We start from the raw sequence: 109,794 nt of genomic DNA, 5'->3' as shown, positions 1-109,794 counted from the left end.
CCGGCGGATGCGATGGAGACGGCCGAGTGCTGGGAACTCGCGGTCAAGCGCGCCGACGGCCCCTCGCTGCTCGCGCTCTCGCGCCAGAACCTGCCGGCGCTGCGGACCGATGCCGGGGAGAACCGCTGCGCCCGCGGCGGCTACGTGCTGGCCGAGGCGAGCGCCGCGCGCAAGGCGACGCTGATCGCGACGGGTTCGGAGGTGCATGTCGCGCTCGCCGCGCGCGAGGCGCTGGAGGCCGAGGGCATCCCGACCGCCGTCGTCTCCCTGCCCTGCTGGGAGATCTTCGCCGCCCAGGATGCGTCCTGGCGCGAGCAGGTGCTCGGCACCGGCCTGCGCGTCGGCATCGAGGCGGCGGTGGGCTTCGGCTGGGACCGCTGGCTCGGCGCCGACGGGCTGTTCATCGGCATGGGCGGCTTCGGCGCCTCCGCGCCGGCCGAGGATCTGTTCCGGCATTTCGGGATCACGCCCGATGCCGTGGCGGCGGCGGTGAAGAAGCGCCTCGCCTGACCATCACCCACGCAACGGGAAGGAAGACACGCCAATGGCCGTGAAGGTTGCCATCAACGGGTTCGGACGCATCGGCCGCCTGGTGCTGCGCGCGATGATCGAGAGCGGGCGGCGCGACGTCGAATGCGTCGCCATCAACGACCTCGGCTCGGTCGAGGCGAACGCCCATCTCTTCCGCTACGACAGCGTGCATGGCCGTTTCCCCGGCGAGGTGGCGGTGGACGGCAACCGTCTGATCATCACCGCGAACGGCCGCACCTATGCGCCGATCACCGTGAGCGCCGAGCGCGACCCGACCAAGGTGCCCTTCCAGGGCGTGGACGTGGCCATGGAATGCACCGGCATCTTCACGAGCAAGGAGAAGGCCTCGGCCCTGCTCGCCGCCGGCGCGCGCAAGGTCATCATCTCCGCCCCCGGCGACAATGCGGATGCGACCATCGTCTATGGCGTCAACCACCAGACGCTGACGAAGGAGATGACGGTCATCTCCAACGCCTCCTGCACCACGAACTGCCTGGCGCCCATCGCCAAGGTGCTGCACGAGAATTTCGGCATCCTGCGCGGCTACATGGTGACGATCCACGCCTATACCGGCGACCAGAACACCGTGGACACGCTGCACAAGGACCTGCACCGCGCGCGCGCGGCGGCGGTCTCCGCCATCCCGACCAGCACCGGCGCGGCCAAGGCGGTGGGGCTCGTGATGCCGGAGCTGAAGGGCAAGCTGGACGGCACCGCCATCCGCATCCCGACGCCGAACGTCTCCCTCGTCTCGCTCGACTTCGTGCCGGCGAAGGAAGGCGTGACGAAGGAGGCGGTGAACGCCGCGATGAAGGCGGCGAGCGAATCCGGCCCGCTCAAGGGCATCCTCGGCTACAGCACGGAGCCGCTGGTCTCCATCGACTTCAACCACAACCCGATGTCCTCGACCTTCGATGCGACGCAGACGCAGGTGGTGGATGGCGGGCTCGTGCGCGTGATGTCGTGGTACGACAACGAGTGGGGCTTCTCGAACCGCATGAGCGACACGGCGGCGCTGTTCGGCAGCCTGTGATGGCGCGGAGGGGCGCCGCCCCTCCGGACCACCCCGCCAAGGGCCGAAAGGCCCTTGGATCCCATCGCCTGCGCTCGTTCCCGCTGGCACGGGCCTACCGGTTGATCGAACCGGGGCCGGTGGTGCTTCTGGCCACCAGCCGGCGCGGCATTCCGAACGTCATGGCCATGTCCTGGCACATGATGGTCGAGTTCACGCCGCCGCAGATCGCCTGCATCGTCAGCAACCGCAACCATTCCTTCGAGGCGCTGCGCCGCACGAAGGAATGCGTCATCGGCATTCCGCCGGCGGAGTTCCTGGAGACGGTGGTCGCGATCGGCAACTGCTCGGGTGCGGACACCGACAAGTTCGAAAGCCTCGGCATCGCCAGGAAGCCGGCGCGCCACGTCGCCGCGCCGCTGCTGCCGGACTGCTTCGCCAACCTGGAATGCCGCGTGATCGACACGCGGATGGTCAACGCCTACTGCATGTTCATCCTCGAGGTCGTCCAGGCCTGGATCGACCCCGAGCGGCGCGACGCGAGGATGGTCCACCACCAGGGCTGGGGAAAGTTCGCGGTGGATGGCCGGACGATCAGGCTGCCCTCGGGCAAGGCCTGACCCCGCATCGGTTTCCAGAGGCCTTCCGGCCTCTGGCGGGGAGAACGCGAGAGGGGCGGCGCCCCTCTCACCCCCGTCAGAACAGCCTGAGCCGTGCCCGCGCCATCTCGAAGCCCCGCCCGTCCGCATTGGTGCAGCGCAGGCCGGTCTGCGCCGCCGTGCAGGCCATGCCCGGGCCCTGCCAGGCGCGGCCATAGCCCAGGACGGGATGGCGCGGGTCCGCCACCGTGTCGCCGTGGCACAGCAGCGCCGCCGCCCCCTTGCCGCCGAGTTCCACCGCCCCGCCCCAATCGAGCGCGCAGCCGGGCGGCCGTGGCGGACGCGCATAGGTGAAGTTCAGCACGTCGCAGCGCAGCGTCCCCTCCTGCACCGCGCAGTGGATGTTGCCAGAGGGCAACTGGAAGGCGTCCTGCGCCGATGCTAGGACCGGAAACAAGATCAGGGCCGCGGCCCACCGGACCATGCCATCCTCCGTGCCAGGACATTCGACGCGATGACCTACCGAACCATCGACGCGCTGGACGCCAAGGGCAAGCGCGTGCTGCTGCGCGCCGACCTCAACGTGCCGGTGAAGGACGGGCGCATCACCGACCGCACGCGCATCGAGCGGCTCTGCCCCACGATCGCGGAACTGGCGAATGACGGCGCGCGCGTCGTGATCTGCAGCCATTTCGACCGCCCCAAGGGCAAGCGCGTGCCCGAGATGTCGCTCAGGCCGCTGGTCGAGGCGCTCTCCGCCGCGCTGAAGCGTCCCGTGGCCTGGGCCGATGACTGCATCGGGCCGGAGGCCGAGGCCGCCGTCGCCGCGCTCAAGGACGGCGAGATCCTGCTGCTCGAGAACACCCGCTTCCACGCCGGGGAGGAGAGGAACGACCCGGAGATGGCGGCGGCGCTGGCGCGGCTCGCCGACGCCTATGTGAACGACGCCTTCTCGGCCGCGCATCGCGCCCATGCCAGCACCGAGGGGGTGGCGCATCTGCTGCCCTCCTATGCGGGGCGGCTGATGGAGGCCGAGCTGAAGGCGCTCGATGCCGCGCTCGGCAATCCGGCGCGGCCGGTGGTGGCGATCGTCGGCGGCGCCAAGGTCTCGACCAAGCTCGACCTGCTCGGCAACCTCGCGAAGAAGGTGGACGTGCTCGTCATCGGCGGGGCCATGGCGAACACCTTCCTCGCCGCGCAGGGCCACGATGTCGGCAAGTCGCTGCAGGAGGCGGAGATGCACGAGACGGCGCGCGCCATCCTCGCGGAGGCCAAGGCCGGCGCCTGCGAGATCCTGCTGCCGGTGGACCTCGTGGTGGCCGAGCGGTTCGAGGCCAACGCCCCCACCCGCACGGTCGGCGTGGGCGCGGTGCCGCCGGAGTCCATGGCCCTCGATGTCGGGCCGAAGACCGAGCAGGCGATCGAGCAGCGCCTGCGCTCCGCCTCCACGCTGGTGTGGAACGGCCCGCTCGGGGCCTTCGAGACACCGCCCTTCGACGCCGCCACCGTCGCGGTCGCCGAGGTGGTGGCGGCGCTGACGCAATCGGGGGCGCTGAAATCCATCGGCGGCGGCGGGGACACGGTGGCCGCGCTGCGCCATGCCGGGGTGGCGGACCGGCTGACCTATGTCTCGACCGCCGGCGGCGCCTTCCTGGAATGGCTCGAGGGCAAGACGCTGCCGGGGGTGGCCGCGCTCTCCGCATCGTGATGCGCCGCCGGGCGGGCGCCCGGCGATGCAGCCATTGGTTGCTGGAAGGTTAACGGCGCCCGGGCGCAGGCTCGGGCCATGCGCATCGGTCCTGCCCGTCGTGTCCGCCGGCCTTTCTTAAGCCATTCTTCACGCCTGGGCTGGACAATGCTCCGCATGCTCAGCCTCAATTCCCTCGCCGCCTTCACGCAGGAAGTGACCCGCAGCGCGGGCATCCAGGCGCAGCGCGGGCCGGACCGGCCTTCGGAGTTCACGCAGGCCGCGGCGGCGCCGCCCCAGCGCGTGCTGCAATCGGCCCCGCCCGCCGGGGCGCTGCCCTCGGGGCCGGCGCTGCCGCGCGGCTCGCTGCTCGACCTCCGGGTCTGACCGCAACCACCGCTTGCGGCGCGGCGGGGGGCGGGACCATGATTCCCGCATGTCCCGTTTCGTCCGGCGCATCCCCGAAGGCGACGACCGCGAAAGGCTGATGTGCCCCGACTGTGGGCATGTCGCCTACGAGAACCCCAAGGTCGTCGTCGGCTCCGTTGTGGCCGAGGGCGACACCGTCCTGCTCTGCCGCCGCGCCATCGAGCCGCGCTCGGGCTACTGGACCATCCCGGCCGGCTACATGGAACTCGGCGAGACCGTCGAGGAAGGCGCCCGCCGCGAGGCATGGGAGGAGGCGCGCGCCCGCATCGCCATCGAAGGCGTCCTCGCGGTCTATTCCATCGCCCGCATCGGGCAGGTCCAGGTCATCTTCCGCGCCCGCCTGGAGGAGCCCGGCTTCGAACCGGGGCCGGAGAGCCTCGAGGTGCGCCGCTTCGCCTGGGCCGAGATCCCATGGGAGGAGATCGCCTTCCCCTCGGTCCGCTGGGCGCTGCAGGCCTGGCGCGAAGGCGTGCCGGGCGTGGTCGCCACCAACCCGCCCGAGGATGCGCGCGGCACCCGGGCCCTGCCCGCCGGCCGATGAGCCCGCGCCGCGCCCTGCTCGCCGCCCTGCTGGCCGTGCTGCCCGGCGCGGCCGAGGCGCAGCAGGCCGCCGGGCCGCGGCGGCCCCGTCCTCGCGCGCGCCGCGCCCGGCGGGAGGCCCCCGCGCGGCAGCCGGCCCCGCCGCCCGCGGCCGCGCGCGGCGAACCCGCCCCGGTGCCGAACCGCGACCTCGAAGCGCCGCGCCCCCGCGGCGAGGCCGGCCCCGCGCCCCGCGTGAACCCGGCCCTGATCGACCCCGACGAGCCGCGCATCGGCGCCATCGGCGACCGGTCGAGCCTGCAGGCGCGCGAGGACCGCCTGCTGCGCACGCCCGCACCCGGCGCGCGGCTGCGCGTGCCCTTCGCCTACTGATGCCCGGCGGACACGGGTTCGACCTTTGCCCGCAGGGTTCAGGATCCGGTTCCGCGCGCGGCCGCCCCACCAGCCCCGCGCGCCATGCCAGCGGGCGAAAGGCCAAACCTTCCGCCCGCTGGATGATACGGACGCGTTAGGGGTCCAGGCCCGGGCCTGCCGGCATCGCGGGCCCGCGGAGGCAGGCACAAGGTGAGCCGCTTGGCCCCGGCCGCGCGCCGAACCGAGGGGTGGTGCCCGGCGGGCCGGGGTTGGTCCGTCGCCCCGTCCAGGCGGCCTCAGCCGCCCGCCGCCTCCTCGGGGGTGCGCAGGCGCAGGGCGAGGGCGTGCAGGCCATCGGCGAACTCCGCCGCCAGCGCCTCGTGCACCGCGCGCGAACGCGCGACGCGCGAAAGCCCGGCGAAGGCCGGCGAGACCACCTCGACGCTGTAATGCGTCTGCCCGCCGGGCCGCGCTCCGGCATGGCCGGCGTGGCGGGCGCTGTCGTCCGTCACGCTCACCCGGGCAGGTGCGAAGGCGGATTCGAGGGCGGCGCGGATGCGCTCGGCGCGGTTCGTCATGATGTGCACATTTCGCGCCCTTGCCCTGCGCCGGCAAGCACCGGCGCATCCTTGCGGGACGCTCATGACCTGACCATAAGGAATGGATGCGCAGATCAGGCGGAAGCCCAGCGCCGGAGCCGGAGGACGACGGCGCGCCACCGCGCCGCTGCGATCACCCGGGCTGCGCCGAGGCCGGCCTGTTCCGCGCCCCGCGCGACCGCACCCTGCGCGACTTCCTGTGGTTCTGCCTTCCCCATGTGCGCGCCTACAACGCATCCTGGGATTTCTACAAGGGCATGGGCCCCACGGAGATCGAGGCGGCGCTGCGCGCCGATGCCTCCTGGCAGCGTCCCTCCTGGCCGCTCGGCCGGCTCGGCGGGGCGACGCGCTTCAACCCCGAGCTGCTGCGTGACCCGCTCAGCGTGCTGGGCCAGGAGGCGCCGACGAAGCGCCGCCGCGCGCGGGAGGCCGAGGCAGCGCCGCCCGAACTGCGCGCCGCGCTCGACCTGCTCGGCCTGCCCTGGCCGCTCGACCAGGCCATGCTGCGCGCCCGCTACAAGGACCTCGCGAAGCGCCACCATCCCGACGCCACGGGCGGGGACCGCAGCGCCGAGGAGAAGCTCAAGGACATCAACCGGGCCTACAGCCTGCTCCGGCGCCGCGTGCCGGCGCGGCTGAGGGCCGAGGCCGAAACGGCCCCCGCCGGGTAGCCGGATCGCCCCGGCAGGCCTAGACTATGCAGGACAGAGACGGAACCGGACACTCGATGAACAAGGTTGCCCAGATTTCCGACATCCGCCCGACCTCGGCCATCGAGGCGCCGGACATCACCGTGAAGGCGCGCGAGACCTTCGGGGTGGATGTGGACCTCGACGTGCCCGCCTTCTCGGTGCGCACCGAGCATGTGCCCGAGATCGACCACACCTACCGCTTCGACCGGGAGACGACGCTGGCGATCCTCGCCGGCTTCGCCTTCAACCGCCGCGTGATGATCCAGGGCTACCACGGCACCGGCAAGTCCACGCATATCGAGCAGGTGGCGGCGCGGCTGAACTGGCCCTGCATCCGCGTCAACCTCGACAGCCACATCAGCCGCATCGACCTGATCGGCAAGGACGCGATCGTCATCAAGGACGGCAAGCAGGTCACCGAGTTCCGCGAGGGCATCCTGCCCTGGGCGCTGCAGCACCCCTGCGCGCTGGTGTTCGACGAATACGACGCCGGCCGCCCGGACGTGATGTTCGTCATCCAGCGCGTGCTCGAGGTCGAGGGCAAGCTGACGCTGCTCGACCAGAACAAGGTGATCAGGCCGAACCCGTGGTTCCGCCTCTTCGCGACCGCCAACACGGTGGGCCTGGGCGACACCACCGGGCTCTATCACGGCACGCAGCAGATCAACCAGGGCCAGATGGACCGCTGGTCCATCGTCGCGACGCTGAACTACCTGCCGCACAAGCAGGAGACGGACATCGTGCTCGCGAAGCTCGGCGCGGAGAACGACCCGAAGATGCGCAAGCAGGTGGAGGCGATGGTCGCGCTCGCGGACCTCACCCGCGCCGGCTTCATCGCGGGCGACATCTCCACCGTGATGTCGCCGCGCACCGTCATCACCTGGGCCGAGAACGCGCGCATCTTCGGCGATGTCGGCTTCGCCTTCCGCCTCACCTTCCTCAACAAGTGCGACGAGGCGGAGCGCGCGACGGTCGCCGAGTACTACCAGCGCTGCTTCAACGAGGAGGTCTCGACGGGGCTGCTGCGCAAGGCGGGGTGATGCAACCGCGGGCGGGACATCCCGCCCGCGACCACGCAGTGACGCAGACGGCCGTCCCGGTGACGAAGCCCCGCAGCACCGCCGGTGCAGGGCGCGAAGTCTGAACCGGGCCGGCCCCGCCGGAGCGAAGCGGAGGCCAAACCCATGTCCGGCAAGCAGGACCTGACCCGCCAGGAAGAATTCAAGCGCGCCACCGCCGGCGCGCTGCGCGCCATTGCGCATGCCGACCCCGAAGTGCAGGTCGCCTTCCAGCCCGGCCCCTCGGGTGTCGCGGGCAAGCGCGTGCGCCTGCCGCTGCCCACGCGCGCCCTGCCGCCGGCCGAGATGGCCAAGCTGCGCGGCGCGGCGGATGCCGCAGCACTCCGCCTGCGCCATCACGACGAGGCGCTGCACGCCCAGCGCGTGCCCCTGCGGCGCGAGGCGCGCGAGGTGTTCGACGCGCTCGAGCAGGTGCGCGTCGAGACGGTCGGCTCGAAGCACATGGCCGGCGTCGCGGCCAATCTGCGCGCGCGGCTGGCCGAGGAATGCGAGGCCGAGGGCTACGACCGCATGACGCGCAAGGACCAGCTGCCGCTGCCCGCGGCGCTGGGCCTGATCGCGCGCGAGCGGCTGACCGGGGAGCCCGCGCCCGAGGTCGCCCATCGCGTGCTCGACCTCTGGCGCGACACGCTCGGCCCCGAGGCCGAGGCCGCGCTCGCCGAAATGGCCGAGGCCACGGAGGACCAGGCCGCCTTCGCCCGCGCCGCGCGCAAGCTGCTGACCGCGCTCGACCTCGCCGAGGCCGAGGTGGAGGCGGAATCCGAGCAGCAGGACGAGGAAGGCGAGGAAGGCGGCGAGAGCACGCCCCAGCAGGACCAGTCCGGCGAGGGCCAGTCCTCCTCCGAGCAGGAGGACCAGATGCTCGGCGCGAGCCCCGAGCAGATGCAGGGCGAGGCCTCCGACGAGGAAGGCGAGGAGGCCGAGGAGGACGCCGCCGCCGCCGACGGCGACGACAAGCCCGGCGGCCCGCAGCAGCGGCGCGAGGTGCCGCAGGTGGACGACACCACGCGCTACCACGCCTTCACGACGCAGTTCGACGAGATCGTCGCCGCCGAGGATCTCTGCGACCCGGACGAGCTGACGCGGCTGCGCCAGCAGCTCGACCAGCAGCTCAGCCACCTGCAGGGCGTCGTCTCCAAGCTCGCGAACCGGCTGCAGCGCCGGCTGCTCGCGCAGCAGCAGCGCGCCTGGGATTTCGACCTCGAGGAAGGCATCCTCGATGCGGCGCGGCTGACGCGCGTCATCACCAACCCGATGCACGCGCTCTCCTACAAGCACGAGCGCGACACCGATTTCCGCGACACCGTCGTCTCGCTGCTGATCGACAACTCCGGCTCGATGCGCGGGCGGCCGATCACGGTGGCGGCGATGTGCTGCGACATCCTCGCGCGCACGCTCGAACGCTGCTCCGTGAAGGTCGAGATCCTCGGCTTCACGACGCGCGCCTGGAAGGGTGGGCAGAGCCGCGAGAAGTGGGTGCAGGAGGGCAAGCCGCGCAACCCCGGGCGCCTCAACGACCTGCGCCATGTCATCTACAAGGCGGCCGACGCGCCCTGGCGCCGCGCGCGCAAGAACCTCGGCCTGATGCTGCGCGAGGGGCTGCTCAAGGAGAACATCGACGGCGAGGCGCTGGAATGGGCCTATCGCCGCCTCCTGCCGCGGCCCGAGCACCGCCGCATCCTGATGGTCATCAGCGACGGCGCGCCGGTGGATGACAGCACGCTGTCGGTGAACCCGGGCAACTACCTCGAGCGCCACCTGCGCAAGGTGATCCACGAGATCGAGAGCCGCCACCAGGTGGAACTCATCGCCATCGGCATAGGCCACGACGTGACGCGCTACTACCGCCGCGCCGTCACCATCGTGGATGCCGAGGAGCTCGGCGGCACCATGATGAAGAAGCTCGCCGAACTGTTCGACGAGGACGCCGCCGAGGCCTGGCAGCGCGCCGCGGCGGAACGCGGGCCGGTGCTCGTCTGATGCGCCCCGGCGCGCGGCGCGGCTGAGCGCGCGCCCGCAAGGCGCCATGGCCGGCACGCGGACGGGCGCGCGCGGCCGGTCGGCCGGCCCTGCCCCGCAAGCGGAAGGGACAGGGCGGGTCCGCCGTCGCGGACTGCTCGCGCTCGCGCTGGCCGGCTCGGGCTGCCTCGGCGCCCGGGCCACGCCGCCCGAGGGCAGCGCCGGCGTCGCGCTGCCCCCCGTGCCGCTCGAGGGGCCGCTCGCGAGCCTCGGCGGCTTCGAGATCAGCCCGCAGCGGCTCGGCGCGGCGAATCTCTCGGGCATCCATCTCGACGAGACCCTGATCGCGACCATGGTGGATGACCGCGGGCGCTGGGCGCAGGCGCGCATCCTGCTGCGCGACGGCCTCGCGCACCGGCTGCTGCCGCTCCGCTCGGGCCCGCTGCGCGACGGCGCCGGCCGGCCCTTGCCGCGCGGCTATGCCTCCGATGCCGAGGCCATCGCGCGCCTGCCGGACGGCACCTGGCTCGTGGCCTACGAGCGGTGGCACCGCATCCGCGCCCATGCGCGGCTCGACGGACCCGGGCGCTATGTCGCCGCGCCGCCAGGGCTCGAGGCCGCGCCCCCGAATGCCGGGCTGGAATCCCTCGCGCTGCTGGCCGATGGCCGGCTTCTCGCCATCACCGAGGGGCTCGCGCCGCCGGCCCGGCCCGGGCTGCGGCGGGGCTGGATCGGCCGCCCCGGCGCCTGGCTGCCCATCGCCTGGCGCGGTGCGCCGCCCTTCGAGCCGGTGGACGCGGCCGGGCTGCCCGATGGCGGGGCGCTGGTGCTGGAGCGGCGCTTCAGCCTGCTCGGCGGCTTCGCGGCCCGGCTGCTGCGCGTCGCGCCCGCCGCCATCGCCGCGCTGGGGCGCGAGGGCGTGCTGGAAGGCGAGGAGATCCTGCGCCTCGACGGCCGCGCGCTCCCGGCCGAGAACTGGGAGGGCGTGGCCGTGACGCGGCACGAGGGGCGCGTTCTCGTCGCGCTCGTGAGCGACGACAACGGGAGCGCGCTGCAGCGCTCGCTGATGCTGCTGTTCGAGCTCCGCGGCTGACCGGGGCGGGTCAGGCCGGCTCGCCCTCGACGGGCATGGCGCCGCAGGCGCGCAGGAACACCAGCACGTCATGCGCGGCCTGCTTCACCGCATCCGCATCCGTGCCCTTGGCCACCACCGCGACGCCGCCGCCGCCCGGCCGGTAGTAGGGGTAGGAGCCGATCTCGACATCCCCGTAGCGCGCCTGGATCGCCGCCAGCCCCTCGGCGATGCGCCCCTCCATCAGCCCGTTCGCGTGCACGGTGGCCGAGACCACCGGCGCCCCGCCCTTGAGCGTGGGCGCCAGCGCCTCGAACATCGCCTGCATGATGCGCGGCACGCCGGCGAGCACATGCACGTTGCCCATGGTGAAGCCGGGCGCGATGGAGACGATGTTGTCGATCAGCACCGCGCCGCGCGGCATGGTCGCCATGCGCTGGCGCGCGGCGTTGAAGTCGCCGGGCGGGGTCTGCCGCGCATAGTGGGCTTCGAGGCGGCTCCAGGCCTCGGGATGCGGCTCCCACGGCACGCCGAAGGCCTCGGCGACGCATTCGCTGGTGATGTCGTCATGGGTCGGCCCGATGCCGCCGGTGGTGAAGACGTGGTCGAACTTCGCCCGCACCTCGTTGATCGTGGCGACGATGGTCTCGCGCACGTCGGGGATGACCCGCGCCTCGCGCAGCGGGATGCCGATCTCGCCGAGGCGCGTCGCGATGTATTTCAGGTTGGCGTCCTGGGTGCGCCCGGACAGCACCTCGTTGCCGATGATGAGCAGGCAGGCGGTGGGGTTGGTCATGGCGCGTCCTCCGTGGCCAGGATAGGCGCGGGCGCGGCGCGCACCAATGGCGCGCGGCGGGGGTTCGGGCACGCGGCCCGCGCGCGCATCCGCGCCGGAGCGGCGCGGCCCTACAGGAAGTCCCGCAGCAGCGCGACGAGCGGCTTGTCCGCCGGCGGCATGGCGTAGTCGCCGAGCCGCTGCGGCCGCACCCAGGCCAGCGCCTGGCCTTCCAGCGCCGTCACCTGGCCCTCCCAGCGGCGGCAGAGATAGAGCGGCATCAGCAGGTGGAAGGCCTCGTAGCCATGCGAGGCGAAGGCGAAGGGCGCGAGGCAGGCCTCGGCCACGTCGATGCCGAGTTCCTCGCGCAGTTCGCGGATCAGCGCCGCCTCGGGCGTCTCGCCCGGCCGCACCTTGCCGCCGGGGAACTCCCAGAGGCCCGCGAGCGGCTTGCCCTCCGGCCGGCGCGCCAGCAGCACCCGGCCCTCGGGGTCGATCAGCCCGACCGCGGCCACCAGCAGGATCGGCTTGCCCTGCGCCGCCACCTCCGGCGCCGCCGGGGCGGGCGCCGCGGCGAGCGGGGAGAGGTCGGCGCGCACCGCCTCGAACCGCCGGACCGGCATCGCGCCGCCGCGCGAGAGGAAGTCCTGCATGCCCTCGCCCGTCTCGCGGAAGCCGATGCGCCGCAGCACGGCGGCCGAGCGCGCATTGTCGGTCAGCGCGCTCGCGGTGATGCGGTCGAGGTCGAGATTGGCGAGCGCCCAGCGCGCGAGCCGCCCGGCGACCTCGGGCGCGATGCCCTGGCCCCAGTGGCGGCGCCCGACCCAGTAGCCGAGCTCCGCCGTGCGCGCCTCGCGGTCCAGCGTCAGCCCCGCGCAGCCGACCAGCACGTCGTCCTCCCGCCGGGCGATGGCGAGGTGATAGGCCTCGCCCGCGGCGATGCGCTCGGCGGTCGAGGCGATCCACTCGTCCGCGAGGTCGCGCGGATAGGGGAAGGGCACGCGCGCCAGCGTCTTCGCCACCTCCCAGTCGTTGACCAGGCGGTGCATCTCGGCCGCGTCCGCCGGGCGCAGCGGGCGCAGGCGGAAGCGCTCGGTCTCGAGCGGCGTGAAGGCGGGAAGGGAATCGGGCATCCGTGCGACAGGAACGGCGCGCCGGAGCCGCCCGTCAAGGCTTGCGCGCGACCATGAAGACGAACATCGGCGCGGCGTCGCGCGGCAGCGGCAGGAGCGCGGCGGCGGCCCGCCCCAGCCCGTAGGCCGCGGCGAGGGAAGCATACCAGGCGCGCCGCGCGGCGAACCACGGCCCTCCGGGCGCGGCCTTGATGGGCGCGAGGCGCCCCATCCAGTGGATCAGCGGCTGGGCGGGCACGGGCGGCAGCAGGCGGATCTCCTCCACCGTGAGGCCGAGCCGGGCCGCGAGTGCGCGCATCGCGGGCTCGCTCCACCAGGAGAGGTGGTGCGGCGGCGCGTTGAAGGCGAAGTCCGGGATCGCCGTCATGGCCGAGGGCCAGAGCGGCGCGCCGAGCATCAGCAGCCCGCCCGGCCTGAGGCAGCGCAGCATCTCCCGCGCGAAGCCGAGCGGGTCGGCGACATGCTCTATGACCTGGAAGGCGCAGGCGACGTCATGCACGCCCCGGTGCGCGGCGATCGGCTCGGCGCTGACGGCGCCTTCCGGCGCGGCGTATACGGCGGCGTTGGGATCGAGGCCGAGATAGCGCGCCTGCGGGATCAGCCGGGCGAAGGCGCCGGCGCCGGCTCCGACCTCCAGCACCGAATCGCCCGGCGCGATGCGCGCGGCGGCGTGCGGATACTCGGCCCGGTCCCGCCCCGCGCGGCGCAGGCGCCCGCCCCGGTCCAGCCGGCGGTAGAGCGCCGCATAGAACGCCGCGTCTCCTTCCATCGCCGGGGCGAAGAACACGAGGCCGCAGGGCGCGCGCCAGATGCCGATGCGCGTGGCGGGCAGGGGCGTCGGCTCCACGCCGAAGGTCCGGCGCCACAGCCCCCGCAGCAGGGCGGGCGAGACCTCCTGAACCAGCGCCGCCGCCTCGCCGGTGATGGGGCAGAGGCCCGGCGTCACGCCGCGGCCCCGGGGCGGTGGCGGCGGATCACGCGGACCTGCTCCGGCCCCGCGACCTGGTATTCCACATGGCGCCAGCGGATGCGGCGCGTCCGCGCGCTGGTCCAGAACAGCGCCGCCGCCGCCGGCGCGGTCAGTGGCGCGAGCAGGCCGAGCGCGAACTGCGCGGCCCGCGCCGCGAGGCCCTCCTCGATGCCCACGGCGCGCGTGACGCGGTCGTGCAGCGCGGCGCGCAGCGCGCCCACCGCCGCGATGGCGGCGACGAACCCGGCCGCGAGCGCATCGCCCGCCAGCGCCAGCAGCGCGAGCGGCAGGGCCAGCGCCTCGGCATGCAGGGCGATGCCCAGCGCCAGCCACAGCCGCGGCACGTAGAGATGCACGATCTGCAACTGGCGGCGCTTGAAGGCGAGCGCCTCGCGGTCCCCGCCCTCGGGCGGCGTGGGCAGCAGCACCGCGCGGCGCGTCAGCACGCGCAGGCCGAGGGCACGCGCACGGCGGCTGATCGCGCCATCGGTCGAGAAGGTGCGCGCGAGCGTCGCGGGCAGGTCCATGCGCGCCAGCGCCTCGCGCCCGATCGCCACCGAGCCGCCCCAGACCAGCCCCGAGGCGAGGGCGCGCGGGCCGAGGGCCAGCGCCCGGTCGAGCCAGGCGACGAGGTGCCGCCCCGGCCCCGCCCCGTCCAGCGCATGCCAGCGATAGCCGGTGACGACATCCGCCGCGCCGTTCAGCGCGGGGGTGGCGAGCCAGGACAGCCAGTGATCCTGCGGCAGGATGTCGGCATCGAGCAGCACCAGCGCGTCGTCATCGGCATCCACGCGCGCCAGCGCGGCGATCATGTTGGTCGCCTTCTGGCTGCGCGTGTCGTCGCGGCCCGCGACGACGATCTCGGCCGGGAAGGGGAGAAGGTATTCCAGTTCGCGGAGCTGGGCGAAGGCGGGGTCGTCCTCGGCCTCGACCGCCACCAGCAGGCGGCGGGGCCGCAGCGTCTGGCGCGCCAGCGCGGCGAGCAGCGGCGGCAGGCCCGCGGTGCGGCCGGTCACGGCCAGCAGCAGCGTCACCCGCCCCTCGGCGGCGACGGCGGGCGGGCGGAAGAACCACAGGAACCAGGCGATGCCGGCGAGCCAGGCGAGGGATGCGAGCAGCGCGAGGATGCCGAGCGTGGCGGTCATGGAGGGCTCGGCTGCGGCGTGTGGCGGGCAGGGCACAGCATGGCGGGCATCGCGCCCGGGAGAGGCCGTTGCGCACACGATCCTTGCCCACCCCCGGACCGCATGCTTCGATCCCAAGGTTTCAAACCCGTTCGCCGCCGGAGACGAGGAAAATCCATGAAACGCCTGCTGGTCGTCGCCCTTGCCGCCTTGGGCTTGCCTGCCTGTTCCACCATCACCGCGGGACCCAGCCAGGCCATCCTGGTCGCGACCGACCCGCCCGGCGCGCGGTGCGAGGTGAAGCGGCGCGGCGTCGTCATCGGCACCATCGAGCAGACGCCGGGAACCGTCGCCGTCCGCAAGTCGCCCTACGACATCGCGATCGAATGCACACGGCCGGGATATTATCCCGGCGCGGCCGTGGTCGAGCGCCGGTTTGACGACACGACTCTCGGGAACATGCTGATCGGCGGGCTCATCGGCCTCACGGTGGACGCCTCGACGGGCGCGTGGAACGAGTATCCGCGCTCCGTGCGGATCCGCATGCGGCCCCGTTTCCAGGACTTCGCGGCGGATACGACAACGCCGGCCGGCCGCATCGCGGCCGTCGAGCGCCGGACGGAGGCGCAACTGCTCGCGGCGCGCCGCGGTTGCGCGCGCCAGAGCGCCGAGGCCTGCATCGCGCGCATCGAGGCGATCGAGAACCGCCGCACCATCGAGCGCGAGGTGATCGTGGCGCAGCAGCGCCTTGCCGATCCGTCATCGGCGGTGCCGCCGCTCTGAGGCCAGGGGGCCGGGGGCGGCGCCTCCGGCCATGCCCCGCTTCCGGCAAGCGGAGCGCCGGCCCCGCGCCCGCGCCGGATCAGATGCCGCGCCTCACGACCGGTAGGACCCGTTGATGTCGATGTATCCGTGCGTCAGGTCGCAGGTCCACACCGTCGCCTTGCCGCGGCCGAGGCCGATATCCACCGTGATCTCGACCTCGCGCCCCTTCATGTGCGCGACCACCGGCGTCTCGTCGTAGCCGTCCACCACGCCGCCCTCGCGCGCCATCCACACGCCGCCCACGGCGATGGAGAGACGGTCGCGGTCGGCCGGCTCGCCCGCCTTGCCGACGGCCATGACGATGCGGCCCCAGTTCGCGTCCTCGCCCGCGATGGCGGTCTTGACCAGCGGCGAGTTCGCGATGGACATCGCGATGCGGTGCGCCGAGCGCGCCGTGACCGCGCCCGTCACCTCGATGCGGATCAGCTTCTGCGCACCCTCCCCGTCGCGGGCGACCATGAGCGCGAGGTCCATCAGCACCTCGTTCAGCGCGCGGGCGAAGTCCTTGAGGATGGCGCCGCCCTCGGCCGGCACGCGCGGGTGCTTCGCCGCCCCGGTGGCGAACAGCATCACCGTGTCGGAGGTGGACGTGTCCGAATCCACGGTGATGCAGTTGAAGGACCGGTCGCAGCCCTTCTTCAGCAACGCCTGCAACGCGGGGGCCGGGATCTTCGCGTCGGTGGCGAGGAAGGAGAGCATCGTCGCCATGTCCGGGGCGATCATGCCCGAGCCCTTGGCGATGCCCGCGATCGTCACCGTCGTGCCGCCGATGGTCGCGGTGCGGACCGCGCCTTTCGGGAAGGTGTCGGTGGTCATGATGGCGCGCGCGGCGGCCTCGAAGCCGGTCTCGGCCACCGCCGCGAACACCTTGGGCAGCGCGCCGACGAGCTTCTCGGTCGGCAGGCGCTCCCCGATCACGCCGGTGGAGGCGAGGAAGATCTCGCGCGGCTTGCAGCCGAGGATGCGCGCGGCCTCCTCGGCCGTGCGGGCGCAGGTCTCGCGCCCGGCGCGGCCGGTGAAGACGTTGGAATTGCCCGAGGTCACGACGAGGCCGCGCGCCTTGCCGCCCTTCAGCGCGGCGCGGGACCATTCGACCGGCGCGCCCGGGCAGCGGTTCTTCGTGAACACGCCGGCCACCGTGGTGCCCGCCGGGAAGGCCATGGCCATCACGTCCTCGCGCGCCCGGTAGCGGATCTCGGCCATGCCGGTGGCCACGCGCACGCCCGGCACGGGCGGCATTTCCGGCAGTGGCAGGGCGAGGGGGGAGACGGGATGGGCCTGGCCGGCCATGGGCGGTTCCTCTTGCTGGCTTTCCGGTTGGTGGTTCAGCGGCGGAGCGGGGTTCCGGGGCGCGCCGCCGGGGCGGCGGGGGCGGGGGGCTCGGCCCCGTCGGTCGGGCGCGGGGCCGAGCCGTCGAGGTTGAAGCGCTCGATCCGCGCCGCGGCGCGCGCGCGCTCCACCGCGGCCTGCACCTCGGCCTCGAGCAGTTGCTGGCGGATCGCCTGCGCCACCTCCTCGAAGGGCGGCGGGGCCGCCTGGCGGCGTTCCTCGACCTTGATGACATGCCAGCCGAAGGGCGAGCGGACCGGGTTCTCGCTCACCTGGCCGGCCTGCAGGGCGAAGGCGGCATTGGCGAATTCGGGCACCATGTCGCCGCGGCGGAAGAAGCCGAGGTCGCCGCCCTCCCGCGCGCCTGGCCCGGTCGAGCGCCGCTGCGCCACGGCGGTGAAGTCCGCGCCGCCGCGGATCTCGGCCAGCGCGGCGCGGGCCTCCGATTCGGTCGGCACCAGGATGTGGCGGGCGCGGACCTCCTCCTCGGCGGGGCGGCTCGCGATCTCGCGGTCGTAGCGGGCGCGCACCGCCTCGTCGGTGACGCGGCTGCCGATCTCGCGCGTCAGCCAGGCCTGCTGGAGTTCCAGCTCCTCGGCGCGGCGGATGCGCGCGCGCACCTCCTCCTCGCGGTCGAGGCCGGCGCGGCGGGCGGCGGCGGTGATGGCGCGCCCGGCGATCATCTGGTCGAGCAGCAGGGGGTAGAGCATCTGCGGCGGCGCGCCGCGCAGCTCCTCGGGCAGGTCGCGCGCCGCGGCGGCGACGTCGGAGAGCAGGATGGGCTCCCCGTCCACCCGGGCGACCACGGGATCGCCCGGCGGCGTGGCGGGCGTGGGCGCCTGGGCCAGGGCCGGCGGCGCGGCGGCGAGCGCCAGCGCCAGGGCGAGGCCCGCGCAGAACGGGTGGGCGGGGCGGCGGCGCTGGGGCATCGGGGTCTCGGGTCCGGGAAGGTGCGGAACATGGCCGAAGCGTCACGCGCCCACAAGGCGGGCGGCGTTGACCGGCCGGGCCCCGCCGCCTATCTCTGCCGGGGCCGCGCCGCGACCCGATCCGACCGCAACGGTCCGGCCGGGCGCGGCGCGATCCGTTTGCGCCCCCGCACCGCCCGGGCGCCCCGCCGGAGACCGACGCCCCCGATGTTCGCCCGCCTTGCCGCCGCCATCTTCGGCACCTCGAACGACCGCGCGCTGAAGCGCTACCAGGCGCGGGTGCCGGCCATCAACGCGCTCGAGCCGAAGATGCAGGCGCTGTCCGACGAGGCGCTGGCGGGCCAGACCGTGCTGTTCCGCGAAAGGCTGGCCAAGGGCGAGAGCCTGGACGACCTGCTGCCCGAGGCCTTCGCGACCGTGCGCGAGGCCGCCCGCCGCGTCCTCGGCCTGAGGCACTTCGACGTGCAGATGATCGGCGGCATGGTGCTGCACGACGGCAAGATCGCGGAGATGAAGACCGGCGAGGGCAAGACGCTGGTCGCCACCCTGCCGGTCTACCTGAACGCGCTCGCCGGCAAGGGCGTGCATGTCGTGACCGTGAACGACTACCTCGCCACCCGCGACGCGGAGTGGATGGGCCGCGTCTATCGCTTCCTGGGGCTTTCGGTCGGCGTGATCGTCCATGGCCTGACCGACGACGAGCGCCGCCGCTCCTACGCCTGCGACATCACCTACGGCACCAACAACGAATACGGCTTCGACTACCTGCGCGACAACATGAAGTACCGGCTGGAGGACATGGTCCAGCGGGACTTCGCCTACGCCATCGTGGACGAGGTGGACAGCATCCTGATCGACGAGGCGCGCACGCCGCTCATCATCAGCGGCCCCTCGGACGATTCCTCGGACCTCTACCGCAAGGTGGACGAGGTGGTGAAGGAGCTGGTCAAGGACACCGCCACCTTCGAGAAGGACGAGAAGCAGCGCACCGTCACGCTGACCGAACTCGGCGGCGAGCGCATCGAGGAGATGCTGCGCGAGGCCGGGCTGCTGACCGAGGGCAACCTCTACGACATCCAGAACGTCACGCTGGTGCACCACGTCAACCAGTCGGTGCGCGCGCACACGCTGTTCAAGAAGGACGTCGAATACGTCGTCCGCAACGACAAGATCGTCATCATCGACGAGTTCACCGGCCGCATGATGGAAGGCCGGCGCTACTCGGACGGGCTGCACCAGGCGCTGGAAGCGAAGGAGCACGTCACCGTCCAGCCCGAGAACCAGACCCTCGCCTCCATCACCTTCCAGAACTACTTCCGCCTCTACCCCAAGCTCGCCGGCATGACCGGCACCGCGGCGACCGAGGCCGACGAGTTCGCCGAGATCTACAAGCTCGATGTCGTCGAGATCCCGACCAACGTGCCGGTGGCGCGCCGCGACGAGGACGACGAGGTCTATCGCACCGCCAAGGAGAAGTACGAGGCGGTCGCCGCGCTGATCGACGAGGCGCGCAGCCGCGGCCAGCCCTGCCTGGTCGGCACCACCTCCATCGAAAAGTCCGAGCTGATCTCGGACCTGCTGCGCCGGAGGAACGTGCCGCACCAGGTGCTCAATGCCCGCTACCACGAGCAGGAGGCCTTCATCGTCGCCCAGGCCGGGCGCCCTGGCGCGGTGACGATCGCCACCAACATGGCCGGCCGCGGCACCGACATCCAGCTCGGCGGCAATGTCGAGATGCTCGCGCGCCAGGAGGCGGGCGCGAGCGAAGGCCCGGAATACGAGGCGGCGCTCGCGCGCCACAAGGCCGAGGTGGAGGCGCTGCGCGCGAAGGTGAAGGAGGCCGGCGGCCTCTTCGTCATCGGCACCGAGCGCCACGAATCGCGGCGCATCGACAACCAGCTCCGCGGCCGCTCCGGCCGCCAGGGGGATCCCGGCGCATCGCGCTTCTTCCTCTCCCTCGAAGACGACCTGATGCGCATCTTCGGCTCGGACCGCATGGGCGGGATGCTCTCGAAGCTCGGCCTCAAGGAAGGCGAGGCGATCGTCCACCCCTGGATCAACAAGGCGCTCGAGAAGGCGCAGAAGAAGGTCGAGGCGCGCAACTTCGACATGCGCAAGAACCTTCTCAAGTACGACGACGTGATGAACGACCAGCGCAAGGAGGTCTACGCCCAGCGCCGCGCCTACATGATGGCCGAGGAGGTCGCCGAGACCATCCTCGAGATGCGCCGCGAGACCATCGCCGACCTGGTCGCCCGCTGCATCCCCGAGAACGCCTATCCGGAGCAGTGGGACCTCGAGACGCTGCAGCGCCAGGTGCGGGACGTGCTGAACCTCGACGTGCCGGTTGCCGAATGGGCGCGCGAGGAGGGCATCGACGACACCGTCGTGCGCGAGCGCCTCGAGGAGGCCGCCGACCGCGCCTATGCCGCGCGCGCGGCCAATGTCGGCCCCGATCTCATGCGGCAGATCGAGAAGTCCCTGCTGCTGCAGGTCTTCGACCAGGTGTGGAAGGAGCACCTGCTCGCGCTCGACCACCTGCGCCAGGGCATCGGGCTGCGCGCCTACGGCCAGCGCGACCCGCTGAACGAATACAAGTCCGAGGCGTTCAACCTCTTCAACGCCATGCTGCACGACCTGCGCGAGCGCGTGACCTCGCTGCTGCTGCGCATCGAGCTGCGCCCCGAGGCGCCGCCGCCCAGCCCCGAGGGCATCGGCTTCCTCGACATGCGCCACCCCGACCCGGCCATGGCCGCGGCCGAGCTCGAGATGGCCAATGGCGGCACGACCTACGAAGCCGTGCCCATGGCGATCGGCACCGCCGCGCCGCGCCCGCTGCCGCAGGGGGTGGACCCGAACGATCCCGCGACCTGGGGCCGCACGCCGCGCAACGCGCCCTGCCCCTGCGGCTCGGGCAAGAAATACAAGGCGTGCCACGGGCGGGCCTGAGCGCGGCGGCGGCGCTGGCGCTGGCCACCGCCGCAACGCCGGCCGCGGCGCATTGGGAGAACACGCGCTGGGGCATGAGCGAGGCGCAGGTGCTGCGCGCCCTGCGCGGCGCGCGCAGCCTGCCGCGCGAGGAACGGCGCCTGGTACCCGCCGCCCGCATGGAATACCGCGCCGCGGGCGAGTTCCGCTCCGGCACGATGCGCCTGTCGGTCGCCTTCGCCTTCGATCTCCGCAATGGCGGGCTGCTCTGCGTCTCCGCCCAGGGCGAGCCCGAGCAGGCGGATGCGCTGCGGGCGCGGCTGGAACGCCAGTTCGGGCCGCCCCAGGAACGCGGGACGGACCCTTCCACCGGCACCGAGACCTATGGCTGGAACCGGCCGGACGAGATCGACCTGCACATCACGCCGGGCCGCCCGGTGACGCTGCTGCACTGCGCGCGGGGGGTGTGAGGGGGGGCGCCGCCCACGCCCCCCGCGGAAGCCCCTTCGGGAACCGCGGCTGCGGCGCTACGCCTCGCCCACGCAGTCCAGCATGGAGGCGGCCAGCGCCTCGGCGGGCGACTTCCCGCCCCACAGCACGAACTGGAAGGCGGGGAAGAACCGCTCGCATTCGGTGATGGCGATGTCCACCATGTCCTCGAGGCTCTCGGCCGAGGCGCCCGAGGCCCCGCGCAGCAGCACGGAATGGCGAAAGACCGGCACGCCCTCCTCGGCCTCGATGCCGAAATGGCCGATCCAGAGCCGGTCATTGGCGAGCGCGAGCAGCTCGTAGAGCTTCTCGCGCCTCTCGGCCGGCACCTTCATGTCGAAGGCGCAGGTGAAGGCCATGGCGCTGATCTCGTGCGACCAGGAGAAGTGCAGCCCGTAATCGCACCACTTCCCCGGCGCCTCGGCGGCCATCTCCCCGTCCGAACGGCGCTCGAAGGCCCATTCATTGGCGGCGATGATCTGTTCGAGGATGTCCAGGGGGTTCGAGGAACGGTCGCGGTCCAACTGGAGAGAGGCGGACATGCGGCACCTCCTTGCCCGGGGCGGCGCCCGCAACCACCACAAGATGTGGTGGGCGAATCGGGCGGCTGACGACAATCGGCAGACTACGCAGACGCGGAATCGCGCCGCAAGCCCGCCCAGGTTGCAATCGACTCTTCAGTCCTCGGGTGAGGATTCGCTGCCAGCCTCAAGTGCCGCAACCCTGGCCTCCAGCGCCGCCACCCGCTCGGCCAGCGCCTCGGCCTGCTCGCGGGCGCGGCGGGCGACCTCCATCGCCGCGTCCAGCTCCTCCCGCTTCACGAGGTCGAGCCGGCGGACCATGGCCTCGGCCTGGGATTTCGCCATCTGCTCGGCCTCGGTCCTGAGGCCCGCGAGCACCGAGAAGGCGCCCCCGGCCATGCCGGCCAGGTCGTCCATGAACTTCGCGCGGCCGCTCTCGCCTGCCATCTTCGCCTCCTTGGGGCCGCTCGCCTTGCCGGGCCGTCCGCCGGGGGCCTATACCGCCCTCGCCCCGGCCTCAAGGCCCGCCTCGGGATTCTGCGGAACATGCACATCGTCACCGGCGGGGCCGGGTTCATCGGCTCCAACCTGGTCGCCGCCCTCTGCGCCCGCGGGGAGGAAGTGGTGGTGGTGGACCGCCTGCGCCAGGGCGTGAAGTGGCGCAACCTCGCGAAACACCCCATCGCGGGCATCGTCCCGCCCGAGGACCTGCCCGCCTTCCTCGCCCGCCGCCCGCCCGTCCGGGCGCTGTTCCACATGGGCGCGGTCAGCGCCACCACCGAGACGGATGGCGACCTCGTGGCACGGGTCAACATCGCGCTCCCGCAGATGCTGTGGGACTGGTGCGCGGAGGCCGGCGTGCCCTTCATCTACGCCTCCTCCGCCGCGACCTACGGCGACGGCGCCCAGGGCTTCGAGGACGACCTCCGCCCCGAGGCGCTGGCGCGGCTGCGCCCGCTCAACCTCTACGGCTGGTCGAAACTGGCCTTCGACCGGCGGGTGGCGCAGATGCTCGCCCTCGGCCGGCCGCGGCCGCCGCACTGGGCGGGCCTGCGCTTCTTCAACGTCTATGGCCCGAACGAGCACCACAAGGGCCGCATGGCCTCGGTCGTGCTGCACAAGTTCAACCAGATCATGCGCGGGGAGGCGGCGACGCTCTTCGCCTCCGACCGCGAGGGCGTCGCCGACGGCGAGCAGAAGCGCGACTTCGTGCATGTGCGCGACTGCGTGGCGGCGATGCTCTGGCTCGAGGCCAACCCCCAGGCCTCGGGGCTCTACAACATCGGCACGGGGCAGGCGCGGTCCTTCCTCGACCTCGTGCGCGCCCTCTATGCCGCGCTCGGCCGCAATGCCGAGATCCGCTTCGTCCCGATGCCCGAGGACCTCAAGGGCCGCTACCAGTACTTCACCGAGGCGCGGATGGACCGGCTGCGCGGGGCGGGCTTCGCCCATCCGCCCACCCCGCTCGAGGAGGGCGTGCGCGCCTATGTGCGCGAGGTGCTGCTGAACGCCGAGGATCCCTTCGCCTGATGCTCCCGGTCATCGCCTTCCCCGTCATCGACCCCGTGCTGGTCGAGATCGGCCCCTTCGCCATCCGCTGGTACGCGCTCGCCTACATCGCGGGCATCGTGATCGGCTGGCGGCTCGCCCGCCGCCTCGTGCAATGGGCGCCCAAGGTCGCGACACCCGAGCAGATGGACGACTACGTGACCTGGGTGACGCTCGGCATCATCGCCGGCGGGCGGCTCGGCTACGTGCTGTTCTACCGGCCCGGCTACTACGTCACCGCGCCGTGGGAGGCGCTCTACCTCTGGCATGGCGGGATGTCCTTCCATGGCGGGGCGCTCGGCGTGATCATCGCGACCTGGCTGTTCGGCCGGCGCAACCGGCTCGACTGGGTGGCCTTCGCCGACCGCGTGGTGTGCGTGGTGCCGATCGGCCTCTTCTTCGGGCGCATCGCCAACTTCATCAACGGCGAGCTGTGGGGCCGCGTGACCGACGTGCCCTGGGCGATGGTCTTCCCGACCGGCGGGCCGGAGCCGCGCCATCCCTCGCAGCTCTACCAGGCCTTCTTCGAGGGCCTGTGCCTCTTCGCGCTGCTGATGTGGCTCGCGCGCAGCGAGCGCATCCGCGCGCGGCCGGGGGTGCTGTCCGGCGCCTTCCTGGCGGGCTATGGGGTCGCGCGCAGCATCGGCGAGGTCTTCCGCCAGCCCGACGCGCATCTCGGCTTCCTCGTCGCCGGGGCGACGATGGGGCAGTTGCTCTCGGTGCCGATGATCCTCGCCGGCGCCTGGCTGATCCTGCGCGCGAAGGAGCGCCATGGCTGAACGACGCGACACCAGCGCCCCCGAGGGGCCGGACAGCAGCACCGCCGAGGCGCCCGAGCGGCTCGACCGCTTCATGGCGCGGGCGGCGCGCGCCTACTACGCCGGGCGCGAGCCCTTCGGCGCGGGCGGCGACTTCATCACCGCGCCCGAGATGACCCAGGCCTTCGGCGAATGCCTCGGCCTCTGGGCCGCGATCGCCTGGCAGGGGATGGGCCGGCCCGACCCGGTGCTGCTGGTCGAGCTCGGCCCCGGGCGCGGCACGCTGATGGCCGATGCGCTGCGCGCCATCGCGGAGATGGCGCCGGGCTTCCGCGCCGCGCTGCGCGTCCATCTGGTCGAGACCTCCCCGCGGCTGCGCCAGGCGCAGGCGGACCGGCTCGGCACCGCGGTCGCGGCCTGGCACGACGACATCGCCACCCTGCCCGCGGGGCCCGCCATCGTGCTCGCCAACGAGTTCCTCGACGCGCTGCCGATCCGCCAGTTCGTCCGCCGCGGCGGGGCGTGGATGGAGCGCTTCGTCACCGAGGGCCATTTCGAGGAACGCCCCGCCACGGACGCCCCGCCCCTGCCGGCAGCGGCGGAGGAGGGCGCGATCCAGGAGGTGAACGAGCCGGCCCGCGCCGTGGTCGGCGCGCTCGCCGGGCGAATCGCCGCGCAGGGCGGCGTCGCGCTGTTCCTCGACTACGGGCCGGAGAAGGGCGGGCTCGGGGACAGCCTGCAGGCGATGACGCGGCAGGGCAGCGCCGACCCGCTCGGCGAGCCCGGCGCGGCGGACGTCACCGCCCATGTGGATTTCGCCGCCCTCGCCTCGGTCGCGTCCGGGGCGGGCACCACCGTGCTCGGCCCGCTGCCGCAGGGGGTGTTCCTCGCCCGGCTCGGGCTGTTCACCCGCGCGGCGATGCTCGCCCGCATGGACCCCGCCGGGGCGGGGCGGCACCTCGCCGCCGCGCAGCGCCTCGCCGCGCCGGAGCACATGGGCCGGCTGTTCAAGGCGCTCTGCCTCTGCCACCCGGGCCTGCCGCCCCTGCCCGGCTTCGAGGATCCCTGATGGCGGTCTTTGTCACCGCCGGCACGCTGGCGCGCCATGCCGGGCTCGCGCACGGCTTCTTCACCCGGCGCGGCGGGGTCTCCTCCGGGGCCTTCGCCTCGCTGAACTGCTCCCTCTCGGGCCGCGACGCGCCGGAGGCGGTGCGCGAGAACCGCCGCCGCGCGGCCGAGGCGCTCGGCCTCGCCCGCCCCGCGGTGGCCGGGCTGACGCAGGTGCATGGCGCGGCGGTGGCGGTGCTGGAGCAGCCCTGGCCCGAGGATCGCCGCCCCGAGGCCGACGCGCTGGTGACGCGGCGGCCCGGGATCGCGCTCGGCGTGGTCACCGCCGATTGCGCGCCGGTGCTCCTCGCCGACCCCGCCGCCGGCGTGATCGGCGCCGCCCATGCCGGCTGGCGCGGGGCGCTGGCCGGCGTGCTGGAGGCGACCGTCGAGGCGATGGTCGCGATCGGCGCCGAGCGCGGCCGCATCCTCGCCGCCATCGGCCCCTGCATCCGCCAGCCCTCCTACGAGGTCGCGGCCGACCTGCGCGACGCGGTGCTGGCGCGCGATCCCGCCGATGCGCGCTTCTTCGCCGCCGGCCGGCGGGAGGGGCGCTGGCAGTTCGACCTCGCCGGATACTGCGCCGCGAGGCTGGCCGGCGCCGGCGTGGCGGCGGAGGTGACGCCGCACGACACGCTCGCCCTGGCCGAGGATTTCTTCAGCCACCGGCGCAACACCCTGGCCGGCGGCGGGCCGATCGGGCATCAGCTCTCGGCCATCGCCCTCACGGCATGAGCCACCCCTTGCAGGATCGGCGCGCCATGCCAGAACAGGGCCATGCCCTACATCGTGATGATGGGCCTCTTGTGCCTGCTGACGCTGCTCGCCACCTGCGTGGCGATGGTCTGACGCGCGGCGCGCCTGCCATCCGGTTCCGCGCCCGCGCGGCCGGGCTGCTGGCGCTGCTGCTGCTGCCGTTTCTCGGCGCCTGCGGCGACCTGCCGCAGCCCTTCCGGGGCAATCCGGGCGGCCAGGCCGGGATGCTCGCCGCGCCGCCGGCCTATCGGCTGGCGATCCCGGACCCCTCCGGCGCACTCCTGCCGGCCGAAGCCTCCCGCGCCTTCTCCGAGGCCCTGTCCGAGGCGCTGCTCGGCGCCGAGGTGCCGGCCTCGGCCACCGCCACGCCGCTGCCGCTCGACTGGCTGCTGACCGTGGATGCGGTGCTGGAGGGCAGCACCGTCACGCCGCGCTACCAGCTCACCGACCCCGACGGGCGCGACCAGGGCACCGCCGAGGGCGCCCGCGTGCCCGCCCGCGAATGGTCCGAGGCGCGGCCCGACCTGCTGCGCCGGGTGGCGCGCGACGCCGCGCCGCGCATCGCCGACCTGCTGCTGCGCGCCGAGGCCGCGCGCAAGGGCATGGACCCCGCGGCGCTGGCCGCCGCCGGGCCGCCGCGCATCTTCGTCCCCGCCGTGCGCGGCGCGCCGGGGGACGGCAATGCCGCGCTCACCGCCAGGCTGCGCGAGGCACTCGGCGCCCAGGGGATGGTGGTGCAGGACATCGCCCAGGGCGCCCGCTTCGCGGTGACCGGCCAGGTGAATGTGGTGGACCAGCCGGCGACCCGGACCCAGCGCGTCGAGATCCTCTGGACCGTCTCGCGCGTGGACGGGTTCGACCTCGGCCGGGTGCTGCAGTTGAACGAGGTGCCGATGGGCGTCCTCGAACGGTTCTGGGGCGATGTCGCCTTCGCCGCGGCGAACGAGGCCGCGGGCGGCGTGCGCACCGTGGTGGCCAATGCCGGCGGCTTCCCGCCCGACCCCAATGCACCGCCGCGCGAGGCCGCGGCACCGCGCGGCCAGGGCCTGAGCCTGCCGGCGGACCCCGGCGCCCTGCCGCCGCCCCGGCCCGAATCCCCGGCCGCTCCCGCGGAGGAAGCGCCGCGCTGACGCCCTGTCTGGCGCCGCGCGCGGCCGCCCCACCAGCCCCGCTGGTATCAATCGCGCGCTGGCAGGACACGGCCCCGCCCGCTGCTTGGCGCCGCACCATCCCGGTCGGCTGCGCGCGAAGCGCGGTCCGGCCGCCCGCACGGCCATGCCGGGCCTCGGTCAGCCGGCCATCAGTCGTGCCGCAGCGCGGCGATGGGATCGAGCCGCGCCGCGCGGCGCGCCGGCCAGAAGCCGAAGAACAGCCCGGTCAGCGCCGAGACGCCGACAGCCAGCAGCACCGCATCCGGTTTCACCAGCACCGGCCATCCCGCGAGGTCCGCGACCGCGTGCGACAGCGCCAGCCCTGCCGCGACGCCGGCCGCGCCGCCGAGCAGCGCGAGCACCAGCGCTTCAAGCAGGAACTGCGCCAGCACGTCCCGCCGCCGCGCGCCGACGGCGAGCCGCAGCCCGATCTCCCGCGTCCGCTCCGTCACGCTGACCAGCATGATGTTCATCACCCCGATGCCGCCCACCAGCAGGGAGACGGCGGCGACCGAGGCGAGCAGCAGCGAGAGCGTGCGCGCCGCCGCATCGCGCGTGGCCTGGATGTCCGAAAGGTTGCGGATCGAGACGCTGTCCGGCTCGTTCGCCGCGACGCGGTGGCGCTGGCGCATCAGGGCGCGGATCGCCTCCTCCGCCTCCTGCATGTCCTCGCCCTCGTGGACCTTGACCGAGATGGTGCCGACCTGCCGCGCATTGGCGCGGGAGGCGCCCATCACGGACCGCCGCGCGGTCCAGTAGGGGATGAAGACCGCGTCGTCCTGGTCCTGGCCCATCGGGTTCTGGCCCTTGCGGGCCATGACGCCGATCACCTCGAAGGGGGTCTGGCGGATGCGGATCTCGCGGCCGACCGGGTTCTCCTCGCCGAACAGGTTCTCGGCGACCGTGGCGCCGAGGATGACCACCTTGCGCGCCGCGGCGGCCTCCTCGGCGGTGAAGAGGCGGCCTTCCTCCGGCACCCATTCGTGGGCGACGAAGTAGTCGGGGTCCGCCGCGATCACCACGGCCGACCAGTTCTGGTTGCCGGCGACCATCTGGAAGGTCTGGCGGATGGAGCCGACCGCCACCTCGACCTGCGGCACCTCCCGCGCGATGGCCACCGCGTCGTCCCAGGAGAGGTTGGACCGCCCCCCGGCGCCGAGCCGCACGCCGCCCATGGTCGCGGACCCGCCCCAGATGATCAGCAGGTTCGCGCCGAGCGACTGGATCTGCGCCGTCACCTGCCGCCGCGCGCCCTCGCCCACCGCCACCGTCGCGATCACGGCGGCGACCCCGATGAAGATGCCGAGCCCCGTCAGGATGGAGCGCAGCGTGTTCGCCGCGAGGGCGGAGAGCGCGCCGCGCAGGGCCTCCAGCAGGTCCATCCCGCCGCGCCCGGCGGGCAGCGGCGGCAGCACGGGGGAGGGCGGGCTCGCCGCCGCCCTCTCCCGCGCGATGGCGCCGGGGGCGTTCACGCCGCCTGGTCCATCGGCGGCAGGGCGGCAAGCAGCGCCGCGGCATCGGCCGGTTCCTGCCGCGCGTCGCCGACCAGCCGCCCGTCGCGGAAGCGCAGCACGCGGGAGGCGAAGCGCGCCACCTCGGGATCGTGCGTCACCATCAGGACGCCGACGCCGCCGCGGTTGAGCGCCTGGAACAGCGCGGCGATGGACAGCCCCGTGCGGGTGTCGAGCGCACCGGTCGGCTCGTCGGCCAGCAGCAGGTCCGGGCTGCCGACGATGGCGCGCGCGATGGCGACGCGCTGCTGCTGCCCGCCCGAGAGCTGCGAGGGCCGGTGCCCCATGCGGTCCGCGAGGCCGACCGCGGCGAGCGCCATCGCCGCGCGTTCCCGCCGCGCGCGCCGGCGCAGGCCGCGATAGATCAGCGGCAGTTCCACATTGCCCAGCGCATCGGTGCGCGGCAGCAGGTTGAAGGACTGGAAGATGAAGCCGATGCGCCGGCTGCGCAGTTCCGCCAGCCGGTCATGCGACAGGCCCTCCACCTCCTCCCCCATCAGCCGGTAGCGCCCGCTGGTCGGGCGGTCGAGGCAGCCGATCAGGTTGAGGAAGGTGGACTTGCCCGAGCCGGACGGCCCCATCGCCGCGACGAACTCGCCTGGCGCGATCGAGACCGTCACCTCCGAGAGCGCCTTCACCACCTCCTCCCCGGCGGGGAAGTGGCGGGTCAGGCCCTCGGTCTCGATCAGCGCGGCCATGCTCAGAACAGCCGGCGGGCGGCCGGGGCGGCGGGCGTCGCGGCGCCCGCCCGGTCCTGGCCGATCACCACCGTCGCGCCGGGCTCGAGCGCGCCCGAGAGGATCTCGGTCATCGTGCCGTCGGTGATGCCGGTCCGCACCGCGACGCTGCGCGGCGCGCCGTCCCCGTCCAGCACCCAGACGGTGCCGGGCGTGCCCTCGCTGCGCGCGCCGCCGCCGCGCATGGCCGCGAGGCGGGCGCGCTGGTCCGGGTTCAGCGTGGCATTGAGGCGCGAGACCAGCCGCTGCCGCGCCGCCTGCGCCTGCTGGCGCCGGGCATCCGCGTCGGCCGGCAGCGACTGCATGCGCTGGCGCATCTCGGCGCGTGCCGCCTCGATCTCGGCGCGCTGGGCGGGCGTCAGGTCGGTGAGCGTGGCGAGCGCCTGGTCGAGCTGCGCCTGGCCTGGCGCGGCCGTCTCGGCCTGCTGGCCGCCCGCCGCGGTGCCGGGCGGCCGCCAGCGCAGGGCGGCGTTCGGCACGCGCAGAGCCTGGGCGCGTTCGTCGGTGACGATGCGCAGCGTCGCCGTCATGCCGGGCAGGAGGCGGCCCGAGGCATTCGGCGTCGTCACCACGACCGTGTAGGTCACCACGTTCTGCACCGTGGTCGCCGCGAGGCGGATGTCCTTCACCCGCCCGCGCATCGTCTCGGACGGGAAGGCGGCGACGGTGAAGGTGACATCCTGGCCCGGCCGCACCCGGCCGATATCGGCCTCGTCCACCGTCGCCCAGACCTCCATCTCGTCGAGGCTCGCCGCGATCTGGAACAGCACCGGCGCCTGGAAGGAGGCGGCCACCGTCTGGCCGATGTCGATGTTGCGCGAGACCACCACGCCGTCGATCGGGGAGCGGATGGTGGCGTTGGTGAGGTCCACCTCGACCTGGCGCAGCTGCGCCTCCTTCTGCGCGCGCGCGGCCTCGGCGGCCTCGACCTGGGCGGCGGCGGTGCGCGCGGCGGCGGCGGCGGACAGGGCCGCGGCCTCGGCGCGCAGCAGGTCGGCCCGCGCCTGGGCCACGGCGGCGGCGCTGCGCTCGGCGGTGAAGCGGGCGCGCAGCGCGTCGCGCTCGGCGCCCACGCCGCGGGCGCGGAGCTCGGCGGTGCGGGAGGCCTCGGCATCCGCATCGCGGGCCGTGGCCTCGGCGGCGAGGATGGCCGCGCGCGCGGCCTCGACCTGGGCGCGGGCCTGCGCCTGGTCGGCCAGGCTGCGCTCGGCCTGGGCGCGGGCGACCGCGACCTGCGCGGCGGAGGCGAGCATGTCGGCCTCCGCCGCCGCGCGGCGCGCCTCGATGGTGGCGGTGTCGAGCCGCGCGATCGGCATCCCTTCCGTCACGCGCGTGTTGAAGTCGGCGAAGAGCTCGCGGATCTGCCCCGAGAGCTGGCTGCCGACCTGCACGAGCGTGACCGGGTTGACCGTGCCGGTGGCGGCGACGACGGCGGTGATGGTGCCACGGTCGGCCTGCGCGGTGCGCAGGCGCGGCATCGATGCGCTGGCCCCGGTGCCGCCGGGCAGGAGGGAGAGCCCCGGCATGCCGGCCCACCACCAGCCGCCGCCGAGGGCGGCGAGAAGGCCGGCGGCGAGAAGGGTCTTGCGCATGAAAAGCCATTCTAGCCCGGTTCTCGCAACACGCATGTATCCGAGTTTGACGAAGGGGGTGGGCGGATTAGGGTCGCGCCCGGATGGTCGCGGAGGGCGGAATGCGCGTGCTGGTGCTGGGGGCGGGGGCGCTCGGCGCGTATTTCGGCGGGCGGCTGGCCGAGGCGGGCACGGCCGAGGTCGCCTTCCTCGTGCGCCCCGCGCGCGCCGCGGCGCTGGCGCGCGACGGGCTGCGCATCGAGAGCCCCTTCGGCGCCTGGCAGGGCCGCGTCGCGACGCTGACGGCGGGCGAGGTGCGGCCCGGCTGGGATGTCGTGCTGCTCGCCTGCAAGGCCTACGACCTCGACGAGGCGATCGCCGCGATCCGGCCGGCGGTGGATGCGCGCAGCGCGATCCTGCCGGTGCTGAACGGCATCGCGCATCTCGATTCGCTCGACGCCGCCTTCGGGCGCGAGCGCGTGCTCGGCGGGCTCGCGCGGATCCAGGCGACGCTCGCCCCGGACGGCACGGTGCGCCAGCTCAACGACTGGCGGTGGCTGACCTTCGGGGAGCGCGACGGGACGATCAGCGAACGCGTGCGCGCCATCGCCGCTGCCTTCGCCCCGGCCCGCGGCGTGGAGGCGCAGGCGGTGACGGACATCGCCGCGCGGATGTGGGAGAAGCTCGTCCATCTCGGCACCGCGGCCGCCGGCACGGTGCTGATGCGCGCCAATGTCGGCGAGATCGTGCGCGCCGGCGGCGCGGGGCTGCTGCACCGGCTGCTCGACCGCAACGCGGCGGTCGCGGCCGCGCGCGGCTTCCCGATGCGCGAGGCGTTCATGGCCGAGTTCCGCGCCCTCTTCTCCGACCCGGCGAGCGCCTACGCCACCTCGATGCTGCGCGACCTCGAGGCCGGCGGCAGGATCGAGGCGGATCACATCCTCGGCTGGCTGCTCGGCGCGGTGCGCGAGGCCGGCATCGCGGACGAATTGCACGAGGCGGCGCTGCTGCACGCGCGCGCCTATGCGGAGCGCCGTGCGGCGGGGCGCCTTCCGAAGGGCTGATTCCGCGGCGCAACATGCCGTCGCATCGGCCACCGCCGCGGCGCACGCGATGCAAGACATCGGCCCCCGCGCGCCTGTAGGGTGTGGTGTTCACGCCGGGGTGGCCGCCCATGGATACACACCAAGCCGCGCCACGCTTCGTCGACGACTATCTGTTGTCGCTGCTCGCGCGCGCCTCCCATGTCGTTTCCTCGGAGTTCCACGAACGCCTGCGCGCGCGCGGCGTCTCGGTGCCGGTGTGGCGCGTGCTCGCCACGCTCTCGGGCGGGGCGGAGACGGTGACGGCGCTCGCCGATGCCTGCCTGCTGCAGCAGCCGACCATGACCAAGGTGCTCGACCGCATGGAGCGCGATGGGCTGGTGCGCCGCCAGCAGGATGCGCGCGACCGCCGCCTGGTGCGCGTGAGCCTGACGCCGCGCGGCGAATCCATGGTGGGCGACCTGCTCGCCGCCGCCCGCGCGCACGAGGCCGAGGTGGTGGCGCGCCACCCGGACGCCGCCGCCATCAAGGACCTCCTGCGCGCGCTCATCGCGCGGCAGCGCCAGAAGCAGCGCAGCCGGGGCGTCTGAACGCCCGTGCCGCCCATCCATGTCCTGCAGCGCATCGTGCTTGTGCTGCTCGTGGTCTTCGCCGTGGTGCAGGTGGTGGTCGCCATCGCGAATTGACGCCCTGCCCGCGCGCGGACAGTGTCCGGCGCATGGCAGGAGGAAGATCGCGCATGAAGGTCGGCGTCATCGGTCTGGGCAGCATGGGCATGGGCGCGGCGCTGAGCCTGCTGCGCGCCGGGCACGAGGTGACGGGCTGCGACATGCGCGAGGCCGCGCGGGCCGAGTTCGCCGCCGCCGGCGGCGCGGTCGCGGCGCGCGCCGACGCGCTGGCCGAGGGCACCGAGGCGGTGGTCGTGCTGGTCGTCAATGCCGCGCAGACCGAGGCCGCGCTGTTCGGCGAGGGCGGCGCGGCATCCCGCCTCGCCCCCGGCGCGGTCATTGTGAGTTCCGCCACCATGGCGCCCGATGCCGCGCGCGCGCTGGCCGCGAAGGCGCGCGAGAGGCAGCTCCTGTTCCTCGACGCGCCGGTCTCGGGCGGTGCGGCGAAGGCGCGGGAGGGGGCGATGACGGTGATGGCCTCGGGCTCCGCCGCAGCCTTCGACAAGGCGCGGCCGGTGTTCGACGCGATGGCGGCGAAGGTATGGGCGCTCGGCGAGGAGCCGGGCATCGGCGCGACGGTGAAGGTGGTGCACCAGCTCCTTGCCGGCGTGCACATCGCGGTGGCGGCCGAGGCGATGGCGCTCGGCATCCGCGCCGGGGCCGATCCGCGCCAGCTCTACGACGTGGTGACGAGTGCCGCCGGCAATTCCTGGATGTTCGAGAACCGCATGGCGCGCGTGCTCGAAGGCGACGACGCGCCGCGCTCGGCGGTGGACATCTTCGTCAAGGATCTCGGGCTGGTCACCGAGATGGCGCGGGCGCTCGATTTCCCGGTGCCGCTGGCGTCCCAGGCGCAGCAATTGTTCACCGCCGCGCGCGCCATGGGCCAGGGCGGCAAGGACGACGGCTTCGTCATCCGCGTCTGGCAGGCCATGACCGGCATCAAGCTGCCGGGCGAGTGATCAGGCGGCGAGCGCCGCCTCCACCGAGGCGGCGACCTGGAACAGCGCCGCATCGCCCATGTGCTCGCCGGTCAGCATCAGGCCGACGGGCGCCTCGCCCTCCGCGTGGCAGGGGATGCTGATCGAGCAGCGGTCGAGGAAGTTGCCGATGCTGGTGTTGCGCAGCAGCAGCATGTTGATGCGGTTGTATTCCGTCTCGTCCTCCACCTCGGCGAGGCGCGGCGGCACCAGCGGGCAGGTCGGGCAGATCACCGCGTCGAAGGGCGCGGTGCGCGGCGCGACGGCGGCGATGATGCGCGCGCGGGCGTTGACGAGCTCGACATAGTCGGCGGCGGACATCCGCTCGCCGCGGCGGATGCGCTTGAGGATGCGCGGGTCGTAGGCGTCGGCCTTCTCGGCGATCAGGCGGTGATGCCAGGCCCAGGCCTCGCTGGCGGCGAAGCCGCCGGCGGCGTTGACTGCCGGGATCTCGGCGAGTTCGGGCAGGTCGAACTCGATCACATGCGCCCCGGCGGCCGAGAGGCGCGTCAGCGTGCGCCCGAAGACGGCGGCGACGGTGCCGTCCATGCCGTCGGTGAGGAAGGTGCCGCGCGGCAGGCCAAGGCGCAGGCCCTTGAGCGGCCGCGGCTTCGGCACCGACGGATTCTCCTCGCCCGCCATGAAGCCGTCGAGGATGGCGCAATCGGCGACGCTGCGCGCGAGCGGGCCGGCGGAATCGAGCGATGGCGCGAGGGGCAGGATGCCCTCGATGCTCACGCGCCGCGCCGTCGGCTTCCACCCCACCACGCCGCAGAGTGCGGCCGGGATGCGGCAGGAACCGCCCGTATCAGTGCCGAGCGCGGCGAAGCCCATCCCGTCGGCGACCGCGACGCCGGCACCGGAGGAGGAACCGCCCGGCAGCCGCGCGCCCGCCCGGTCCCAGGGGCTGAGCGGCGTGCCGTAATGCGGGTTCACGCCAAGGCCGGAGAAGGCGAACTCGACCTGGTTGGTGCGGCCGAGGATGACGAAGCCCGCGCGGATCAGCCGCTGCACCGTGGGCGCATTGGCCTTGGCGGCGGGCGCGCCCTTCAGCGCGACGGAGCCCGATCGCGTCGTCACGCCGGCCTCGTCGTAGAGGTCCTTGATGCTGATCGGGATGCCCGCATAGGCGCTGGGCGCGCGGCCCGCGGCGCGCAGCGCGTCCATCGCCGCCGCGGCCGCGCACGCGGTTCCGGCATGGACGGTGATGAAGGCGCGCGCGCCCTCGCCCTGCGGGTCGGCGATGCGGGCGAGCGCGGCCTCGGTCAGCGCGGCGGCGGTGGTGTGGCCGGCGGCGAGCGCCGCAGCGGCCTCGGTGACGGTCCTCGGCATCAGTAGATGTCCGGCTCGGGCGTGGGCAGCGTGCCTTCGAGGAAGCGCAGGTCGCAACCCTCATCCGCCTGGGTCACGTTGTCCAGATAGAGCGAGGTCCAGCCGCGCCCGTAGCGGCGCTTGGGCGGCGTCCAGGCGGCGCGGCGGCGGGCCATCTCGGCCTCGTCCACCAGCAGGTCGAGCCGGCGGTTCGGGACATCGAGGCGGATCAGGTCGCCGTCCTTCACGAAGGCGAGCGGCCCGCCAACATGGCTTTCCGGCGCCACATGCAGCACGCAGGTGCCGTAGGAGGTGCCGGACATGCGCGCGTCGCTGATGCGCACCATGTCGCGCACGCCCTGCTTCAGCAGCTTCTGCGGCAGCGGCAGCATGCCCCATTCCGGCATCCCCGGCCCGCCCTGCGGCCCGGCCTGCTTGAGCACGAGCACGCTGTCCGCGGTCACCGGCAGGTCCGGATCGTCCAGCCGCTTCTTGAGGTCGGCGTAATCCTCGAACACCACGGCGGGGCCGGTGTGCTGCAGCAGCCGCTGCTCGGAGGCCGAGGTCTTGATCACCGCACCATTCGGGGCGAGCGAGCCCTTCAGCACCGCAAGCCCGCCTTCCTTCTGCAGCGGCTTGTCGAGCGGCAGGATCACCGTCTCGTCGAAGACCTCGGCGCCCTCGATGTTCTCGCCGATCGTGCGGCCCGTGACGGTGCGCGCGGAGAGGTCGAGGTAGTCGCGGATGCGGTTGAGGAAGGCGCGCGCGCCGCCGGCGTAGAAGAAATCCTCCATCAGGTATTCGCCGGCATTCGGGCGGAGGTTCGCCACCAGCGGCACGCGGCGCGACAGCGCGTCGAATCGCTCGAGGTCCAGCATCACGCCCGCGCGCCGCGCCATGGCGATGAGGTGCGGGATGGCGTTGGTCGAGCCGCCGAAGGCCATGGCCGCGGTCACCGCATTGTCCACGCTGCCCTCGGTGATCAGCGCCTGCGGCGTGAGGTCCTCCCACACCATCTCGACGATGCGCCGGCCGGCCTCGGTCGCCATGCGCGGATGGGCGGAATCGGCCGCGGGGATGGAGGAGGCGCCGGGCAGGGTGAAGCCCAGCGCCTCGACCGCGAGCATCATCGTCGCCGCCGTGCCCGCGGTCATGCAGGTGCCGAAGGAGCGCGCGATGCCGCCCTCCATGTCCTTCCACTGCGCGGGCGTGATGTTCCCCGCGCGCAGTTCGGCGTGGTATTTCCAGACGTCGGAGCCGGAACCCAGCGTCTTGCCCCGCCAGTTGCCGCGCAGCATCGGCCCGGCGGGGACGAAGATGCAGGGCAGGCCGGCGCTGATCGCGCCCATCATCAGCCCGGGCGGCGTCTTGTCGCAGCCGCCGAGCAGCACGAGGCCGTCGCAGGGATGGCTGCGCGCGAGTTCCTCGGTCTCCATCGCGAGCAGGTTGCGATAGAGCATCGAGGTCGGCTTCTGGTACTGCTCCGTGACCGGATGGGCGGGCAGTTCAACCGGGAATCCCCCCGCCTGCCAGACGCCGCGCTTCACCTCCTCCGCGCGGGTGCGGAAGTGGAAGTGGCAGGGCGAGAGTTCCGACCAGGTGTTGATGATGCCGATCACCGGCTTGCCGCGGAAATCGCTCTCGGAATAGCCGGCCTGCAGCATCCGGCTGCGATGGCCGAAGGCGCGCAGGTCCTCCACGCCGAACCAGCGGTGGCTGCGCAATTCCTCGGGGCGTTTGCGGTGCATGCGGCCTCCTCCTCGTGCTTCCATGCCACGCTGCCAACTGCTATGGCAGTTGTCCATGCCCGCTGCGAAGACGGCCCTGGGGAGGATCGCGCCGCTGGCCGAGGAGGACACGCTCTCCCTCGGCGAAAGGGCCTACCGGCGGCTGCGCGAATGCATCGTCCAGGGCGTGCTGCCGGCCGGGCGGAAGGTTTCCGAACGCAGCCTCGCCACGCAGCTCGGCATCTCCGCCCAGCCGGTGCGCGAGGCGCTGCGCCGCCTCGAGCAGGACGGGATGGTGGTGACGCTTCCGCGCCGCGGGACCGTGGTGGCGGAGATGGGCCCGGCGCAGCTCGCCGAGCTCGGCCGCATCCGCGCCGCGCTCGAGGGTGTGGCCGCCGCGCTGGCCGCGGAACGGATGGATGCCGCCGGCCTTTCGCGCCTCGCCGCCATCCTCGCGCGCATGAAATCGGGCACCGAGGCGGCCGACCACGACGCGCTGGACGAGGCGAACGAGGAGTTCCACGCGCTCATCCATCGCGCCACGGGCAACCTGTTCCTGATCCGCTCCCTCGGCTCGCTGCGCGCCTACGACAATCTCGGCCGGCACCGCGCCATCGGCAGCCAGCCGCGCGACCTGCCCAAGGCCCTGCGCGAGCACCGCGCGATCGTCGCGGCGCTGCGCCGGCGCGACCCCGCGCTGGCCGAGGCGCGGATGCGCGGGCACATCCTGCGCTCGCTCGTCACCAACGGGGTGCTGCCGCCGCCGCCGCGCCGGAGGCCCGCCCGATGATCCCGCGCGCCGCCGCGATTGACGGCCGCCGAGGCGCCGCGCCAGACTGCCATCTGCTATTGCAGTTGCAGCACCCCGAGGGGCGGAGCCACCGCCCCCGATCCAGCAGGAGACGTCCATGAACGAGCCCCGCAAGCGGCCCCGCCGCACTCTCCTCGCCGCGGTGGCGGCCGCCGCCTTCGGCGCGCTCGGCCTCGCCGCCGCGCCGGCGGCCGCCCAGGAATGGCGCGGCTGGAACATCCACGCGGCCGACTACCCGAACGGCATCGGCATGGATGCCTTCACGCGCATGGTCGCCGAGCGGACGAACAACCGCATCCGCATGCGCACCTTCCATTCGGCGCAGCTCGGCCAGCAGGACGAGGCGATCCAGCAGATGCGCCTCGGCACCATCGACTTCGCCAATTTCAACCTCTCGCCGTTCAACAACCTCGCGCCGACGACGAATGTCGTGACGCTGCCCTTCCTGTTCCGCGACGTCGGCCACATGCAGCGCGCCATTGACGGCCCGGCGGGCGAGGCGATCGCCGCCGACCTCGAGCGCATCGGCATCATCGCGCTGTCCTGGTATGACGCGGGGGCGCGCAGCCTCTACACGCGCCAGCCCGTGCGCACGCCGGCCGACCTGCGCGGCCTGAAGATCCGCGTCCAGACCTCCGACCTCTGGATCGACCTGATGCGCGCGCTCGGCGCCAATCCGACGCCGCTGCCCTTCGGGGAGGTCTTCACCTCGCTGCAGTCGGGCGTGATCGACGGGGCGGAGAACAACTGGCCGTCCTATGAATCGACGCGCCATTTCGAGGTCGCGCGCTTCTACACCACCACCGAGCATTCCAACGTGCCCGAGGTGCTGGCCGTCTCCGCCCAGCGCTGGCGCCGGCTGAACGAGCAGGAGCGCGCCATCCTGCGCGACGCCGCGCGCGAATCCGCCGCCATCCAGCGCCGCGCCTGGGCCGAGCGCGAGCGCGTCTCCCGCGAGCGCGTTGTCGCCGCCGGCGTGACCGTCATCGAGATCACCGACCGCGCGCCCTGGGCCGCCCTGATGGAGCCGGTCTATGCGAAATATGCGGCCGATGCGCGCCTCGCCGCGCTGGTCCGCACGATCCGCGAGATGCAGTGACCGCCTCTGCCCCGGATGCGCCGCGGGCGCATGAGCCCGCGGCGCTGCGCGCCTTCTCCGCCGCGCTCGGCTGGCTCTCGGCCGCCACCATCGCGGTGGCGGGCGTGGCGCTGGTCGGGCTGGTGGCGATGATGGGCTGGCTCGTCTTCGGCCGCTACGTGCTCAACGACACGCCGACCTGGATCGAGCGCGCCGCCACGCTCGCCATCCTCTCCATCGCCATGCCGGTCGCGGCGGTGGGTGTGCGGGAGCGGTTCCACCTCGCCGTGCTCGGCGTGCGGGAGGCGCTGCCGCCGGCGGCGCAGCGATGGGTGGCGCTCGCCTGCGACGTGCTGATGGGCGCCTTCGGCGCGGGCATGGCCTGGTGGTCCTGGGAGCTCGTCGGCACCGTCGCGGCCTTCAAGATCCCGCTGCTCGGCATCAGCCAGGGCTGGACCTATGCGCCGATGGTCCTCGGCGGCGCGCTGATGGTGCTCTACGCCATCGAGCAGGTGCTGCACGACATCTTCGGCGCCGCGCCCGGGAAGCGCGGCGCCTCCGCCGCCATGCTGGAGTAGCGCGCGCGTGGAACCGGGGCTGTTCCTGATCTTCGGAATCTTCGCCGCCGGCATCCTCGCCGGCGTGCCGGTCGCCTTCTGCCTCGGCATCGCCGCCGTGGCCGGCTTCATCTGGGAAGGGCTGAACCCGGCCGTCGCCTTCCAGCAGATGGCGAGCGGGATGAGCATCTTCTCGCTGCTCGCCATCCCCTTCTTCATCTTCGCGGGCGAGCTGATGCTGCATGGCGGCATCGCGCGGCGGCTGATCGCGTTGGCCTCGGCGGTGGTGGGGCACATGCGCGGGGGGCTCGCGCAGGTCAATGTCGGCTCCTCGATGCTGTTCGGCGGCATCTCGGGCTCGGCGGTGGCCGACACCTCGGCGCTCGGGACCATGCTGATCCCGTCCATGCAGCAGAAGGGCTACGGGGCGGACTATGCGGTGGGGCTGACGGTGACGAGCTCCATCGCCGGCATCCTCATCCCGCCAAGCCACAACATGATCCTCTATTCGCTGGCGGCCGGCGGCGGCATCTCGGTCAGCGCGCTGTTCATCGCGGGCATCGTGCCCGGGGCGATGATGTGCCTTTTCCTCGCCATCACCGCCTATGTCATGGCGGTGCGGCGCGGCTACCCGGCGGAATCCTGGCAGGGCTTGCGCCACCTCGCCTGGTGCTTCGTGGACGCGCTGCCCGGCCTGCTGACGGCGGTGATCATCCTCGGCGGCGTGCTCTCGGGCATCTTCACCGTGACCGAGAGCGCGGCCTTCGGCACGATCTGGGCGCTGCTGGTCACGGTGCTGGTCTATCGCGCCCTGAGCTGGGAAGCCTTCGTGACCGCGGTGCGCGCCTCGGTGCGCACCACCGCGGTGGTGTTCCTGCTGGTCGGCACCGCCACCGCCTTCGCCTGGCTGCTGGCCATGTACCGCCTGCCGGAGATCCTGACCGAAGGGATGCTCGCCGTCAGCAGCAACCCGATCGTCATCCTGCTGATGATCAATCTCTGCCTGCTTCTGCTCGGCGCGGTGATGGACATGGCGGCGCTGATCCTCATCACCACGCCCATCTTCCTGCCGGTGGTCACCGCCATCGGCGTGGATCCGGTGCAGTTCGGCATGGTCATGATGATGAATCTCGGCCTCGGCCTGACCACGCCGCCGGTGGGCGCGGTGCTCTTCGTCGGCTGCGCCATCGGGCGCATCCGCATGGAGCAGGTGATGCGCTCGATCTGGCCCTTCTGGGGGGCCATACTGGTGGCGCTGCTTCTGACCACCTACTGGCCGGCGGTGTCCCTCACCCTGCCGCGCCTGCTGCTCGGCTACGGAGCCTGACCGCATGAGCCCACCCGCCAAGCCCGTCCTGCTCACCGGCGCCTCCGGCAATCTCGGCCGGCATCTGGCGAAGGAACTCGCCGCGCGGGGCTGGCGGCTGCGCCTGACCGACATCGCGCCCTTCCCGGACCCGCTGCCCGCCGGCGCGGCCTTCGTGAAGGCCGACCTCAACGACGGGGTCGCGCTGCTGCGCCAGGCCGAGGGCTGCGGCGCCATCCTGCATTTCGGCGGCGTCTCGGTGGAGCGCCCCTTCGAGGAGGTGCTCGGCCCCAACATCCGCGGCCTCTACCACGTCTACGAGGCCGCCCGGCGCGAGGGCGCGCGCGTGGTCTTCGCCAGTTCCAACCACTCGATCGGCTTCCACGAGCGCCCGAGCGGCAATGCGGAACGCCTGGACTACGACTGCGCCTTCCGCCCCGACGGCTATTACGGCCTGTCCAAGGCCTATGGCGAACTCATGGGCCGGATGTACTGGGACAAGCACGGGGTCGAGAACGTCAACCTGCGCATCGGCTCCTGCTTCCCCAAGCCGGTGGACCGGCGGATGCTCTCCACCTGGCTCTCCTATGCCGACCTCACGCGGCTCGTCGAACGCTGCGTGCTCGCCGAGCGCGCCGGCCATGCCGTCATCTGGGCCTGCTCGGACAATCCCGCCTCCTACTGGGGCCGGGACCACCGGGAGCGGATCGGCTGGGCGCCCCAGGATTCGGCCGAGCCCTGGCGGCCCGAGGTGGGCGGCATCACCGCCGATCCGGTGACCGAGCGCTACCAGGGCGGCAGCTACACCGCGATCGAGTATTCCCGCGCCTGCCCCTCCCCGCGCGACCCCTTCGCGCTCGAGGACTGAGCCCGCCATGCCGCCTCTCGGCCTGTCGGGCGGCGGCTGGGAGGCGGAGATCGCGCCCGCGGAGGGCGGGGGCATGCGCGCCCTGCGCTTCCTCGGCCGGGACGTGCTGGTTCCGGCACCCGAGGGCGAGCCGCTCGGCGGCCCCTTCGGCGCCTTCTGGATGATCCCCTGGGCGAACCGGCTGGACGGCGGACGGCTCGGCCCGCACCGCCTGCCGGTGAACCGGCCGCAGGACGGCACGGCGATCCACGGCCTCTCGCGCGACCGGCCCTGGCATGTGGCGGCGCTGGCCGCCGATGCCGCGACCCTGGCGCAGGAGGTTTCCGCCGGGCCCTACCGCTACGCCGCGCGCCTCGCCACCACGCTCGGGCCTGAGGGGCTGCTCCTCGACCTCGCGGTGGTGAACACGGGGGAGGCACCGATGCCCTTCGGCGCCGGCTGGCATCCGTGGTTCGTCCGGCCGCCGGGCACGCGCCTCGCCTTCCGCGCCACGCATCGCTGCACGCATGACGCGCGCACCCTGCCCATCGCCGCCGCCTTCGACCGCGGGCTGGAGGGCGGGGAGGAAGCCTTCCTCGGCCTCGACACCCATTTCCCGGGCTGGGACGGGCTGGCGCGCATCGCCTGGCCCGGCCGCGTGCTGACCATGACGGCCGCGGGGGCGCTTTCCACCCATCTGCAGGTCTATGCCCCCCGATCGCCGCCGGTGCTCTGTGTCGAGCCCTGCTCCCACCTGCCCGACGCGCCGAACCGGCCGGACCTCGAGCCGCTCGGCCCGATGCGGGAACTCGCGCCGGGGGAAATCTTGACCGGGCGCATCCGGCTGGCGATGGAGTGTTCACAGCCGGCCTAGGCGCGGGCATAGGATGGGGGCATGTCCCCCCCGCATACCGCCCTTGTCCTCGGCGCCGGCATCATGGGCCTCTCCGCCGCCTGGGGGCTCGCCCGGCAAGGCGTCTCGGTCCGCATCCTGGACCAGGACGATGTCCCCAACCCGCGCGGCGCCTCGGTGGACCACCACCGGCTGATCCGCCACGCCTACGGCGCCCAGGCCGGCTACATGCGCATGGTGGACCCGGCCTATGCCGCCTGGGACATGGTCTGGCGCGACATCGGGGAGGTCCTGCACATCCCGACCGGCGTGCTCGCCGTCTCGAACGGCGCCGCCGGCTGGCTCGGGGAAAGCCGGGCGAGCCTCGCCGCCGATGGCCATGCCTTCGAGGACCTGACCGCCGCCGGGGTCGCCGCGCGCTTCCCGATGCTCACCGAGGCCGGGATCGGCGCCGCCTTCCACATGCGCCAGGGCGGCGTGCTCCTCGCCGAGCGCATCGTCGCCGGCATGGCGCGGCACCTCGCGACCCGCGGCGTGACCATCGAGCGCGCCCGCGCGACCGGCATCGAGCCGGACCGCGGCCTCGTGCGCCTCGCCGACGGCACCGCCCGCGCGGCCGACCTGCTGGTGGTCGCGGCCGGGCCCTGGGCGCCGCGGCTGCTGCCCGCGGCGCTGGCCCCGCGCGTCGTCGCCTCGCGGCAGATCCTCGTGCTGCTGGAGCCGCCGCCGCAGCACCGCGCCGCCTGGGAGGCGGCGCCGATGCTGCTCGACCTCGCCGAGGATGGCGGGTTCTACGCCGTGCCGCCGGTGGCCGGCACGCCGCTCAAGATCGGCGACCACCGCTTCTCCCGCCAGGGCGACGCCGAGGCCGACCCGCGCGCCGCGACCGCCGCGGAGGCGGAGGAGATCCTCGCCTTCGCCCGCCCCCGCCTGCGCGATGCGGCGGCGTATCGCGTCCTCGATGCGCGCGCCTGCTACTACGATGTCGAGGAGGGGGAGCGGTTCGTCGTCGAGCCGCTCGCGCCGCGCTGCCTCGTGATGTCGGGCTTCTCCGGCCACGGCTTCAAGTTCGGGCCGGTGCTCGGCCTCGCCCTCGCGGCGGCCGCGGCGGATGCCTCCCTGCTCGCGGCGCTGCCCGGCTGGGCGGCGGGCGAGGCGCCGCCCGCCCCCGGCCTGCTCGCCGCCCTCGAAGGTGTGACCGCATGACCTCCACCGCCGCCGCCGACCTGATCTTCGGCCTGACCCGCGTGGTCGGCCTGCCCGCGCTGACCGAGGCCGCCGGCGCGCCGCTCTCGGCCGAGGACATCGCCCAGATCGTCACCGAGGCCGACCGCTTCTGCACCGAGGTGCTGATGCCCGGCGCGCAGGCCGCCGACCGCGCCGGCGCCGTCTATGCGAATGGCGTCGTCACCACGCCCTACCGCGAGACCTACGCGAAATGGATCGAGGGGGGCTGGCAGTCCCTCGCCGCGCCGGCCGAGCATGGCGGGCAGGGCCTGCCGGCCTCGCTCTGGACGGCGATGACCGAGCTCGGCATGGCGGCCGACACCTCCTTCATGCTGGGGCCGCTGCTGACCGCGGGCGCGATCGACTGCCTGACGCACCACGCCACGCCCGAGCAGGCCGCGCGCTGGCTGCCGCGCATGGTCAGCGGCGAATGGACCGGCGCGATGTGCCTGACCGAACCCCATGCCGGCAGCGACCTCGGCGTGCTGCGCACCCGGGCCGAGCCGCTCGGCAACGGGCGCTATGCGCTCACCGGGCAGAAGATCTTCATCACCTGGGGCGAGCACGACTGCACGGAGAACATCGTCTATCTGGTGCTGGCGCGGCTGCCCGATGCGCCGCCGGGCTCGAAGGGCATCAGCCTCTTCGCCTGCACCAAGGTGAAGGAGGATGGCAGCCGCAACGCGATCCGCTGCGGCGGCATCGAGCGCAAGATGGGCATCCATGCGAGCCCGACCTGCATCATGCTGTTCGAGGGCGCGGAGGCCGAGATGGTGGGCGAACCCCATCGCGGCCTGCCGGCGATGTTCGCGATGATGAACAACGCCCGCCTCGGCGTCGGCACGCAGGGTGTCGCGCATGGCGCGGCCGCGCTGCGGCTCGCCGAGGCCTATGCCGCGCAGCGCATCCAGGGCGGCCGGCCCATCGCGGAGCACCCCGATGTCGCGCGCATGCTGATGGAGATGCGCAGCATCACCCTCGCGGCGCGGCTGCTCGCGCTCGAGACGGCGCTCTGCGTGGACCGCCACGCGCTGCTCGGCGACGCGGCGGCGCAGAACCGGCTCGCGCTGCTCACGCCCATCCTCAAGGCCTGGTGCACCGACCGCGGGGTCGAGACCGCCTCCACCGGCATCCAGGTGCATGGCGGCATGGGCTTCGTCGAGGATGCGGGCGCGGCGCAGGTGCTGCGCGATGCGCGCATCGCCCCGATCTACGAAGGCACCAACGGCATCCAGGCGATCGACCTGCTGGTGCGCAAGGTCGCGAAGGACGGCGGGGCGGAGATGCGCGCGCTGCTCGCCGAGGTCGGCCGCTCGCCCGATGCGCGGCTGCGCGCCGCCGCGGAGGCCTTCGGCGCGGTCACCGGGCGCATGCTCGAGGTGCAGGGGCGCGACGCGGAAGCCGCGCAGTCGGTCGCGGTGGCCTATCTCGACGCGGCGGGATGGCTGCTCGGCGGCTGGATGCTGGCGCGCGCCGCCGCCGAGGATCCGTCGGCCCATGGCGCGACGGCGGAGTTCTACCTGCGCCGGCTGCTGCCGCGCGCCGCCGCCCGCGCGGCCGAGATCGAGGGCGCTCTCGCGGCATGAGGACAGGCCCCTTGCGGACACGCCGGCCGGGGCAATCTGCGTGGGGTTGCCCGTGACCCCGCCGGATACCATGAACGCGTCCCTGCCAGCCCTTGCCCGAACCCGTCCGCGCGTCGCCATCGTGGGCGCAGGCCCCGGCGGCCTCGCCGCCGCGCTGCTGCTCGCGGCGAGCGGCGCGCGCGTCACCGTCTTCGAGCGTGACAGCGTCGTCGGCGGCCGCACCCGCACGGTGACGGCGCCGGGCGGCTACCGCTTCGACATCGGGCCGACCTTCTTCCTCTATCCGCGCATCCTGCGCGAGATCTTCGCCAGTTGCGGCGCCGACCTCGAGCGCGAGGTCGAGCTCATCCGCCTCGACCCGCAATACCGCCTGGTGTTCGAGGGCGCGCGCCCGGTCACGATCGACGCCTCCCCCGACATCGCGCGGATGGAGGCCGAGATCGCCAAGCTGAACCCGGCCGATGCCAAGGGCCTGCGCTCCTTCCTGGCGGACAACCGCGTGAAGCTCGAGGCCTTCCGGCCCGTTCTCGAGCGCCCCTTCCACGGGCTGATGACCTACCTCGCGCCCGAGGTGATGAAGGGCCTGCGCTACCTGCGCCCCTGGGCCTCGCTCGACCAGGACCTCAAGCGCCACTTCAGCGACCCGCGCACGCGGCTCGCCTTCACCTTCCAGTCGAAATACCTCGGGATGAGCCCCTTCCGCTGCCCGAGCATGTTCTCGATCCTCTCCTTCCTGGAATACGAGCACGGCATCTTCCACCCGGTCGGCGGCTGCGGCGCGGTGAGCGAGGCGATGGCGCGCGTGGCGGAGCGCCTCGGCGTCGAGATCCGCCTGAACGAGCCGGTGGAGCGCATCGCCTTCGAGGGGCGCCGCGCCGCGGGCGTGGAGGTGCGCGGCGTGCGCCATGCCGCCGATGCGGTGGTGGTGAACGCGGATTTCGCCCACGCCATCCCCACGCTGATGCCCGAGGCGCTGCGCCCGCAATGGCCGGACGCGAAGATCGCCCAGGCGCGCTATTCCTGCTCGACCTTCATGCTCTACCTCGGCATCGAGGGCACGCTGCCGCAGATGGCGCACCACAGCGTGCTGCTCGCCGAGGACTACGAGCGCAACCTGAACCAGATCGAGTCCGGCGTGATCCCGGACAACCCATCCCTCTACGTGCAGGCGGCGGCGGGCACCGACCCCTCGCTCGCGCCGGCGGGCCATTCCACGCTCTATGTGCTGGTGCCGGTGCCAAACCTGCGCGGCGGGCAGGACTGGGCGGCGGAGGCGCCGCGCTATCGCCGCCTCGCCATCGAGAGGCTCAAGGCCCTTGGCCTGCACGACCTCGAATCGCGCATCCGCTACGAGCGCATCGTCACGCCGCAGGACTGGCGCGACGAATACGCGGTGGGCTACGGCGCGACCTTCAACCTGGCGCACAATGTCCGCCAGATGATGCATTTCCGCCCGCAGAACCGCTTCGGCAAGGCGGAGGGCGTGTATCTCGTGGGCGGCGGGACGCATCCGGGCAGCGGCCTGCCGGTGATCTACGAGGGCGCGCGGATCAGCGCGAAACTGCTGATGCAGGATCTCGGCATGCGGCCGCAGGCCGACCGGGGTGCGCGCATCGGCATCGCCCAGCCCGCGATGGGCGACTGAGCGACGGGAGGGCAGGCGCATGGGCGCGAAGGTGGTCATCATCGGCAGCGGTCTCGGCGGGCTCGCCGCGGCGGTCGTCGCGCAGGCGCGCGGGCACCGCGTCACGCTGCTCGAGCGCAATCCCTGGCTCGGCGGCAAGGCCGCGGTGCTGCACCTCGACAACCCGGAGGGCGAGGGCCGCTTCCGCTTCGACATGGGCCCGACCATCCTGACCGTGCCGCGCGTGCTGCGCCGGATCTACGCCGAGGCGAAGCGCAACCAGGCCGACGAGCTGCCGCTGATCCGCCTCGACCCGCAATGGCGCTGCTTCTTCGACGACAACACGCGCATCGACTTGGTGGAGGATGTCGGCGCCATGGCGCAGGCCATGGACGCCTTCGTCCCTGGCAAGGGCATGGGCGCGGGCTACCGGAAGTTCCAGGAGGTCTCGCGGCACCTGCACGAGGTCAGCGAGAAGTTCTTCTTCTGGAAGCCGGTCGAGGGCATCGGCGACACGCTCTCCTTCACAGACAACTTCAAGCCCGAGGTGCTGCGCGACATCATGGCGCTGCGCATGGGCCAGACCGTCGCCAAGGTCATCCGCGGCCATGTGCCGGACGAGCGCCTCGCGCAGATGCTCGACCACTTCACCCAGTATGTCGGCTCCAACCCCTACATGGCGCCGGCCGTGCTCTGCGGCATCGGCGACATGCAGGCCAATGAGGGCGTCTGGTATCCGGTCGGCGGCACGCGCGCGGTCGCCGAAGGCCTCGCGAAGCTCGCGCGCGAGCTCGGCGCCGATCTGCGCACCGATGCCGAGGTCACGGAGATCGAGATCGAGCGCGGCGCCGTCCGCAGCGTGACGGCGAACGGCGATCGTATCGCCTGCGACGCGGTGATCTCCAACATGGATGCGGTGCGCACCTACACCGAGCTCGTGGGCGGCGGGCAGGCGCGGCGCATCGAGCGCAAGGGCTACCAGCCGGCCTGCTCGGGCGTGGTGCTCTATCTCGGCCTGCGCAAGCGCTACGACCACCTCGCGCACCACTGCTTCGTGTTCTCGCGCGACGCCGAGGAGGAGTTCGAGAGCATCTACGTCAAGGGCGAGCCCGCGCCCGACCCGACGGCCTATCTCTGCGCCCCCTCGATGAGCGACGACACGGTCGCGCCCGCGGGCGGGGAGGCGCTCTACGTCCTCGTGCACACCCCGCACCTGCGACCGGGACACGACTGGTCGAAGATGTTCGCGCCCTACCGCCAGCGCATCCTCGACAAGCTCAAGCGCACCGCGGGGATGGAGGATATCGAGAGCCGCATCGTCGTCGAGCGCGCGCTGACGCCGCAGGATATCCACGAGCGCTACAAGGTGCTGGACGGGGCGATCTACGGCCTTGCCTCGCACGGCGCCTATTTCGGGGCCTTCAAGCCGTCCAACCGGCCCAAGGCGATCCGCGGCCTCTACCTCTGCGGCGGCGCGGCGCATCCTGGCCCGGGCATGCCGATGGTGATGATGTCGGGCTGGATCGCGGCGGATGCGATGGATCGCGACCAGGGCGGACGCGGCATGTCCCCCGAGGCCGAACGCGCCGGCCTGAGGGACGCGCTGCTCGCGGCCGAATGAGCGGGGCGGCCGTGCAGGCCCCCGACCCGGTGGCGCTGCGCTCCGAGCGCCACCTCGCCTTCTTCGAGTTCGCCTTCACCCGGTTCTTCGGCAAGCACATGCGCGCTCTGCGCCTCGCGCGCTGGGGCCGGCCGCAGGCCGCGCCCGGCGTGCCGGCGGTGGTCTTCGCCAACCACCCCTCGTGGTGGGACGGCGTCGCCTTCATGCTGCTCAACCGCACGCTGCTGCGCGACCGGCCGCTCTTCACGCCCATGGCCTCCTGGGCGCTCGACAAATACGCCTTCATGCGGCGCCTCGGCGTGTTCGGGATCGAGACCGGCACGGCGCGCGGATCGGTCGCCTTCCTGCGCACCGCCCAGCATGTGCTGCGCGATCCCGCCCACATGCTCTGGATCAACGCGCCCGGCCGCTTCGCCGACCCGCGCGAGAGGCCGATCCCGATCGCGCCGGGCATGATCCGCCTGCCCGAGATGGCGCCGGAGGCGCAGTTCATCCCGCTCGCGCTCGACTACCCGTTCTGGGGGGAACGCAAGGCGGAGATGCTCGCCGCCTTCGGCCCGCCCATCCCCGCCGCCACGCTGCTCGCGATGGAGCGCGAGGCGCGCGCGCCGCATCTCGCCGCCGCGCTCGCCGCCACCGCCGACCGGCTCACCGAGGACGCGATCAGCCGCGACCCCGATCGGTTCGAGACGCTGGTGCATGGCCGCGAAGGCATGGGCGGCGTCTATCAGACCTGGCGCCGGCTCGGCGCGCTGCTGCGCGGGCAGCGATTCGACCCGCGCCACGACACCAGGCCGGAGCGCGCGCCATGACCTTCGACCCCGCCTGGATCGCGCTGGTGCTCGCGGTGTTTCCCGCCGCGACCGGCCTCGTCAACCTGTTCCTCCTGCGCGCGCCGGAGGGCCGGCCGCCGGAGGGCACGCTCGTCTCCATCCTCATCCCCGCGCGCGACGAGGCGGCGAATATCGGCCCCTGCATCGAGGCCGCGCTGGCGCAGCAGGGCGTGGCGATCGAGGTGGTGGTGATGGATGACGGCTCGACCGACGGCACGCCCGACATCGTCCGCGCCCTGGCCGCGCGCGACGCGCGGCTGAGGCTCGTCTCCGCCCCCGCCCTGCCGCCCGGCTGGTCGGGCAAGATGCATGCCTGCGCGCGGCTGTCCGAGGCGGCGCGCGGCACCCATCTGCTGTTCCTCGATGCCGATGTGCGCCTCGCCCCCGGTGCCGCCGCGGGGCTCGCCGCCCATGCCGCGCGGCACGGCATCGCGCTGGTCAGCGGCGTGCCGCGCCAGCGCATCGAGACCATCGGCGAGGGGCTGACCGTGCCGATGATCAACCTGCTGCTGACCGGCTACCTGCCGGGCGGCGGCCGCGCCTTCACGCGCCTGCCGGGCTTCGCGGCGGGCTGCGGCCAGATGATGCTGTTCGAGCGCCGCGCCTACGAGGCCGTCGGCGGCCATGGCGCGCTGCGCGCCACGCTGCATGACGGGCTGAACTTCCCCCGCCTGATGCGCGCCGCCGGCCATCGCACCGAGATCGTGGAGGGCGCGCGGCTGGCCACCTGCCGCATGTATCGCGGCTTCGGCGAGGCGTGGCGCGGCTTCCTCAAGAACGCGCGGGAAGGCATGGCGACGCCGCTCGGCCTGCCGGTCTGGACGGTGGTGCTCGCGGGCGCGCATCTCTGGCCCTTCTTCCTGCTGCCGGCCTTCCAGGCGTGGCTCGCGCTCGCCCTCGTCTTCGCCCTGCGCGCGGCGGTCACGCGGCGCGTGGGTGAGCCCTACTGGACCGTCGCGCTGCATCCCCTCGCCGTGGTGGTGGCGCTCGCGATCCAGTGGACGGCGCTCGCCCGCGCCCTGCTCGGCCGCAAGGAGGGCTGGAAGGGGCGCGACTACGCCGCGCCCGAGGCGCCGTGAGCGGCAGGCCGGCGCCGGCGCATCGCCCCGCGCCGGAGACGGGCGGCACGCGCGCCCCCGCCGCACGGCGCACCGCGGGCCACGGCGCGGACAAGGCGGGCGCTCCCGTGCCACCATGCGGCCGATGACCGTCGCCGCCGGACCGCCCAGCCGCACCCATGATGCCGAGAACTTCCCGGTCGCCTCGGCGCTGCTCGCGCGCGCGGTGCGCCCGAAGGTGCTCGGCTTCTACCGCTTCGTGCGCACGGCGGACGACATCGCCGACAGCCCGGACCTGCCGGCGGCCGAGAAGCTCGCGCGGCTCGACGCGCTGGAACGCGCGCTGGACGACCCCGCCACCGCCGAGCCCGCCGCGCGGCCGCTCCATGACAGCGGCTGCGGCACGGCGGAGGCGCGCGCCATGCTCGCCGCCTTCCGCCAGGACGCGACGCAGGGCCGCTACGCGGACTGGGCGGGGCTCGAGGCCTATTGCGCCGCCTCGGCCAATCCCGTGGGGCGGATGCTGCTGCGCCTGCACGGCGCAGCCGCACCCGGGGCCGAGGCCGCCGCCGATGCCCTCTGCACCGCGCTGCAGGTGCTCAACCACATCCAGGACCTCGCCAGGGACCGCGAGGCGCTCGACCGCATCTACCTGCCCGGGCCCTGGATGGCGCTGGCCGGGGGGGAGGAGGCCTTCTTCGCCCCGGAGAACGCGGAGCGCCGCCGCGCCGTGCTCGACGCCGCGCTGGACCGGGTGGAGGAACGCCTCGACGCCGCGGCTTGCCTGCCGCGCCTGATCGGCGCGCGGCGCCTCGCGATGGAAGCCGCCGTGACGCTCGCGCTCGCGCGGCGCCTGCTCGCGCGGCTGCGCGCGGAGGACCCGGTCCGCCAGCGCGTCGCGCTGGGCAGGGCGGATTTCGCCCGCGCCTTCCTCGCCGCGCCCTTCGGAGGGCCCTCGGACGCCGCGCTGGTGCGCGCCCGCGTCGCGCGCGCGGGCTCCTCCTTCGCGCGCGGCATGGCGGCGCTGCGCGGGGATCGCCGCCGCGCCCTCTGGGCCGTCTATGCCTTCTGCCGCGCGGTGGACGACATCGCCGACGGCGCCATGCCCGAGACCGAGAAGCGCCGCTTCCTCGACGACTGGCGGGCGAAGCTGGCGCGGCCCGACTGCGCCCTCTCGCGCGAGCTCGCCCGCGCGCGCGAGCGCTACGGCCTGCCCATTGCGGAATGCGAGGCGATGATCGCGGGCATGGAGACCGACGCCGCGCCCGCGGTGCGGATCCCCGACGCCGCCGCGCTCGACCTCTATTGCCGCCGTGTCGCGGGCAGCGTCGGCGCGATGGCGGTGCGCATCTTCGGCGCGCCCGAGGCGGCGCCGTTCGGCCTCGCGCTCGGGCGCACGCTGCAGCTCGTCAACATCCTGCGCGACATGGACGAGGACGCGGCGCGCGATCGCGTCTATCTGCCCGCCGACCTGCTCGCCGCGCATGGCGTGCCAGAGGGGCCGGCGGCGCGCATCATCGCCGCGCCCGGCATCGCCGCCGCCGCCCGCGCGCTCGCCGCCGAGGCCGAAGCCGGCTTCGCCCGCGCCGAGGCCGAGCTGCGGCACCTCGACACCCGCGCCCTGCTGCCCGCGCGCATCATGATGTGGGGCTACCGGCGCCTGTTCGACCGCCTGCTCGCCCGCGGCTTCGGCGCGCCGCGCGCGCGCCCGCGCCTGACGGCGGGTGAGAAGGCGCGCATGGCCGCCTTCGCGCTGCGCCTCGCCCCCGTCGCCGCGCGATGAGGATCGCCGCTCCCGGCCCCTGCCCCTTCGGCCCGCAGGGCGCGGCGCGCGTGCATGTCGTCGGCGCCGGCATGGCCGGGATGGTCGCCGCGCTCGTCCTCGCCCGCGCCGGCCATGCCGTGACGCTGCATGAGGCGACGATGCTCGCCGGCGGGCGCTGCCGCGCGCTGCCCGACGGCACCGACAACGGCACCCACGCGCTGATGGGGGCGAACCATGCCGCGCTGCGCTTCCTCGAGGCGATCAGCGCCCGCGAGCGCTGGATCGAGCCGGAACCCGAGGGGCTGCCGCTGCTCGACCTCGCCGATGGCAGCGCGCGCCGCATCGCCGCCGCGCCGCTCGCCTGGCGGGATCCGGCCCGGCGGCCGCCGGGGCTGAGCGCCGGGGGCCTGCTGGCCCTGCTCGGCATGGCGCTGCCGCTCACCGACCGTCCGGTGGCCGAGGCGCTGGCGCGGCACCCCGCCCTGCTGCGCGGCTTCGTGGAGCCACTGACCGTCGCCGCGCTGAACACCCCGGTGCAGGAGGCCTCCTCCGCGCGGCTCGGGCAGGTGCTGCGGCGGCTCGGCAGCGCCGGGGCGGCGCGGCTGCTGGTGGCGCGCGAGGGGCTGGGGCCCGATCTCGTCGCGCCCGCCCTCGCCGCGCTGGAGGCCGCCGGCGCCACGCTGCGCCTCGGCAGCCGGCTGCGCGCCATGACCCAGGCCGATGGCCGCGTCACCGCGCTCCATCTCGGCGAGGAGAGCCTGCCGCTCGGCGAGCGCGACGCCGTGATCCTGGCCCTGCCGCCCTGGGAGACGGCGCGGCTGATCCCCGGGCTGAAGGTGCCCGAGCGCCATGCGCCCATCCTCAACCTCCATTTCGCGCAATCCACGCCGGGGCCGGTGCGCTTCATCGGCATCCTGGGCGGGCTGACCCAATGGATCCTGCTGCGGCCCGCCGGGATCAGCGTGACGGTCAGCGCGGCCGATGCGGAAACCGAGGAGGCGGCCGCGAGCCTCGCCCCGCGCGCCTGGGCCGAGATCCGCCGCGCCGCGCAGGCCTTCGCCCTGCCCGGCGACTGGCCGGAGGCGCCGCCCCCCTGCCGCGCGGTGAAGGAGCGCCGCGCCACGCCGCGCCATGGCGTCGGCATCGCCCCGCACGCGCCGCGGCGGCCCATGCACAACCTCGCCTTGGCCGGGGACTGGACCTGGCCCGGCCTGCCCGCGACCATCGAGGCCGCCGCCCGCTCGGGCGAGGCCGCGGCCAGGGCCCTGCTGCCCCGCCTGCCGCGCCGGGAGGCCGCGTGACGCCGCGCGAACACCCGCAGCGGACGCATGGCGGAGGCGGCGCAACCCCGGTGCGCGCCGCATGAGCCCCGCCGAGGCCCTGGCCGCCCTGCGCGCCGCCGAGGCGACGGACGGCGCGCCGGACCTCGCGGCGCGGCGCGAGCTGCTCGCCCGCCTCGCCGCCGAGACCAAGCGCCGCGCCGAGGACATCGCCGCCGCCGCCGCCGCCGATTTCGGCGCCCGCTCGCGCATCGAGACGCTGCTCGCCGATGCGCTGCTGGTGGCCGATTTCGCGCTGCATGCCCGCCGCCACCTGCGCCGCTGGGCGCGCCCGCGGCGCGTCGGCGTGCCCTACCCGTTCTGGCCGGCGCGGGCGCGGCTCGAACCGGTGCCCAAGGGCATCGTCGGCATCCTCGCGCCGTGGAACTACCCGTTCCAGCTCGCCCTCGCCCCGGCGGTGGACGCCATCGCGGCGGGCAACCGCATCGCCGTGAAGCCCTCGGAGCGCACGCCGCGCTGCGCGGCGCTGGTGGGCGAGGTGCTGGAGGCCGCGCTCGGCCCGCGCATCGCGCGCTGCGTGACCGGCGATGCCGCCGTCGCGGCGGATTTCGCGGCCCAGCCCTGGGACCACCTCGCCTTCACCGGCGGCACCGCGACCGGCCGGAAGGTGGCCGCCGCGGCGGCGCCGAACCTGGTGCCGCTGACGCTGGAACTGGGCGGCAAATGCCCCGCGATCATCCTGCCGGGCGCGGAACTTGGGGCGGCGGCGCGCGCCATCCTGGTCGGCAAGGCGCTCAATGCCGGCCAGACCTGCGTCGCGCCCGACACGGTGCTGCTGGTCGGCCATGGCCGCGCCGCCTTCGAGGCCGCCTGCCGCGCCGCCGGCATCCCCGCGCCCGAGACCGCGCTGGTGGACGAGGCCGCCGCCGCGCGGCTCGACCGGCTGGCCGCCGGGGCGCGGCTGACGCCGCTCGGGCCGGATGGGCCGGGCCGCCGCCGCGCCCTCGCGCTGGCCGAGGCGCCGGAGGACCACCCGCTGCTTCACGAGGAAGTGTTCGGGCCCATCCTGCCGGTGCTGGAGCGGCCCGACCTCGCCGCCGCCATCGCCTGGGTCGCCGCGCGGCCGGCGCCGCTGGCCATCTACATCTTTGGCGCGAGCCCGGCGGAGGAGGCGCAGATCGCCGCCGGAACCCGCTCCGGCGCGCTGGTTTCCGGCCGCTGCGTGGAGCATGTCGGCTTCTCCGCGCTGGCCTTCGGCGGGGTCGGCGGCTCGGGCCATGGGCGCATGCATGGGGAGGAAGGCTTTCGCTCCTTCTCCAACCTGCGCGCGCGGGTCCGGCACGGGCGCTTCGCCCTCGCGCGAATGTTTGATCCGCCCCGGAGCGGAATGGCGGAAAGGATCGTTAAGAGGCTGGTGCGATAGCCTAGACCGGTCCATTCTCTCGCAATGGTTGCCATGGCGCCGGGAATTCCGCCTGTAGATACAGAACGCCTGCGGCTGCGCTGCGCCGAACCCCGCGACGCCGAGGCCCTCGCCGCGCTGATGAGCGAGGCGATCAGCGCCCGCCTCGCCTCCTGGCCGGTGCCCTACACGCCGCTGATGGCGGCCGACCGCATCGCCGGGGTGCGGATGGCCGCGGCGGCCCTGCGCTCCCTGCCGCTGGTGATCGAGCGGCGGGCGGATGGGGCGGTGCTCGGCTGGATCAGCATCTCCCGCGCGCCGGGGGACGACCGGACGGCGCTGATCACCTACTGGCTGGGCGAGGCCTTCCAGGGCGAGGGCTACATGCGCGAGGCCGCGCCGGCCGCCATCGCCCACGCCTTCGCGCTGATGGACGTGCAGCGCGTGCGCGCGGCGGTGCAGGCGGACAACGCGCCCTCGCTCGCGGTGGCGCGGCGGCTGGGCATGACGCCGCTCGGCGAGGGGCGCATCTGGTGCCCCGCGCGCGGGCAGGAGGAAGCCTGCCTGTGGTTCGAACTGCCGCGCCCCGCCGCGCAGCCCGCGCCGCCGCTCACCGCGGCGATGGAGGCGCAGTGATGCCGGCGGGTGAATGGTATGACCTGTCGCCCGCGGGCAAGGCGCGCGGGGCTGGTGGGGCGGCCGCGCGTGGAACCGGATCCTGACACCCTGAGGACAAGCGTCCGCAGGGCATGATGCCGGCGGCCGGCCGGCCGCGGGGCCTTCCGCGTGAGGCCGCGCTGCCCGCCGACCGCGGCCTCCCCCCTTACGCGCCCGCCCCGCGGGCCTCGCCGGGCCGGTGCCCGAGCCGCCGCGAGAGGTCGCGCCCGGCCTGCCTGACGCGGCGCGCGAGGCCGGCCAGCCTCGGCTGCACGCGCGCCAGCGGCCCGGCCAGGACGATCGCCGCCACCACCTCGCCGCTCGCCGCGAAGACCGGGGCGGCGATGCCGGCCACGCCCTCGGTCGCCTCGCCCAGGGTCACGGCATGGCCCTGCTCGCGCACCTCGGCGAGGATGCGGCGCAGGGCGCGGCGGTCGGTGACGCTGCTGCGCGTGAGCGCGGCCAGGCGCGCCCCGCGCAGATAGGCCTCGGGCCAGGGCGGCGGCAGGAAGGCGAGCATGACGCGGCCCGAGGCCGTGCAGTGGATGGGCCGGCGGTCCCCCACCGTCGCGGCGAAGCGCAGCGCGGTGCGACTCTCGACCTTGTCCGTATAGACCATCGCGCGGCGATCGGGCGCGAGCACGGCGAGCATCGCCGTCTCCCCGGTGTCCTCGGCGAGCGTCTGCAGCGCCGCGCGCCCCGCCTGGCCGAAGCCTTCGCCCTCACCGGCGAGGATGGCGCGGGCGAGGCCGAAGGCCTCGGGCCCCAGCCGCCAGGTGCCTTCGGCCTGCACCGCGCAGCCGGCCGCGGCGAGGCCGCGCAGCAGGCCGAGCAGCGTCGTCTTGGGCGCGCCCATGGCCGCGGCGAGCGCGGCCAGCGACGCGCCCTGCGGCGCCGCCGCGAGGCAGTCGAGCAGCCGCAGGACGCGCCCGACCGAGCGCGGGCCCGCCGCCGCGGGGGGCGCGGCGGCCGGGCGCGCTCGCCGCCCTGCCGCGCCGCTGTCGCGTGAGGCCATGGGTTCCCGTCCGCCCCTTCTCCCGTGTTCGGATATCCGAACGCAGGGTGGATTCCGCGAACGCGCGCGTCAATGCCGCATTGACAGCCCCGCGCGCATCTGGCCCCTTCGCCCGGCACCGGAGGGGATGGCCATGGCCTTCGAACTGACGGCCGAGCAGGCCGAGATCCGCGAGCAGGTCCTCAGGCTCTGCGCCGCCTTCGGCGACGAATACTGGCTGCGCAAGGACCGCGAAGGCACCTTCCCCGAGGAGTTCCACGCCGCCATGGCCGCGGGCGGCTGGCTCGGCATCGCCATGCCGGAGGCCTATGGCGGCGGCGGGCTCGGCATCACCGAGGCGGCGGTGATGATGCAGGCGGTCGCCGAGAGCGGCGCCTGCATGAGCGGCGCCTCGGCCATCCACATGAACATCTTCGGCCTGAACCCGGTCGTCGTCTTCGGCACCGAGGAGCAGAAGCGGCGCGCCCTGCCGCCGCTCATCGCCGGGCGCGACAAGCCCTGCTTCGCGGTGACCGAGCCCGATGTCGGGCTCAACACCACCCAGCTCAAGACGCGCGCGGAGCGGCAGGGGGATCGCTACGTGGTGCGCGGCCAGAAGATGTGGATCAGCACCGCGCAGGTGGCGAACAAGATGCTGCTGCTCGCGCGCACCACGCCGCTCGAGGCGGTGAAGCGCAAGACCGACGGCCTGTCGCTCTTCTACACCGACATCGACCGCGCGCGGGTGGAGATCCGCCTGATCGAGAAGATGGGCCGCCATGCGGTCGATTCGAACATGGTGTTCTTCGACGGCCTCGAGGTGCCGGTCGAGGACCGCATCGGCGAGGAAGGCAAGGGCTTCCACTACATCCTGCACGGCATGAACCCCGAGCGCATCCTGATCGCCGCCGAGGCCGTGGGCATCGGCCGCGCGGCGCTGCGCAAGGCGGCCGACTACGCGCGGGAACGCCGCGTCTTCGGCCGCGCCATCGGGCAGAACCAGGGCATCCAACATCCGCTCGCGCGCTGCTGGGCGCATCTCGAGGCCGCCGAGCTGATGGTCCTGAAGGCGGCGGCGCTCTACGATGCCGGGCGCGACTGCGGGGCGGAATCCAACGCGGCAAAGTATCTCGCCGCCGAGGCCGGCTTCTCCGCCGCCGAGACCGCCGTGATGACGCATGGCGGCATGGGCTATGCGCAGGAATACCATGTCGAGCGCTACCTGCGCGAAAGCCTGATCCCGCGCATCGCGCCGGTGAGCCGGGAACTGATCCTGAGCCACATCGCCGAGCGGGTGCTGGGCCTGCCGAAATCCTACTAGGCCCGCTGGGTGACGGCGGGCGGCGGCCCGGCTCAGGGGCGCCGGAACCGCGCCGCGAAGAACCCGTCCATCCCGCCCCGCCCCGCCCAGAAATCCGGCCGCGTGCGCAGGCAGCCCGCAGGCGTGATCGCCTCCGGCAGCCCGGGCAGCTCGGCCGGCAAGAAGGGCTTGTGCACCAGGCCGAGCGCGGCGGCGCGCGGGAGATGCGCCTCGCCCTCCTCCGGCTGCAGCGAGCAGGTGGCGAAGACCAGCCGCCCGCCGGGCCTGAGCATCCGCGCCGCGGCGGCGAGCAGCCGCGCCTGCGCCTCCGCCGCCGCGGGAACGTCGCGCGGGCGCTTGGCATGGGCGACATCGGGGTGGCGGCGGATGGTCCCCGTCGCGGTGCAGGGCGCGTCGAGCAGGATGGCGTCGAAGGGCGCATCCGGCGTCCAGGCGGCGGCATCGGCCTGCACGATGGTGGCGCGAAGGCGCAGCCGCGCGAGGTTCTCCCGCAGGCGGTCGAGCCGCCGCGCGTCGCGCTCGACCGCCGTGACCTCGGCGCCGGCGGCGGCGAGCTGCGCCGTCTTGCCGCCGGGCGCGGCGCAGAGGTCGGCGATGCGCTCGCCCGGCCGCGGCGCCAGCAGCAGGGCCGGCAGGGCGGCGGCGGCGTCCTGCACCCAGAAGCGTCCCTCGGCGAAGCCGGGCAGGTCGGTCACGCGCGTGCCGGCCGAAAGCCGCCAGGAGCCGGTGGGAAGCACCTCGGCACCCTCGGGCGGGCTGGCGCCCGGCGCGGGGGTCAGGTCGAGCGGCGCGGGGGCACGGTGGGCCTCGGCAATGGCGCGCACCGCGGGGCCATAGGCGGCGTGCCAGGAGGCCCAGAGCCAGGGCGGCGTGTCGAGCCGCGCGGCATCGAGCCCCTCCAGCGCCGCCGCGCCCTCGGCCGCGACCTTGCGCAGCACGGCATTGACCAGCCCGGCGAAGGCCCGCGGCGCGAGCGCCACGGCGGTGGCGACGGCGGCATGGGGCGGCGTGCCCAGAAGCAGCAGTTCCGCCGCGCCGATGCGCAGCGCGTGGCGCGCCGGGGGCGGCGGCTCCTTGCGCAGGAAGGGGGCAAGGATCTCGTCCAGGCTGCCGAGGCGGCGCAGCACCGTGGCGGCGATGCGGTGCGCGGCGGCGCGGTCGCGCGGATCGAGGCGCGCGGGCAGCGCCTCCAGCGCCTCCTCCAGCGGTCGGCGCTGCTCGAGCGTGGCGGTGAGGAGGTCGCGCGCGGCGCGGCGGGTGGGCAGGCCGGGCGGCGGCGGATGGGTGGGTGCGGTCAAGGCTTCACGCGGGCGGGGGTTCGCACGCCTTCATCGCACCCGAGGGGCCGCAGGGCCAGAGCGGGGGGCTTCGGTCGCCCCCGGGCGGGCCTGGCGGGGCTCCCCTGCGCCCCGCCAGGCCGCCGGTTCAGGCGCGGGCCGGCGCGCGGCGGCGCGCGGCGATGCCGAGGCCGAGCAGCCCCATCCCGAACAGCGCGAGCGAGGCCGGGCCCGGCACCGCCGCGAGGGTGAAGGAGAGGTTGTCCATCAGCATGCCGTCATAGCCGTTGTAGGCCGGCTGGTAGATCTCGAAGCGGCGGATGTTCGGCGCCGCGGCGGTCACGGTGTGGAAGGTGCCGACGCCGACGCCCGGCCCGAAGGCCTCGCCGAAGGCGACGAGATTGCCGCCGGAGACGGCGTCATACGCGTCGATGCGGATGCCCGCGACGCCGATGTCGATGCCCGTGATCGCGACCGAGGAGACGGCCTGGCTGAACACGCCGACCACGGCATGGCCGGCGCCGAACCAGTAGGTCCCCTGCGCGCGGATGCCGACGATCCCGGACGCGCCGGCGAAGCCGCCGGACCAGGTGAACTCGGTGTTCGCGAAACTCACGCCCTGGCCGGCGTAGAAGGCGCCGACGGGCGAGCCCAGGATCCCGTCCTCGAAGTCGAGGAAGGCCGCCTTCGCGGCGGGCGCCGCGGTGCCGACCGCGATGGCGGCGGCGGCGGCAAGAAGATGCTTCTTCACGTTCTGTGGTTCCCCCTGGTCCTGCGGGATGCCCGGCGGAACGCTCTCCGCGCCGGCCGCAGCCCGCCCCGATCGTCTCTAAAGCAGAAACTGCGCCAAGAAAAAGAGCAGTCGTAAATCAAAGGCTTCGCGCCTGGGTTGGTGCAAATAGGCGTCGCGATGTAAGATTTTTCGACAAGATCGGGGGCTGCCCCGGAGGCCCGGCGCGCCGCACGGCCTTCATGGCCGCCCGCGCCGCAGCGTGCTAGAGGCGCCGCGCGATGCGCGCCGCTGCCTTCCTCGACCGGCTGCCCGAAACGCGATGGCCGGCCCTCTGGCTCGTCGCGCTCTGCCTGCTGCTCTGGCTGCCGGGCTTCTTCACCATCCCGCCTGGCGACCGTGACGAGAGCCGCTTCGCCCAGGCCACGCGCCAGATGGTCGAGAGCGGGGACTATGTCCGCATCCGCCTCGGCGAGGTCGAGCGCAACAAGAAGCCGGCCGGCATCCACTGGGCGCAGGCCGCCGTGGTGCATGGTCTCGAGGCCGCCGGGGTGCCGGCGCGCGGGCAGATCTGGGCCTATCGCGTGCCCTCCCTGCTCGGGGCGCTGGCGGCGGTGCTGGCGACCTTCCTGCTCGGCCGCGCGCTGGTGGGGCGGCGGGCGGCCTTCGTCGCGGCGGCGATGCTCGCGCCCAGCATGGTGCTCGTGGTCGAGACGCATATCGCCAAGACGGATGCCGCGCTGCTGGCGAGCATCACCATCGCCATGGGCCTGATGGGCCGCGCCTATCTCGCGCCCGACCGCTTCAGCCCAACGATGGCGGCGGGGTTCTGGGCGGTGCTCGGCCTCGGCGTGCTGTTGAAGGGGCCGATCGCGCCCATGGTGCCGCTGCTGGCCGGCATCACGCTTGCCGTCATGGACCGTCCGCGCGGGGCGCGATTCTGGCGCCTCTCCGCCCCCTGGCTCGCGGCGCTGCGGCCGGGCTGGGGCCTGCCGCTGATGGCGCTCTTCGCCGCCCCCTGGTTCGTCGCCATCGGCATCGCGACCGAAGGCCGCTTCTTCGCCGAGGCGATCGGCGGCGACATGCTCGGCAAGGTCTCCTCGGGCGAGGAGGCGCATTGGGGGCCGCCGGGGATGTATGCGGCGATCTTCGGCATCACCGCCTTCCCCTCGGCCTGGATCGTGCTGCGCGCGCTGCCCCAGGCCTGGGCCGAGCGCATGAGCCCGCCGGTGCGCTTCCTGCTTGCCTGGACGGTGCCGACCTGGCTGCTCTTCGAGGCGGTGGCGACGAAGCTGCCGCACTACGTGCTGCCCACCTTCCCGGCGCTGATGCTGCTCGGCGCGCGCTGGGCGATGGACCCGCTGCGGGTGGCGCCGCCGCGCTGGATGGGCTGGCTCGGCAATGCGGCGCTGGTGGGCGTGGCGGTCGGGCTGCCGCTGGTCGCCGGCGCGGCGGCGCTGCATGTCGAGGGGCGCGTCGAGGTCTTCGCGCTGCTCGGCATCGCGGCCGGCGCCGCCATGGCCTGGGTGCTGCTGCGCCTCGCGCGCGCGCAGGCCTGGGGGCGGGCGGCGCTCGCCGGCGCGATCCTCGCCGTGCCGGTCTATGCCAGCGTGCTCGAGGGCGTGATCCCCCGCCTGCAGGCGGTGTGGCTCTCCCCGCGCCTCGCCGCGCAGCTCGCGGCCGTCGCGCCGGGGCTGCCCGACGAGCGCTTCGGCGTGGTCGGCTATCACGAGCCCTCCCTGCAATTCGCCCTGGGCGGGGAGATCCGGCTGCTGCGCGACGGCGCGGCGGCGGCGGCGTTCCTGGCCGGCGGGCAGGGCCGCATCGTCGCCGTGAACGACCGGCAGGAAGCCGCCTTCCGCGCGGCGGCTGCGGAGCGCGGCCTCACCTTGCGCGAACTCGGCACCGTTGCGGGCCTCAACTACGTGCGCGGGCGGCAGGTCGCGCTCTCGCTGTTCAGGGTGGACTGAATGTTCCAGTGGATCACCGAGATGGTGGCCGCCGGCGGCTATGCCGGCATCTTCGCGCTGATGGTGCTCGAGAACCTGTTCCCGCCCATCCCGTCGGAGCTGATCATGGCCGCCTCGGGCTTCGCCGCCGCGCGGGGGCAGCTCTCGATGCTGCTGCTGCTCGTCGCCGCGGTGGGGGGCACGCTGGTCGGCAACATCTTCTGGTACGAGCTCGGCCGCTGGCTCGGCGTCGAGCGGTTCCGCCCGCTGGTCGCGCGCTGGGGCAAGTGGTTCGCGGTGGAGGTCGAGGATCTCGACCGCGCCACCGCCATGCTCAAGCGCTGGGGGCCGTTCGCCATCTGCATCGGGCGGATGTTCCCGGGCGTGCGCACGCTGATCTCGGTGCCCGCGGGCATGGTCGAGATCCCGCGCGGGGTGTTCTACCTCTGGACGGCGCTGGGCTCGCTGGTGTGGCTCACCTTCCTCGCCTATGCGGGCTACTTCCTCGAGGACCACTACGACCGGGTGGAGAAGTGGGTCGAGCCGCTGGCCTGGGTCGTGGTCGGCGCGGCGCTCGGCGCCTATCTCGCGCATCTCGCCTTCGCCTTCCGGCGGGCGCGGCGGCGGCGGGCCGAGCGGCGCTAGCCGCGCCGGGACCAGCCGGCAGGCGCCCTTGACAGCGCGCGGCGGGGCGGGAGCCGGGCGCCGCGGCTGCCCTAGACGGGGCTCCTGACCCCGAGCCGCGTCGCGGTGGCGAGGATGCTCGCCCAGGCATCCTGCGGAAGCGGCACGCCGTTGCGGGTGCGCTCGGCGCGGCGCTGCTCCTCCGGCTCGCCGGGCAGCAGGACCGGCTGCGCGGGGTCCGCCGGACGGCAGGCGGAGATCCATTCGGCATAGGCGAGGCCCATGCGCTCGAACTCCGCCTGGGTGCCGAAATGCCGCGGGGAGATGAAGACCGAGAGCATCCCGTTGGCGATGCGCCCCCGCTCCCCGACAGGCCCCGAGGTGCCGCCGGCGGTCAGGCATCCGGCCAGCATCTCGCACATGAAGGCGAGGCCCGAGCCCTTGTGCTCGCCGAAGGCGCGGATCGCGCCCTTGCCGTTGGCCGGGTTGCGCGGCCCGATCGCGTCATAGGGGCCGTAGAGCGTGTGCGGGTCGGTCGAGAGCCGCCCGTCGGGCTCGATCAGCGCGCCCTCCGGCAGTTTCTTGCCGCCCGAGGAGGCCACCAGCACCTTGCCCTCCGCCACCAGCGAGGTCGCGAAGTCGAGCACCAGCGGCTTGCCCGGCAGCGGCACGCCGATCGAGACCGGATTGGTGGAGAAGCGCCGCTCCACCCCGCCGAAGGGCGCCACCAGCACGCTGCCCGCGACATTGACGAAGTGGATGGAGATGAGCCCGGCGGCGATCGCCTGCTCGGCATAATCGCCGACGCGGCCGATATGCCCGGCATTGCGCAGCGCGGTGACGCAGACGCCATGCTCCTGCGCCCGGGCGATGCCGAGCGCGACCGCCTGCGGCGCCACCGTCTGGCCGAAGCCCCACTTGCCGTCGAGCACGGCGAAGCAACCGCCATCGGTGATGACCTCGGCCGTCTGACCCTTCACCACATGGCCGGCTTCGAGCCATTCGACATAGCGCGGCACGCGCACCACGCCATGGCTGTCATGGCCCGCGAGATTGGCGCCGACGAGATGCGTCGCGATGCGGCCGGCTTCCGCATCGTCGCAGCCGGCGGCGACGAAGACGTCGCGCACCAGGGTGGTGAGTGCGTCAACGGGGATGTGCAGCATGTCCATGAGGGCATTCCCGAAAAAGAAAAGACGGGGGGAAGGGAACTTCCCCCCGAGCCCCCCAACCTTCTTTGTCTTCTGGGAACTGACAGCCAGGGCCGGTGCCAAATGGCAAAGAAGGGAGGGGGATCGGGGGAGGTTCACCCTCCCCCGGCCTTCATCACATCGCGGCGATCTTCTTCGCCTGCGGCGCCAGCAGGCGCATGTAGGTCGGCGTCACCAGCATCTCGGTGATGTTGGCGCGCGGCGGCATCGTCACCGCGAAGAGCGCCATGGCGGCGATGTCCTCGGGCTGCAGCAGGCGCTCGATCTCCTCGGCCGGCACCGGCTCGGGGCGGTTCTTGAGGATGTCGGTCGCCACCTCGCCGGGGCAGATGCAGCAGGAGCGGATGTTGTGGATCCCGTTCTCCTGGTTGATGGCTTGCGAGAGCGCGACGAAGCCGTGCTTGGCCGCGGTGTAGCCGGGCCCCGAGAGGAAGGAGATGTTCTTCCCCGCCATCGAGGCGATCTGCACCAGATGCCCGCCGCCACGCCGGCGCATCCCCGGCAGCACCGCGACCGAGGTCATGAAGGGCGCGGTGAGGTTGCCGTCCACCAGCGTGCGGATCGCCTCCGGCGTGAGCTGATGGAGGTAGCGCTTCGGCAGGTTCACGCCGGCATTGTTCACCAGGATGTCAGGCCCGCCGATCGTGCTCTCGACCTTCGCCAGCGCGGCCGCGACCTGCTTGTCGTCGGTCAGGTCGGCGGGCACGACGACGGCGCCCCCGCCGATCATCCTCGCGGTTTCCTCCAGCGGTGCCGTGCGCCGGCCGGTGAGGGCGACCTTCGCCCCCTCCTGCGCGAAGAGGATCGCGATGGCGCGGCCGATGCCGCTGCCCGCGCCGGTCACCCAGGCGGACTTGCCTTCGAGGCGTTTCATTCAGAGCACCTTGTCGGTGGTGGGGTCGATCAGGTGCATCTGATCCATGTGCGCGATCAGGCGCAAGGGCACGCCGACCTCGGCCGGCGTGGCGGGATCGAGCCGCGCGGAGATCTCGGCGCCATCGAGGCGGAAATGCGCGAGCGTCTCCATGCCCATGGGCTCGATCACCTCCGGCGTCAGCGTCAGCGGCGCGGGGTTCGCCTTGTCGGTCGGCTTGTCGTCGGTCAGGTGCTCGGGGCGGATGCCGAACAGCACCTCGCGCCCCGCATGCGCGGCGTATCGCGCGCTGCGCGCCTCGGGCACGTTCAGCCTGATGCCGTCGGGCAGCGCGAGCACCAGCGCGCCCGAGGCCTGCTCGAGCCGCGCGGGGATGAAGTTCATCGCCGGGCTGCCGATGAAGCCCGCGACGAACTTCGTCGCCGGGCTGTGGTAGAGCTCCTGCGGCGGGCCGACCTGCTCGATGATGCCGTGGTTCATCACCACCACGCGGTCGGCGAGCGTCATCGCCTCCACCTGGTCGTGGGTGACGTAGATGGTGGTGGTCTTGACGCGCTGGTGCACCTTCTTGATCTCGGTGCGCATCTGCACGCGCAGCTTGGCGTCGAGGTTGGACAGCGGCTCGTCGAACAGGAACACCTTCGGGTTGCGCACGATGGCGCGGCCCATGGCCACGCGCTGGCGCTGCCCGCCCGAGAGCGCCTTGGGCTTGCGGTCGAGCAGCGGCGTGATGTCGAGGATCTCCGCGGCCGCCTTCACGCGGGTGTCGATCTCCGCCTTGGGGAATTTCCTCAGCGTGAGGCCGAATGCCATGTTCTCGTACACGCTCATGTGCGGATAGAGCGCGTAGTTCTGGAACACCATCGCGATGTCGCGGTCGCGCGGCGGGATGTCGTTGACGATGGTCCCGCCGATGGCGATGTCGCCGCCCGTGATCTCCTCGAGCCCGGCGATCATGCGCAGCGTGGTGGACTTGCCGCAGCCCGAGGGGCCGACCAGGACGACGAACTCGTGGTCGTCGATCTCGAGGTCGATGCCCTTGACCGCCTGCACGCCGCCTTCATAGGCCTTGACGATCTTGCGAAGGGAAACCTGAGCCATTCTCGTTCCTCAGCCCTTGGTGGCGCCGGCGGTCAGCCCGGCGATGTAGTAGTCCATCAGGAAGGCGTAGATGATCACCGGCGGGAGCGCCGCCATCAGCGCGCCGGCCATGATCTGCCCCCAGGCGAAGGTGTCCGCGCGCACCAGCTGCGACACGACGCCGATGGTCAGCGGCATCTGGTCCGGCGTGGTGACGAAGGCGGTGGGATAGACGAAGGCCGCCCAGGAGACGGTGAAGGCGAAGATCGTCGCCGCGATGATCCCCGGCAATGCGACCGGGATGAAGATCTTGAGCAGCATCTGCGGCCAGGTGGCGCCGTCGATCAGCGCGGCCTCGTCCAGCTCCTTCGGGATGGAGGCGAAGTAGCCGATCATGATCCAGGTGCAGAAGGGCACCGTCAGCGTCGGATAGACCAGCACCAGCCCCCAGATTGAGTTCAGCAGCCCGAGCCCGCCCACGATCTGGTAGAGCGGAATGAAGAGCAGCGTGTCCGGCACGAGGTAGGTCAGGAACACGCCGGTGGCCAGCATCTGGCTGCCCCAGAAGCGCATGCGCGCCAGCGCGAAGGCGGCGAGGATGGAGATCACCATCGTCACCGCCACCACGCAGGCGGTGATGATGATGCTGTTCAGCATGAAGCCGCGGAACAGCGGATTCTCGATGATCGCCCAGTAGTTCTCGAGCGTGGGCTCGCGCACGATCCAGGGGTTGCCGGCCATGCCGGCGATCTCGCCGCTGGTCTTGAGGCTGGTGACCAGCATGTAGAAGGGCGGCGCCATGAAGATGACGGCGGCGACGATGAGCGAGGCATAGGCGGTCCACATCGCCCAGCGCCGCTCGGCGCGCAGGCTGCCCGCCTTGTGGTAGATGCCCGGGAGGTCGCGGTTCGCGGCGGTGGCCGACATCACATCTGCTCCTTGTTGCGCCGGACCACGCCGCGCAGGACGAAGAAGGCGCAGACCGCGAGGAAGGGCAGCATGAACAGGGAGACCGCCGCGCCGCGCGGAATGTTCCCCGACAGGATGCCGACCTGGAAGGCGTAGGAGGCGAAGACATGCGTCAGGTCGCGCGGGCCGCCATTCGTCAGCACCCGCACGATGTCGTAGTTCGCGAAGGTGACGATCAGGCTGAACAGCACGGTGATGGAGATGATGTTCGCCATCATCGGCAGCGTCACGTAGCGCAGCCGCTGCCAGGAGGTCGCGCCGTCGATCGCCGCCGCCTCGTAGAGCTGCTCGGGCACCGACTTCAGCGCCGCGAGATACATGATCATGAAGAAGGGCGCGCCGATCCAGACATTGACCATGATGATCGCGATGCGCGCCCACCAGTGGTGCCCGAGCCAGGGCACCTCCGGCACCGAGACGATGGAGAGCAGCCAGTTGATCGAGGAGTAGGAGGGGTCGAACATCCACCACCAGCCGAGGGTGGACAGCGCCGGCGGGATCACCCAGGGCACCAGCAGCATGCCGCGCCACTTGCGCTGCTTGTTGTTCGGGATGTGGTGCAGCATGTGCGCGAGCCAGAAGCCGATCAGCGCCTTCAGCAGCACCGCCGTGATGGCGAAGAAGCAGGACTGGAAGAAGACGTTCCAGAAGGTCTCGCTCTCGATCAGGATCTCGTAGTTGAGGAAGCCGACGAACTCGGTCATGCGCCGGTTCAGCATCGAGAGGTAGATGCCGAACAGCGCCGGATAGGCCACGAGCCCGACGATGACCGCGAGCAGCGGCAGCGTCATGACGAAGGCGATGGTCGAGCGCCGCCGCGCGAAACGCTGGAGCGAGTTCGCGCGGCCGCCCGTGATCTCGGCGGCGTCTCTCACGGCGATCGTGCCGTCGGCTGCCATGGTGCTCTCCCCCTGGGAAGGCCAGGGCGGGCAGCCTTCCGGCGCCCGCCCTCACCCGGTCCTGCGGTGCCGCGGGTCAGCCGCCGCGGCGGATGGTGGTCAGTTCGCGCTCGAGCCAGGCGAGCGCCTGGTCGATCGTCTCGCCCGCCTGGGCGACGCGCGCCACCACCTTGGTGTTCAGCCCCTGCTGGTAGGCCTGCACCGCGAACTCCGCCGGCGCCGGCGCGAAGGCGATCGAGGCGGTGGCGTTGTGGTGCGGCTTGATCGGGTAGTTGAAGATCGTGCCGGTCGGCGGCCCCTCGTTCGCCCACACAGCGAAGTCGCTCATGCTCAGGAAGGGCGGGATGTCGTAGCCGTTCGATGTGGTTGTCTGCTTCTCGGCACTCGTGCGCTCGCTCATGAACTCGAGCAGCGCCTTCGCCGCCGGCTTCATGCGGCTGAAGGACCAGATGCCCCAGAAATAGGGCAGGTAGGGCACGAAGCGGCCCTCGGGGCCGGCGGGCGTGGTCACCGTCCAGCACCGCTCGGCCACCTGCGGCGCGTCGCGCTTGGCCACCGCCCAGGCCGAGGGCGGGTTGAAGATCAGCGCCGAACGGCCGGAGATCAGCGCGCGGTTGTTCGCCCCGTCATCCCAGGCCCAGACGTCGTTGGGCAGGAAGCGCGACAGGCGCACGAGGTATTCCACCGCCGCGCGCAGCTTGTCGTTGCCGCGCACGGTGATGTTGCCGCGCGCATCCATCACGCTCGCGCCATAGGCGGCGAAGATGGCGCCCACCGTGTCCACCGCGTCGGTGAAGGAGCCCATGGGCATGCCGAAGGGGAAGCCCGCGGCGTGGCACTTCTCGGCATAGGTCAGGAGGTTCGCCCAGGTCCACTGGTCGGCCCCCGGCCCGACGCGGTTCTCGGCCGGCCACATGGCGCGGATGTCCACGCCCGCATGCTGCTGCAGCAGGTCGAAGCGCACGCAGGCGGGCTTGTACTGGGTGCCGGACACCGCCGGGATCGCCACCCACTTGCCGCGGATCTTGCCGAGGTATTCGGCGGCCGGGTTCACCGCGCCGTATTTCGCGGTCAGCCGCGCCATCACGTCGTCCACCGGCTCGAGCAGGTCGGCCTTCGACGCCGGCTCCCAGGTCGGGAAGGAGAGGATGTCGTGCCCCGAGCGCGACTGCGCCTGCGCCGCGATGGTCAGCAGGTTCTGGTTGCCGACCGAGGTGATGAAGTCCACCTGCACATTGACGCGGTTGCGCTGGCCCCATTCGGCGCAGAGCTCGCGGATGGCATTGTTGCCCACCGGCACCCAATGGTCCCAGAAGCCGCAGCGCAGGGTGCCGCCCGTGCCCTGCGCGTGCACCATCGGCGCGCCGACCGCGGTCGCCGCCAGAACGCCAGCCCCGTTGCGCAGCACATTGCGCCGGGTCATCCCGTGCTTCGACATGCTTTCCCTTCCGTTCTCTCCCCGGGGCGAGCCTCGATGGCGAGCTCGCTTGTCGGTAGTCGCAAAGTTAGTCACCGTCGGAGCGCCCTGGCAACGGCCTTACGACCAGTAAGCGGCATCGCCTTGCCCGTTACGTTTGCCCGGCGCAGGCTGTCGGCGCCATGGACATGCACGCCTTCGACGCCATCGTGATCGGCGCCGGCATCGCCGGCGCGACCGCCGCGGCGCATCTCTCGGCCAGCCATCGCGTCGCGCTGCTGGAGGCCGAGGAGAGCGCCGGCTACCACGCCACGGGCCGCTCCGCCGCCATCTGGATCCGCAACTACGGCAGCCCGGATGCGCGCATCCTCACCGCCGCCTCGCGCGCCTTTTTCCAGAGCCCGCCGCCGGGCTTCGCGGAGGTGCCGCTGATGCAGCCGCGCCCGGTGCTGCACCTCGCCCCGGCGGAGCAGGCAGACGCCCTGCGCGCGATGATCGCGGAGGGCGATGGCATGCGCGAGATCCCGCTCGCGCAGGCGCAGGCGATGGTCCCGGCGCTGCGGCCCGGCTACGCCAGCCTCGCGGCCATCGAGGCGGACTGCTTCGACATCGACGTCGCGGCCATGCACCAGGGCTTCCTGCGCCAGGCGCGCGCGGCGGGCGGAACGCTGGCCCTGCGCAGCCGCGCCGGACGCCTGTGGCGCGAACGGGGGCGCTGGCATGCGGAGACCGCAACCGGCGCCGTCTTCGCCGCACCGGTGATCGTGAACGCCGCCGGCGCCTGGGGCGACGAGGTGGCGCGCATTGCGGGCCTCGCCCCCATCGGGCTGCAGCCTAGGCGCCGCACCGCCTGCGTCGTGGACCCTGGCGCGCATGACTGCGCCGCCTGGCCGCTGGTCGGCGATGCTGGCCACACCTGGTATGTGCGGCCCGAGGCGCGGCGCAAGCTGATGGTCAGCCCGGCCGACGAGACGCCGAGCGCGCCCTGCGACGCGCAGCCCGACGAATACGACGTGGCGGTCGCGATCGACCGCATGCAGCAGGCGCTCGACATCCCGGTCTCGCGCGTCGAGCACCGCTGGGCGGGGCTCAGGACCTTCACGCCGGATCGCGGCCTCGCCATCGGGCAGGGCGAGGCGGAGGGCTTCTTCTGGATGGTCGGCCAGGGCGGCTACGGTATGCAGACGGCGCCGGCGGCCGGGCGGCTGCTCGCCGCGCTGGTCGCGGGCGAGGATCCCGGCGCGCTCGCCGCCGCCGTGCCGCTGTGCGATCCGCGCCGCTTCACGCGGAGGGCGGCGGCATGAGCGACACCCTGCCCGACTTCGAGGATGTCCGCGCCGCCGCCGCGCGCCTCGCCGGGCGCGTGCTGCGCACGCCGCTGCTGCGCCACCGGCTGCTCGACGAGATCACCGGCGCGACGGTGCTGGTCAAGCCCGAGCCGCTGCAGCGCACCGGCTCCTTCAAGCTGCGCGGGGCGACCAACGCGGCGCTGCTGATGGAGCCGGCGGCGCGGCGGGGCGGGATCGTCACGCATTCCTCGGGCAATCACGGCCAGGCCTGCGCGGCGGCGGCGCACATGCTCGGCATGCGCGCGACCATCGCCATGCCCTCCGACGCGCCGGCCATCAAGGTGGAGGCGACGCGCCGCTGGGGGGCCGAGATCATCCCCTTCGACCGCCACGGCGTGGACCGCGACGCACTGGCCGAGACGCTGGCGGCCGAGCGCGGCGCGACCGTCATCCCGCCCTTCGACCACCCCCATGTCATCGCCGGGCAGGGCACGGTGGCGCTCGAACTGATCGAGGACGCGCAGGCGCTGGGCCTCACGCTCGACGCCTTCGCCGTCTGCACCGGCGGCGGCGGGCTCACGGCGGGCTGCGTGCTGGCGCTCGAGGCGCTGGCGCCGAAGGCCGAGGCCTATGCCGTCGAGCCGGAGGGCTGGGACGACACGGCGCGCTCGCTCGCCGCCGGCCGGCGCATCCCGGTCGCCACGCCGGGCAGCGGGCTGTGCGACGCGCTGCTCTCCCGCCAGCCCGGCGCGCTGACGTTCGCGATCAACCACCGCCACCTCGCCGGCGGCGTGGTGGTGACGGAAGCGGAGATCCTCCGCGCCATGCGCTTCGCCTTCGAGCACCTGAAGGTGGTGGCCGAGCCGGGCGGCGCGGTGGCGCTGGCCGCCGTGCTCGCGGGCAAGGTCGCGGCCAAAGGCGGGGTGATCGGCGTGGTGATCAGCGGCGGCAACGCGGATCCCGCCATCTTCGCCCGCGCGCTCGCGTCGTGATGCCCTTGCCGCGCCGCGGCTCCGGCGCTTCTGTGGGCACAACCACAACAGCACGAGGAACCGTCCGCATGGATCGCCGCAGCCTGCTTGCCCTTCCCGTCCTCGCCCTGCCCGGCATCGCCCGCGCGCAGGCCTTCCCCAGCCGCGCCATCACCCTGGTCAGCGGCTATGCGCCCGGCGGCTCGACCGACATCTCCGCCCGCCTGGTGGGCGAGCGGATGCAGGGGCTGCTCGGCCCCGATGCGCGGATCGTGGTCGAGAACCGGCCGGGGGCGGCGGGCCGCGTCGCCTCCGACTGGCTGCGCCGCCAGCCGGCCGACGGCTACACGCTGATGCTGACGGAAAGCTCCTCCCATGCGCTGCTGCCGCATGCGGTGCGACGCGGCACGCCCCATCATCCGGTCAACGACTTCACCCAGATCGCGATGGTCTGCACCACGCCCTATGTGCTGATCACGCGCACCGACTTCCCCGCCCGCACCGCGCAGGAGATGGTCGCGCAGCTGCGCAGCGCCGACCCCGAGACCCTGCCCTTCGCCACCTCCGGCGTCGCCAACGCCACGCATTTCGCCGCCGAGCTGCTGGTCAACCAGCTCGGCCGCGGCGGGCGCTTCCCGAACGTGCCCTATCGCTCGGGCGGGCTGATGGTGGAGAGCATCGCGCGCGGCGAGACCGCCTGGGGCACCGCCGCGCTGGCCTCCGCCGCCGCGCAGATCAGCGGCGGGCGCATCCGCGGCATCGCGGTCACCTCGGCGCAGCGCTCGGCCTCCTTCCCCGACATCCCGACCCTGGCCGAGAGCGGCGTGTCGGGCTTCGACCTCGTGAACTGGTACGCCATCATCGGCCCGCCCAACATGCCGGCCGAGATCACTGCCAGGCTCAACGGCGCCATCCGCCAGGCGCTCGCGGACCCGCAGCTGCGCCAGCGCTTCCTCACCGCCGCGCTCGACGCCTGGCCGGGCGACAACACGCCCGAGGCCGCGCGGGCCTATTTCGCCGCCGAGCAGGAGCGCTGGCGGGATTACGTCAACCGCACCAATCTGCGCCTCGACGAATGACGGCGGCGGCGGATGTCATCGTCGTCGGCGGCGGCACCGCCGGCTGCATCGTGGCGGCGCGCCTGTCCGAGGATCCGCGCTGCCGCGTGCTGCTGCTGGAGGCCGGGCCGCCCGACCGCGACATCTGGATCTCGCTGCCCGCCGGCTATGCGAAGCTCTACGGCAGCAAGCGCTACGACTGGGACTACCTGACCGAGCCCGAGCCCAACCTCGACGGCCGCGCCATCCACTGGCCGCGCGGCAAGGTTCTGGGCGGCTCGGGCAGCGTGAACGGCCTCGTCTTCCTGCGCGGCTCCCCGCACGACTACGACCGCTGGGCGCAGGCCGGGGCGCGCGGCTGGTCGCACGAGGAGGTGGCGCCCGTCTTCCGCCGCATCGAGCACTGGGACGGCCCGCCCGACCCCGCGCGCGGCGCCGCCGGCGCGATCCATGTGCGCGAGCCTCGCAGGCTCGCCCCCGCCGCCGCCGCCTTCGTCGAGGCCTGCATAGCCGCCGGCCTGCCGCGCAACCGCGACTGGAACGACGGCAGCCCGATCGACGGCGCGGGCCCGGTGCAGCTCAACGTGAATGGCGGGCGCCGCTCCTCGACCGCCAAGGAGTATCTGCGCCCGGCCATGGCGCGCGGCAACCTGCGCGTGGAGACCGGCGTGCTGGCGCGGCGCATCGTCGTGCAGGACGGCCGCGCGGTCGCCGTCGAGGCGGAGCGCGACGGCGAGCCCCTTCTCTTCCGCGCGGCGCGCGAGATCGTGTGCTGCGCCGGGGCGATCGAGACGCCGAAGCTGCTGATGCTCTCGGGCATCGGCGACGGCGCGGCGCTGCAGGCGATGGGAATCCCCCTCGCGCGCCACAGCCCGGGCGTGGGGCGCAACCTGCAGGACCATCTGATCGCGAAGTTCATCTTCCGCGCGAAGCCCTGCGGCACGCTGAACGAGATCCTGCTCTCGCCGTGGAAGAAGGCGCGCATGGGGCTCGACTACCTGCTCGCGCGGCAGGGGCCGCTCGCGATCGGCGCGGGGGAGGCGAACGCCTTCGCGCGCGTGACGCCCGGCGCCGAGGAGGCGGAGGTGCAGTTCCTCTTCGTCAACTTCTCCACCTTCGACTACATGAAGGGCCTGCAGGACTTCCCGGGCTTCATGTTCAACTACGGCGTCTGCCGCCCCGACAGCCGCGGGGAGATCGCGCTGCGCTCGCCCGACCCGCGGGACAAGCCGCTGATCCGGCCGAACTACCTCGACCACCCGAACGACATCCGCGTGATGCTCGGCGCCGCGCGTCTCGGCCGGCGCATCGCCGCGCAGGCGCCGCTCGCCGCGCTGATCGAGGAGGAGCTCCGCCCCGGCCCCGACGCGACCACGGACGAGGCGCTGCTCGCCAACATCCGCGCCACCGCCGGCACGGTCTTCCACCCCTGCGGCACCGCGCGCATGGGCAGCGATGCGATGGCGGTGCTCGACCCCGAGCTGCGCGTGCATGGCGTGGCGGGGCTGCGCGTGGCGGATGCGTCGGCCTTCCCGCTCATCCCCTCGCCCAACATCCAGCCGGCGGTGATGCTGGTCGCCGAGCGCTGCGCGGATTTCATCAGGGCGGCGGCGTGAGCGGCGTCGCGGCGGTCGGCGCCGCGGTCTTCGCCATCGGCTTCTCCACCACCCTCGCCATGCCGCTCTTCACCGCCTATGCGGCGCGGGAGGGCGGCGGCGCGGGCGGTCTCGCGCTCGCCTTCATCGCCTATGCGGCGACGCTGATCGTCACCGCGCCGCTGCTCGGCGGGCTGTCCGACCGCATCGGGCGCAGGCCCTGCGTGCTGGCGGGGCTGGCGCTGGCGGGGCTGTCCACGCTGGCGCTGATCCTCGCGCCCGGGCTTGCCGCGCTCGCCGTCGCGCGGGCGCTGCAGGGCCTGGCGATCGGCCTGATCGCCGGCGGCGCGACGGCCTGGGCGGCGGAACTGGCCGGCGGGCCGGAGGCGGGGCGGCGGGCGGCGCGCGTCACCGCCTTCGGCACGGCGGGGTCCTATGCCGCGGGCGGGCTCGCCACGCTCGGCGCGCTGTGGCTGCTCGGGGATGGCGAGCCGCCGTTGACCTTCTGGCTGCACATCGCCGCGGTGGCGGTGCTGATCCCGGTGGTCGCGCGCCTGCCCGACCGCCGCCCGCGCGAGCGCGTCGCCTGGCTGCGCGTGCCGGCCTTCCCGCGCGGCACCGTCGCCTCCTCCTTCGGCATGTTCGCCGCCTGGGGGGTGACCGGGGTGGCGATCACCTCCGTGCCCTCGGCGCTGGCGGCGGCGGGGCATCCGCGCCTCGGGCCGCTCGCGGTGTGCTTCATGATCCTGGTCGGCACGGCGGTGCAGCAGGCGATCGGGCAGCTGCCGGCGCGGCGGCTTTCGCTGATCGGGCTGCCCGTGCTCGCCGCCGGGGCGGGGCTGGTGGTCCTGGGCACGCTCGCCGCCTCGCCGGCCCTGCTGCTGGCCGGCGGCGCGCTGGTCGGCAGCGCGGCCTATGGCTTCCTGTTCGTCGGCGCGCTGGCGGCGGCGTCGGAGGCCGCCTCGGGCGAGGACCGTGCGCGCGCCGCCGCCGGCGTGTTCCTGGTCGCCCATGCCGGCTTCTGCATCCCGCCGCTTCTCACGGGCCTGGCGGTGGACGCCTTCGGCGCGCCGGCCGCGCTGACGGGGTTCTGGCTCGCCCTCGCGCTGTTCTGCGCGCTGCTGGCCCTGCTGCTGCGCCGGTGACGGGTTCCGAGGGCCTTCCGGCCCTCGGCGGGGTGGGTTTCGGGAGGGGCGGCGCCCCTCCCGCTTTCCCGCCATACTCCCGCCCATGGAACGCGCCGTCGCCTTCGACATCGAGACCGTCCCCGACCTCGCCGCCGGCCGCGCCCTGCTGGGCGAGGCCGCCGAGGGGCTGGACGATGCCGCGCTGCGCGCCCGCCTCGGCGCCCGCCAGGCGCGGGACGGCCAGGACCCCGCCACCGCCTTCCTCAAGCCGCCGCTGCATGCGCTGGCCTGCCTCGCGCTGCTGGTCGCCGAGCGCGACGGCGCGGAGGAGCCCTGGCGCGTGCGCCGCATGGCCGCGCGGCATGTCGGCGAGACGGCGGAGGCCGAGATCCTGGCCCTGTTCGAGCGGAGCATCGCCCAGCGCCCGGCGCCGCTGCTCGTGGGCTTCAACACCTCGGGCTTCGACCTGCCGGTGCTGCGCTACCGCGCGATCGCGACCGGGGTGGCGATGCCCTCGCTCCACGGGGCCAATGGGCGGGACTACGGCTATCGCTACGGGCGCGACCATCTCGACCTCGCGGACCGGCTCTCGGGCTTCCGCGCCTCGCCCATGCCCTCGCTGGCCGAGGCCTGCGCGCTGATCGGCCTGACCGCCAAGGCCGGGATGGACGGTGCGGAGGTCGAGCCCGCCATGGCGGCGGGCCGCGGCGCCGCGGTCGCCGAATACTGCGAGACGGATGTCGCCGCGACCTGGCTGCTGGCGCTGCGCTACTGGCAGGCGACCGGCGCGCTGCCGGGCGATGCGGCGCGGCAGTCCTTCGCCGGCTTCGCCGCCTTCCTCGCGGAGCATCGCCCCGCCCCCGCCTTCGCCGCGCATCGGGAGGCGGCGGCGCGGCTCGCCGGGGGCTGATACCCTGCGGACAAAGGATCAACCTTTGCGCGCAGGGCATCAGGATCTGGTTCCGCGCGCGGCCGCCCCACCAGCCCCGCGCGCCATAGCAGAGGGTGAAAGGCCAAACCTTTCGCCCGCTGGCGTGATCCCCGCCGGTCGGGGCCGCCCTCAGCCGCCGGGCATCGGCCTTGCGGCCCCGCGCGCGATGCCGGCGGAGGACGGGCCGAACCCCCCGCCCGCCGCCATCGCGCCTACCGCTCGCAGCGGATGAAGACGGTGGAGGGGTGCGCCTGCTCGCCCACCTCGGCGGCGCTGCGCTCGGCGCCCTGGCTCTCGCGCATCACGGGGGTCACGCCGTGGCGGCGCAGGAAGGCCACCGCCTCGGTCCCCTTCACCGCGAAGTTCACGTTCTGAGGGATGTCGCCGGTGCGCTGGGCGATGCGCGCGGCATTCAGCTTGGAGACGACGACGCCGATGACATGGCCCTGGCGGTCGAGCAGCGGCCCGCCCGAATTGCCCTGCTGCACCGGCGCGCTGATCTGGAACTGCTGCTGGTTGTCGCCGAGGCCGGCCAGCGCGCTGACCTCGCCCGTCGTCAGCGTCGGCCCCGAGGAGAGCAGGCCCGCCAGCGGGAATCCATAGGTCACGACGCCCTCCCCCCGGCGCACCGGATTGGCGCGGAAGGCGAGCACCGGCCCTGGGTTGCCCTGCACGCGCAGCAGCGCGAGGTCGCGCACCGCGTCATGCCCCTGCACCTCGACCACCGGCAGCATCCGGTTCTCGGCGGTGCGGACGAAGAGCCGGCTGCAGCCCTCGATGACATGCTGGTTGGTCAGCACCCGCTCGGGCGCGACGACGAAGCCGGTGCCCGAGGCGACGCGCGCCTGCGGGTTGGGCCGCGCGCCCGCGGCGGGCGGCGGCGCGGGGCGCGCGCCGGCCTCGGAGGGGCCGAGGGCCGGCGGCTTGGCGCCCGGCAGGCCGCCGCCCGGCGCCGCGACCGGCGGCCGCGCGGCCTGCGGCGGCAGCAGGGCCTGCGGCGGCAGCGCCATGACCACCGTGCGCTCGGCGCAGATGTCGGCGTTGCGGCGGACGATCTCCTGCCCGTCGCGCAGCACCATCCGCAGGTCGAAGGCGCAGCCCGCGCCCTCGGCCGGGCGCAGCGCGAATTGCCCGCCGGGGCCGAGCGGCCCGCGGTTGAGCAGGTTGCCGCCCCAGTCCTGCCGCCCGCTGCGCACCGCATGCAGCGCCACCGCCGCCTCCGGCGTCCGGTTGACCACGCGGAAGGGCTCGGACTGCGCGAAGGCCGCCGGCGCGGCGAGCGCCAGCGCGAGGGCCGCGGGCAGGGCGAAGGATCTCATGGCCTCAGCATGTCGGCAGCCGGCCGGCCGCCGTCAATCGCCATCGCGCCGGATCAGCGCGGGCCGCGCGCGGCCGGCGCCACCGGGCCGAACTCCTCGGCCATGGCGACCGTCCGCTCCTGGCAGACATCCACCCCGCGGCGGACGGATTCCCGGCCCGATTGCAGCACGAGGCGGATGTCGAAGCGGCAGCCGGCACCCTCGGGCGCGCGCAGCGCGAAGAGCTCCCCGGAGCCGAGCGGGCCGCGCAGGATGTTGCCGCCCCATTCCGCCGTGCCGCTGCGCACGATGTGCAGCGCGGTCGCCGCCTCGCCCGCGCGGTTGGCGATGCGGAAGGGTTCGTTCTGCGCGAAGGCCTGGCCGGCGCCGAGGGCCAGCGCCAGCGCGACGACGATACGATGCCGCATGACAGCGCATGTCGCTTCGCCGCCGCGCGGTGTCAATCGGCGGGCCTTGACCTTCCCATATTGGGAAGGGCCAGATCGCCCTCCATGCCCGAAGCCCCCACCGCCCCGCAGCGCCGCTTCCTGCCCATCGAGGGCATGAGCTGCGCCGCCTGCGCCGGCCGCGTCCGCCGGGCCCTGCTTGCCGTGCCCGGGGTGACGGGGGCGGAGGTCAACCCCGCCTCCGGCCAGGCGGAGGTGACCGGAAGCGCCGACACGGCCGCGCTCGCCTCCGCCGTGGCGCGCGCGGGCTATGCGGTGCCGGAGGTCGCCTTCGACCTCAGCGTGGGCGGGATGACCTGCGCCTCCTGCACCGGACGGGTCGAGCGGGCGCTGGCCCGCGTGCCGGGGGTGCTGGAGGTGCGGGTGAACCTCGCGACCGAGCGCGCGCATGTCCGCGCCGTCGCCGGCACGGAGGAGGCCGCGCTGGGTGCGGCGGTGGCGCGCGCCGGCTACCGCCTGCTCGGCGCGGAGGCGAGCGAGGCGGCCGATCCCGGCGCGGCGCGGGAACGGCGCGACCTGATCCTCGCCGCCATCCTCACCGCGCCCTTCCTCGTCGGCATGGCCGGGATGCCCCTCGGGCTCGACTGGATGCCCGGCGGCTGGTGGCAGCTCGCGCTCGCGACACCGGTGGTCTTCGGCCTCGGCGCGCGCTTCTGGCGGGCCGGCTTCGCGGCGCTGCGCGCGGGCAGCGGCAACATGGACCAGCTCGTGGCGATCGGCACGGGCGCGGCCTGGGGGCTCTCGCTCTACCTGCTCCTCGCGCATGGCGCGCATGGGCATCACCTCTATTTCGAGGCGGCGGCGGTCGTCGTCTTCTTCATCCTGCTCGGCAAATGGCTGGAAGCGCGGGCCAAGCGCGCCACCGGGGCGGCCATCCGCGCCCTGCTCGGCCTGGCTCCGCGCACCGCGCGGCGCCTCGCGGACGGCGCCGAGACCGAAGTGCCGGTCGCCGCCCTCGCCCCCGGCGATGCGGTGGTGGTCCGCCCCGGCGAGCGCATCCCCGCCGACGGCGTGGTCGCCGAGGGCCGCGCCGGGGTGGACGAGAGCGCCCTGACCGGCGAGAGCCGCCCGGTCGAGAAGGAGCCCGGCAGCGCCGTCGCCACCGGCACCGTCGCGCTCGACGGGCGGCTCGTCGTCACCGTCACGGCGGTGGGCGGGGAGACGGTGCTCGCCCGCGTCGCCGCGCTGGTCGCCGCCGCCCAGGCCTCGCGCGCGCCGGTGCAGAAGCTGGTGGACCGCGTCAGCGCGGTCTTCGTGCCGCTGGTCCTCGCGCTCGCCGCCGTCACGCTCGCCGCCTGGCTGGCGGCCGGGGCGGAGGCGGAGACGGCGATCGTCACCGCCGTCTCGGTGCTCGTGATCGCCTGCCCCTGCGCGCTCGGCCTCGCCACCCCGGCGGCGATCATGGCCGGCACCGGGGCGGCGGCGCGCGCCGGCATCCTGATCCGCGACGCCGAGGCGATCGAGCGCGCCGGCGCGATCACCCTTGTCGCCTTCGACAAGACCGGCACGCTGACCGAGGGGCGCCCGCGCCTCGCCGCGCTGCACCCGGCCGACGGCGTGACGGAGGCCGAGGCGCTGCGCCTCGCCGCCGCGCTGCAGGCGGGCAGCGAGCATCCGCTGGCGCGCGCCGTGCTCGCCGCCCATGGCCCGGCGGCCCCGGCGGCGGCGTTCCGCGCCCTGCCCGGCCGCGGCGTGGAGGGGCTGGCCGAGGGCCGGCGCATCGCCCTCGGCAGCCCGCGCCTGCTCGCCGAACGCGGCGCCGAGCCGGGCGCGCTGGCCGCCGCCGCCGCCGTCGAGGCCGGGCAGGGCCGCAGCCTCGCCTGGCTGATCGAGGGCACGCGCGTCCTCGCGCTGCTGGCCTTCGAGGACGCCGCCAAGCCGGGGGCGGCGGCGGCGGTCGCGGGCCTGCGCGCGATGGGGCTGCGCGCGGCGATGCTGAGCGGGGACATCCCCGAGGCCGCCGAGGCCGCCGCCCGCGCCCTCGGCCTCGACGAGGTGGCCGCGGGCGTGCTGCCCGAGGGCAAGGCCGAGCGCGTGGCGGCCTGGCAGGCCGAGGGGCATCGCGTGGCGATGGTCGGCGACGGGGTCAACGACGCGCCGGCGCTCGCGCAGGCCGATCTCGGCATCGCCATGGGCACCGGCACCGATGTGGCGATCGCCGCCGCGGGCATCACGCTGCTGCGCGGGGACCCGGCGCTGGTGCCGGCCGCGATCGAGGTGGCGCGGCGCACGCGCGCGAAGATCCGCCACAACCTGGTCTGGGCCTTCGCCTACAACGTGGTGGGGCTGCCGCTCGCGGCGCTCGGGCTGCTCTCCCCGGTGGTGGCGGGGGCGGCGATGGCGGCCTCCTCGGTCAGCGTGCTGACCTCGGCGCTGATGCTCGCGCGCTGGCGGCCGCGGGAGGGCGGGCGATGAACATCGGCGAGGCCGCCGCGCGCTCGGGCGTGAGCGCCAAGATGATCCGCCACTACGAGGCGATCGGCCTGATCGGCGCGGTGCGCAGCGCCAACGGCTACCGCGTCTATGGCGAGCGCGACGTCGCCGTGCTGCGCTTCATCCGCCATGCCCGCGACCTCGGCTTCCCGCTCGAGGACGTGCGCCGGCTGCTCGCGCTGTGGCAGGATCGCAATCGCGCCTCGGCCGAGGTGAAGCGGCTTGCGCTGGCGCATGTCGCCGCGCTGGAGAGCAAGGCCGATTCGCTCCGCCGCATGGCCGCGAGCCTGCGCCACCTCGCCGCCCATTGCCACGGGGATGACCGCCCCGACTGCCCCATCCTCGACGACCTCGCACGGAAGGACTGAACCGATGAGCAAGCCCGAAGGCCCGACCATCACGCTGAAGGTGGAGGGCATGTCCTGCGGCCATTGCGTGAAGGCGGTGACCGCCGCGATCCAGGCGAAGGACCCGGACGCGAAGGTGGTGGTGGACCTCGCCGACGGCACGGTGAAGGCCGAGACGGCCCTGCCCCGCCATGTCGTCTCGATGGCGGTGGAGGAGGAAGGCTACGCCGTGAAGGGCTGAGCGCCGGCCCCGCGCCCGCCGGAACGGGCGCGGCCGGCCGTCACGCGCCGCGCAGGATCGCCGATTCCAGCGCCCGGACGCGGTCGTTGTAGGCGCTGTGGATCTGCCCGCCGCTGTAGTCCAGGTTGACGCTGTTCACATAGGTGATGGAGAAGCCGCGCACGTCGAAGGCGATGTCCACCGTCATCTGGTGGCTGCGCCAGGTGTTGGTGCCGCGCAGCAACCCGGGCCGGATGGACTGGAGGTGCCAGCCGCCCTGGCTGGCGGCGGCGCGGCGGATCTGCGCCTCGCGCTCGGCGAGGTTGCCCCGGCCGGGGAATTGCGCGCCGGTGCTCTGGTAGATCGGCTGGGCGCGGCAGGCGCCGAGGCCGATGCCGCCGCCCAGGGCGACCAGCACCGGCATCCCGCGCCGCAGCACATCACGACGAGCAAGCATCATCCACCCTCCCTGTCGCTGCGCCGGGCCGGGGCGAGGCTCCGCACCAGTCCGGCCGGGTCCATGCCCCGGGCCAGAAGTTTGCCGGCCACCATGATCACGATACGCGCGATATCCGCAACGGGTCTGAAATGGCTCCGCCGCCGAAGGGTTTCGCCATAGAGGGCAGGGATCTCCGCCGCGACGGTGGTGATGCCCGCGCGCGCGGCGTCGATCAGGATCTCACTCTCGAAGGAGAAGCGCCGGGCGCGGCCCTCGTAGCGGTCGAGCCCCGCGAGCGCGGCGGCGGGGTAGATGCGGAAGCCGGACTGGCTGTCGGCGACCGGGTGGCGCGCGGCCCAGGAGATCCAGAAATCCGCCACCCGGTTCGCCCGGCGCCGGGCCGCGGGCTGGCCGGGCGCGCCGCGGCGCGAGCCGATCACGATGCGGTCGGCCCGGGCGAGGGCGAGCAGGCGCGGCAGGTCCTGCGGGCGGTGCTGCCCGTCCCCGTCGAGCGTCGCGACCAGCCCCGCCCCGCGGGCGAGCGCGGCGCGCATCCCCCGCCGCAGCGCCGCCCCCTTGCCCTCGTTGGCCGGGCTGGCGAGCACCTCGGCCCCCGCCGCCGCCGCGGCCGAGGCGGTGCCGTCGGTCGAGCCGTCATCCACCACCAGCACCGGCACGCCGGGGGCGGCGGCGCGCAGGCCTGCGACCACGCCGGCGATGGTCGCCGCCTCCTGGTAGGCGGGCACCACGACGACGAGCGGCCCCGGGGGCGAGGTTGATGTTTCGGTCACGGCGGCCCGGCTGGTATGAAGGCGCATCCTACCGCCCCACAGCATCCGGACCAGTGTCCATGCCGCTCGACGCCTCGCGTGACCTGCCCGACGAAACCCGCTGCGACGTGCTGATCATCGGCGGCGGCCCCGCCGGCTCGACCGCCGCGACGCTGCTGGCCGAGAAGGGCCGCCACGTCGTGATGCTCGAGAAGGACCGCCATCCGCGCTTCCACATCGGGGAGAGCCTGCTGCCGCTGAACCTGCGGATCTTCCACAGGCTCGGCGTGTCGGACCGCATCGCCGCGATCGGGGTGCACAAGCCGGGCGCACGCTTCGTCTCGGACGAGCACGGCAAGCACACCGCCTTCTCCTTCGCCGAGGGGCTCAACCCGGACTTCACCTATTCCTACCAGGTCCGCCGCAGCGAGTTCGACGAGGCCCTCTTCGCCCGCGCCCGCGAGGCCGGGGCCGATGCGCGCGAGGGGGTGCGGGTGCTCGATGTCGCGCTCGACGCGAGAGGCGGGCACCGCGTCACGGCGCGCGCGGAGGACGGGGCGATGCTGCATTTCCGCCCCCGCTTCCTGATGGACTGCTCCGGCCGCGACACCTTCCTCGCCACCGCGATGGGGACCAAGGCGCGCAACCCGCACAACAACACCGCCGCGATCTACGGCCATTTCCGCGGCGTCGCGCCCTTCGGCGAGGAGGAGGACGGCAACATCACCGTCCATCTCTTCGACGAGGGCTGGTTCTGGATGATCCCGCTGACCGGCGGGGTCATGAGCATCGGCGTCGTCTCCAACCCCGCCTTCTTCAAGCGGCGGCGCGGCAGCGTGGAGGCCTTCTTCCTCTCGACGCTGAAAAGCGTGCCCTCGGTCGCGCGGCGGATCGCGCGGGCCGAGCTGATCAGCGAGGTCACCACCACCGGCAACTACTCCTACGCCGCGAAGGTGATGCAGGGGGATGGCTGGCTGATGGCCGGCGACGCCTATGCCTTCATCGACCCGGTGTTCTCCTCGGGCGTGCTGCTCGCGATGGCGAGCGCGGAGATGGGATCGGAGGTCGCCGACACCTGGCTCGACGACCCCGCGCGCGCGGCCGCGATGGCCCGCACCTTCGAGCGGAAGGTCAAGCGCGCGATCGGCTCGCTCTCCTGGCTGATCTACCGCATCAACACGCCGGTGCTGCGCGACATGTTCATGTGGCCGAGCAACCGCTTCAACATGAAGCGTGGCCTGATCAGCCTGCTGGCGGGAGACGTGCATGCGCACCCGGACCGGCAGGTGCCGGTCCTCGCCTTCAAGGCCGCCTATCGCGCGCTGACCATCGCCCGCCGCTTCGGCTACCGGCTGGGGCCGGACGGGCTCGTGCGGATGCCGCGCGCGCCCGCACCGGCGCCGGCGACGGCGGGCTGACGAGGCGCCCCCGCGCGGCGCGGGCGGCGCGCGGGCGGGCGCTCATGCCCTGTGGACAAAGGATCGACCTTTGTCCGCAGGGCATGAGGATCTGGTTCCGCGCGCGGCCGCCCCACCAGCCCCGCGCGCGATACCAGCGGGCGAAAGGTCGAACCCTTCGCCCGCTGGTATCAGCTCACCGGCTGCTGCGCGATGGCGCGTTCGAGGTTCTGGATCCAGCCATTGTAGTTCTTGTGGATGCTGCTGCCGTCGTATTGCAGGTTGCGGCTGTCCACGTAGCGGATGGCGAAGGCGTCCGCGCTGTAGGTGATCTCGACCACGGCGACGTGGCTGCGCAGGTTCAGCGTGGCGCGCATCACGCCCGGGCGGACCAGGTCCGTCTGCCAGCCGAGGCCGGCGGCGGCGCGGCGGATCTGCTCGGCGCGGGCCTCGAAGGGCGCGGGCGAATCGAAGCGGCGGCCCGGCACGTTGTAGATCGGCGCCGTGCAGGCCCCGAGCGCGAGCGCCGCCAGCACCGCCGGCCCCGCGACGACAAGAGTCCGTCTTTTCATCTGCCTTCCTTGCGTTCTTCCCGCCCGGGCGGGCTCGCCGGGACATGCCCCGGACCGCGCCGCTTGGCCTTGCGGCGGATCAACCGATCCGCGCCAGCCAGGCGCGGCGCCGCAGCGCGCGCGCGAGCCATCGCCCGGTCAGGTACCACAGCACCATGAAGCCCTCGGCGGCAAGGCGCAGCGGCGCGCGCGGCAGCGCCGGCTCCGCCGCCACCGGCAGCGGCGCGAGGCCGAGGCCGCGCGCCATCAGCAGCGCGCGATGCAGGTGCAGCCGGCTGGTCACCAGCGCCTCGACGCCCGGCCCATGCCCCGCCGCGCGATGATGGCGCAGGTTCTCGAGCGTGTGGCGGGAGGTCGTCTCGACGCCGATCCGCCCCGCCGGCAGCCCGTGGGCGAGCAGCCAGGCGCGGCCGATCTCCGCCTCGGCCGGCGCGCCGGGAGAGGTCGCGCCCCCCAGCACCAGCACCTGCGCGCCCGGATGCGCCCGCGCGAGGTCCAGCGCGCGGGCGAGGCGGGCGACGAATGCGGCCGAGGGCCTGCCCGCCTCCAGCCGGTGGCCCAGGACCAGGATGCGCGCCGGCTCGGCTGCGGGGGCGAGGGGCGCGTCCCGGGCCGTGCGCCGCACCGCCAGCGCCGCGGCCAGCGGCCCCATGCCGAGGCTGAGCGCGGCCACCGCGAGCGCGGCGAGCAGGGTGATCGCGCCGTCATGGCCGAGGAAGGGCGGCGGGCGCGCCCCGGCCTCGCCCCGACTCACGCCGCGAGCCAGGCGCGCGCCGCCTCCTCGGCGCCCGAGGGCAGCCGCGCCCGGCGGTCCTTCGCCCAGGTGGCGATGTCGTGCGCCACCGTCTCGCCCTGCAGGTCGCGCAGCAGCATGTGGTGGCCGCGCGGATAGAAGCCGGGGCGCTGGCGCTCCGGCGCGGGCAGGCGCGCGAGCAGCGCGCGGGTCGGCCGCGCCGGCACCAGCCGGTCCCGCCCGCCATAGAGCAGCAGCGCCGGTGGCTCGAAGCCCGGCGCGGCGGCGACCGCGGCATCCATCAGCTCGACGAGGCCCGCCAGCGCATCCACCCGCGTGTGGCGGAGCAGCAGCGGATCGCGCGACCAGCGGCGCAGGGCCTCGATGTTGTCGGTGGGCATGAAGCCGGGGGCGGAGTTCTCGAAGCCCATGACCGGCACCAGCGTGACCAGCACGTCGAGCAGCCCGCGCGCGAGCCAGCCGAGATCCGCGCGCCCGACCACCGCCGGGGCGAGCAGCACATAGCCGTCGGCCGGCGGCGGCGCGGGCCCGGCGCCGGCCACCAGCAGCACCGCGCCGCCCATGCTCTCGCCCATCATCACCAGCGGCACGCCGGGATGGCGGGCGCGGATCAGCCGCGCCGCCTGCCCCGCATCCGCGGCCATGGTCGCGTGCCCGGCCCAGATGCCGCGATGGGGTGCCGCGCCGAAGCCGCGCTGGTCGTAGCCGTAGAGCGCGATGCCCTCGGCGGCGAACCAGGGCGCGGCGTCCTCGAGGAAGGCGCGGGCGTGCTCGTTCATGCCGTGCAGGCCGAGCACCACCGCCTGCGGCGGGGAGGGGGGCAGCCAGGCGTGGAATGGCAGGCGCACGCCATCGGCCATGACGAGGAACTCGCCGGTGATGGAGGGCTCGGCGACGGGCGGGCCCATCGGCGCGCGGGCGGGGGCGCAGCCCGCGGCCGCGAGGGCGGCGAGGAGGGGGCGGCGGCCGAGGGCGCGCCCGGGCCCGGCGGGCGGCGCGGGCGCCTTGCTCGCGGTGCTGTATTCACCGGTGGCGCTCATCATGGGAGCATCGTATCGCCCGCCGCCCTGGCCCGCCACGCCCGCGCCGACTATGGTGCGGCCGACCGAACCGAGGACCGTCATGCGCGACCCCCTGATGACAGGCTATGCCCCGCATCCCGTTTCCGGCGTGACGCCGGAGCAGCGGATCGAGGTGCGCTCCCGCAAGGTGGCCTGCGAGGGGGAGGGCAATGGCGCCCTCGGCCATCCGCGCATCTGGCTGCACGTCGAGGACCGCGAGGTCACCTGCCCCTACTGCTCCATCACCTACGTCCTCGCCGAGGGCGCAGGCGAGGACCATGGGCACTGACGACGCGAAGGCCCCGGAGGCCGGCCGGCCGCGGGGCGCCGCGATGGCCGAGGCGGCGGCCGCATCGGAATCCCTGCCCGAGGTGAAGCCCGGCGAACGCCACCTGATCCTGGTGGACGGCTCCGGCTACATCTTCCGCGCCTATCACGCCCTGCCGCCGATGACGAACCCGCAGGGCGTGCCGGTGAACGCGGTCTACGGCTTCACCTCCATGCTGGCGCAGTTCCTCACCCGCCATGCGGCCAGCCACATCGCCGTGGTCTTCGACGCCGCGCGGGAGAATTTCCGCAACGCCATCTACCCCGACTACAAGGCCCATCGCCCCGACCCGCCCGAGGACCTGGTGCCGCAGTTCGAGCTGATCCGCGAGGCGACGGACGCGCTCGGCGTCGCCCGCGTGCAGCAGGAAGGCTACGAGGCGGACGACCTGATCGCCGCCTATGCCAAGGCGTTCACGGCGGAAGGCGGTCGCGTCACCATCGTCTCCTCCGACAAGGACCTGATGCAGCTGGTCCGGCCCGGCGTGCAGCTCCTCGATCCCATCAAGCAGAAGCCGATCCGCGAGGCGGAGGTGATCGAGAAGTTCGGCGTGCCGCCCGGGAAGGTGGTGGAGGTGCAGGCGCTCGCCGGCGATTCCACCGACAACGTGCCGGGCGTGCCGGGCATCGGCATCAAGACCGCCGCGCAGCTCATCGCCGAATACGGGGACCTCGAATCCCTGCTCGCCAACGCCGCGAGCATCAAGCAGCCCAAGCGGCGCGAGGCGCTGATCGAGAACGCCGAGAAGGCGCGCATCTCGAAGCGGCTGGTGATGCTCGACGCGGATGCGCCGCTGCCCCAGCCCATCGAGGCCTTCGCCGCCAAGCCCCCGACCGACCACCGGCTGGAATCCTTCCTGCGCGCCATGGGCTTCCGCTCCCTCCTCGCGCGCATGGGACGGCTCGGCGAGGGCAACGAGCCGCCGCGGCGCGGCGCCGCGCCCGCGGCGCTGACCCATGCGCCCGCACCGGGTCCTGCCGCGCCGGACCTCTCGGCCCCCTTCGGCCCCTACGAGACGGTGACGAGCGAGGCGGCGCTCGAGGCCTGGATCGCGCAGGCCGGCGCGGCCGGCGTGGTGGCCCTGGATACCGAGACCGACAGCCTCGACGCGCGGCGCGCGCGGATGGTGGGCTTCTCGCTGGCCGTCGCGCCGGGCAGGGCGTGCTACGTGCCGATCCGCCACGGCGATGCGGACGACATGCTGGCGCAGCCCGCGCCCGCGCAGGTTCCGCCCGCGCGCGCCTTCGCACTGCTGCGCCCGCTGCTGGAAGACCCCACCGTGCTGAAAGTGTTCCAGCACGCGAAATACGACCTCGAGGTCTTCGCGCGGGCGGAGAATGGCGGCTTCGCCGCCATCGCGCCGATCGACGACACGATGATGATCTCCTACGCCATGGCGGCGGGGAAGCATGGGCATGGGATGGACGAGCTGTCGGTGCTCCATCTCAACCACCAGCCGATCAGGTTCGACGAGGTGACGGGCACGGGCAAGGCGCGCATTCCCTTCTCCCGCGTGCCGCTCGACCGCGCCACCGCCTATGCCGCCGAGGATGCGGACGTGACGCTGCGGCTGTGGCTGCTCCTGAAGCCCCGGCTGCGCGAGGAGGGCGCGCTCGCGCTCTACGAACAGGTCGAGCGCCGCATGATCGCCGTGCTGCGCGACATGGAGGCCGCCGGCATCAAGGTGGACGGCGCGGAACTGGCGCGCATCGGGGAGGATTTCTCCGCCCGCCTCGCGGTGCTGGAGAAGCGGATCCACGCGCTGGCCGGGCGCGAGTTCAATGTCGGCTCGCCCAAGCAGCTCGGCGAGATCCTGTTCGACGAGATGAAGCTCGCCGGCGGGCGGAAGGGCAAGACCGGGGCCTATTCCACCGATGCCTCGGTGCTCGAGGACCTCGCCGCGCAGGGGGTGGAACTCGCCGCCCGCGTGCTCGACTGGCGGCAGCTCGCGAAACTGAAATCCACCTATGTCGAGGCGCTGGCGGCGCAGATCGACCCCGCCGACCGGCGCGTGCACACCTCCTACGGCATGGCGGGCACCTCCACGGGCCGGCTCTCCTCCAACGACCCCAACCTGCAGAACATCCCGATCCGCACCGAGGAGGGCCTGCGCATCCGCCGCGCCTTCGTGGCCGAGCCGGGCCATGTGCTGCTCGCCGCCGACTACAGCCAGATCGAGCTGCGCCTGCTCGCGCACCTGGCCGAGGTGCCGACGCTGCGCGAGGCCTTCGCGCGCGGGGAGGACATCCACGCGCGCACCGCGGCCGAGATCTTCCACCTCGACCCGGCGCAGGTGGACAAGGAGGCGCGGCGGCGGGCCAAGACCATCAATTTCGGCATCATCTACGGCATGTCGGCCTTCGGACTTGCCGCCCGCCTCGGCATCCCGCCGGCCGAGGGGCGCGCGATCATCGACGCCTATTTCGCGCAATACCCCGGCATCCGACAGGAGATGGAACGCTGCAAGGAGGAGGCCCGCACCCACGGCTTCGTCCGCACGCCCTTCGGCCGCAAGCTCTGGATCCCCGACATCGCCGCCAAGGACCCGATGCGCCGCGCCGGCGCCGAGCGCGCGGCCATCAACGCCCCCTTCCAGGGCGGTGCGGCCGAGATCATCAAGCGCGCCATGGTGCGCATCCCGCGCGCGCTGCGGCAGGCGGGGCTGGCCGCGCGGATGCTGCTGCAGGTGCATGACGAGCTCGTCTTCGAGGTGCCCGAGGCCGAAGCCGAGGCCACCGGCCGGCTGGTGAAGCACATCATGGAATCGGTCGCGACCCTGCGCGTGCCGCTCGCGGTCGAGGTCGGCATCGGCCGTTCCTGGGCGGAGGCGCATTGAGCATGGCCGCAGGCTGGACCCCGCAGGAGAGGCGCACGCTCGCGCAGATCTGCGCCGCGCATTTCGTCAGCCATGTGCACTACCTGGTGCTGCCGCCGCTCTTCCCGCTGCTGCGCGAAAGCCTCGGCGTCTCCTATGTCGAGCTCGGCCTCGCGCTGACGGTGTTCAACGTCGTCTCCTTCTTCACCCAGGCGCCGATGGGCTTCGTGGTGGACCGGCTGGGGCCGCGGCGGATGCTGGCGGCCGCGCTGGTGCTCGGCGGCTCGGCCTTCATCCTGCTCGGGCTGACCGGCGGCTACACCTGGCTGATCGTCGCGGCGGCGCTGGCCGGGCTCGCCAACAGCGTCTACCACCCGGCGGACTACGCCATCCTGGGCACCGCGATCGGCGAGCAGCGCGTCGGCCGCGCCTTCTCCATCCACACCTTCGCGGGCTTCCTTGGCGGGGCGATCGCGCCGGCCTTCGTGCTCGGCACCGCGGCGCTGTTCGGCGTCTCGGCGGCGCTCATCGCCGCCGGCGCGATCGGGCCACTCGCCGCCATCCCGCTGGTCGCGATGCGCGGCGGCGAGGCCGCGCCGAGGCAGAGCCCCGCCGCGAAGCCCGCCGCCGCGCCGGCGGGGGCGCCGACGCGCGTTCTCTCGCCCGCCGTGCTGGCCATGACGCTGTTCTTCGTCACCCTCGCCATGTCCAATGGCGGAATCCAGAACTTCTCGGTGGCCGCCTGGGTGGACGGGCAGGGCCTGTCGCTGACCATGGCGAATGCCGCGCTCACCGCCTTCCTCTTCGCCAGCGCGGGCGGCGTGCTGGCGGGCGGGATCGTCGCCGACCGCACGAAGCACCATGGCCTGGTCGCCGCCTTCGGCTTCGGCTCGGCCGCTGGACTGGTCCTGCTGGTGGGCAGCGGCGCGGTGGGCGGGCTGATGCTGGTGCCGGCCATGGCGGCGGCGGGGTTCCTTTCGGGGATGATCATGCCCTCGCGCGACATGCTGGTGCGCGCCGCCGCGCCGCCGGGTCAGGCGGGGGCGGTGTTCGGCATCGTCTCGACCGGCTTCAACCTCGGCGGCATGGCCGGGCCGCCCCTGTTCGGCTGGCTGCTGGATGCCGGCAACCCCAGCGCGATCTTCTTCGCCGCGGCCGCCTTCATGCTGCTCACCTCGGTCATGGCACTCGCGCAGGAGTGGCGGCTGGCCCGCCAGCGCCGCCGCATCGCCGCCGCGGCGCCGGCGGAGTGAGCAGCTCCCCGCCCCTGCCGCGCAGATTTTCCCTTCCCTGACAGGGCGCAGCGCGTAACCTCCCCGCTGCGCCGGGGCCCTGGGCCGTGGCATGATGGGCTCGCCCCCGCCGCGGCCGGGGCTGCGCGCGGCGCACAGGGACGGACCAGGGGAACGCGTGGAAGAGGTGGAATCGCGGCCGATCACGACGCGCCTCGCCGGCGGGCGGACGCTGCGCCCGGCGGTGATTCTCGCCGCCGCCGTCATCGTGCCGCTGCTGCTCTTCGTGGTCCTGGTGCGCTGGGACAGCGCGCAGCGCGACGACCAGCTCACGACCAACGCCGCCATCGCGACGCTGCTCGCGCGCGAGCAGGTCCAGCGCGTGATCGAGGGCGGCCTCGCCGGGCTCGACCGCATCGAGGATCTCTCGGCCGGCCAGAGCTGGGCCCAGCTCCAGCAGCGCCGCGCCCAGCTCCAGCCTGAGTTCCGGCGCATCGAGCAGTCCAAGCCCGCGATCAGCCACCTCGCGCTGATCCGCCCCGACGGGCGGGTGGTGGTCAGCGGCTCGCCCGAGATCGCGCCGCTGGCCGATGCCTCGGCGCTCGAGGCGCTGCGCACGCTGCGCGACGGGCAGCGCAGCCTCGCCTTCGACCCGCCGCCGCGCGCGCTGTTCGGGGAGGAGGCGGGCCTCGCGGTCAGCCGCGCCCGCGCGCCCGAGGGCCGCCCCTTCGATGGCATCGCGCTCGTCGTGCTGCGCAGCGAGGCCTTCCTCGGCGCCTGGCGGGAAGCGGCGCGCAGCGCCGGCGGCCGCTTCGCCCTGGTGCGCGAGGACGGAACCATCCTGCTGCGCGAGGACGCGGCGGCCGACGGCGCCGCGCGCCTCGCCCTCGACGGCGCGCTCGAGGCGGCCTACGAGGCCGAGCCGACCGCCAGCACCCCGCTCACGGGCGACCCGTTCCACGACGGCGCGCTGCAATACGTCGCGTGGCGGCAGGTCGGCGGGCTGCCGCTGCGCATCGTCTATACCCTGCCGCAGCGGCCCGAGCAGCGGCGCGCGACCATCGCCATGGCGGTGATCGGCATGGCCTGCGCGCTCGCCGCGGCGATGCTCGCCCTCACCGCGCTGGCGCTGCGCCGGCGCACCGAGCGCGACCGCGAGACGCTCGCGCGGCTCGAGGAGAACGCCGCCGACCTGCGCGCCGAGATCGCGCGGCGCGAGGTGGCCGAGGAGAACCTGCGCAATGCCCAGCGCCTCGAGGGCCTCGGCCGGCTGACCGGCGGCGTGGCGCACGACTTCAACAACCTTCTCACCGCCATCCTCGGCACGGTGCGCGCGCTCGAGCGCCATCTCGGCCGGCAGGTGGACGAGCGGACGAAGCGCCTGCTCTCCGCCGCCGCCGCCGCGGTGGACCGCGGCGCGCGGCTGAACGCCAGCCTGCTCGCCTTCGCGCGGCGCCAGCCGCTGGTCCTCGCCACCGTGGACGCCAATGCGCTGGTGCAGGATTTCCGGCCGCTGCTGCGCCGCGCGCTCGATGAATCCATCATCCTCGAATTCGCGCTCGACCAGAAGCTGCCGCCCTGCCGCGCCGATGCCGCGCAGCTCGAGGCGGCGCTGCTCAACCTCGCGATCAATGCGCGCGACGCCATGCCCCGGGGCGGCAAGCTGCGCATCGTCACGCGGCGCGCCTGGCTGCAGGAACAGGCGCTGGCCGGCAACCCGGACGCCCAGCCCGGGCCCTATGTCGCGGTCGAGGTGCGCGACACCGGCGAAGGCATGTCCCCCGAGGTGCGCGAGCGCGCCTTCGAGCCCTTCTTCACCACCAAGAAGGCGGGCGAGGGCACCGGCCTCGGCCTCTCGCAGGTGTTCGGCTTCATGCGCCAGATCGGCGGGCATGTCGCCATCCAGTCCACCCCCGGCCGCGGGACCACCGTCACGCTCTACCTGCCGCTCGGCTCCGAGGTGGAGGCGCCGGCGGCGCGCCCCGCCGCGCCCGCGAGGCTGCCGGGCTCGGGCCAGGGCACCTCGGTGCTGGTGGTCGAGGATGAGCCCGCCGTGCGCGCCGTCGCGGTGGACATGCTGACCGACTACGGCTTCACCGTGCTCGCCGCGCCGGACGGCCCCACCGCGCTGCAACTCCTGCGCGAGGGCGTGCAGGCCGACATCCTGTTCTCGGATGTGGTCATGCCCGGCGGCATGACGGGCGTGGACCTCGCGCGCGAGGCGCGGCGCCTGCGCCCGCGCATCGGCGTGCTGCTCGCCTCCGGCTACGCGGCCGAGGCGCTGGCCAAGCATGGCGGCGCCGGCGAGTTCGAGCTGATCAGCAAGCCCTACGACGTGGAGACGGTGATCGCCCGCATCGCCGCGCTGCGCCGCCGCCACGTCGCGGCGTAGGGGTTTACATCCCGCGGATGCGGCCCCTGCCTTCGCGCCATGCGGCGGCGCGCCGGGGAAAGCGGCCGATCAGGGCGCGGTGGCGCCTTGCGCTCCCGGCGCGCGGCGCGGCCGCGAGCCGATGGTTGCGCCGAATGCGTCGTGCTGCCGCATGCCAGCGGGCGAAAGACTTGACCTTTCACCCGCTGCTCTGGCGCGCGGGGCTGGTGGCGCGGCCGCACGCGGGACCGGATCCTGATGTCCTGCGGGCCAAGGTTCATCCTTCGTCCGCAGGGCATCAGTCGCGCGTCAGGTCCAGCGCATGCGCCTCGAGGTCCTCGCGCCGGCACACCGCCAGGGCGGCCTCGTGCGTCGCCTCCAGCAGCACCGGGGGTGCGAAGCCGGCCAGCCGCGCCTCCTCCCACCGCACGGCGCAGAGGCACCAGCGGTCGCCCGGCTTCAGCCCGCCGAACCCGTATTCCGGCACCGGCGTCGAGAGGTCGTTGCCCGCCGCCTGGCTGAAGGCGAGGAAGCCCGCCGTCATCTCCGCGCAGACCACATGCAGCCCGTGGTCGGCCGGCCCGGTGTTGCAGCAGCCGTCGCGGAAGAAGCCGGTCACCGGCGCGACCGAGCAGGGCAGCAGCGCGCCGCCCAGCACGTTGCGCGCCTGCGGCCGCGGCGGCAGGCCACGGGCCGGGCCTTCGTCGAGCGGCATCAGAAGTCGCTCACCCGGCCCTTGCGCTCCCAGTCGCCGAAGCGCGTAGGCTCGGGGCCGGCGGGGCCGCCGATCTCCTTGGGCAGCCTTGGCGCGGCGGGGCGGGGCGGCGGCTGCGGCGCGGGCGCGGCATCCGCGGCGGGCGCGTCGGGGGCGGGCGGGTTTGGCGTGTCGCTCATGGCAACCAACATCTAGGCTCTCCGTTGAGGGTTCGCAGCAGGGAATCGGACATGGGCGGCTACCTCAAGACAGTCGTGCTGCTGGCGGCGCTGACCGCGCTGTTTGGCGCCATCGGCTTCGCCATCGCGGGCGAGCAGGGCATGATCCTGGCGCTGCTGTTCGCCGGCGGCATGAACCTCTTCGCCTGGTGGAACAGCGACCGGATGGTGCTGCGCATGCACAACGCGCAGCCGATCGGGCCGCATGACGCGCCGCGCCTCTACCAGATGACCGCGAGGCTCGCGCAGCGCGCCGGGCTGCCCATGCCCGCGCTCTATGTCATCCACGAGGACCAGCCCAATGCCTTCGCCACCGGCCGCAACCCGGCCAATGCGGCGGTGGCGGTCAACACCGGGCTGCTCGACCTGATGACGGAGGAGGAGGTCGAGGGCGTGATCGCCCACGAGCTGGCGCACATCAAGAACCGCGACACGCTGATCATGACCGTGACGGCGACCATCGCCGGCGCGATCTCGATGCTCGCCAATTTCGGCATGCTGTTCGGCGGCGCGCAGCGCGACCGCAACCAGAGCCCCTTCGGCCCGATCGCGATGATCCTGATGCTGATCCTCGCCCCGCTCGCCGCCGCCGTGGTGCAGATGGCGATCAGCCGCTCGCGCGAATACGAGGCGGACCGGGTGGCGGCGGAGCTCACCGGCAATCCGCTCGGCCTCGCCTCCGGCCTCGCGCGGCTCGAGAGCTACGTCCACCGCATCCAGAACTACAATGCCGAGGCCAACCCGGCCACGGCGCACATGTTCATCGTCAACCCGCTCTCGGGCGCGCGGATGGACAACCTGTTCTCGACCCATCCGCGCACCGAGAACCGCATCGCGGCGCTGCAGCAGCTCGCGGCCCGGATGGGCCAGGGCGCGATGCGCCCGGCGGCGATGGCGCCCGGCCCCTGGGGCGGCGCGAAGCGGCGCAACCCCTGGGGCTGAGGTGCGGGGCGCGGCTGCCCGCCCCTCACGGGTGCTTCCACGAGACCTCCTGCGGCGCCGGCGCCCTCGGGTCCACGCGCAGCATCTGCCCGTTGGTCACGCTCTGCCCGGTCAGGGCCATGATGAAGCCCCAGTGGGAGACGACCAGCGTGTGCGCCCAGTCCTCGAGCGCGGCCATCTCGGCGCGGAAGAGGCGGGCGCGGGCCTCGACCTGGTCCGCCGGCTCCTCCTGCGGCGGCCACCACACCTCCTCCAGATGGTCGAGGGCGAGGCCGGGGAAGGCCATGGCCAGTTCGGTGCGCGGGCTGCCGATGTCGCAGGTGAAGGCGTAGCGCTCGCGCACCAGCGGCGTCACGCTCAAGGGCAGCCCGAGCCGCCGCGCCACCGGCAGCGCCGTCTGGATCGCCCGGCGATAGGGGGAGACGAGGATGCGGCGGATCGGCTCGGCCGCCAGCGCCTCGGCCGCGGCCTCGGCCTGCCGGTGGCCGAGCGGCGTCAGCACCGGGTCCGCGATGCCGGGGTCGCGCCGCGTCTGGGTGAAGAGCAGGTTGAACTCGCTCTGTCCGTGGCGGAGCAGGATCATGCGGCGCGTCTCCCGTTGCGGGCCCGGCCGGGGCGTAGCGGTGGGGCGCGCGGCCGGCAAGGCGGCCGTCTTCGGTTGCGGCGGGCCCCCGACGCGCCTAAGTGAAGGCGGTGAGGAGAGCGACATGAGTGGCGGCCTGCCGATAGACCTGATCCTGTTCGCGATGGTCGCGGCCTTCCTGGTCCTGCGCCTGCGCAGCGTGCTCGGCCGCCGCACCGGCTTCGAGCGGCCGCCGCAGGGCGAGGCCGCGCCCGGCATCGGCCAGTCGCCGCTGCCCGGGCCGGAGGCGCTGCCCCCGCCCCAGCCCGCCGCCGCGCGCGGCCTGCCCGACCCGCGCAGCGCCGCGGGCCAGGGCCTCTCCCGCATGCGCGAGATCGACCCCGCCTTCGACCCGGCCGCCTTCCTGGCCGGCGCGGAGGGCGCCTTCCGCATGATCGTCGAGGCGTTCGCCGCCGGCGACCGCGAGACGCTGCGCAACCTCCTCTCCGACGACGCCTATGCCGGCTTCGAGGGCGCCATCACCGCGCGCGAGCAGGCGGGCGAGACGCAGCGCACCGAGATCCGCGCCATCCAGGACATGGCGATCGAGGCGGCCGAGCTGCGCGGCAGCATCGCCGACATCACGGTGCGCATCGTCTCCGACCAGGTGAACGTGACGACGGCGCGCGACGGCTCGATCAGCGCGGGCGCGGAGGCGGTGACCGAGATCACCGACGTCTGGACCTTCCAGCGCGATCTTCGCTCGTCCGATCCCACCTGGAAGCTGGTGGGAACCCGGTCCGCCTGAGCCCAGGACCGGGGCGCCCGCGGCCCTCCTTCCAGCCCCCAGGGGGGTTCGCGGCGCCGGCCGGGCCGGGGTAAGGTCATCCCCATGGCGAAAGGACCGACCTGCCGCTTGCGCCCCCGTGCGCGCCCGCGGCGCCGGCGGCTTGCCGCCGGGCGGGCCGCGCGGCCTTCCCGGGCCCGGGCGGCGCGGGGCCGCACCCTCGTCGCCGCGCTGGTCCTGCTCGGCGCCGTGCTCGCCGCACCCGCCGCGGCGCAGCATGGCGGCCCCCCGCCCGAGGCCGAGGCCGCGCCGCAGGAGGCCACGCCCCCCGCGCCGCCGCTGCTGCGCGCGGTGCCCTTCGCCGACCTCCCCGGCTGGACCGCCGACCGCCAAGCCGAGGCGCTGCCCGCGCTGCAGGCAAGCTGCGCCGCGCTCCGGACGATGCGCCCGGAGACGCCGCTCGGCGGGCAGCAGGAGGCCGCGCTGCGGGCCGGGACGGCGGCCGCCTGGTCAGGCCTCTGCGCCGAGCTGCGCGTGCTGGAACGCGCCCTGCCGCGCCCCCCGCGCCCCGGGACCGGCCGCGCGCATGAGCGCCGCATGGCCGAATGGCGGGCCGCGCGCGACGCCGCGGTGCGTGCCTTCATCGAGCAGCATTTCGAGCCCTTCGCCGCCGGCCCCGGCATCATGACCGGCTATTACGAGCCGATCCTGCGCGGCTCGGTCACCGCGGACGAGGTCTATCGCACCCCGCTCTTCGCCCGCCCGCCGGAGCTGATGGAGGTGCCGGTGAACGGCAATCCGCTGCGCCGGCGCTTCGGCATGATGGTGGAGGGGCGGCTCGAGCCCTTCCACGACCGCGCAGCGATCGAATCCGGCGCGCTGGCCGAGCGCGGGCTCGAACTCGTCTGGGTGGACGATCCGGCGGATGCCTTCTTCCTGCACATCCAGGGCTCCGGCCGCGTGGTGCTGCCGGACGGGGAGGTGCTGCGGATCGGCTATGCCGGGCAGAACGGGCGGCCCTATGTGCCGATCGGGCGCGTGCTGATCGAGCGCGGCGAGATCCCGCGCGAGCAGATGTCCATGCAGGCGATCCGCGCCTGGCTCGCCGCCGCGGGGCATGAGCGCGCCACCGAGTTGATGCGCCACAACCCTTCCTTCGTGTTCTTCCGCCGCGTCGAGGGGCTGGACCCGGACCAGGGCCCGATCGGCGCCATGGGCGTGCCGCTGACGCCGCAGCGCAGCGTGGCGGTGGACCGCGGCTTCATCCCGCTCGGCGCGCCGATGTGGGTGATGGTGCGCGACCCGATGGCGCGGCGCGACGCACCGCCCGCCGGGCGTCTGGTGGTGGCGCAGGACACCGGCGGGGCGATCCGCGGCCCCGCGCGCACGGACTTCTTCCAGGGATGGGGCCCCGAGGCCGGCGAGCGGGCGGGCCGGATGCGCGACGAGGCGGAGGTCTTCCTCCTGCTGCCGCGCATCGTCACCGTCGCGGCCGCCGGGGCCGATTGACCGCGCCCCGCCGCAACCCCGCGTTAACGCCCGCCCCCTATCGTCCCGTCCGCGCGCCAGGCGCGCATCGCGGCGGCAGGAGGCCCCACCATGACGAACATGCCCGCCGAGGCGGCGCTGCGGCCGGACAGGACCGGCCTCTCCACCCCGGCATCGGCGCCGGAGCCGGCGCCGCTCTACGCCCATGACGAGCCCTGCGCCGTGCTGATCGGTTGGCAGCGGCGCGAGGGCGTGCTGCGGATGCTCTCGGCCAGCCACGCGGTCGTCGGCGGCGTTCCCGGGTTGCGGCCGGGGGACCGGGTGCGCCTGCTGCGCCATGCCGGCGGCGCGGTGGTCCATGACTGCCTCGTCACCCGCGCCACGCTCGAGGGTGTCGAACTCGCGCGCGCCGCACCCGGGGGCTTCCTCGCCTGATCCCGGCCCGATGGACAGGCTGCGGCGCCGGCGCGAGGATGCGCGCAGGAGAGACCCGCCGTGCAGCCCTGGCCCGACACCATCGCCGACGAGGAGACGCTCGAGGAGGCGCTCTCCCGCCCCGACCCCGCGCTTGAGGCCGACCTCGCCGCCGTGCCGGGGGACATCCTGGTGCTCGGCGCGGCCGGCAAGATGGGCCCGACGCTGTGTCGCCAGGCCAGGCGCGCCGACCCCGCCCGCCGCGTCATCGCGGTCGCCCGCTGGTCCGAGGAAGGGCTGCGCGCGCGCATGGAATCCTGGGGCGTGGAGACCATCGCCGCCGACCTGACGGACCGCGCCGCGCTCGCCGCCCTGCCCGACGCGCCGAACGTGGTCTTCATGGCCGCGCGCAAGTTCGGCTCGACCGGCAACGAGGCGCTGACCTGGGCGATGAACGTGCTGCTGCCGGCGATGGTGGCCGAGCGCTACGCCGCCTCGCGCATCGTCTTCTTCTCGACCGGCAATGTGCTGCCGCTGGTGCCCGTGATCTCGGGCGGCGCGACCGAGGATGTCGCGCCCGCACCGGTGGGCGACTACGCCGCCTCCTGCCTGGGGCGCGAGCGCGTGTTCCAGCACGCGGCGGCCACGCGCGGCACGGCCTGCTTCGGCATCCGTCTGAACTACGCGATCGACCTGCGCTACGGCGTGCTGCACGACATCGCGACGAAGGTGCTGCACGGCACGCCGGTGCCGCTCGCCATGGGCCATGCCAACGTGATCTGGCAGGGCGACGCCAATGCCTGGACGCTGCGCGCGCTGCGCCATGCCGACGCCTCCTGCCCCATCCTGAACGTGACGGGGCCGGAGACCGTCTCCGTCCGCTGGGTGGCGCGCGAATTCGCCCGCCGCCTGGGGCGCGAGGCCGCCTTCGCGGGGGAGGAGGCGCCCGACGCGCTGCTTTCCAACGCGGCGCGCGCCTTCGCGCTGTTCGGCTACCCCTCGGTGCCGCTCGCGCGCATGCTCGACTGGGTGGCGGGCTGGGTGGCGGGTGGCGGGCGCTCGCTCGGCAAGGCGACGAAGTTCGAAGTGCGCGACGGCCGGTTCTGATGGACGGCCCGCGCCCGCTCTCGGTCCGCGCGCAGGCCACGCGCCAGCGCATCCTGGACGCGGCGCTCGCGGAGTTCGCGGCGAACGGGCTCGCGGGCGCGCGGGTGGACGAGATCGCCGCGCGCTCGGGCGCCAACAAGCGGATGCTCTACGCACATTTCGGCTCGAAGGAAGAACTTTGGCTGACGGTGCTGGAGCGCGCCTATGCCGCCAAGCGGGCGGAGGAGCGCGCGCTCGAGGTCGAGCACCTGCCCCCGCCGGAGGCGATGGCGCGCCTCGTGCGCTTCAACCTGCGCTACACCGCCGCGCATCCCGAATTCGTCGCCCTGCTGAACCAGGAGAACATCCACCGCGCCGCCTATCTCAGGCGCAGCGCGGCGGTGCCGGCGCTCTACTCGCCGCTGGTGGACAGCCTGCGCGCCGTGCTCGACCGCGGCGCGGCCGAGGGCGTGTTCCGCCGGGACGTGGACCCGCTGCAGCTCTACGTCACCATGCTCGCGCTCGGGCATTTCTGGGTGGCGAACCGGCACACGCTCTCGACCATCTTCGGCGAGGATCTCGGCACCGAGGCGGCGCTGGAGGCGCGGGAGAGGCACGTGGTCGAGGTCGTGCTGGGCTACCTGCGGCCCTGATGCGCGGCGGAGGATGGGCGCGCCCCTCCTCCGCCATCACGCCACCTCGAACAGCCCGGCGGCGCCCTGGCCGCCGCCGACGCACATCGTCACCACCACGAACCGCGCGCCACGGCGGCGGCCCTCGATCAGCGCATGCCCGGCCATGCGCGCGCCCGACATGCCGTAGGGGTGGCCGATCGCGATGGCGCCGCCGTTCACGTTCAGCCGCTCCATCGGAATGCCGAGACGGTCGCGGCAGTAGATCACCTGGCAGGCGAAGGCCTCGTTCAGCTCCCACAGGCCGATGTCGTCCATCTTCAGCCCGTGCTGCCTGAGCAGCTTCGGCACGGCGAAGACCGGGCCGATGCCCATCTCCCCCGGGTCGCAGCCGGCGACCGCCATGCCGCGGTAGATGCCGAGCGGATGCAGCCCGCGGCGCGAGGCCTCGGCCTCCTCCATCAGCACGCAGGCCGAGGCGCCGTCGGAGAGCTGGCTCGCATTGCCGGCGGTGATGAAGCGCCCCTCCTTCACCACCATCCCGTCCTTGAACACGGGCTTGAGCGACTGCAGCCCCTCGAGCGTGGTGTCGGCGCGGTTGCCCTCGTCCTTCGTCAGCGTGGTGGGCACGTCCTTCGTCTCGCCGGTCTCGCGGTTGACCAGCTTCATCACCGAGGGCAGCGGCACGATCTCCTCGTCGAAGGCGCCGCGCGCCTGGGCGGCAGCGGTGCGCTGCTGGCTCGACAGCGCGTATTCGTCCTGCGCCTCGCGGCTGATGCCGTAGCGGTCGGCGACGATCTCGGCCGTCTCCAGCATGGACATGTAGAGCTGCGGCACGCGCTGCATCAGCGCGGGATCGGCGCGGCGGAACCAGTTGGCCTTCTCGTTCTGCACCAGCGAGATGGATTCGAGCCCGCCGCCGACGGCGACCTGCATCCCGTCATGCATGATCTGCTTCGCCGCGGTGGCGATCGCCATCAGCCCCGAGGAACACTGCCGGTCGAGCGACATGCCCGGCACCGTGTCCGGCAGCCCGGCGGCCAGCGCGACCTGGCGGCCGACATTGGACCCCTGGCAGCCCTGCTGGAGTGCCGCGCCCATGATCACGTCCTCGACCTCGGCGGGGTCGAGGCGGGCGCGCTCCACCGCCGCGCGCACCGCGTGGCCGCCCAGCGTCTGGGCGTTGGTATCGTTGAAGGCGCCGCGATAGGCGCGGCCGATCGGCGTGCGGGCGGTCGAGACGATGACGGCGCTGCGCATGGCGCTTCCTTCCCCTGCCTTGTCCTGCGCGGCAGGGTAGCGAAGCCCTCAGGGCGCGCCCAGACGCTTCCAGACGCCGTCGGCGGTGGCGACGATGCGGCTGCCCACGGTGAGCTGGCCGCGCACGAAGACGACCGAGCGCGTGGCGCGCACAGCCTCGGCCCGGGCCTCGATGAATTCCCCCGCCTTGGCGCCCGAGACGAAATGCGTGTTGAGCTGGATGGTCACGACAGGCGCCTTGCCGGCCGCCGCCCAGCAGGTGACGCCGAGGATCTGGTCGAGGAAGGTCACCAGCATCCCGCCATGGATGATGCCATGCGCGTTGCCGTGGCGCGGCTCGGCGAGCAGGCCATAGACCCAGCCATCGCCCTCCCGCTTCGACCAGAAGGGGCCGACGAGGCTCGGGAAGCCTTCCTCGTGCCAATGCAGGATCTTCCAGCCGGCGGCGGCGGGGTCGAAGGGGGCGGGGGCGTCGGTCATGGCTTCCGCTTCGCGCGGCGGGGCGGCGGCGTCAATCCGGGGCGTCAGCGCCCGCGCGGCAGGAAGGGGGCGTCGCGGCCGGCCTCGACCTCCGCCCAGGCGGCGCGGATGCGCGCGGGGCCGTAGGCGCGCTCCAGCCGGCGCAGCACGAAATGGCCGCGCCCGACGCTGCGGAAATGCTGGAGGAAGGCGAGGTTCACCGCCGCCCCCGCCGCCGCGCCCAGCACCGGCGCAGCCTGCGCCGTGACCTTGAGTCCGACCGGCCCCACGAAGCGAGAGGCGACGGCGGCGACGAAGCCGGGCAGGACCGTGCGGCCCACCGCCCCCTTCAGCGCCTCGGCCAGCGCGAGGCGGACGGCGAAATACCCGCTCTCCGCCGCGTCGTCGGCCGGCGAGCTGCCGCCGAGGGCGAACACCTTCAGGCATTCGGCGGCCGCCTCGGGCGCGCCGAGATCCTCGCCCTCCTCCGCCGCGACGGCGGCGATCTGGCGCAGCAGGATGGTGGTCGAGACCGGCAGTTCCATCAGCGTGCCGGGCAGGCCGAAGGCCCCGCCCATGGCGCCGGAGGCGAAGGCGAGGCCGCGATGGAACCAGCCCGAAGGCACGGGCAGCGGCGTCACCGCCGGGCCCGAGCGCAGCGCGGCCGACATGGCGAGCGTCAGCGCCGCGCGCACCGCGCCGTCCACGCTGCCCTGGAGCGCCGCGGGCAGGCGCGCGCGCAGCGCCTCGACCGGCAGCCCGGCCAGCGCGGCGAGGCGCGCGGCGAGGGAGGGGTTCTCCAGCGCCTCGTAGGCGGCGAGGAGGTCGCGCTGGTCGCGCGGCGCGAGCGGGCCGGCGGTGGTGGCGAGGCTCATCGCCGCCGGCCCCGCTAGAGGATGAAGCGCGAGAGGTCCGCGCTGCCGGCCAGCGGCGCGACCCGCTCCCGCACCAGCGCGGCGTCCACCCGGATGGTCTCGCCAGCCCTATCCGAGGCGGTGAAGGAGATGTCCTCGAGCAGCCGCTCGAGCACGGTGGCGAGGCGCCGCGCGCCGATGTTCTCCACCGTCGCGTTGATCTCGGCGGCGAGGTCGGCGAGCGCCTCCACCGCATCCTCGGCGAAGTCGAGGTTCACCCCCTCGGTCCCGAGCAGCGCCGTGTACTGCTTGAGCAGGGAGTGTTCCGGCTCGGTCAGGATGCGGCGGAAATCCTCGCGCGTGAGCGCCGAGAGCTCGACGCGGATCGGCAGCCGGCCCTGCAGCTCGGGCAGCAGGTCGGACGGCTTCGCGAGGTGGAAGGCGCCGGAGGCGATGAACAGGATGTGGTCGGTCTTCACCGGGCCGTGCTTGGTGGTGACGGTGGTGCCCTCGATCAGCGGCAGCAGGTCGCGCTGCACGCCCTCGCGGCTCACGTCGCCGCCGCGGAAGCCGGATTCGGAGGTGCGGGCGCAGACCTTGTCGATCTCGTCGAGGAAGACGATGCCGTTGTTCTCGGCATTCGCCACCGCGTCGCGCACCAGCGCGTCCTGGTCGAGCAGCTTGTCCGCCTCCTCGCGCGTCAGCACGGTGCGGGCCTCGGCCACCGTCATCTTGCGCGGCTTCTGGCGGCCGCCGAACATCCTGCCCAGCATCTCCTGCATGTTCTGCATCTGGATGCCCTGGGCGCCGGGCAGGTCGATCATGCCGAGCGGCATGCCCGCCCCGGCATCGGTCACCTGCACCTCGACCTCGCGCGTCTCGAGCTGGCCCTCGCGCAGCAGGCGGCGGAACTTCATGCGCGTCTCGCCCGAGGCGCCCTCGCCCACCAGGGCGTTGAGCAGCCTCTCCTCGGCGGCGAGCTCGGCCTTGGCCTGCACGCCGCGGCGCGCCTGCTCGCGGCCCATGGTGATCGCCGCCTCCACGAGGTCGCGCACGATGCTGTCCACGTCGCGGCCGACATAGCCGACCTCGGTGAACTTCGTCGCCTCGACCTTGAGGAAGGGCGCGTTCGCGAGCTTCGCCAGCCGCCGCGCGATCTCGGTCTTGCCCACGCCGGTGGGCCCGATCATCAGGATGTTCTTGGGCACCACCTCCTCGCGCAGCCCTTCGGGGAGCTGCTGGCGGCGCCAGCGGTTGCGCAGCGCGATCGCCACCGCGCGCTTGGCGTCCTGCTGGCCGACGATGTGGCGGTCGAGCTCGGAGACGATCTCGCGGGGGCTCAGATTGATCGCCTCGCTCATGCCTCGATCGTCTCCAGCACGATGTTGCCGTTGGTATAGACGCAGATGTCGGCGGCGATCCGCATTGCGCGGCGGCAGATCTCCTCGGCGTCCACGCCTTCCACCGGCAGCAGGGCGCGCGCGGCCGCGAGCGCGTAGTTGCCGCCCGAGCCGATGCCGATGATCGCGTCCTCGGGCTCCAGCACGTCGCCCTGGCCGGTCACGAGCAGGGAGCGCTTCGCATCCGCCACCGCCAGCAGGGCCTCCAGCCGGCGCAGGTAGCGGTCGGTGCGCCAGTCCTTGGCGAGATCGACGCAGGCGCGTTCGAGCTGGTCGGGGAAGCGCTCGAGCTTGGCCTCGAGCCTTTCGAGCAGGGTGAAGGCATCCGCGGTCGCGCCGGCGAAGCCCGCCAGCACGCGGCCGCCGGCGATGCGGCGGACCTTGCGGGCATTGCCCTTGACCACCGTCTGGCCGAGCGAGACCTGGCCGTCGCCCGCCATGGCGACGCGCCCGCCCTTGCGCACGCAGAGGATGGTGGTGCCGTGCCACCCGAGGGGATCGTGTTGTGGGGAGTTCATGGTGCCCCGAATGTGGGCGAGCGGGCGGCCGGACTCAACGGGGCCCCTCGGGGCCGTTGCGGCACCCCGGCCGGGGGGCGTAGGTAACGGACATGCAAGGTTCCTTCGCCCCGCCGCGCCGCGCCGAGATCGCCCGCAGCACCGCCGAGACCGAGATCCGCGTCGCCCTCGACCTCGACGGCACCGGCCGGGCCGAGGTCGCGACCGGCATCGGCTTCCTCGACCACATGCTGACCGCGCTCGCGCGCCATTCGATGATCGACATGCAGATCGCCGCCCGCGGCGACCTGCACATCGACTTCCACCACACCGCCGAGGATGTCGGCATCGTGCTCGGCCAGGCGCTGCGCAAGGCGCTGGGGGAGAAGCGCGGCATCCGCCGCTACGGCGCCGCCCTGCTGCCGATGGACGAGGCGCTGGCCGAATGCGCGGTGGACCTCTCGGGCCGGCCCTTCCTCGCCTGGTCCGTCCCCTTCGCCCGCGACAAGGTGGGGGAGATGGACACCGAGCTGTTCGAGGAGTTCTTCCGGGCACTGGCCTTCAATGCCGGCATCACCCTGCACATGACCTTGAAGGCGGGCACCAACGCGCACCATGTCGCCGAGGCCTGCTTCAAGGCCGCCGCACGCGCGCTCCGGCAGGCCGTCGAGCCCGATCCGCGGGCCGGCGGGGCGATCCCCTCGACGAAGGGGGTGCTGGAGGCTTGAGGATGCGCGTCTGGACGGTGCATGTCCGACCGCCCGACCGGAACCGTCCGCCGCGCACCTTGCTGGTCCGCGACGGCTTCGCCTTCGGCGCCTTCCTCGCGCCGGTGCTCTGGTTCGCGGCGAACCGGCTCTTCGCGCTGGCGGCGCTGGCGCTCGCCGCCACGGTGGCGCTCGGCGCGCTGCTGCCGCCCGCCGCGGCGGCGCCGCTGCTGCTCGGCCTGCAGCTCTTCATCGGCTTCGAGGCGCGGGCGCTGCAATCCTGGTGGCTAGGCCTGCGTGGCTGGCGAACGGAAGGCGTGGTGATGGGGCGGAACGAGGATGCCGCCTTCCTCACCCTGGCCAGCGCCCGGCCGGATCTCGCGCGGCTCGCGGCCTGAGGCGGGGAGGAGGGGGGGGATGGCGCAGCGCGTCGCGGTGGTGGATCCGGGCTCGGGCAACCTCGCCTCGGTGGTCCGCGCCTTCGAGAAGGCGGCGGAGGACAACGACATCGCGGCCGAGGTCAAGGTCGTCACCGCCGCGTCCGACCTGCGCCTCGCCGACCGCATCGTGCTGCCCGGCCAGGGTGCCTTCGCGGCCTGCCGCCGCGGCCTCGATGCCCTGCCCGGCGTGGTGGAGGCGCTCGAGGAACGGGTGCGCGGCATGGGCGTGCCCTTCCTCGGCATCTGCGTCGGCATGCAGTTGATGGGCACGAAGGGCCTCGAGCACGGGGAGACGCCGGGCCTCGGCTGGATCCCGGGCGTGGTGGCGCCGATGGACCCGCGCGGCCCGGACGGCACGCCGCTGCCGCTGCCGCAGATGGGCTGGAACGCCCTCTCCTTCGAGGAGAACTTCCACCCCGTGCTCGACGGGGTGAAGCCCGGCGACCAGGTCTATTTCGTCCACTCCTTCGCCTTCGAGGCCGACGATCCCGAGGACGTGATCGCCACCACCGACTATGGCGGCCCCGTGACCGCCATCATCGCGCGCGGCAACCTTGCCGGGCTGCAGTTCCATGTGGAAAAGAGCGGCCCGGTGGGGCTGCTGATGCTCGCCAACTTCCTCAGGTGGGAACCTTGAACGCTTCCGCGGCCCTGCAATCCGCCCGCGCGCTGGCTGTCGAGCGCGTCGAGCACCTCTCGGAGGCCGACCTCGCCGAACTGGCCGAGGCGACGGACGCCGCCATCATCGAGGGCGGCGGCTTCGGCTGGGTCGAGCCGCAGGGGCGCGCGGCGCTGGTGCGGCATTTCCGCGGCGCGCTGCTGGTGCCCGAGCGGGAATTGTTCGTCGCCCGCCTCGACGGCCATCCGGTCGGTTCGGCGCAGCTCGTCCGCCCGCCCCGCAACAACGAGGCGCAGGCCTTCAGCGCGACGCTGACCCATGCCTACATCGCGCCCTATGCCCGCGGCGTGGGGCTCGCGCGGATGCTCGTGCAGCGGGTCGAGGAACGCGCCGCCGCGCTCGGCCACCGGGTGCTGAACCTCGACGTGCGCGAGACGCAGCGCACCGCCATCGCGCTGTTCGAGAGCCTCGGCTACGTGCATTGGGGCACCCACCCCTTCTATGCGCGGGTGAAGGGGCAGACCGTGGCCGGGCGCTTCTACTACAAGACGCTGGAACCCGGCCGCGGGCGCAGCACGGGCGCGCTGATGGACGGCGCCTGCTGAACGCCGCCGCCCGGCCTCAGGCGGGCCACATCCACCAAAGATAGGCCGCATAGAGGCCGAGCAGCAGGCCGCCCTCCCGCCGGCCGATGCGCCATCCGGTGCGCGCGACCACCAGCAGCAACAGCGAGACGGCGAGCATCAGCGGCGCGTCGAAGCCCGCGATCCCGGCGGGGATCGCGGTCGGGGCGATCATGCCCGTTGCGCCGGCGATGCCGAGCACATTGTAGATGTTCGAGCCGAGCACGTTGCCGATCGCCACATCCGCCTGCCGGCGCATGGCCGCGATGGCCGAGGTGACGAGCTCGGGCAGCGAGGTGCCGACCGCGACGATGGTCAGGCCGATCAGCGCCTCCTCCACCGCGAAGGCGCGCGCAAGGGCCACCGCGCCATCCACGAGCAGCCGCCCGCCGAGCACGACCAGCGCAAGCCCGCCCAGCAGCAGCGCGAGGGAGAGCGCGAGGCCGCCCGCCGCCGAGGCCGGGGCGGCGCGCAGCCGGTCGGGATGCGCCTCCTCGAAGGCCACACCCTTGTCGAAGGCGGCCGTGTGGTCCGCCGTGCCGCGCGATTCCTGCCACCAGGCGAAGCCGAGATAGGCGACGAGTCCGGCCAGGAAGGCCGCGCCCACCATCCGGTCGAGCGACCACAGCAGCCCGGCCGCGACCAGCGCCGCGGCCGCCGCCGCGCCGATCACGCCGTCGCGCGCCAGCGCGGCGGAGGTCACGCGGACCGGATGGATCAGCGCCGCCGCGCCGAGGATCAGCAGCACATTCGCGATGTTGGACCCGACCACGTTGCCGACCGCGATGCCCGGCGAGCCCGCGAGGGAGGCCTGCACGCTCGTCACCAGTTCCGGCGTCGAGGTGCCGAAGCCGACCAGCGTCAGCCCGATCAGCAGCGGCGAGATGCCGAGGCGTTCGGCGATCTGCACCGCCCCACGCACCAGCGCCTCCCCGCCCAGGGCGAGCAGCACCAGCCCGCCCAGGATCAGCAGCGTCGTCTCCAACAGGCCCCCCATCGGCTCGGTTTCGCGGCCAGATGGGAAGGGGCCCCGCGCCGTTCCAGCCCGCCTTGTGATCGGGCCGCGGGCATGGAACGCTTTCGCCGCGCGGCGCGGGATGGGGCGATGATCGAGGACGGGAAGACGGCGCGGCAGCTCTATGCGGAGGCGAAGGCCTCCTCAACCCGCCGTCGCTTCGGCTTCGGCCGGCGCGCGGCGCTCGTGAACATCGACCTGCAATGCGCCTACACGCAGGTCGGCACCTACGCCACCGCCTACGAGACCGACCCGCGCCAGATCGAGCATGTGAACGCGCTGGCCCGCGCCTTCCGCGCGCGGTCCTGGCCGGTGGTCTGGACCTATGTGGCCTACCTGCCCTCGGGCGAGGATTGCGGCGTCTGGGGCACGCGCTCGGACACGCCGGACAGCCTGCAGAACATCAAGGAGGGCTCGCCGCGGGCGGCCCTCGACCCGCGGGTGGAGCGCGCGCCATCCGACATCCTGATCAACAAGCGCATGGCGAGCGCCTTCTTCGAGACGCATCTGCGCTCCCTGCTCACCTTCCACGGCACGGACACGGTGGTGGTGACCGGCGGCTCCACCTCGGGCTGCGTGCGCGCGACGGTGGTGGACGGGCTGTCCTGCGGCTTCCGCATGATCGTCCCGGAGGAATGCGTGGCCGACAAGCACGAGAGCCCGCATTTCGCGAACCTCTACGACATGGCGGTGAAGTACGCCGATGTCCTGCCGGTGGGCGAGGTGCTGGAGGCCATTCCGCGCATGCCCGGCTGACGGGGCGCGCCGCCTGTCCTCGCGAGCCCGGGCTTCGCTCCCACGCGATGCGGAGACGGCCCGCGCCGCTGCGGCGAGGCGGCCGCATCCGCGGCGCTCGTCCCGCCGGCACGGTCCGGCACGGGAACCCCATCCCCGCGGCGGCCTGCCGCGCTATAAGGCCGCCCCTGCCGGCGCCTGGCCCGGCGCCGCCACGGACCCGACGCCATGACCCTCACGCTCTATCCCGCCATCGACCTCAAGGGCGGCCAGGTGGTGCGCCTCCGGCGCGGGGAGATGGACCAGGCGACGGTCTATGCCGAGGACCCCGCCGCCCAGGCGCGGGCCTTCATCGCGGCGGGCTTCGCCTGGGTGCATGTGGTGGACCTCGACGGCGCCTTCGCCGGCCGGCCGGCGAATGCCGAGGCGGTGCGCGCCATCCTCGCCGCCGTGCCGGGCGCGCGCATCCAGCTCGGCGGCGGCATCCGCTCCATGGCGGTGGCGGAGGCGTGGCTGGCGGCGGGGGTCAGCCGCATCATCCTCGGCAGCGCGGCGGTGAAGGACCCCGATTTCGCGCGCGCGGCCTGCCGGGCATTTCCCGCGCGCGTCGCGCTCGGCATCGACGCGCGCGAGGGGATGGTGGCCACCGAGGGCTGGGCGGAGACCTCCGATGTCAGCGCCACCGACCTCGCGAAGCGTTTCGAGGATTCCGGGGCGGCGGCGGTGATCTACACCGACATCGCGCGCGACGGGATGCTGGGCGGCGTGAATGTCGAGGCGACGGCGGCGCTGGCGCGGGCGGTGCGCCTGCCGGTGATCGCGAGCGGCGGCGTGGCCGGCGTGGCGGATCTCGTGGCGCTGCGCGAGGCGCGGGCCGGCATCGAGGGCGCGATCATCGGCCGCGCGCTCTATGACGGGCGGATCGCGCCGGAGGCGGCGCTGGCGGCGGCCGGGTAGGCGCGGCGCGCCTCATATCAGCGGGCGAAAGGTCTGACCTTTCGCCCGCTGGTACGGCGCGCGGGGCTGGTGGGGCGGCCGCGCGCGGAAGCAAATCCTGGTACCCTGCAGACAAAGGTCCATCCTTTGTCCGCGGGGTATCAGCCCGCGGCGGGCTGCCGCCGCGCCAAGGCCTCGATCATGCGCCGGAGCCGTGGCACGTAATCGGCGGGCGGCATCCGCATGTTCGACTGCACGAGGAAGAATTGCCGGCGGCCCTGCTCCTGCTCGCACAGCGCGATGGCCGGCTCGAGCTGCTCCGGGAACTTCACGTCGTAGCCCCAGTCGTCCCTGTTGCGCGGGTCGGGCGCGTAGCCGGCGTAGCCCTCGATGGCCCGGGCGACATGGCCAAGGAGGTTGTACTCGGCCGGAAAATCCGTGCGGTAGTAGGTTTGGACCCAGTCCTTGTGCATCTCGCGCAGCGCCGACCGCAGAGTGGCGGCCGTCCGCGTCAGGAAGCGCGGCGTCGGGAGGATGTAGTTGAAGGCCTCCGCCCGGTCGGTCAGCCGGCCGCGGAAGAGGATCTGGCGCCCGACCTCGAAGGCGAAATCCTCGTAGGTCTCCGCCGGGCATTCGCGCAGATGGAGCCGCCCCTCGCCGTCGAAGACATCCCCATGCACCAGCGGATGGGTCAGGAAGGTGTCGGAATCGAGGAACATCACCGCGTCGGCGCTGAGCTCCGCGGCCGCCTCGATCTTGGCGATCTGCTGCAGCTTCCAGCCCGAATAGAGCCGGGCATGGGACGGGATGCGCCACTCGAGATGGCGCAGCCAGCGCCCGGGGCGGCCGCCCCAGAAGCGCCGCTGGCGCTCCACCTTCGCGGGCAGCACGGCCGCGGTCGGCAGCAGCCTCAGGCGCGGGCTGCCGCCGAAGCGCGCCGAGAAGAGCGGCAGGTCCTCGGTGTGCACGACCGCCACATGCTCGAAGCCGGGGGCGAAAAGTTCCAGCGAATGGCGCAGCAGGGCGAAGCGCTCGACATCCGGTGCGTGGGAGATCGTCAGCAGGCAGAGCGAAGGCTGCCGCTTCCGCGATGGGTCGCTGCGATCCGCCATGGCTTCCCCGCTCATGCGCCGATCCGTCGCATGGCCCGCATCGGCGGGCAACACCGGCCGCGCGCCGGGCTGCGGCGAGGGCGGGGCGGATTTATTGGCGGCAGGGGCCACGCCTTCCCTTGACCGGCGGCGCAATCCGCATCACTCGATCCCCGGCAGGCGCCGAAGCCCGGCGGGGCGCCGGTTTGCCGACAATCGGACAGGTCATCCACGCCCTTGCTCGCCCTCCGTGTCATCCCCTGCCTCGACGTGAAGGACGGCCGCGTCGTCAAGGGCGTAAACTTCGTCGAACTGCGCGACGCCGGGGATCCGGTGGAGCAGGCCCGCACCTACGACGCCGAGGGCGCGGACGAGGTGACCTTCCTCGACATCACCGCCTCCCACGAGAACCGCGACACCATCCTCGATGTCGTCGCCCGCACGGCGGCGGAGGTGTTCATCCCGCTCACCGTCGGCGGCGGCGTGCGCAGCGTCGAGGATGCGCGGCGGCTGCTGCTCGCCGGCGCGGACAAGGTGTCCATCAA

The 109,794-nt window shown here is 73.7% G+C and carries 109 protein-coding genes (2 of these 109 running past the window's edge); 68 read left to right on the top strand and 41 right to left on the bottom strand.

The annotated features are described in order from the left end of the window. The 3 genes from tkt to FHS88_RS02640 all read left to right on the top strand — a co-directional run. Positions 1 to 510, top strand: partial view of a transketolase gene (tkt, locus tag FHS88_RS02650; protein WP_184480999.1) — the 3' portion only. 1,533 nt of this gene lie to the left of the window's left edge; the window shows 510 of its 2,043 coding nt (coding positions 1,534–2,043); its start codon lies off the left edge, out of view; the stop codon is at positions 508 to 510. Between the two features lie 34 nt (positions 511 to 544). Further along, positions 545 to 1,564 (top strand): type I glyceraldehyde-3-phosphate dehydrogenase, encoded by a 1,020-nt coding sequence (gene gap / locus FHS88_RS02645; RefSeq protein WP_184480997.1) that lies wholly within the window; start codon positions 545 to 547, stop codon positions 1,562 to 1,564. A gap of 119 nt (positions 1,565 to 1,683) precedes the next feature. Next, complete coding sequence (locus FHS88_RS02640; RefSeq protein WP_338146366.1) at positions 1,684 to 2,163, top strand: flavin reductase family protein; 480 nt, start codon at positions 1,684 to 1,686, stop codon at positions 2,161 to 2,163. Between the two features lie 76 nt (positions 2,164 to 2,239). Here the strand turns inward: FHS88_RS02640 and FHS88_RS02635 are convergent, their stop codons facing one another. Beyond that, the gene (locus FHS88_RS02635) at positions 2,240 to 2,626 is read right to left on the bottom strand and encodes a DUF6636 domain-containing protein (RefSeq protein WP_184480995.1); all 387 of its coding nucleotides are present in this window, start codon (positions 2,624 to 2,626) and stop codon (positions 2,240 to 2,242) included. A 30-nt stretch (positions 2,627 to 2,656) separates the two neighbouring features. On the opposite strand from FHS88_RS02635, the gene FHS88_RS02630 reads away from it, so the two are divergent. The 4 genes from FHS88_RS02630 (at position 2,657) to FHS88_RS02615 (ending at position 5,170) form a co-directional block, all read left to right on the top strand. Continuing rightward, positions 2,657 to 3,850, top strand: a complete 1,194-nt coding sequence (locus FHS88_RS02630) for a phosphoglycerate kinase (RefSeq protein ID WP_184480994.1) — start codon at positions 2,657 to 2,659, stop codon at positions 3,848 to 3,850. 156 nt (positions 3,851 to 4,006) lie between these two features. Next, positions 4,007 to 4,216 carry a hypothetical protein gene (locus FHS88_RS02625; RefSeq protein ID WP_184480992.1) on the top strand — a complete coding sequence of 70 codons (210 nt, stop codon included), beginning with the start codon at positions 4,007 to 4,009 and terminating at the stop codon, positions 4,214 to 4,216. Between the two features lie 49 nt (positions 4,217 to 4,265). After that, positions 4,266 to 4,799, top strand: coding sequence for an NUDIX hydrolase (locus tag FHS88_RS02620; RefSeq protein WP_184480990.1), 534 nt, complete (start codon positions 4,266 to 4,268; stop codon positions 4,797 to 4,799). Continuing rightward, the gene (locus FHS88_RS02615; RefSeq protein ID WP_184480988.1) at positions 4,796 to 5,170 is read left to right on the top strand and encodes a hypothetical protein; all 375 of its coding nucleotides are present in this window, start codon (positions 4,796 to 4,798) and stop codon (positions 5,168 to 5,170) included. Before FHS88_RS02620 ends, FHS88_RS02615 begins: the two co-directional genes overlap by 4 nt. Positions 5,171 to 5,448: 278 nt before the next feature. On the opposite strand, the gene FHS88_RS02610 is transcribed toward FHS88_RS02615, so the two are convergent. Then, positions 5,449 to 5,730 (bottom strand): BolA family protein, encoded by a 282-nt coding sequence (locus FHS88_RS02610; protein ID WP_184480986.1) that lies wholly within the window; start codon positions 5,728 to 5,730, stop codon positions 5,449 to 5,451. Between the two features lie 86 nt (positions 5,731 to 5,816). On the opposite strand from FHS88_RS02610, the gene FHS88_RS02605 reads away from it, so the two are divergent. From FHS88_RS02605 to FHS88_RS02590, 4 genes are all read left to right on the top strand, one after another. Beyond that, positions 5,817 to 6,422 (top strand): J domain-containing protein, encoded by a 606-nt coding sequence (locus FHS88_RS02605; protein WP_184480984.1) that lies wholly within the window; start codon positions 5,817 to 5,819, stop codon positions 6,420 to 6,422. A 56-nt stretch (positions 6,423 to 6,478) separates the two neighbouring features. Further along, the gene (gene cobS / locus FHS88_RS02600; protein WP_184480982.1) at positions 6,479 to 7,483 is read left to right on the top strand and encodes a cobaltochelatase subunit CobS; all 1,005 of its coding nucleotides are present in this window, start codon (positions 6,479 to 6,481) and stop codon (positions 7,481 to 7,483) included. A 144-nt stretch (positions 7,484 to 7,627) separates the two neighbouring features. Next, a complete protein-coding gene (gene cobT / locus FHS88_RS02595; protein WP_184480980.1) occupies positions 7,628 to 9,502 on the top strand; it encodes a cobaltochelatase subunit CobT in 1,875 nt (624 codons plus the stop codon). 46 nt (positions 9,503 to 9,548) lie between these two features. Further along, positions 9,549 to 10,574, top strand: coding sequence for an esterase-like activity of phytase family protein (locus FHS88_RS02590; protein ID WP_184480978.1), 1,026 nt, complete (start codon positions 9,549 to 9,551; stop codon positions 10,572 to 10,574). 10 nt (positions 10,575 to 10,584) lie between these two features. On the opposite strand, the gene FHS88_RS02585 is transcribed toward FHS88_RS02590, so the two are convergent. The 4 genes from FHS88_RS02585 to FHS88_RS02570 all read right to left on the bottom strand — a co-directional run bounded on the left by FHS88_RS02585 (position 10,585) and on the right by FHS88_RS02570 (position 14,576). Next, entirely contained in the window at positions 10,585 to 11,349 is a 765-nt protein-coding gene (locus FHS88_RS02585; RefSeq protein ID WP_184480976.1) for a competence/damage-inducible protein A, read from the bottom strand. 110 nt (positions 11,350 to 11,459) lie between these two features. Next, positions 11,460 to 12,461, bottom strand: coding sequence for a bifunctional GNAT family N-acetyltransferase/(deoxy)nucleoside triphosphate pyrophosphohydrolase (locus FHS88_RS02580; protein WP_184480975.1), 1,002 nt, complete (start codon positions 12,459 to 12,461; stop codon positions 11,460 to 11,462). Positions 12,462 to 12,495: 34 nt separating this feature from the next. Next, on the bottom strand, positions 12,496 to 13,407 hold the full coding sequence (locus FHS88_RS02575; RefSeq protein WP_184480973.1) for a methyltransferase domain-containing protein: 912 nt from the start codon (positions 13,405 to 13,407) through the stop codon (positions 12,496 to 12,498). Further along, complete coding sequence (locus tag FHS88_RS02570) at positions 13,404 to 14,576, bottom strand: glycosyltransferase (protein WP_184480971.1); 1,173 nt, start codon at positions 14,574 to 14,576, stop codon at positions 13,404 to 13,406. Before FHS88_RS02570 ends, FHS88_RS02575 begins: the two co-directional genes overlap by 4 nt. Positions 14,577 to 14,732: 156 nt before the next feature. Here FHS88_RS02570 and FHS88_RS02565 point away from each other — a divergent pair, with 156 nt between their 5' ends. Next, complete coding sequence (locus tag FHS88_RS02565; protein WP_184480969.1) at positions 14,733 to 15,338, top strand: hypothetical protein; 606 nt, start codon at positions 14,733 to 14,735, stop codon at positions 15,336 to 15,338. A 93-nt stretch (positions 15,339 to 15,431) separates the two neighbouring features. Here FHS88_RS02565 and argJ read toward each other — a convergent pair whose 3' ends face one another. Together argJ and FHS88_RS02555 are read right to left on the bottom strand one after the other, a co-directional pair. Then, positions 15,432 to 16,670 carry a bifunctional glutamate N-acetyltransferase/amino-acid acetyltransferase ArgJ gene (argJ, locus tag FHS88_RS02560; RefSeq protein WP_184480966.1) on the bottom strand — a complete coding sequence of 413 codons (1,239 nt, stop codon included), beginning with the start codon at positions 16,668 to 16,670 and terminating at the stop codon, positions 15,432 to 15,434. Positions 16,671 to 16,705: 35 nt separating this feature from the next. Continuing rightward, positions 16,706 to 17,638 (bottom strand): peptidylprolyl isomerase, encoded by a 933-nt coding sequence (locus tag FHS88_RS02555; RefSeq protein WP_184480963.1) that lies wholly within the window; start codon positions 17,636 to 17,638, stop codon positions 16,706 to 16,708. A gap of 207 nt (positions 17,639 to 17,845) precedes the next feature. Between FHS88_RS02555 and secA the strand changes: the two genes are divergently transcribed. Continuing rightward, complete coding sequence (secA, locus tag FHS88_RS02550) at positions 17,846 to 20,587, top strand: preprotein translocase subunit SecA (protein ID WP_184480961.1); 2,742 nt, start codon at positions 17,846 to 17,848, stop codon at positions 20,585 to 20,587. Next, positions 20,569 to 21,036, top strand: coding sequence for a hypothetical protein (locus FHS88_RS02545; RefSeq protein ID WP_184480960.1), 468 nt, complete (start codon positions 20,569 to 20,571; stop codon positions 21,034 to 21,036). Before secA ends, FHS88_RS02545 begins: the two co-directional genes overlap by 19 nt. Before the next feature lie 57 nt (positions 21,037 to 21,093). Here FHS88_RS02545 and FHS88_RS02540 read toward each other — a convergent pair whose 3' ends face one another. Together FHS88_RS02540 and FHS88_RS02535 are read right to left on the bottom strand one after the other, a co-directional pair. Then, positions 21,094 to 21,597 carry a type III secretion system chaperone family protein gene (locus FHS88_RS02540; protein WP_184480958.1) on the bottom strand — a complete coding sequence of 168 codons (504 nt, stop codon included), beginning with the start codon at positions 21,595 to 21,597 and terminating at the stop codon, positions 21,094 to 21,096. 135 nt (positions 21,598 to 21,732) lie between these two features. After that, positions 21,733 to 22,023: an accessory factor UbiK family protein gene (locus FHS88_RS02535; protein WP_184480956.1), complete on the bottom strand. Its 291-nt coding sequence runs from the start codon at positions 22,021 to 22,023 to the stop codon at positions 21,733 to 21,735. Between the two features lie 99 nt (positions 22,024 to 22,122). Here FHS88_RS02535 and rfaD point away from each other — a divergent pair, with 99 nt between their 5' ends. The 5 genes from rfaD (at position 22,123) to FHS88_RS02510 (ending at position 26,875) form a co-directional block, all read left to right on the top strand. After that, the gene (gene rfaD / locus FHS88_RS02530; RefSeq protein ID WP_184480954.1) at positions 22,123 to 23,106 is read left to right on the top strand and encodes an ADP-glyceromanno-heptose 6-epimerase; all 984 of its coding nucleotides are present in this window, start codon (positions 22,123 to 22,125) and stop codon (positions 23,104 to 23,106) included. Next, a complete protein-coding gene (lgt, locus tag FHS88_RS02525) occupies positions 23,106 to 23,903 on the top strand; it encodes a prolipoprotein diacylglyceryl transferase (protein WP_184480952.1) in 798 nt (265 codons plus the stop codon). Before rfaD ends, lgt begins: the two co-directional genes overlap by 1 nt. Beyond that, a complete protein-coding gene (locus tag FHS88_RS02520) occupies positions 23,896 to 24,951 on the top strand; it encodes a class I SAM-dependent methyltransferase (protein ID WP_184480950.1) in 1,056 nt (351 codons plus the stop codon). Before lgt ends, FHS88_RS02520 begins: the two co-directional genes overlap by 8 nt. Beyond that, the gene (pgeF, locus tag FHS88_RS02515; protein ID WP_184480948.1) at positions 24,951 to 25,724 is read left to right on the top strand and encodes a peptidoglycan editing factor PgeF; all 774 of its coding nucleotides are present in this window, start codon (positions 24,951 to 24,953) and stop codon (positions 25,722 to 25,724) included. The genes FHS88_RS02520 and pgeF overlap by 1 nt, the downstream gene beginning before the upstream one ends. Positions 25,725 to 25,795: 71 nt before the next feature. After that, positions 25,796 to 26,875, top strand: a complete 1,080-nt coding sequence (locus FHS88_RS02510) for a hypothetical protein (RefSeq protein ID WP_184480946.1) — start codon at positions 25,796 to 25,798, stop codon at positions 26,873 to 26,875. Between the two features lie 170 nt (positions 26,876 to 27,045). Here the strand turns inward: FHS88_RS02510 and FHS88_RS02505 are convergent, their stop codons facing one another. From FHS88_RS02505 to FHS88_RS02495, 3 genes are read right to left on the bottom strand one after another with little or no spacing between them, the layout of a single operon-like run. After that, entirely contained in the window at positions 27,046 to 28,368 is a 1,323-nt protein-coding gene (locus FHS88_RS02505; RefSeq protein WP_338146360.1) for an ABC transporter permease, read from the bottom strand. Further along, positions 28,365 to 29,105, bottom strand: a complete 741-nt coding sequence (locus FHS88_RS02500) for an ABC transporter ATP-binding protein (RefSeq protein WP_184480944.1) — start codon at positions 29,103 to 29,105, stop codon at positions 28,365 to 28,367. The genes FHS88_RS02505 and FHS88_RS02500 overlap by 4 nt, the downstream gene beginning before the upstream one ends. A 2-nt stretch (positions 29,106 to 29,107) precedes the next feature. Continuing rightward, on the bottom strand, positions 29,108 to 30,736 hold the full coding sequence (locus tag FHS88_RS02495; protein WP_184480942.1) for an efflux RND transporter periplasmic adaptor subunit: 1,629 nt from the start codon (positions 30,734 to 30,736) through the stop codon (positions 29,108 to 29,110). A 101-nt stretch (positions 30,737 to 30,837) separates the two neighbouring features. On the opposite strand from FHS88_RS02495, the gene FHS88_RS02490 reads away from it, so the two are divergent. From FHS88_RS02490 to ltnD, 3 genes are all read left to right on the top strand, one after another. Next, positions 30,838 to 31,779 carry a 2-dehydropantoate 2-reductase gene (locus tag FHS88_RS02490; protein ID WP_184480940.1) on the top strand — a complete coding sequence of 314 codons (942 nt, stop codon included), beginning with the start codon at positions 30,838 to 30,840 and terminating at the stop codon, positions 31,777 to 31,779. Positions 31,780 to 31,889: 110 nt separating this feature from the next. Beyond that, a complete protein-coding gene (locus FHS88_RS02485; RefSeq protein ID WP_184480938.1) occupies positions 31,890 to 32,348 on the top strand; it encodes a MarR family winged helix-turn-helix transcriptional regulator in 459 nt (152 codons plus the stop codon). Between the two features lie 149 nt (positions 32,349 to 32,497). Further along, on the top strand, positions 32,498 to 33,388 hold the full coding sequence (gene ltnD / locus FHS88_RS02480; RefSeq protein ID WP_184480936.1) for an L-threonate dehydrogenase: 891 nt from the start codon (positions 32,498 to 32,500) through the stop codon (positions 33,386 to 33,388). Here the strand turns inward: ltnD and FHS88_RS02475 are convergent, their stop codons facing one another. After that, positions 33,389 to 34,738: an amidase gene (locus FHS88_RS02475; RefSeq protein ID WP_184480934.1), complete on the bottom strand. Its 1,350-nt coding sequence runs from the start codon at positions 34,736 to 34,738 to the stop codon at positions 33,389 to 33,391. Further along, a complete protein-coding gene (gene araD, locus FHS88_RS02470) occupies positions 34,738 to 36,465 on the bottom strand; it encodes an L-arabinonate dehydratase (protein WP_184480932.1) in 1,728 nt (575 codons plus the stop codon). The genes FHS88_RS02475 and araD overlap by 1 nt, the downstream gene beginning before the upstream one ends. Before the next feature lie 55 nt (positions 36,466 to 36,520). On the opposite strand from araD, the gene FHS88_RS02465 reads away from it, so the two are divergent. The 16 genes from FHS88_RS02465 to FHS88_RS02390 all read left to right on the top strand — a co-directional run bounded on the left by FHS88_RS02465 (position 36,521) and on the right by FHS88_RS02390 (position 54,928). Then, positions 36,521 to 37,234, top strand: coding sequence for a GntR family transcriptional regulator (locus FHS88_RS02465; protein WP_246419199.1), 714 nt, complete (start codon positions 36,521 to 36,523; stop codon positions 37,232 to 37,234). A 118-nt stretch (positions 37,235 to 37,352) separates the two neighbouring features. Then, the gene (locus tag FHS88_RS02460) at positions 37,353 to 38,354 is read left to right on the top strand and encodes a TRAP transporter substrate-binding protein (protein ID WP_184480930.1); all 1,002 of its coding nucleotides are present in this window, start codon (positions 37,353 to 37,355) and stop codon (positions 38,352 to 38,354) included. After that, positions 38,351 to 38,911: a TRAP transporter small permease subunit gene (locus tag FHS88_RS02455; RefSeq protein ID WP_184480928.1), complete on the top strand. Its 561-nt coding sequence runs from the start codon at positions 38,351 to 38,353 to the stop codon at positions 38,909 to 38,911. The genes FHS88_RS02460 and FHS88_RS02455 overlap by 4 nt, the downstream gene beginning before the upstream one ends. Before the next feature lie 7 nt (positions 38,912 to 38,918). Further along, positions 38,919 to 40,217, top strand: a complete 1,299-nt coding sequence (locus FHS88_RS02450) for a TRAP transporter large permease subunit (RefSeq protein WP_184480926.1) — start codon at positions 38,919 to 38,921, stop codon at positions 40,215 to 40,217. Between the two features lie 4 nt (positions 40,218 to 40,221). Next, positions 40,222 to 41,064, top strand: coding sequence for an NAD-dependent epimerase/dehydratase family protein (locus tag FHS88_RS02445; protein WP_184480924.1), 843 nt, complete (start codon positions 40,222 to 40,224; stop codon positions 41,062 to 41,064). Positions 41,065 to 41,071: 7 nt separating this feature from the next. Next, complete coding sequence (locus tag FHS88_RS02440) at positions 41,072 to 41,917, top strand: aldose epimerase family protein (protein WP_184480922.1); 846 nt, start codon at positions 41,072 to 41,074, stop codon at positions 41,915 to 41,917. 21 nt (positions 41,918 to 41,938) lie between these two features. Beyond that, positions 41,939 to 43,102 (top strand): FAD-dependent oxidoreductase, encoded by a 1,164-nt coding sequence (locus FHS88_RS02435; RefSeq protein WP_184480920.1) that lies wholly within the window; start codon positions 41,939 to 41,941, stop codon positions 43,100 to 43,102. Further along, positions 43,099 to 44,709 carry an acyl-CoA dehydrogenase gene (locus FHS88_RS02430; protein ID WP_184480918.1) on the top strand — a complete coding sequence of 537 codons (1,611 nt, stop codon included), beginning with the start codon at positions 43,099 to 43,101 and terminating at the stop codon, positions 44,707 to 44,709. Before FHS88_RS02435 ends, FHS88_RS02430 begins: the two co-directional genes overlap by 4 nt. Positions 44,710 to 44,779: 70 nt before the next feature. Then, the gene (gene crtI, locus FHS88_RS02425; protein ID WP_184480916.1) at positions 44,780 to 46,354 is read left to right on the top strand and encodes a phytoene desaturase family protein; all 1,575 of its coding nucleotides are present in this window, start codon (positions 44,780 to 44,782) and stop codon (positions 46,352 to 46,354) included. A gap of 19 nt (positions 46,355 to 46,373) precedes the next feature. After that, the gene (locus FHS88_RS02420; protein ID WP_184480914.1) at positions 46,374 to 47,954 is read left to right on the top strand and encodes a phytoene desaturase family protein; all 1,581 of its coding nucleotides are present in this window, start codon (positions 46,374 to 46,376) and stop codon (positions 47,952 to 47,954) included. Then, complete coding sequence (locus FHS88_RS02415; protein ID WP_184480912.1) at positions 47,951 to 48,766, top strand: lysophospholipid acyltransferase family protein; 816 nt, start codon at positions 47,951 to 47,953, stop codon at positions 48,764 to 48,766. The genes FHS88_RS02420 and FHS88_RS02415 overlap by 4 nt, the downstream gene beginning before the upstream one ends. Further along, positions 48,763 to 49,866, top strand: coding sequence for a glycosyltransferase (locus tag FHS88_RS02410; protein ID WP_184480910.1), 1,104 nt, complete (start codon positions 48,763 to 48,765; stop codon positions 49,864 to 49,866). The genes FHS88_RS02415 and FHS88_RS02410 overlap by 4 nt, the downstream gene beginning before the upstream one ends. A gap of 124 nt (positions 49,867 to 49,990) precedes the next feature. Beyond that, a complete protein-coding gene (locus FHS88_RS02405) occupies positions 49,991 to 51,628 on the top strand; it encodes a squalene/phytoene synthase family protein (RefSeq protein ID WP_246419196.1) in 1,638 nt (545 codons plus the stop codon). Continuing rightward, positions 51,625 to 52,911, top strand: coding sequence for a hydroxysqualene dehydroxylase (locus FHS88_RS02400; RefSeq protein WP_184480906.1), 1,287 nt, complete (start codon positions 51,625 to 51,627; stop codon positions 52,909 to 52,911). Before FHS88_RS02405 ends, FHS88_RS02400 begins: the two co-directional genes overlap by 4 nt. 61 nt (positions 52,912 to 52,972) lie before the next feature. Next, the gene (locus tag FHS88_RS02395) at positions 52,973 to 54,313 is read left to right on the top strand and encodes an aldehyde dehydrogenase family protein (RefSeq protein WP_184480904.1); all 1,341 of its coding nucleotides are present in this window, start codon (positions 52,973 to 52,975) and stop codon (positions 54,311 to 54,313) included. Between the two features lie 33 nt (positions 54,314 to 54,346). Next, complete coding sequence (locus tag FHS88_RS02390; RefSeq protein WP_184480902.1) at positions 54,347 to 54,928, top strand: GNAT family N-acetyltransferase; 582 nt, start codon at positions 54,347 to 54,349, stop codon at positions 54,926 to 54,928. A gap of 187 nt (positions 54,929 to 55,115) precedes the next feature. On the opposite strand, the gene FHS88_RS02385 is transcribed toward FHS88_RS02390, so the two are convergent. Further along, on the bottom strand, positions 55,116 to 55,964 hold the full coding sequence (locus tag FHS88_RS02385) for an IclR family transcriptional regulator (protein WP_184480900.1): 849 nt from the start codon (positions 55,962 to 55,964) through the stop codon (positions 55,116 to 55,118). Between the two features lie 133 nt (positions 55,965 to 56,097). Between FHS88_RS02385 and FHS88_RS02380 the strand changes: the two genes are divergently transcribed. Further along, a complete protein-coding gene (locus tag FHS88_RS02380) occupies positions 56,098 to 57,264 on the top strand; it encodes an acyl-CoA dehydrogenase family protein (protein WP_184480898.1) in 1,167 nt (388 codons plus the stop codon). A gap of 32 nt (positions 57,265 to 57,296) precedes the next feature. Here the strand turns inward: FHS88_RS02380 and FHS88_RS02375 are convergent, their stop codons facing one another. Together FHS88_RS02375 and FHS88_RS02370 are read right to left on the bottom strand one after the other, a co-directional pair. Beyond that, positions 57,297 to 58,562, bottom strand: coding sequence for an RsmB/NOP family class I SAM-dependent RNA methyltransferase (locus FHS88_RS02375; RefSeq protein ID WP_184480896.1), 1,266 nt, complete (start codon positions 58,560 to 58,562; stop codon positions 57,297 to 57,299). Between the two features lie 127 nt (positions 58,563 to 58,689). Continuing rightward, the gene (locus FHS88_RS02370; protein WP_184480894.1) at positions 58,690 to 59,292 is read right to left on the bottom strand and encodes a hypothetical protein; all 603 of its coding nucleotides are present in this window, start codon (positions 59,290 to 59,292) and stop codon (positions 58,690 to 58,692) included. Positions 59,293 to 59,552: 260 nt separating this feature from the next. Here FHS88_RS02370 and FHS88_RS02365 point away from each other — a divergent pair, with 260 nt between their 5' ends. Together FHS88_RS02365 and FHS88_RS02360 are read left to right on the top strand one after the other, a co-directional pair. Next, positions 59,553 to 61,241, top strand: a complete 1,689-nt coding sequence (locus FHS88_RS02365) for an ArnT family glycosyltransferase (protein ID WP_184480893.1) — start codon at positions 59,553 to 59,555, stop codon at positions 61,239 to 61,241. Then, complete coding sequence (locus FHS88_RS02360) at positions 61,242 to 61,865, top strand: DedA family protein (protein ID WP_184480891.1); 624 nt, start codon at positions 61,242 to 61,244, stop codon at positions 61,863 to 61,865. It abuts the gene before it with no gap. Between the two features lie 71 nt (positions 61,866 to 61,936). Here FHS88_RS02360 and FHS88_RS02355 read toward each other — a convergent pair whose 3' ends face one another. The 6 genes from FHS88_RS02355 to FHS88_RS02330 all read right to left on the bottom strand — a co-directional run bounded on the left by FHS88_RS02355 (position 61,937) and on the right by FHS88_RS02330 (position 68,315). Continuing rightward, positions 61,937 to 63,016 carry a malate/lactate/ureidoglycolate dehydrogenase gene (locus tag FHS88_RS02355; protein WP_211842473.1) on the bottom strand — a complete coding sequence of 360 codons (1,080 nt, stop codon included), beginning with the start codon at positions 63,014 to 63,016 and terminating at the stop codon, positions 61,937 to 61,939. Positions 63,017 to 63,170: 154 nt separating this feature from the next. After that, positions 63,171 to 63,929: an SDR family oxidoreductase gene (locus FHS88_RS02350; protein WP_184480888.1), complete on the bottom strand. Its 759-nt coding sequence runs from the start codon at positions 63,927 to 63,929 to the stop codon at positions 63,171 to 63,173. After that, positions 63,930 to 65,030, bottom strand: coding sequence for an ABC transporter ATP-binding protein (locus FHS88_RS02345; RefSeq protein ID WP_184480886.1), 1,101 nt, complete (start codon positions 65,028 to 65,030; stop codon positions 63,930 to 63,932). A 9-nt stretch (positions 65,031 to 65,039) separates the two neighbouring features. Further along, entirely contained in the window at positions 65,040 to 65,936 is an 897-nt protein-coding gene (locus FHS88_RS02340) for a carbohydrate ABC transporter permease (RefSeq protein WP_184480884.1), read from the bottom strand. Further along, a complete protein-coding gene (locus FHS88_RS02335) occupies positions 65,936 to 66,877 on the bottom strand; it encodes a carbohydrate ABC transporter permease (RefSeq protein ID WP_184480882.1) in 942 nt (313 codons plus the stop codon). The genes FHS88_RS02340 and FHS88_RS02335 overlap by 1 nt, the downstream gene beginning before the upstream one ends. Positions 66,878 to 66,953: 76 nt before the next feature. Continuing rightward, complete coding sequence (locus FHS88_RS02330; protein WP_184480880.1) at positions 66,954 to 68,315, bottom strand: ABC transporter substrate-binding protein; 1,362 nt, start codon at positions 68,313 to 68,315, stop codon at positions 66,954 to 66,956. A 161-nt stretch (positions 68,316 to 68,476) separates the two neighbouring features. Between FHS88_RS02330 and FHS88_RS02325 the strand changes: the two genes are divergently transcribed. From FHS88_RS02325 to FHS88_RS02300, 6 genes are all read left to right on the top strand, one after another. Continuing rightward, positions 68,477 to 69,598 carry an NAD(P)/FAD-dependent oxidoreductase gene (locus FHS88_RS02325; RefSeq protein WP_246419183.1) on the top strand — a complete coding sequence of 374 codons (1,122 nt, stop codon included), beginning with the start codon at positions 68,477 to 68,479 and terminating at the stop codon, positions 69,596 to 69,598. After that, positions 69,595 to 70,575, top strand: coding sequence for a threonine ammonia-lyase (locus FHS88_RS02320; protein WP_184480878.1), 981 nt, complete (start codon positions 69,595 to 69,597; stop codon positions 70,573 to 70,575). The genes FHS88_RS02325 and FHS88_RS02320 overlap by 4 nt, the downstream gene beginning before the upstream one ends. 68 nt (positions 70,576 to 70,643) lie before the next feature. Further along, the gene (locus tag FHS88_RS02315) at positions 70,644 to 71,633 is read left to right on the top strand and encodes a Bug family tripartite tricarboxylate transporter substrate binding protein (RefSeq protein WP_184480876.1); all 990 of its coding nucleotides are present in this window, start codon (positions 70,644 to 70,646) and stop codon (positions 71,631 to 71,633) included. Next, the gene (locus FHS88_RS02310) at positions 71,630 to 73,228 is read left to right on the top strand and encodes a GMC family oxidoreductase (RefSeq protein WP_184480874.1); all 1,599 of its coding nucleotides are present in this window, start codon (positions 71,630 to 71,632) and stop codon (positions 73,226 to 73,228) included. Before FHS88_RS02315 ends, FHS88_RS02310 begins: the two co-directional genes overlap by 4 nt. Beyond that, a complete protein-coding gene (locus FHS88_RS02305) occupies positions 73,225 to 74,352 on the top strand; it encodes an MFS transporter (RefSeq protein WP_184480872.1) in 1,128 nt (375 codons plus the stop codon). The genes FHS88_RS02310 and FHS88_RS02305 overlap by 4 nt, the downstream gene beginning before the upstream one ends. Positions 74,353 to 74,437: 85 nt before the next feature. Continuing rightward, a complete protein-coding gene (locus FHS88_RS02300; protein WP_184480871.1) occupies positions 74,438 to 75,244 on the top strand; it encodes a 3'-5' exonuclease family protein in 807 nt (268 codons plus the stop codon). Positions 75,245 to 75,477: 233 nt separating this feature from the next. Here the strand turns inward: FHS88_RS02300 and FHS88_RS02295 are convergent, their stop codons facing one another. Both FHS88_RS02295 and FHS88_RS02290 read right to left on the bottom strand, forming a co-directional pair. Then, entirely contained in the window at positions 75,478 to 76,584 is a 1,107-nt protein-coding gene (locus tag FHS88_RS02295; protein ID WP_184480869.1) for a S1C family serine protease, read from the bottom strand. Positions 76,585 to 76,637: 53 nt separating this feature from the next. After that, entirely contained in the window at positions 76,638 to 76,991 is a 354-nt protein-coding gene (locus FHS88_RS02290) for a hypothetical protein (RefSeq protein ID WP_184480867.1), read from the bottom strand. 84 nt (positions 76,992 to 77,075) lie between these two features. Between FHS88_RS02290 and FHS88_RS02285 the strand changes: the two genes are divergently transcribed. The 3 genes from FHS88_RS02285 to FHS88_RS02275 are packed head-to-tail and all read left to right on the top strand — an operon-like array spanning position 77,076 to position 80,051. Further along, a complete protein-coding gene (locus tag FHS88_RS02285) occupies positions 77,076 to 79,445 on the top strand; it encodes a heavy metal translocating P-type ATPase (protein WP_184480865.1) in 2,370 nt (789 codons plus the stop codon). Beyond that, the gene (cueR, locus tag FHS88_RS02280; RefSeq protein WP_184480863.1) at positions 79,442 to 79,831 is read left to right on the top strand and encodes a Cu(I)-responsive transcriptional regulator; all 390 of its coding nucleotides are present in this window, start codon (positions 79,442 to 79,444) and stop codon (positions 79,829 to 79,831) included. The genes FHS88_RS02285 and cueR overlap by 4 nt, the downstream gene beginning before the upstream one ends. A 4-nt stretch (positions 79,832 to 79,835) precedes the next feature. After that, positions 79,836 to 80,051 carry a cation transporter gene (locus FHS88_RS02275; RefSeq protein WP_184480861.1) on the top strand — a complete coding sequence of 72 codons (216 nt, stop codon included), beginning with the start codon at positions 79,836 to 79,838 and terminating at the stop codon, positions 80,049 to 80,051. A 40-nt stretch (positions 80,052 to 80,091) separates the two neighbouring features. Here the strand turns inward: FHS88_RS02275 and FHS88_RS02270 are convergent, their stop codons facing one another. Together FHS88_RS02270 and FHS88_RS02265 are read right to left on the bottom strand one after the other, a co-directional pair. Then, entirely contained in the window at positions 80,092 to 80,487 is a 396-nt protein-coding gene (locus FHS88_RS02270; protein ID WP_184480859.1) for a hypothetical protein, read from the bottom strand. After that, positions 80,487 to 81,260, bottom strand: a complete 774-nt coding sequence (locus FHS88_RS02265; protein ID WP_221244293.1) for a glycosyltransferase — start codon at positions 81,258 to 81,260, stop codon at positions 80,487 to 80,489. Before FHS88_RS02265 ends, FHS88_RS02270 begins: the two co-directional genes overlap by 1 nt. A 59-nt stretch (positions 81,261 to 81,319) precedes the next feature. Here FHS88_RS02265 and FHS88_RS02260 point away from each other — a divergent pair, with 59 nt between their 5' ends. After that, entirely contained in the window at positions 81,320 to 82,657 is a 1,338-nt protein-coding gene (locus tag FHS88_RS02260; RefSeq protein ID WP_184480855.1) for an NAD(P)/FAD-dependent oxidoreductase, read from the top strand. A 170-nt stretch (positions 82,658 to 82,827) separates the two neighbouring features. Here FHS88_RS02260 and FHS88_RS02255 read toward each other — a convergent pair whose 3' ends face one another. From FHS88_RS02255 to FHS88_RS02245, 3 genes are all read right to left on the bottom strand, one after another. Continuing rightward, complete coding sequence (locus tag FHS88_RS02255) at positions 82,828 to 83,208, bottom strand: hypothetical protein (RefSeq protein ID WP_184480853.1); 381 nt, start codon at positions 83,206 to 83,208, stop codon at positions 82,828 to 82,830. 79 nt (positions 83,209 to 83,287) lie between these two features. Then, on the bottom strand, positions 83,288 to 83,962 hold the full coding sequence (locus FHS88_RS02250; protein ID WP_184480851.1) for an ElyC/SanA/YdcF family protein: 675 nt from the start codon (positions 83,960 to 83,962) through the stop codon (positions 83,288 to 83,290). Further along, positions 83,959 to 85,002, bottom strand: a complete 1,044-nt coding sequence (locus FHS88_RS02245) for an alpha/beta fold hydrolase (RefSeq protein WP_184480849.1) — start codon at positions 85,000 to 85,002, stop codon at positions 83,959 to 83,961. Before FHS88_RS02245 ends, FHS88_RS02250 begins: the two co-directional genes overlap by 4 nt. Before the next feature lie 82 nt (positions 85,003 to 85,084). Here FHS88_RS02245 and FHS88_RS02240 point away from each other — a divergent pair, with 82 nt between their 5' ends. The 4 genes from FHS88_RS02240 (at position 85,085) to FHS88_RS21170 (ending at position 91,790) form a co-directional block, all read left to right on the top strand. After that, positions 85,085 to 85,312 (top strand): zinc-finger domain-containing protein, encoded by a 228-nt coding sequence (locus tag FHS88_RS02240; protein ID WP_184480847.1) that lies wholly within the window; start codon positions 85,085 to 85,087, stop codon positions 85,310 to 85,312. A gap of 43 nt (positions 85,313 to 85,355) precedes the next feature. Then, complete coding sequence (gene polA / locus FHS88_RS02235) at positions 85,356 to 88,187, top strand: DNA polymerase I (protein ID WP_184481322.1); 2,832 nt, start codon at positions 85,356 to 85,358, stop codon at positions 88,185 to 88,187. A gap of 2 nt (positions 88,188 to 88,189) precedes the next feature. Further along, complete coding sequence (locus FHS88_RS02230; protein ID WP_184480845.1) at positions 88,190 to 89,419, top strand: MFS transporter; 1,230 nt, start codon at positions 88,190 to 88,192, stop codon at positions 89,417 to 89,419. Between the two features lie 157 nt (positions 89,420 to 89,576). After that, a complete protein-coding gene (locus FHS88_RS21170; protein ID WP_184480843.1) occupies positions 89,577 to 91,790 on the top strand; it encodes an ATP-binding protein in 2,214 nt (737 codons plus the stop codon). Between the two features lie 277 nt (positions 91,791 to 92,067). On the opposite strand, the gene FHS88_RS02220 is transcribed toward FHS88_RS21170, so the two are convergent. Both FHS88_RS02220 and FHS88_RS02215 read right to left on the bottom strand, forming a co-directional pair. Continuing rightward, positions 92,068 to 92,484: a DUF2237 family protein gene (locus FHS88_RS02220; RefSeq protein ID WP_184480841.1), complete on the bottom strand. Its 417-nt coding sequence runs from the start codon at positions 92,482 to 92,484 to the stop codon at positions 92,068 to 92,070. Continuing rightward, positions 92,484 to 92,663, bottom strand: coding sequence for a DUF1674 domain-containing protein (locus FHS88_RS02215; protein WP_184480839.1), 180 nt, complete (start codon positions 92,661 to 92,663; stop codon positions 92,484 to 92,486). Before FHS88_RS02215 ends, FHS88_RS02220 begins: the two co-directional genes overlap by 1 nt. A 51-nt stretch (positions 92,664 to 92,714) precedes the next feature. On the opposite strand from FHS88_RS02215, the gene htpX reads away from it, so the two are divergent. Continuing rightward, positions 92,715 to 93,644, top strand: coding sequence for a zinc metalloprotease HtpX (htpX, locus tag FHS88_RS02210; protein WP_184480837.1), 930 nt, complete (start codon positions 92,715 to 92,717; stop codon positions 93,642 to 93,644). Between the two features lie 25 nt (positions 93,645 to 93,669). Here htpX and FHS88_RS02205 read toward each other — a convergent pair whose 3' ends face one another. Then, positions 93,670 to 94,227 (bottom strand): histidine phosphatase family protein, encoded by a 558-nt coding sequence (locus tag FHS88_RS02205; protein ID WP_184480835.1) that lies wholly within the window; start codon positions 94,225 to 94,227, stop codon positions 93,670 to 93,672. A 124-nt stretch (positions 94,228 to 94,351) separates the two neighbouring features. On the opposite strand from FHS88_RS02205, the gene FHS88_RS02200 reads away from it, so the two are divergent. The 5 genes from FHS88_RS02200 to FHS88_RS02180 all read left to right on the top strand — a co-directional run bounded on the left by FHS88_RS02200 (position 94,352) and on the right by FHS88_RS02180 (position 98,634). Continuing rightward, positions 94,352 to 95,014 carry a Tim44/TimA family putative adaptor protein gene (locus FHS88_RS02200; protein WP_184480833.1) on the top strand — a complete coding sequence of 221 codons (663 nt, stop codon included), beginning with the start codon at positions 94,352 to 94,354 and terminating at the stop codon, positions 95,012 to 95,014. Positions 95,015 to 95,242: 228 nt separating this feature from the next. Next, positions 95,243 to 96,502: a murein transglycosylase A gene (mltA, locus tag FHS88_RS02195; protein ID WP_338146350.1), complete on the top strand. Its 1,260-nt coding sequence runs from the start codon at positions 95,243 to 95,245 to the stop codon at positions 96,500 to 96,502. 90 nt (positions 96,503 to 96,592) lie between these two features. Next, positions 96,593 to 96,916, top strand: a complete 324-nt coding sequence (locus FHS88_RS02190) for a hypothetical protein (protein ID WP_184480829.1) — start codon at positions 96,593 to 96,595, stop codon at positions 96,914 to 96,916. A gap of 60 nt (positions 96,917 to 96,976) precedes the next feature. Further along, positions 96,977 to 98,002, top strand: coding sequence for an NAD-dependent epimerase/dehydratase family protein (locus tag FHS88_RS02185; protein ID WP_211842772.1), 1,026 nt, complete (start codon positions 96,977 to 96,979; stop codon positions 98,000 to 98,002). Then, positions 98,002 to 98,634 carry a TetR family transcriptional regulator gene (locus FHS88_RS02180; RefSeq protein ID WP_184480827.1) on the top strand — a complete coding sequence of 211 codons (633 nt, stop codon included), beginning with the start codon at positions 98,002 to 98,004 and terminating at the stop codon, positions 98,632 to 98,634. Before FHS88_RS02185 ends, FHS88_RS02180 begins: the two co-directional genes overlap by 1 nt. 36 nt (positions 98,635 to 98,670) lie before the next feature. On the opposite strand, the gene FHS88_RS02175 is transcribed toward FHS88_RS02180, so the two are convergent. Genes FHS88_RS02175 through hslV form a run of 5 tightly spaced genes read right to left on the bottom strand, consistent with a single transcriptional unit; the run spans position 98,671 to position 103,104 of the window. Then, positions 98,671 to 99,873, bottom strand: coding sequence for an acetyl-CoA C-acyltransferase (locus FHS88_RS02175; protein WP_184480825.1), 1,203 nt, complete (start codon positions 99,871 to 99,873; stop codon positions 98,671 to 98,673). Between the two features lie 48 nt (positions 99,874 to 99,921). Next, positions 99,922 to 100,353: a PaaI family thioesterase gene (locus tag FHS88_RS02170; RefSeq protein ID WP_184480823.1), complete on the bottom strand. Its 432-nt coding sequence runs from the start codon at positions 100,351 to 100,353 to the stop codon at positions 99,922 to 99,924. Between the two features lie 44 nt (positions 100,354 to 100,397). Then, positions 100,398 to 101,207, bottom strand: a complete 810-nt coding sequence (locus FHS88_RS02165; protein ID WP_184480821.1) for an EcsC family protein — start codon at positions 101,205 to 101,207, stop codon at positions 100,398 to 100,400. Positions 101,208 to 101,221: 14 nt separating this feature from the next. After that, positions 101,222 to 102,547, bottom strand: a complete 1,326-nt coding sequence (gene hslU / locus FHS88_RS02160) for an ATP-dependent protease ATPase subunit HslU (protein WP_184480819.1) — start codon at positions 102,545 to 102,547, stop codon at positions 101,222 to 101,224. Further along, positions 102,544 to 103,104: an ATP-dependent protease subunit HslV gene (hslV, locus tag FHS88_RS02155; RefSeq protein ID WP_184480817.1), complete on the bottom strand. Its 561-nt coding sequence runs from the start codon at positions 103,102 to 103,104 to the stop codon at positions 102,544 to 102,546. The genes hslU and hslV overlap by 4 nt, the downstream gene beginning before the upstream one ends. 92 nt (positions 103,105 to 103,196) lie before the next feature. On the opposite strand from hslV, the gene hisB reads away from it, so the two are divergent. Genes hisB through FHS88_RS02135 form a run of 4 tightly spaced genes read left to right on the top strand, consistent with a single transcriptional unit; the run spans position 103,197 to position 105,454 of the window. Next, positions 103,197 to 103,811, top strand: coding sequence for an imidazoleglycerol-phosphate dehydratase HisB (gene hisB, locus FHS88_RS02150; RefSeq protein ID WP_184480815.1), 615 nt, complete (start codon positions 103,197 to 103,199; stop codon positions 103,809 to 103,811). Positions 103,812 to 103,813: 2 nt separating this feature from the next. Next, complete coding sequence (locus FHS88_RS02145) at positions 103,814 to 104,188, top strand: DUF2628 domain-containing protein (protein ID WP_184480813.1); 375 nt, start codon at positions 103,814 to 103,816, stop codon at positions 104,186 to 104,188. A gap of 19 nt (positions 104,189 to 104,207) precedes the next feature. After that, positions 104,208 to 104,867, top strand: a complete 660-nt coding sequence (gene hisH / locus FHS88_RS02140; protein WP_184480811.1) for an imidazole glycerol phosphate synthase subunit HisH — start codon at positions 104,208 to 104,210, stop codon at positions 104,865 to 104,867. Next, positions 104,864 to 105,454 carry a GNAT family N-acetyltransferase gene (locus FHS88_RS02135; protein WP_246419180.1) on the top strand — a complete coding sequence of 197 codons (591 nt, stop codon included), beginning with the start codon at positions 104,864 to 104,866 and terminating at the stop codon, positions 105,452 to 105,454. Before hisH ends, FHS88_RS02135 begins: the two co-directional genes overlap by 4 nt. Positions 105,455 to 105,470: 16 nt before the next feature. Here the strand turns inward: FHS88_RS02135 and FHS88_RS02130 are convergent, their stop codons facing one another. Beyond that, positions 105,471 to 106,469 carry a calcium/sodium antiporter gene (locus FHS88_RS02130; RefSeq protein WP_184480809.1) on the bottom strand — a complete coding sequence of 333 codons (999 nt, stop codon included), beginning with the start codon at positions 106,467 to 106,469 and terminating at the stop codon, positions 105,471 to 105,473. 108 nt (positions 106,470 to 106,577) lie between these two features. Here FHS88_RS02130 and FHS88_RS02125 point away from each other — a divergent pair, with 108 nt between their 5' ends. After that, a complete protein-coding gene (locus tag FHS88_RS02125; protein ID WP_184480807.1) occupies positions 106,578 to 107,243 on the top strand; it encodes an isochorismatase family protein in 666 nt (221 codons plus the stop codon). 207 nt (positions 107,244 to 107,450) lie between these two features. Beyond that, positions 107,451 to 108,179, top strand: a complete 729-nt coding sequence (gene hisA / locus FHS88_RS02120) for a 1-(5-phosphoribosyl)-5-[(5-phosphoribosylamino)methylideneamino]imidazole-4-carboxamide isomerase (RefSeq protein ID WP_184480805.1) — start codon at positions 107,451 to 107,453, stop codon at positions 108,177 to 108,179. Between the two features lie 140 nt (positions 108,180 to 108,319). Here the strand turns inward: hisA and FHS88_RS02115 are convergent, their stop codons facing one another. After that, the gene (locus tag FHS88_RS02115) at positions 108,320 to 109,285 is read right to left on the bottom strand and encodes a DUF6492 family protein (protein ID WP_184480803.1); all 966 of its coding nucleotides are present in this window, start codon (positions 109,283 to 109,285) and stop codon (positions 108,320 to 108,322) included. A 201-nt stretch (positions 109,286 to 109,486) separates the two neighbouring features. Between FHS88_RS02115 and hisF the strand changes: the two genes are divergently transcribed. Further along, positions 109,487 to 109,794 carry the start of an imidazole glycerol phosphate synthase subunit HisF gene (hisF, locus tag FHS88_RS02110; RefSeq protein WP_184480801.1) on the top strand. It continues 475 nt past the right edge of the window, so 308 of the gene's 783 nt are visible here — the first part of the coding sequence; its start codon is at positions 109,487 to 109,489; its stop codon lies beyond the right edge, outside the window.

It is taken from the genome of Neoroseomonas alkaliterrae (genome assembly GCF_014199195.1).
Lineage (GTDB): Bacteria > Pseudomonadota > Alphaproteobacteria > Acetobacterales > Acetobacteraceae > Neoroseomonas > Neoroseomonas alkaliterrae.
This window is presented reverse-complemented; position numbering and strand designations above follow the sequence as displayed.

Coding starts and splice junctions, on each gene's coding strand:
- gap (WP_184480997.1), top strand. CDS start 545: ATGGCCGTGAAGGTTGCCATCAACGGGTTCGGACGCATCGGCCGCCTG.
- FHS88_RS02635 (WP_184480995.1), bottom strand. CDS start 2,626: ATGGTCCGGTGGGCCGCGGCCCTGATCTTGTTTCCGGTCCTAGCATCG.
- FHS88_RS02630 (WP_184480994.1), top strand. CDS start 2,657: ATGACCTACCGAACCATCGACGCGCTGGACGCCAAGGGCAAGCGCGTG.
- FHS88_RS02625 (WP_184480992.1), top strand. CDS start 4,007: ATGCTCAGCCTCAATTCCCTCGCCGCCTTCACGCAGGAAGTGACCCGC.
- FHS88_RS02620 (WP_184480990.1), top strand. CDS start 4,266: ATGTCCCGTTTCGTCCGGCGCATCCCCGAAGGCGACGACCGCGAAAGG.
- FHS88_RS02615 (WP_184480988.1), top strand. CDS start 4,796: ATGAGCCCGCGCCGCGCCCTGCTCGCCGCCCTGCTGGCCGTGCTGCCC.
- FHS88_RS02610 (WP_184480986.1), bottom strand. CDS start 5,730: ATGACGAACCGCGCCGAGCGCATCCGCGCCGCCCTCGAATCCGCCTTC.
- FHS88_RS02605 (WP_184480984.1), top strand. CDS start 5,817: ATGCGCAGATCAGGCGGAAGCCCAGCGCCGGAGCCGGAGGACGACGGC.
- cobS (WP_184480982.1), top strand. CDS start 6,479: ATGAACAAGGTTGCCCAGATTTCCGACATCCGCCCGACCTCGGCCATC.
- cobT (WP_184480980.1), top strand. CDS start 7,628: ATGTCCGGCAAGCAGGACCTGACCCGCCAGGAAGAATTCAAGCGCGCC.
- FHS88_RS02590 (WP_184480978.1), top strand. CDS start 9,549: ATGGCCGGCACGCGGACGGGCGCGCGCGGCCGGTCGGCCGGCCCTGCC.
- FHS88_RS02585 (WP_184480976.1), bottom strand. CDS start 11,349: ATGACCAACCCCACCGCCTGCCTGCTCATCATCGGCAACGAGGTGCTG.
- FHS88_RS02580 (WP_184480975.1), bottom strand. CDS start 12,461: ATGCCCGATTCCCTTCCCGCCTTCACGCCGCTCGAGACCGAGCGCTTC.
- FHS88_RS02570 (WP_184480971.1), bottom strand. CDS start 14,576: ATGACCGCCACGCTCGGCATCCTCGCGCTGCTCGCATCCCTCGCCTGG.
- FHS88_RS02565 (WP_184480969.1), top strand. CDS start 14,733: ATGAAACGCCTGCTGGTCGTCGCCCTTGCCGCCTTGGGCTTGCCTGCC.
- argJ (WP_184480966.1), bottom strand. CDS start 16,670: ATGGCCGGCCAGGCCCATCCCGTCTCCCCCCTCGCCCTGCCACTGCCG.
- FHS88_RS02555 (WP_184480963.1), bottom strand. CDS start 17,638: ATGCCCCAGCGCCGCCGCCCCGCCCACCCGTTCTGCGCGGGCCTCGCC.
- secA (WP_184480961.1), top strand. CDS start 17,846: ATGTTCGCCCGCCTTGCCGCCGCCATCTTCGGCACCTCGAACGACCGC.
- FHS88_RS02540 (WP_184480958.1), bottom strand. CDS start 21,597: ATGTCCGCCTCTCTCCAGTTGGACCGCGACCGTTCCTCGAACCCCCTG.
- FHS88_RS02535 (WP_184480956.1), bottom strand. CDS start 22,023: ATGGCAGGCGAGAGCGGCCGCGCGAAGTTCATGGACGACCTGGCCGGC.
- rfaD (WP_184480954.1), top strand. CDS start 22,123: ATGCACATCGTCACCGGCGGGGCCGGGTTCATCGGCTCCAACCTGGTC.
- lgt (WP_184480952.1), top strand. CDS start 23,106: ATGCTCCCGGTCATCGCCTTCCCCGTCATCGACCCCGTGCTGGTCGAG.
- FHS88_RS02520 (WP_184480950.1), top strand. CDS start 23,896: ATGGCTGAACGACGCGACACCAGCGCCCCCGAGGGGCCGGACAGCAGC.
- pgeF (WP_184480948.1), top strand. CDS start 24,951: ATGGCGGTCTTTGTCACCGCCGGCACGCTGGCGCGCCATGCCGGGCTC.
- FHS88_RS02500 (WP_184480944.1), bottom strand. CDS start 29,105: ATGGCCGCGCTGATCGAGACCGAGGGCCTGACCCGCCACTTCCCCGCC.
- FHS88_RS02495 (WP_184480942.1), bottom strand. CDS start 30,736: ATGCGCAAGACCCTTCTCGCCGCCGGCCTTCTCGCCGCCCTCGGCGGC.
- FHS88_RS02490 (WP_184480940.1), top strand. CDS start 30,838: ATGCGCGTGCTGGTGCTGGGGGCGGGGGCGCTCGGCGCGTATTTCGGC.
- FHS88_RS02485 (WP_184480938.1), top strand. CDS start 31,890: ATGGATACACACCAAGCCGCGCCACGCTTCGTCGACGACTATCTGTTG.
- ltnD (WP_184480936.1), top strand. CDS start 32,498: ATGAAGGTCGGCGTCATCGGTCTGGGCAGCATGGGCATGGGCGCGGCG.
- FHS88_RS02475 (WP_184480934.1), bottom strand. CDS start 34,738: ATGCCGAGGACCGTCACCGAGGCCGCTGCGGCGCTCGCCGCCGGCCAC.
- araD (WP_184480932.1), bottom strand. CDS start 36,465: ATGCACCGCAAACGCCCCGAGGAATTGCGCAGCCACCGCTGGTTCGGC.
- FHS88_RS02465 (WP_246419199.1), top strand. CDS start 36,521: ATGCCCGCTGCGAAGACGGCCCTGGGGAGGATCGCGCCGCTGGCCGAG.
- FHS88_RS02460 (WP_184480930.1), top strand. CDS start 37,353: ATGAACGAGCCCCGCAAGCGGCCCCGCCGCACTCTCCTCGCCGCGGTG.
- FHS88_RS02445 (WP_184480924.1), top strand. CDS start 40,222: ATGAGCCCACCCGCCAAGCCCGTCCTGCTCACCGGCGCCTCCGGCAAT.
- FHS88_RS02440 (WP_184480922.1), top strand. CDS start 41,072: ATGCCGCCTCTCGGCCTGTCGGGCGGCGGCTGGGAGGCGGAGATCGCG.
- FHS88_RS02435 (WP_184480920.1), top strand. CDS start 41,939: ATGTCCCCCCCGCATACCGCCCTTGTCCTCGGCGCCGGCATCATGGGC.
- FHS88_RS02430 (WP_184480918.1), top strand. CDS start 43,099: ATGACCTCCACCGCCGCCGCCGACCTGATCTTCGGCCTGACCCGCGTG.
- crtI (WP_184480916.1), top strand. CDS start 44,780: ATGAACGCGTCCCTGCCAGCCCTTGCCCGAACCCGTCCGCGCGTCGCC.
- FHS88_RS02420 (WP_184480914.1), top strand. CDS start 46,374: ATGGGCGCGAAGGTGGTCATCATCGGCAGCGGTCTCGGCGGGCTCGCC.
- FHS88_RS02415 (WP_184480912.1), top strand. CDS start 47,951: ATGAGCGGGGCGGCCGTGCAGGCCCCCGACCCGGTGGCGCTGCGCTCC.
- FHS88_RS02410 (WP_184480910.1), top strand. CDS start 48,763: ATGACCTTCGACCCCGCCTGGATCGCGCTGGTGCTCGCGGTGTTTCCC.
- FHS88_RS02405 (WP_246419196.1), top strand. CDS start 49,991: ATGACCGTCGCCGCCGGACCGCCCAGCCGCACCCATGATGCCGAGAAC.
- FHS88_RS02400 (WP_184480906.1), top strand. CDS start 51,625: ATGAGGATCGCCGCTCCCGGCCCCTGCCCCTTCGGCCCGCAGGGCGCG.
- FHS88_RS02395 (WP_184480904.1), top strand. CDS start 52,973: ATGAGCCCCGCCGAGGCCCTGGCCGCCCTGCGCGCCGCCGAGGCGACG.
- FHS88_RS02390 (WP_184480902.1), top strand. CDS start 54,347: ATGGCGCCGGGAATTCCGCCTGTAGATACAGAACGCCTGCGGCTGCGC.
- FHS88_RS02385 (WP_184480900.1), bottom strand. CDS start 55,964: ATGGCCTCACGCGACAGCGGCGCGGCAGGGCGGCGAGCGCGCCCGGCC.
- FHS88_RS02380 (WP_184480898.1), top strand. CDS start 56,098: ATGGCCTTCGAACTGACGGCCGAGCAGGCCGAGATCCGCGAGCAGGTC.
- FHS88_RS02365 (WP_184480893.1), top strand. CDS start 59,553: ATGCGCGCCGCTGCCTTCCTCGACCGGCTGCCCGAAACGCGATGGCCG.
- FHS88_RS02360 (WP_184480891.1), top strand. CDS start 61,242: ATGTTCCAGTGGATCACCGAGATGGTGGCCGCCGGCGGCTATGCCGGC.
- FHS88_RS02355 (WP_211842473.1), bottom strand. CDS start 63,016: ATGGACATGCTGCACATCCCCGTTGACGCACTCACCACCCTGGTGCGC.
- FHS88_RS02350 (WP_184480888.1), bottom strand. CDS start 63,929: ATGAAACGCCTCGAAGGCAAGTCCGCCTGGGTGACCGGCGCGGGCAGC.
- FHS88_RS02345 (WP_184480886.1), bottom strand. CDS start 65,030: ATGGCTCAGGTTTCCCTTCGCAAGATCGTCAAGGCCTATGAAGGCGGC.
- FHS88_RS02340 (WP_184480884.1), bottom strand. CDS start 65,936: ATGTCGGCCACCGCCGCGAACCGCGACCTCCCGGGCATCTACCACAAG.
- FHS88_RS02335 (WP_184480882.1), bottom strand. CDS start 66,877: ATGGCAGCCGACGGCACGATCGCCGTGAGAGACGCCGCCGAGATCACG.
- FHS88_RS02330 (WP_184480880.1), bottom strand. CDS start 68,315: ATGTCGAAGCACGGGATGACCCGGCGCAATGTGCTGCGCAACGGGGCT.
- FHS88_RS02325 (WP_246419183.1), top strand. CDS start 68,477: ATGGACATGCACGCCTTCGACGCCATCGTGATCGGCGCCGGCATCGCC.
- FHS88_RS02320 (WP_184480878.1), top strand. CDS start 69,595: ATGAGCGACACCCTGCCCGACTTCGAGGATGTCCGCGCCGCCGCCGCG.
- FHS88_RS02315 (WP_184480876.1), top strand. CDS start 70,644: ATGGATCGCCGCAGCCTGCTTGCCCTTCCCGTCCTCGCCCTGCCCGGC.
- FHS88_RS02310 (WP_184480874.1), top strand. CDS start 71,630: ATGACGGCGGCGGCGGATGTCATCGTCGTCGGCGGCGGCACCGCCGGC.
- FHS88_RS02300 (WP_184480871.1), top strand. CDS start 74,438: ATGGAACGCGCCGTCGCCTTCGACATCGAGACCGTCCCCGACCTCGCC.
- FHS88_RS02295 (WP_184480869.1), bottom strand. CDS start 76,584: ATGAGATCCTTCGCCCTGCCCGCGGCCCTCGCGCTGGCGCTCGCCGCG.
- FHS88_RS02290 (WP_184480867.1), bottom strand. CDS start 76,991: ATGCGGCATCGTATCGTCGTCGCGCTGGCGCTGGCCCTCGGCGCCGGC.
- FHS88_RS02285 (WP_184480865.1), top strand. CDS start 77,076: ATGCCCGAAGCCCCCACCGCCCCGCAGCGCCGCTTCCTGCCCATCGAG.
- cueR (WP_184480863.1), top strand. CDS start 79,442: ATGAACATCGGCGAGGCCGCCGCGCGCTCGGGCGTGAGCGCCAAGATG.
- FHS88_RS02275 (WP_184480861.1), top strand. CDS start 79,836: ATGAGCAAGCCCGAAGGCCCGACCATCACGCTGAAGGTGGAGGGCATG.
- FHS88_RS02270 (WP_184480859.1), bottom strand. CDS start 80,487: ATGCTTGCTCGTCGTGATGTGCTGCGGCGCGGGATGCCGGTGCTGGTC.
- FHS88_RS02260 (WP_184480855.1), top strand. CDS start 81,320: ATGCCGCTCGACGCCTCGCGTGACCTGCCCGACGAAACCCGCTGCGAC.
- FHS88_RS02255 (WP_184480853.1), bottom strand. CDS start 83,208: ATGAAAAGACGGACTCTTGTCGTCGCGGGGCCGGCGGTGCTGGCGGCG.
- FHS88_RS02245 (WP_184480849.1), bottom strand. CDS start 85,002: ATGAGCGCCACCGGTGAATACAGCACCGCGAGCAAGGCGCCCGCGCCG.
- FHS88_RS02240 (WP_184480847.1), top strand. CDS start 85,085: ATGCGCGACCCCCTGATGACAGGCTATGCCCCGCATCCCGTTTCCGGC.
- polA (WP_184481322.1), top strand. CDS start 85,356: ATGGCCGAGGCGGCGGCCGCATCGGAATCCCTGCCCGAGGTGAAGCCC.
- FHS88_RS02230 (WP_184480845.1), top strand. CDS start 88,190: ATGGCCGCAGGCTGGACCCCGCAGGAGAGGCGCACGCTCGCGCAGATC.
- FHS88_RS02220 (WP_184480841.1), bottom strand. CDS start 92,484: ATGCCGCTCGACGAAGGCCCGGCCCGTGGCCTGCCGCCGCGGCCGCAG.
- FHS88_RS02215 (WP_184480839.1), bottom strand. CDS start 92,663: ATGAGCGACACGCCAAACCCGCCCGCCCCCGACGCGCCCGCCGCGGAT.
- htpX (WP_184480837.1), top strand. CDS start 92,715: ATGGGCGGCTACCTCAAGACAGTCGTGCTGCTGGCGGCGCTGACCGCG.
- FHS88_RS02205 (WP_184480835.1), bottom strand. CDS start 94,227: ATGATCCTGCTCCGCCACGGACAGAGCGAGTTCAACCTGCTCTTCACC.
- FHS88_RS02200 (WP_184480833.1), top strand. CDS start 94,352: ATGAGTGGCGGCCTGCCGATAGACCTGATCCTGTTCGCGATGGTCGCG.
- FHS88_RS02190 (WP_184480829.1), top strand. CDS start 96,593: ATGACGAACATGCCCGCCGAGGCGGCGCTGCGGCCGGACAGGACCGGC.
- FHS88_RS02180 (WP_184480827.1), top strand. CDS start 98,002: ATGGACGGCCCGCGCCCGCTCTCGGTCCGCGCGCAGGCCACGCGCCAG.
- FHS88_RS02175 (WP_184480825.1), bottom strand. CDS start 99,873: ATGCGCAGCGCCGTCATCGTCTCGACCGCCCGCACGCCGATCGGCCGC.
- FHS88_RS02170 (WP_184480823.1), bottom strand. CDS start 100,353: ATGACCGACGCCCCCGCCCCCTTCGACCCCGCCGCCGCCGGCTGGAAG.
- FHS88_RS02165 (WP_184480821.1), bottom strand. CDS start 101,207: ATGAGCCTCGCCACCACCGCCGGCCCGCTCGCGCCGCGCGACCAGCGC.
- hslU (WP_184480819.1), bottom strand. CDS start 102,547: ATGAGCGAGGCGATCAATCTGAGCCCCCGCGAGATCGTCTCCGAGCTC.
- hslV (WP_184480817.1), bottom strand. CDS start 103,104: ATGAACTCCCCACAACACGATCCCCTCGGGTGGCACGGCACCACCATC.
- hisB (WP_184480815.1), top strand. CDS start 103,197: ATGCAAGGTTCCTTCGCCCCGCCGCGCCGCGCCGAGATCGCCCGCAGC.
- FHS88_RS02145 (WP_184480813.1), top strand. CDS start 103,814: ATGCGCGTCTGGACGGTGCATGTCCGACCGCCCGACCGGAACCGTCCG.
- hisH (WP_184480811.1), top strand. CDS start 104,208: ATGGCGCAGCGCGTCGCGGTGGTGGATCCGGGCTCGGGCAACCTCGCC.
- FHS88_RS02130 (WP_184480809.1), bottom strand. CDS start 106,469: ATGGGGGGCCTGTTGGAGACGACGCTGCTGATCCTGGGCGGGCTGGTG.
- FHS88_RS02125 (WP_184480807.1), top strand. CDS start 106,578: ATGATCGAGGACGGGAAGACGGCGCGGCAGCTCTATGCGGAGGCGAAG.
- hisA (WP_184480805.1), top strand. CDS start 107,451: ATGACCCTCACGCTCTATCCCGCCATCGACCTCAAGGGCGGCCAGGTG.
- FHS88_RS02115 (WP_184480803.1), bottom strand. CDS start 109,285: ATGAGCGGGGAAGCCATGGCGGATCGCAGCGACCCATCGCGGAAGCGG.